The organism is Vibrio sp. T3Y01 (assembly GCF_013114525.1).
Taxonomy (GTDB): Bacteria; Pseudomonadota; Gammaproteobacteria; order Enterobacterales; family Vibrionaceae; genus Vibrio; species Vibrio chagasii_B.
Genome location: NZ_VTXJ01000003.1, coordinates 173,015 through 288,357, shown reverse-complemented (window position 1 = coordinate 288,357; position 115,343 = coordinate 173,015). Strand labels below are relative to the sequence as shown.

At 43.3% G+C, this 115,343-nt stretch carries 85 protein-coding genes and 1 riboswitch (2 of these 86 running past the window's edge); of the genes, 36 read left to right on the top strand and 49 right to left on the bottom strand.

The genetic code is table 11. The features are described 5' to 3' along the window. Together F0232_RS05450 and F0232_RS05445 are read left to right on the top strand one after the other, a co-directional pair. Positions 1-879, top strand: the 3' portion of a protein-coding gene (locus tag F0232_RS05450; protein ID WP_105057218.1) for an ABC transporter permease. It extends 291 nt beyond the left edge of the window; only the last 879 of its 1,170 coding nucleotides appear in the window; its start codon lies beyond the left edge, outside the window; its stop codon occupies positions 877-879. A 485-nt stretch (positions 880-1,364) separates the two neighbouring features. Continuing rightward, positions 1,365-2,906: a sodium:alanine symporter family protein gene (locus F0232_RS05445; RefSeq protein WP_061034339.1), complete on the top strand. Its 1,542-nt coding sequence runs from the start codon at positions 1,365-1,367 to the stop codon at positions 2,904-2,906. A 596-nt stretch (positions 2,907-3,502) separates the two neighbouring features. On the opposite strand, the gene F0232_RS05440 is transcribed toward F0232_RS05445, so the two are convergent. Then, a complete protein-coding gene (locus F0232_RS05440) occupies positions 3,503-4,237 on the bottom strand; it encodes a hypothetical protein (protein ID WP_061034340.1) in 735 nt (244 codons plus the stop codon). Between the two features lie 608 nt (positions 4,238-4,845). Next, positions 4,846-4,965, top strand: a riboswitch (glycine riboswitch). A 130-nt stretch (positions 4,966-5,095) separates the two neighbouring features. Here F0232_RS05440 and F0232_RS05435 point away from each other — a divergent pair. The 4 genes from F0232_RS05435 to F0232_RS05420 all read left to right on the top strand — a co-directional run bounded on the left by F0232_RS05435 (position 5,096) and on the right by F0232_RS05420 (position 10,205). Next, positions 5,096-6,466 carry a sodium:alanine symporter family protein gene (locus F0232_RS05435; protein WP_061034341.1) on the top strand — a complete coding sequence of 457 codons (1,371 nt, stop codon included), beginning with the start codon at positions 5,096-5,098 and terminating at the stop codon, positions 6,464-6,466. Positions 6,467-6,792: 326 nt separating this feature from the next. Beyond that, on the top strand, positions 6,793-7,593 hold the full coding sequence (locus F0232_RS05430) for a winged helix-turn-helix domain-containing protein (RefSeq protein ID WP_061032644.1): 801 nt from the start codon (positions 6,793-6,795) through the stop codon (positions 7,591-7,593). Then, entirely contained in the window at positions 7,590-8,051 is a 462-nt protein-coding gene (locus F0232_RS05425) for a hypothetical protein (protein WP_061032645.1), read from the top strand. Before F0232_RS05430 ends, F0232_RS05425 begins: the two co-directional genes overlap by 4 nt. Before the next feature lie 672 nt (positions 8,052-8,723). Next, positions 8,724-10,205: an aerolysin family beta-barrel pore-forming toxin gene (locus F0232_RS05420; RefSeq protein WP_061032646.1), complete on the top strand. Its 1,482-nt coding sequence runs from the start codon at positions 8,724-8,726 to the stop codon at positions 10,203-10,205. Positions 10,206-10,321: 116 nt separating this feature from the next. Here F0232_RS05420 and F0232_RS05415 read toward each other — a convergent pair whose 3' ends face one another. After that, the gene (locus F0232_RS05415) at positions 10,322-10,957 is read right to left on the bottom strand and encodes a LysE family translocator (protein ID WP_061032647.1); all 636 of its coding nucleotides are present in this window, start codon (positions 10,955-10,957) and stop codon (positions 10,322-10,324) included. Between the two features lie 298 nt (positions 10,958-11,255). Here F0232_RS05415 and F0232_RS05410 point away from each other — a divergent pair, with 298 nt between their 5' ends. Continuing rightward, a complete protein-coding gene (locus tag F0232_RS05410) occupies positions 11,256-12,734 on the top strand; it encodes a carboxypeptidase M32 (RefSeq protein ID WP_105057219.1) in 1,479 nt (492 codons plus the stop codon). Between the two features lie 65 nt (positions 12,735-12,799). Here the strand turns inward: F0232_RS05410 and F0232_RS05405 are convergent, their stop codons facing one another. From F0232_RS05405 to F0232_RS05395, 3 genes are all read right to left on the bottom strand, one after another. Beyond that, complete coding sequence (locus tag F0232_RS05405; RefSeq protein ID WP_081090335.1) at positions 12,800-15,889, bottom strand: HD domain-containing phosphohydrolase; 3,090 nt, start codon at positions 15,887-15,889, stop codon at positions 12,800-12,802. 369 nt (positions 15,890-16,258) lie between these two features. After that, complete coding sequence (locus tag F0232_RS05400) at positions 16,259-17,263, bottom strand: metal-dependent hydrolase (protein WP_105057220.1); 1,005 nt, start codon at positions 17,261-17,263, stop codon at positions 16,259-16,261. Positions 17,264-17,488: 225 nt separating this feature from the next. Next, complete coding sequence (locus F0232_RS05395) at positions 17,489-18,298, bottom strand: sulfite exporter TauE/SafE family protein (RefSeq protein ID WP_105057848.1); 810 nt, start codon at positions 18,296-18,298, stop codon at positions 17,489-17,491. A 319-nt stretch (positions 18,299-18,617) separates the two neighbouring features. Here F0232_RS05395 and F0232_RS05390 point away from each other — a divergent pair, with 319 nt between their 5' ends. Further along, positions 18,618-19,595, top strand: coding sequence for a DUF1852 domain-containing protein (locus tag F0232_RS05390; RefSeq protein WP_061032659.1), 978 nt, complete (start codon positions 18,618-18,620; stop codon positions 19,593-19,595). A 69-nt stretch (positions 19,596-19,664) separates the two neighbouring features. Continuing rightward, positions 19,665-20,693: a methionine synthase gene (locus tag F0232_RS05385; RefSeq protein ID WP_105057221.1), complete on the top strand. Its 1,029-nt coding sequence runs from the start codon at positions 19,665-19,667 to the stop codon at positions 20,691-20,693. Positions 20,694-20,810: 117 nt separating this feature from the next. On the opposite strand, the gene F0232_RS05380 is transcribed toward F0232_RS05385, so the two are convergent. Beyond that, the gene (locus tag F0232_RS05380) at positions 20,811-21,248 is read right to left on the bottom strand and encodes a MarR family winged helix-turn-helix transcriptional regulator (protein ID WP_061032661.1); all 438 of its coding nucleotides are present in this window, start codon (positions 21,246-21,248) and stop codon (positions 20,811-20,813) included. A gap of 84 nt (positions 21,249-21,332) precedes the next feature. On the opposite strand from F0232_RS05380, the gene F0232_RS05375 reads away from it, so the two are divergent. Further along, positions 21,333-21,779 carry a hypothetical protein gene (locus F0232_RS05375; protein WP_105057222.1) on the top strand — a complete coding sequence of 149 codons (447 nt, stop codon included), beginning with the start codon at positions 21,333-21,335 and terminating at the stop codon, positions 21,777-21,779. Between the two features lie 44 nt (positions 21,780-21,823). On the opposite strand, the gene F0232_RS05370 is transcribed toward F0232_RS05375, so the two are convergent. The 12 genes from F0232_RS05370 to F0232_RS05315 form a co-directional block, all read right to left on the bottom strand. Then, on the bottom strand, positions 21,824-22,306 hold the full coding sequence (locus tag F0232_RS05370) for a tetratricopeptide repeat protein (RefSeq protein ID WP_061032663.1): 483 nt from the start codon (positions 22,304-22,306) through the stop codon (positions 21,824-21,826). A gap of 27 nt (positions 22,307-22,333) precedes the next feature. Continuing rightward, positions 22,334-22,885: a class IV adenylate cyclase gene (cyaB, locus tag F0232_RS05365; protein WP_105057223.1), complete on the bottom strand. Its 552-nt coding sequence runs from the start codon at positions 22,883-22,885 to the stop codon at positions 22,334-22,336. Positions 22,886-22,974: 89 nt separating this feature from the next. After that, a complete protein-coding gene (locus tag F0232_RS05360; protein ID WP_105057224.1) occupies positions 22,975-23,367 on the bottom strand; it encodes a hypothetical protein in 393 nt (130 codons plus the stop codon). A gap of 65 nt (positions 23,368-23,432) precedes the next feature. Continuing rightward, the gene (locus F0232_RS05355; protein ID WP_105057225.1) at positions 23,433-23,804 is read right to left on the bottom strand and encodes a RidA family protein; all 372 of its coding nucleotides are present in this window, start codon (positions 23,802-23,804) and stop codon (positions 23,433-23,435) included. A gap of 10 nt (positions 23,805-23,814) precedes the next feature. After that, positions 23,815-24,246 carry an N-acetyltransferase gene (locus F0232_RS05350; protein ID WP_105057226.1) on the bottom strand — a complete coding sequence of 144 codons (432 nt, stop codon included), beginning with the start codon at positions 24,244-24,246 and terminating at the stop codon, positions 23,815-23,817. A 61-nt stretch (positions 24,247-24,307) separates the two neighbouring features. Then, the gene (locus F0232_RS05345; RefSeq protein WP_253821937.1) at positions 24,308-24,982 is read right to left on the bottom strand and encodes a hypothetical protein; all 675 of its coding nucleotides are present in this window, start codon (positions 24,980-24,982) and stop codon (positions 24,308-24,310) included. 113 nt (positions 24,983-25,095) lie between these two features. Further along, positions 25,096-25,551 carry a hypothetical protein gene (locus tag F0232_RS05340; protein ID WP_105057227.1) on the bottom strand — a complete coding sequence of 152 codons (456 nt, stop codon included), beginning with the start codon at positions 25,549-25,551 and terminating at the stop codon, positions 25,096-25,098. A 195-nt stretch (positions 25,552-25,746) separates the two neighbouring features. Then, positions 25,747-26,247 carry an opioid growth factor receptor-related protein gene (locus F0232_RS05335; protein WP_105057228.1) on the bottom strand — a complete coding sequence of 167 codons (501 nt, stop codon included), beginning with the start codon at positions 26,245-26,247 and terminating at the stop codon, positions 25,747-25,749. A 104-nt stretch (positions 26,248-26,351) separates the two neighbouring features. After that, a complete protein-coding gene (locus F0232_RS05330) occupies positions 26,352-27,188 on the bottom strand; it encodes a DUF3626 domain-containing protein (RefSeq protein ID WP_105057229.1) in 837 nt (278 codons plus the stop codon). Between the two features lie 132 nt (positions 27,189-27,320). Further along, positions 27,321-28,196 carry an MBL fold metallo-hydrolase gene (locus F0232_RS05325; protein ID WP_105057230.1) on the bottom strand — a complete coding sequence of 292 codons (876 nt, stop codon included), beginning with the start codon at positions 28,194-28,196 and terminating at the stop codon, positions 27,321-27,323. Positions 28,197-28,246: 50 nt separating this feature from the next. Beyond that, complete coding sequence (locus F0232_RS05320) at positions 28,247-29,143, bottom strand: hypothetical protein (protein WP_105057231.1); 897 nt, start codon at positions 29,141-29,143, stop codon at positions 28,247-28,249. A 271-nt stretch (positions 29,144-29,414) separates the two neighbouring features. Then, positions 29,415-29,891: a DUF2059 domain-containing protein gene (locus F0232_RS05315; RefSeq protein ID WP_171750721.1), complete on the bottom strand. Its 477-nt coding sequence runs from the start codon at positions 29,889-29,891 to the stop codon at positions 29,415-29,417. 575 nt (positions 29,892-30,466) lie between these two features. Here F0232_RS05315 and F0232_RS05310 point away from each other — a divergent pair. Beyond that, complete coding sequence (locus tag F0232_RS05310; protein ID WP_105057232.1) at positions 30,467-32,290, top strand: M4 family metallopeptidase; 1,824 nt, start codon at positions 30,467-30,469, stop codon at positions 32,288-32,290. A 210-nt stretch (positions 32,291-32,500) separates the two neighbouring features. Here F0232_RS05310 and F0232_RS05305 read toward each other — a convergent pair whose 3' ends face one another. The 7 genes from F0232_RS05305 to F0232_RS05275 form a co-directional block, all read right to left on the bottom strand. Then, complete coding sequence (locus tag F0232_RS05305) at positions 32,501-33,694, bottom strand: hypothetical protein (RefSeq protein ID WP_105057233.1); 1,194 nt, start codon at positions 33,692-33,694, stop codon at positions 32,501-32,503. 465 nt (positions 33,695-34,159) lie between these two features. Then, positions 34,160-34,876 carry a dihydromonapterin reductase gene (gene folM / locus F0232_RS05300; RefSeq protein WP_105057234.1) on the bottom strand — a complete coding sequence of 239 codons (717 nt, stop codon included), beginning with the start codon at positions 34,874-34,876 and terminating at the stop codon, positions 34,160-34,162. Then, a complete protein-coding gene (gene folE, locus F0232_RS05295; RefSeq protein WP_008223742.1) occupies positions 34,873-35,511 on the bottom strand; it encodes a GTP cyclohydrolase I FolE in 639 nt (212 codons plus the stop codon). Before folE ends, folM begins: the two co-directional genes overlap by 4 nt. A gap of 18 nt (positions 35,512-35,529) precedes the next feature. After that, positions 35,530-35,901, bottom strand: coding sequence for a dihydroneopterin triphosphate 2'-epimerase (folX, locus tag F0232_RS05290; RefSeq protein WP_008223740.1), 372 nt, complete (start codon positions 35,899-35,901; stop codon positions 35,530-35,532). 82 nt (positions 35,902-35,983) lie between these two features. Next, positions 35,984-36,508 (bottom strand): 2-amino-4-hydroxy-6-hydroxymethyldihydropteridine diphosphokinase, encoded by a 525-nt coding sequence (gene folK, locus F0232_RS05285; RefSeq protein ID WP_105057235.1) that lies wholly within the window; start codon positions 36,506-36,508, stop codon positions 35,984-35,986. Positions 36,509-36,721: 213 nt separating this feature from the next. Further along, positions 36,722-36,967, bottom strand: a complete 246-nt coding sequence (locus tag F0232_RS05280) for a hypothetical protein (protein WP_105057236.1) — start codon at positions 36,965-36,967, stop codon at positions 36,722-36,724. A gap of 158 nt (positions 36,968-37,125) precedes the next feature. Beyond that, the gene (locus F0232_RS05275; protein WP_105057237.1) at positions 37,126-38,031 is read right to left on the bottom strand and encodes a LysR family transcriptional regulator; all 906 of its coding nucleotides are present in this window, start codon (positions 38,029-38,031) and stop codon (positions 37,126-37,128) included. 312 nt (positions 38,032-38,343) lie between these two features. Here F0232_RS05275 and F0232_RS05270 point away from each other — a divergent pair, with 312 nt between their 5' ends. Continuing rightward, positions 38,344-38,886, top strand: coding sequence for a DUF3332 family protein (locus F0232_RS05270; protein WP_061032680.1), 543 nt, complete (start codon positions 38,344-38,346; stop codon positions 38,884-38,886). A gap of 110 nt (positions 38,887-38,996) precedes the next feature. Here F0232_RS05270 and F0232_RS05265 read toward each other — a convergent pair whose 3' ends face one another. Beyond that, positions 38,997-40,466, bottom strand: coding sequence for a transporter substrate-binding domain-containing protein (locus F0232_RS05265; RefSeq protein WP_105057238.1), 1,470 nt, complete (start codon positions 40,464-40,466; stop codon positions 38,997-38,999). A gap of 611 nt (positions 40,467-41,077) precedes the next feature. Between F0232_RS05265 and F0232_RS05260 the strand changes: the two genes are divergently transcribed. Then, positions 41,078-42,304, top strand: a complete 1,227-nt coding sequence (locus F0232_RS05260) for a DUF3103 domain-containing protein (protein ID WP_105057239.1) — start codon at positions 41,078-41,080, stop codon at positions 42,302-42,304. Between the two features lie 92 nt (positions 42,305-42,396). Here F0232_RS05260 and F0232_RS05255 read toward each other — a convergent pair whose 3' ends face one another. Next, positions 42,397-42,693 carry a Dabb family protein gene (locus F0232_RS05255; RefSeq protein WP_102423243.1) on the bottom strand — a complete coding sequence of 99 codons (297 nt, stop codon included), beginning with the start codon at positions 42,691-42,693 and terminating at the stop codon, positions 42,397-42,399. 202 nt (positions 42,694-42,895) lie between these two features. Further along, positions 42,896-43,135, bottom strand: coding sequence for a hypothetical protein (locus F0232_RS05250; protein WP_061032684.1), 240 nt, complete (start codon positions 43,133-43,135; stop codon positions 42,896-42,898). Between the two features lie 230 nt (positions 43,136-43,365). Between F0232_RS05250 and F0232_RS05245 the strand changes: the two genes are divergently transcribed. After that, positions 43,366-44,244, top strand: a complete 879-nt coding sequence (locus F0232_RS05245; protein ID WP_061032685.1) for a LysR family transcriptional regulator — start codon at positions 43,366-43,368, stop codon at positions 44,242-44,244. Between the two features lie 135 nt (positions 44,245-44,379). On the opposite strand, the gene tnaA is transcribed toward F0232_RS05245, so the two are convergent. The 3 genes from tnaA to F0232_RS05230 all read right to left on the bottom strand — a co-directional run bounded on the left by tnaA (position 44,380) and on the right by F0232_RS05230 (position 49,299). Beyond that, positions 44,380-45,852 (bottom strand): tryptophanase, encoded by a 1,473-nt coding sequence (gene tnaA / locus F0232_RS05240; protein ID WP_061032686.1) that lies wholly within the window; start codon positions 45,850-45,852, stop codon positions 44,380-44,382. A gap of 710 nt (positions 45,853-46,562) precedes the next feature. Further along, on the bottom strand, positions 46,563-48,215 hold the full coding sequence (locus F0232_RS05235; RefSeq protein ID WP_105057240.1) for a GTPase family protein: 1,653 nt from the start codon (positions 48,213-48,215) through the stop codon (positions 46,563-46,565). Then, on the bottom strand, positions 48,202-49,299 hold the full coding sequence (locus F0232_RS05230; protein ID WP_105057241.1) for a YcjF family protein: 1,098 nt from the start codon (positions 49,297-49,299) through the stop codon (positions 48,202-48,204). Before F0232_RS05230 ends, F0232_RS05235 begins: the two co-directional genes overlap by 14 nt. Before the next feature lie 253 nt (positions 49,300-49,552). On the opposite strand from F0232_RS05230, the gene F0232_RS05225 reads away from it, so the two are divergent. Next, complete coding sequence (locus F0232_RS05225) at positions 49,553-50,047, top strand: peptide-methionine (S)-S-oxide reductase (protein ID WP_105057242.1); 495 nt, start codon at positions 49,553-49,555, stop codon at positions 50,045-50,047. A 128-nt stretch (positions 50,048-50,175) separates the two neighbouring features. Here F0232_RS05225 and F0232_RS05220 read toward each other — a convergent pair whose 3' ends face one another. Both F0232_RS05220 and F0232_RS05215 read right to left on the bottom strand, forming a co-directional pair. After that, on the bottom strand, positions 50,176-51,792 hold the full coding sequence (locus F0232_RS05220; RefSeq protein ID WP_105057243.1) for a polysaccharide lyase 6 family protein: 1,617 nt from the start codon (positions 51,790-51,792) through the stop codon (positions 50,176-50,178). 145 nt (positions 51,793-51,937) lie between these two features. Then, complete coding sequence (locus F0232_RS05215) at positions 51,938-53,710, bottom strand: transporter (protein ID WP_061032691.1); 1,773 nt, start codon at positions 53,708-53,710, stop codon at positions 51,938-51,940. A gap of 520 nt (positions 53,711-54,230) precedes the next feature. Here F0232_RS05215 and F0232_RS05210 point away from each other — a divergent pair. The 3 genes from F0232_RS05210 to F0232_RS05200 all read left to right on the top strand — a co-directional run bounded on the left by F0232_RS05210 (position 54,231) and on the right by F0232_RS05200 (position 58,415). Next, positions 54,231-54,842, top strand: a complete 612-nt coding sequence (locus F0232_RS05210; protein ID WP_105057244.1) for a toxin-antitoxin system YwqK family antitoxin — start codon at positions 54,231-54,233, stop codon at positions 54,840-54,842. A gap of 417 nt (positions 54,843-55,259) precedes the next feature. Next, on the top strand, positions 55,260-56,813 hold the full coding sequence (locus F0232_RS05205) for a methyl-accepting chemotaxis protein (RefSeq protein WP_105057245.1): 1,554 nt from the start codon (positions 55,260-55,262) through the stop codon (positions 56,811-56,813). Between the two features lie 852 nt (positions 56,814-57,665). Continuing rightward, positions 57,666-58,415: an oligogalacturonate-specific porin KdgM family protein gene (locus F0232_RS05200; RefSeq protein WP_048616477.1), complete on the top strand. Its 750-nt coding sequence runs from the start codon at positions 57,666-57,668 to the stop codon at positions 58,413-58,415. A gap of 138 nt (positions 58,416-58,553) precedes the next feature. Here the strand turns inward: F0232_RS05200 and F0232_RS05195 are convergent, their stop codons facing one another. From F0232_RS05195 to F0232_RS05185, 3 genes are all read right to left on the bottom strand, one after another. Further along, on the bottom strand, positions 58,554-59,270 hold the full coding sequence (locus F0232_RS05195; protein WP_008223443.1) for a 3'-5' exonuclease: 717 nt from the start codon (positions 59,268-59,270) through the stop codon (positions 58,554-58,556). Further along, positions 59,270-61,132, bottom strand: coding sequence for a DUF294 nucleotidyltransferase-like domain-containing protein (locus tag F0232_RS05190; protein WP_017632462.1), 1,863 nt, complete (start codon positions 61,130-61,132; stop codon positions 59,270-59,272). The genes F0232_RS05195 and F0232_RS05190 overlap by 1 nt, the downstream gene beginning before the upstream one ends. Before the next feature lie 246 nt (positions 61,133-61,378). Continuing rightward, positions 61,379-62,098: a FadR/GntR family transcriptional regulator gene (locus F0232_RS05185; RefSeq protein WP_017632463.1), complete on the bottom strand. Its 720-nt coding sequence runs from the start codon at positions 62,096-62,098 to the stop codon at positions 61,379-61,381. 342 nt (positions 62,099-62,440) lie between these two features. Here F0232_RS05185 and F0232_RS05180 point away from each other — a divergent pair, with 342 nt between their 5' ends. The 3 genes from F0232_RS05180 to F0232_RS05170 all read left to right on the top strand — a co-directional run bounded on the left by F0232_RS05180 (position 62,441) and on the right by F0232_RS05170 (position 65,653). Beyond that, on the top strand, positions 62,441-63,217 hold the full coding sequence (locus F0232_RS05180) for an SDR family NAD(P)-dependent oxidoreductase (protein WP_105057246.1): 777 nt from the start codon (positions 62,441-62,443) through the stop codon (positions 63,215-63,217). 197 nt (positions 63,218-63,414) lie between these two features. Further along, positions 63,415-64,137: a FadR/GntR family transcriptional regulator gene (locus F0232_RS05175; protein ID WP_017632465.1), complete on the top strand. Its 723-nt coding sequence runs from the start codon at positions 63,415-63,417 to the stop codon at positions 64,135-64,137. A 148-nt stretch (positions 64,138-64,285) separates the two neighbouring features. After that, a complete protein-coding gene (locus F0232_RS05170) occupies positions 64,286-65,653 on the top strand; it encodes an MATE family efflux transporter (protein ID WP_105057247.1) in 1,368 nt (455 codons plus the stop codon). 276 nt (positions 65,654-65,929) lie between these two features. Here the strand turns inward: F0232_RS05170 and F0232_RS05165 are convergent, their stop codons facing one another. Together F0232_RS05165 and F0232_RS05160 are read right to left on the bottom strand one after the other, a co-directional pair. After that, complete coding sequence (locus F0232_RS05165) at positions 65,930-66,967, bottom strand: polysaccharide lyase family 7 protein (RefSeq protein ID WP_061032701.1); 1,038 nt, start codon at positions 66,965-66,967, stop codon at positions 65,930-65,932. Between the two features lie 65 nt (positions 66,968-67,032). Further along, positions 67,033-67,884 carry a polysaccharide lyase family 7 protein gene (locus F0232_RS05160; protein ID WP_081090337.1) on the bottom strand — a complete coding sequence of 284 codons (852 nt, stop codon included), beginning with the start codon at positions 67,882-67,884 and terminating at the stop codon, positions 67,033-67,035. Between the two features lie 508 nt (positions 67,885-68,392). Here F0232_RS05160 and F0232_RS05155 point away from each other — a divergent pair. Together F0232_RS05155 and F0232_RS05150 are read left to right on the top strand one after the other, a co-directional pair. After that, positions 68,393-69,253 (top strand): oligogalacturonate-specific porin KdgM family protein, encoded by an 861-nt coding sequence (locus F0232_RS05155; RefSeq protein ID WP_061032703.1) that lies wholly within the window; start codon positions 68,393-68,395, stop codon positions 69,251-69,253. Between the two features lie 184 nt (positions 69,254-69,437). Next, entirely contained in the window at positions 69,438-71,369 is a 1,932-nt protein-coding gene (locus F0232_RS05150) for a LamG domain-containing protein (RefSeq protein WP_061032704.1), read from the top strand. A 588-nt stretch (positions 71,370-71,957) separates the two neighbouring features. Here the strand turns inward: F0232_RS05150 and F0232_RS05145 are convergent. The 6 genes from F0232_RS05145 to F0232_RS05120 all read right to left on the bottom strand — a co-directional run bounded on the left by F0232_RS05145 (position 71,958) and on the right by F0232_RS05120 (position 84,481). Further along, positions 71,958-73,526 carry a polysaccharide lyase family 7 protein gene (locus F0232_RS05145; RefSeq protein WP_105057248.1) on the bottom strand — a complete coding sequence of 523 codons (1,569 nt, stop codon included), beginning with the start codon at positions 73,524-73,526 and terminating at the stop codon, positions 71,958-71,960. Between the two features lie 424 nt (positions 73,527-73,950). After that, positions 73,951-75,702, bottom strand: coding sequence for a polysaccharide lyase family 7 protein (locus F0232_RS05140; protein WP_105057249.1), 1,752 nt, complete (start codon positions 75,700-75,702; stop codon positions 73,951-73,953). 238 nt (positions 75,703-75,940) lie between these two features. After that, entirely contained in the window at positions 75,941-77,812 is a 1,872-nt protein-coding gene (locus F0232_RS05135) for a methyl-accepting chemotaxis protein (RefSeq protein ID WP_105057250.1), read from the bottom strand. Between the two features lie 1,135 nt (positions 77,813-78,947). Beyond that, on the bottom strand, positions 78,948-79,829 hold the full coding sequence (locus F0232_RS05130; protein ID WP_105057251.1) for an NAD(P)-dependent oxidoreductase: 882 nt from the start codon (positions 79,827-79,829) through the stop codon (positions 78,948-78,950). Between the two features lie 539 nt (positions 79,830-80,368). Further along, positions 80,369-82,447, bottom strand: a complete 2,079-nt coding sequence (locus F0232_RS05125) for a DUF4962 domain-containing protein (protein WP_105057252.1) — start codon at positions 82,445-82,447, stop codon at positions 80,369-80,371. A gap of 255 nt (positions 82,448-82,702) precedes the next feature. Beyond that, entirely contained in the window at positions 82,703-84,481 is a 1,779-nt protein-coding gene (locus tag F0232_RS05120; RefSeq protein ID WP_105057253.1) for a transporter, read from the bottom strand. Between the two features lie 1,072 nt (positions 84,482-85,553). On the opposite strand from F0232_RS05120, the gene F0232_RS05115 reads away from it, so the two are divergent. The 4 genes from F0232_RS05115 (at position 85,554) to F0232_RS05100 (ending at position 89,028) form a co-directional block, all read left to right on the top strand. Next, a complete protein-coding gene (locus tag F0232_RS05115) occupies positions 85,554-86,024 on the top strand; it encodes a hypothetical protein (protein WP_061032711.1) in 471 nt (156 codons plus the stop codon). Between the two features lie 25 nt (positions 86,025-86,049). Next, positions 86,050-86,976: a tripartite tricarboxylate transporter substrate binding protein gene (locus F0232_RS05110; RefSeq protein ID WP_061032712.1), complete on the top strand. Its 927-nt coding sequence runs from the start codon at positions 86,050-86,052 to the stop codon at positions 86,974-86,976. A gap of 88 nt (positions 86,977-87,064) precedes the next feature. Further along, positions 87,065-87,520 carry a tripartite tricarboxylate transporter TctB family protein gene (locus F0232_RS05105; protein WP_061032713.1) on the top strand — a complete coding sequence of 152 codons (456 nt, stop codon included), beginning with the start codon at positions 87,065-87,067 and terminating at the stop codon, positions 87,518-87,520. Positions 87,521-87,528: 8 nt separating this feature from the next. Beyond that, positions 87,529-89,028, top strand: a complete 1,500-nt coding sequence (locus F0232_RS05100) for a tripartite tricarboxylate transporter permease (RefSeq protein ID WP_061032714.1) — start codon at positions 87,529-87,531, stop codon at positions 89,026-89,028. Positions 89,029-89,177: 149 nt separating this feature from the next. On the opposite strand, the gene F0232_RS05095 is transcribed toward F0232_RS05100, so the two are convergent. Beyond that, positions 89,178-89,897, bottom strand: a complete 720-nt coding sequence (locus F0232_RS05095; RefSeq protein WP_061032715.1) for a FadR/GntR family transcriptional regulator — start codon at positions 89,895-89,897, stop codon at positions 89,178-89,180. A gap of 266 nt (positions 89,898-90,163) precedes the next feature. On the opposite strand from F0232_RS05095, the gene phnD reads away from it, so the two are divergent. The 4 genes from phnD to phnE (F0232_RS05075) all read left to right on the top strand — a co-directional run bounded on the left by phnD (position 90,164) and on the right by phnE (F0232_RS05075) (position 93,778). Continuing rightward, positions 90,164-91,120, top strand: coding sequence for a phosphate/phosphite/phosphonate ABC transporter substrate-binding protein (phnD, locus tag F0232_RS05090; RefSeq protein ID WP_105057254.1), 957 nt, complete (start codon positions 90,164-90,166; stop codon positions 91,118-91,120). A gap of 159 nt (positions 91,121-91,279) precedes the next feature. Continuing rightward, the gene (gene phnC / locus F0232_RS05085; RefSeq protein WP_061032717.1) at positions 91,280-92,098 is read left to right on the top strand and encodes a phosphonate ABC transporter ATP-binding protein; all 819 of its coding nucleotides are present in this window, start codon (positions 91,280-91,282) and stop codon (positions 92,096-92,098) included. Then, the gene (gene phnE, locus F0232_RS05080; RefSeq protein ID WP_061032718.1) at positions 92,095-92,937 is read left to right on the top strand and encodes a phosphonate ABC transporter, permease protein PhnE; all 843 of its coding nucleotides are present in this window, start codon (positions 92,095-92,097) and stop codon (positions 92,935-92,937) included. Before phnC ends, phnE (F0232_RS05080) begins: the two co-directional genes overlap by 4 nt. A 10-nt stretch (positions 92,938-92,947) precedes the next feature. Continuing rightward, complete coding sequence (phnE, locus tag F0232_RS05075) at positions 92,948-93,778, top strand: phosphonate ABC transporter, permease protein PhnE (protein WP_061032719.1); 831 nt, start codon at positions 92,948-92,950, stop codon at positions 93,776-93,778. A gap of 95 nt (positions 93,779-93,873) precedes the next feature. Here the strand turns inward: phnE (F0232_RS05075) and F0232_RS05070 are convergent, their stop codons facing one another. The 3 genes from F0232_RS05070 to F0232_RS05060 all read right to left on the bottom strand — a co-directional run bounded on the left by F0232_RS05070 (position 93,874) and on the right by F0232_RS05060 (position 99,409). Next, the gene (locus F0232_RS05070; RefSeq protein ID WP_244268255.1) at positions 93,874-94,674 is read right to left on the bottom strand and encodes a fumarylacetoacetate hydrolase family protein; all 801 of its coding nucleotides are present in this window, start codon (positions 94,672-94,674) and stop codon (positions 93,874-93,876) included. 356 nt (positions 94,675-95,030) lie between these two features. Then, positions 95,031-97,199, bottom strand: a complete 2,169-nt coding sequence (locus F0232_RS05065) for a heparinase II/III family protein (protein ID WP_061032721.1) — start codon at positions 97,197-97,199, stop codon at positions 95,031-95,033. A gap of 2 nt (positions 97,200-97,201) precedes the next feature. Continuing rightward, positions 97,202-99,409 (bottom strand): heparinase II/III family protein, encoded by a 2,208-nt coding sequence (locus F0232_RS05060; RefSeq protein WP_061032722.1) that lies wholly within the window; start codon positions 99,407-99,409, stop codon positions 97,202-97,204. Positions 99,410-99,741: 332 nt separating this feature from the next. On the opposite strand from F0232_RS05060, the gene F0232_RS05055 reads away from it, so the two are divergent. The 5 genes from F0232_RS05055 to F0232_RS05035 all read left to right on the top strand — a co-directional run bounded on the left by F0232_RS05055 (position 99,742) and on the right by F0232_RS05035 (position 105,305). Then, the gene (locus F0232_RS05055; RefSeq protein WP_009846518.1) at positions 99,742-100,077 is read left to right on the top strand and encodes a cupin domain-containing protein; all 336 of its coding nucleotides are present in this window, start codon (positions 99,742-99,744) and stop codon (positions 100,075-100,077) included. Between the two features lie 34 nt (positions 100,078-100,111). Then, a complete protein-coding gene (locus tag F0232_RS05050) occupies positions 100,112-101,044 on the top strand; it encodes a sugar kinase (RefSeq protein ID WP_105057255.1) in 933 nt (310 codons plus the stop codon). 71 nt (positions 101,045-101,115) lie between these two features. Further along, positions 101,116-101,742, top strand: a complete 627-nt coding sequence (locus tag F0232_RS05045; protein ID WP_019826845.1) for a bifunctional 4-hydroxy-2-oxoglutarate aldolase/2-dehydro-3-deoxy-phosphogluconate aldolase — start codon at positions 101,116-101,118, stop codon at positions 101,740-101,742. A gap of 780 nt (positions 101,743-102,522) precedes the next feature. Beyond that, the gene (locus tag F0232_RS05040; protein ID WP_105057256.1) at positions 102,523-104,289 is read left to right on the top strand and encodes a transporter; all 1,767 of its coding nucleotides are present in this window, start codon (positions 102,523-102,525) and stop codon (positions 104,287-104,289) included. Between the two features lie 251 nt (positions 104,290-104,540). Next, positions 104,541-105,305, top strand: coding sequence for a transporter substrate-binding domain-containing protein (locus tag F0232_RS05035; protein WP_105057257.1), 765 nt, complete (start codon positions 104,541-104,543; stop codon positions 105,303-105,305). A gap of 96 nt (positions 105,306-105,401) precedes the next feature. On the opposite strand, the gene F0232_RS05030 is transcribed toward F0232_RS05035, so the two are convergent. Continuing rightward, positions 105,402-115,343, bottom strand: the 3' portion of a protein-coding gene (locus F0232_RS05030; RefSeq protein ID WP_171750720.1) for a retention module-containing protein. It continues 7,998 nt past the right edge of the window; 9,942 of the gene's 17,940 nt are visible here — the last part of the coding sequence; its start codon lies off the right edge, out of view; its stop codon occupies positions 105,402-105,404.

Below are 115,343 nucleotides of genomic sequence, written 5' to 3'. Positions count from 1 at the left end.
ATCGTCATTCCTGAAAACTTCTATAAAGATCTACTTCTTGGGAAAAGCCCAACACTCTCTTATGCGGGTGATGCATCTTACTTCCTAGTGTATGGCACCATAGTTGAGGGACTTGCAAAGGCAGGCGGCACGTTAGCCGCACAAGTTAAGGTGAGTCACTTGTTAGTTGAAGGTGTACCTTTAGAATCCGCAGCCAAAGGCTACAGCGCATTTAGCTTAAATTTAAAACCTACTTTCAATAGTCGAATGGGATATATCGATTACGTCGTTCCCGCTGTCTTTGTATTGATCCTTCAGCAAACCCTAGCCATGGCATCAGGGTTGGTTGGTGCAACGCAAAATGCTCAATCCACATTCGGCTATTGGAGCAGAGTTCATCCAACCAAACTAATCCTTGCTCGCTGTTGCACCTTAGTAGGCATCTACTACTTATTATCGATGTACTACTTCGGCGCCAGCTTTTCGATGTACGGGATTAACCTACTCGCCTCAATCTCACAGATTTTAACCTTGTTACTGCCCTTCTTATTGGCCAGCTGTTTGGTTGGCATTTTTATCGGTGAGTTAGTGCCACGAAGAGAGTTAGTCACGGTTGTGGTGTTAATCAGTTCAATGCCACTGATCTTCTCTTCAGGTTTTATCTGGCCGATTGAAATGATGCCTGAATGGTTGGTACTGTTATCACAACTGTTTCCAAGCACACCTGCTATCCAAGGTTTCTTAGCGCTGAATCAGATGGGCGCTTCGTGGCAAGAGGTCGCATCTCAATGGACACTGTTATGGGGACAAGTTGTACTTTGGGGTTCGTTGCTTGCACTGAAGCTCTACCACAAGTCGAGCAAAAGCATCGTTAACCGCACTACCGATAATAGCCTTTGAGTGGTTTAGCTCATCGCAACCATAAAAAGCTCTGATAAAGGGCTTTTTTAATCCCCCCGACTTGCTCCTTCCCTTGTAAGAGACTTTTCAAAGCCTCCCAAAAACAAGCGTTACATCAAAGCTCTTCTATTTTAGCTATCAATTTAACCGCCAATCTATATGCCTTTTCAAACTCAAAAATCATCGACTTATACCCAAAAGACGACAAAACACGAATTATTGTAAATTTATTGTAAAAATTTCTTTGACGGCATTAGTTTTATGTATAGGGTTATCAATAAGACGTGGTAAGCCGAATATCATAGTCTTATTGGTTCACGTGCCAAAAGGATCTCCATATAAAACGTGATTAGTAGTGATATTTATCTCGCATTTCGACTTGGCTACAGAGCATTTTGTCGCTATCGAAGAAATAAATAAGCTATTGAAATATAAGACAAAAACAACATAAGCAAACATAAATTAATAAAAAGACAGGGAAAACCATGAAAAACATAAGAGAATTATTTTTTGGGTTTATATTATTGTTTAGTTCCAGTGCATTTGCAGAAGATGGATCATTTAATCAAGCTATCAGTAACTTAAGCAAAAGTGTTGATGGATTTTTCAACGACTACACAGGATGGTTCGTTGGACTCATATTTAAAAGTGTACCGGTTGGCGAAGCCAACTTCCCTATTATTGTTGGCTGGTTATTACTCGCTGCGTTGATCTTTACTGTTTACTTTGGCTTCGTCCAATTTAAGCGAGTCGGTATGGCTGTAGATATCATTAGAGGCAAGTACACAGACCCTAACTCAAAAGAAGACGGCGAAGTTTCCCATTTTCAAGCTTTAACTACTGCCCTTTCTGGAACCGTCGGTCTTGGTAACATCGCAGGTGTAGGTGCTGCACTCGCCATTGGTGGCCCTGGTGCAACATTCTGGATGATTTTGTGTGGCCTTCTTGGTATGGCTTCAAAATTCTGTGAGTGTACGTTGGGTGTGAAATACCGAACTATCTTACCGTCAGGTGTGGTTTCGGGTGGTCCAATGTACTACCTGAGCCAAGGCCTAGGTGAGCGCGGATTGGGTGGACTGGGTAAAGCACTTGCGATCGGCTTTGCACTGATGTGTATCTTGGGTTCACTTGGTGGCGGTAACATGTTCCAAGCTAACCAAGCTCATGCAATGCTAACGTATGCCTTTGATATCCCAAGTGAGTACGGTGTTATCACTGGCCTTGTACTAGCTGCTTTAGTTTTCTCTGTGATTGTTGGTGGTATGCCTTCTATTGCATCGGTAACAGAAAAAGTGGTTCCTTGGATGGCTGCGCTATATATCGGTATGGCTGTAGTTGTTATCGGTTCTAACCTTGATCAAGTTGGCCCTGCTTTCAGCGCAATCTTTACAGGTGCATTTACTGGCGAAGGTGTTGTTGGTGGATTCATTGGTGCGTTAATTCAAGGCTTGAAGCGTGCAACCTTCTCGAACGAGGCAGGTGTTGGTTCTGCGGCAATTGCTCACTCAGCAGTAAAAACAAAAGAGCCAATTACTGAAGGCCTAGTGTCACTACTAGAACCGTTCGTTGATACCGTAATCATTTGTACGATGACAGCATTGGTTATCACTATCGCTGGCCTAAACACAGGTCCATTCGATGGTTCAGGTTTAACAGGTGTAACTCTAACTGCGGCGTCGTTTACTGAAACTGCAGGTTTCTTCAAATACACCTTAGCACTAGCCGTTATCATGTTTGCATTTTCTACTATGATTTCTTGGTCGTACTACGGTCTTAAAGCATGGACTTACCTATTCGGTGAAGGAAAGGCTACGGAACTGGTTTTCAAAGTGATGTTCTGTGTGTTCGTTGTGATTGGTGCAACAATCCAATTTGGTGCGGTAATCGACTTCTCTGATGCAGCTATCTTTGCGATGTCTATCTTTAACATCCTAGGTCTATACTTCTTGATGCCTGTTGTTAAGAAAGAGCTGCAATCATTCGTTGCTCGTGTGAAATCAGGTGAAATCAAAACCTACGAAAAGTAATCACTCGCTAATTAACACTGTTCTAAAAGTCTTGGCGATACCCTTTGCTTGAGAAAGCGAGAACAGAACAATGGCTTAGTCAAAATCCCTACCAGTTTTGCTTGTGGGGATTTTTTGTACCTAAATTTTCTTGTTCACGCTGCTTAGGATTTCGGCATACTTTTATACGGTCCACCACCTCTTCTACTTCAATCACATATGGTTTCGTTAATGGCGAATTACAGTCGTCAAAACAATAAGCTACGGTGCAATTCTCACACTGATATTCATTCATGGTTTATACCTGTCCATTGAGATGGTCTAATCAAAGAATGACAACAGACCGCATATTCATCCTAGAGCACCGCTATTATGCTGTTTATCAACCCTATAAATACGCGTGCAAAGTCACCAAATATTCAATTAATCACATATTAAAAACATTTTGCGGCTCTAATCACGAATAGCTTGGTAATAGTGTGAAAACGGTTATGAACCATTCTGCAAAACTGAAACAGAAGAAATAAGCCATCTGGAACGAAAAACGCCCACACCATTTTCATGATGTGGGCGTTTGAATTGCTACTGCTAAAGACGAATGAATTAAAGGTTTGAGCTTATAAACCCATCTCTTCGGTTAGCGTTTTGATTTGCTTGAGATCCATGGTGTGGACTTCGATCATTTGTCTGATGTCACTTAGGCGAGAGTTCGCGTTATCTTGCTTCTCACATGCGTCAGATTTTGCATCCCATGAAGTGCCGTCTAAGAACACATCACACGCTTTCTTAAGTGAACCAAGATTCTGTTCGATTTCGTCTCTTTCTTTCTCTAGCTTTTCTAGCTCTTGAGATATTTGTAATTCTTTACGGAACAGTTCGCGAGAGCGTTCAAACAAAGTCGACTGCATATCCGCCTGACGGTTTAGCTTTTGATTATCTTGCTCTGTTTTATCTAATGTCTGTTTCTGCTCGTTTAACTGCTGCTCTAACGAATAGTTCGCTTTCTCTAACACGGCAGACTGCTTGGCTAACTCTTGGAGCTCTTTTTGATGCGCTTCTGCTTGCTCGGCCAAAGCCGCTTCAACCTTAGCATCAATTTCTGTATCAACTTTCGCCACTTTAGCTTCAACAGAAGACACCAACTGTGTTTTGCTTTCACTCAATTCTTGATAACGAGCTTCGAGTACCTGATAAGTGGACTCCCACTTAGAAGCCGTCACTGTCGAACCGATTAAGCCACCCAGTGCTAAACCTATAACCGCAGCAATGCCGATATAGAGCTGACTGCGCTTATCGCGTTCTTCAATAACAACCACTTCATCTTGTTCGCTTTGTCCAGATTGCTGGTTCACTAGCGGGTACTCCCAAAAATATGTTTAACGTTACGCGGTCACTGGCACTAATACCAATACTGATTTTGTAGGTTCAGTTAAACCTATCGCTCAAATCACAAGTGCTTGAGCTTTAGTAACACGTTCATCCCATCTGCTCACAGACGGTTTAACGAGTTAACTCCGAAATCATCAAGCTGGCAGTATACAAAAGGAAGCTGCTAACGATAACTATCACTACCCATTTTTGTACTTTTTCATTCGTCCGATAACGAAACAGTACAAATGCCAACGCCAACAAAAAAACAATCGCTATTAGTCGAGTCATAAATCCTCCTTGTTTCCCTATTTTATACCATTTAAATAAGCAAGTTACGTCAGAGTCGCGTTGTTTGATCATTTAGTTGAACAACATTTGTGCAAACAGATATTTTGTAGCTGACATCACATTTTATATGATTTAGGATACGCCTACAGATTACCTAAGCATTTAGGTAATTGTTCCGATGAAGACTGCAGGAGAGTGGTTTTTAACTAAACTTTAACATTTAGTTAGATTGACCCGCCGAAGAAGTAAATCTTTCAGGTGCTTTATGCTGGAGAAATCCAGAAAAGTGAGGACTGTCGTTGGAGGAACCTCTGGAGAGAACCGTTAGATCGGTCGCCGAAGGAGCAAGCTTAGTGCCCGTTACTTATCTGTAAGTGATTCGCTAAGTGAAACTCTCAGGCAAAAGGACAGAGGAGTGGAAAGCAACAAGCCTTAATTAACAAAAGAATTCTATCTAGAAATCCGTATGTATTAAGTAGTGCTACCGATCCCTGTGATCTGCACTGCCTTCCCTCTTCTCCTTAAATTTTTTAATTTATTAAGGGGAATCTATGAACCACCTACAAGCTACACTACAAACCATCAACCAATTCGTTTGGGGACCACCACTGCTTATTCTGCTAGTGGGTACAGGTATCTACTTTACTTTTCGCTTAGGCTTACTCCAGTTTAGACAGCTCCCAACCGCGCTAAAAATGGTATTCAGCAAAGACAAATCCGGTACGGGTGACGTATCAAGTTTTGCCGCTTTATGTACCGCGCTTTCAGCGACCATTGGTACTGGTAACATCGTTGGTGTAGCGACCGCAATCAAGATTGGTGGCCCTGGTGCCCTATTCTGGATGTGGCTTGCCGCTGTATTTGGCATGGCGACAAAATACGCAGAATGTCTACTTGCCGTTAAGTACCGCAGAACCGATAGCAATGGCGAAATGGTTGGCGGCCCTATGTACTACCTTCAATACGGTGTTGGCTCAAGAATTTTGGCGGTAATGTTCGCTGTCTTCGCACTCGGCGTTGCTTGCTTCGGTATCGGTACCTTCCCACAAGTTAACGCGATCTTGGACGCAACTGAAATCTCATTTGGCGCTCCACGTGAAATGTCGGCAATCGTTTTAACAATCTTGGTGGCAGTGGTAACGCTTGGTGGTATTCAATCTATCGCTAAGGTGGCAGGAAAAGTGGTTCCGACCATGGCGGTTATGTACATCGTTGCATGTTTGAGCGTTCTGGTTTCAAATGCAGACCAACTACTGAATGCCATTACCCTTGTTGTTACCTCTGCGTTTACCAACACAGCAGCAACAGGCGGTTTCTTTGGTGCGAGCATCATGCTTGCTATTCAATCGGGTATTGCTCGTGGTGTATTCTCTAATGAATCTGGTCTAGGTAGCGCACCCATGGCTGCGGCGGCTGCAAAAACAGATTCATGTGTGAAGCAAGGTCTTGTCTCTATGACAGGTACCTTCTTCGACACCATCATTATTTGTACGATGACAGGTTTGGCGCTTATCTTAACCGGTGCTTGGCAGACTGACCTTTCTGGTGCTGCAATGACCACTCATGCATTTGCTATTGGTCTGAATGCAGACACGCTCGGCCCTATGCTGGTTTCTGTTGGTCTAATCTTTTTTGCGTTTACTACGATTTTAGGTTGGAACTACTACGGCGAGCGCTGTGTTGTTTTCTTGCTAGGAACTAAAGCAGTCCTACCTTACAAGATTATCTTCATTGCGTTGGTGGCTTCTGGTGCATTCTTGAAGCTCGACATGATCTGGATAATGGCAGATATCGTGAACGGCCTGATGGCAATTCCAAACCTAATCGGCCTTATCTTGCTACGCCACGTCGTTATCGAAGAAACGAAGCTGTTTTTCAAACCATTATCTTCTTCTAGTGATTATAAAACTGTAAAAGCCTAATCGACATAAATTGCAAAATAAAAGCCAAAGCCCACAATCAAATGTGGGCTTTTTATTACCTAAGTAAATAAAAAATTTAATTAACTAAAAGATTACTTAAAACAATTACCCCAAATATTATAAGACCTTTTAAATAGCAACTCGCACTAATAAAACGAAAGCTTAATTAGTCATTACTTATATTTAATGATTGTTAAATATTATGTATTTTCAAGAAACCAAAAAAATTCAAGAAAAAGCAACATGTGGCTTTTATTCATATATAAGTCAGTTTATAGTCGCTAACATTGTTGAGATAATTATAATAAAAATAAAACGTTGGCTATATGATCAAATTTGACCCTATAACAAATCGTATTTATAACGACGATCGTTCCATTAAAATTGGATATCGAGAAACACGAGTCTTAGAGCTTCTTCTTAAACACGCGCCCGATATTGTGAGTAAGCAAGATATTATTAACTACGCTTGGGGTAACGAATTCATAGGGGATACTTCTCTCGCGAAAAGTATCAGCTTGCTGCGGCAAAAGTTCGTTAAGCTTGGGACTAAAGATTCACCAATAGTGACAGTTCCAAAGGTCGGTTACCGCCTCATAGACCATTGTGTTTGTATCGAATCTACTGTGGACGATACAAGCATTACTGCGCCTGAAGATACAACTCCGCCGTTGCCTTTACCTGACAGCGAAGTTAAGGCGACCTCAGGCGAAAAGCACAACGGAACCCAAGCACTGTCCGTCTATCGTAAAATTGCCTATTCAAAGAATCTTGTGTGCTATTTTACTGCTAGCGTGCTGCTAGCAGCATCAATCGCATTGGCATTCAGTAAATTTCACGACAAGAGTCTCCATGAAGTCAAACCTTCTGATCGTCTGACCGAGTATTGGATAGGTCAACTACAGATATATCAAGACCCTCAAATGACCCTAACCCCAGAGTTGAAAAGGATTCTTAACAAGTATCAATGTGACTGTATTGCTTACATCAGCGAAGAACCTGGCTATTCTGAACTTGCGATACTCAATAAAGTGACTCGTAAATCAGTGAATATTTTTTACAACCCATCACAACTGGACAAAGCCAGTAAAGAGATTGAGCTATTCCTAGAAAAGGGGTCATTATGATGCCATTTATTGCCGTCTTCTCCGCACTAATCTTGTTTGCAAGCGTATGGAGTATTCCTGATTCTCACAAACTTGAAGATCACAGTTACCAACATAGTATGATCGATTTACTCGCTGAAGATAACGTATTGCGAAGCGATGGGTTCACTAAAATTAGGGACAACAAAGTACTGCATATCGTCTCCATTCAAGACGACAAAATACCAAACCCTATCGTTCTTCGCTTCCAGGGAAATGTGGGATACTCTAAGTCATTCAGTTTTGCGATTGCTGGCACGATAGACTTACTGTCTGTACAAAAGATAAATGAGGCAATGAATGACAACTTGTTATCGCCATACCTTTTGTTGAACAATGATCCACTAACGTTGAATATTGATATTTTAAGCACCAATGAAGCATTTGCCATTATTCGGAGTTGCAATACAGGACGTACCCAGCTTTTAGCCAAACGCTGACTTCTACGGTTAACCCATAGTAAATTCTCTTCAAACCATATTTTATTAAAATGGATTTCGACTCAGTTCGAAATCCTCCCCTCTTCTATCCCTTATTTATCTAACTTTCCATCCTTAAAACTAACACGTCTCATAATTGAAAAAGTCTCTATATTAAGCTTTATCGATTAGACATACATCGTCACTTCATAATACGATCTCACAAAATAATTGAAGTAAGATCTCATTATTAGTCCCAATTGAATACCCATAGAAACGACTTAATATTATTTCCAAATGATATGTTTGAGAATAATTATCGGTCAATAACGCCCATCGTTCATTTTCATCACCCATGCCGATCCATCATTCACAACGACGCTTATTATTTGGTAATCCATGGTAAATCACGGAAACATCTTTAACGTCAAAACCACATTAACGTACATCGAATCCTAAAAAAGTTTCATTTTTCTAAATTCATTATGAAGTGCGCCGAGGAAATCTCTCTTCGTTGCATCAAAATTTCATCAAATATTAATAGAATTATTACAAGGCATTGATTTATAAGAATAAATTCATTCAATCATTTTCAGTATCGTTATTTTTATCATTATGGAAAAGTGAAATGGTCCTGTGTAAGCAAGGCAAAACAGAATTACCAATATAAAAAAGAAAATGAGGGGATTATTAGTGATCAGTAAAAATAAAAGTATCTTGGCAGCGGCAGTGTTGTCTGTACTATCGACCGGAGTAAACGCGAAAATATACCCAGATCAAATCGTGCGTGACAATTTAGGCGATGATGTTTGTCGCTCAGGTTATCGCCCGTTAGACCGCTTTGAAGCAGAAGAGCATAAAAACTCACTACTACCGCGCATGGGCACTTGGGATATTGTTGGCCTTAAAGACAACTGGGTAATTATGGGGCCGGGTTATTACGGGCTAATCAAACAAGATACGCCAAACGATAAAACCTTCTGCTACCCGAATGACTACCAATCAGAAATTCCAAACTACCCAGCTAAATCGGTGCCAGAAGGCGATGAAATTGATGTTGAGTATGGCCTAGTCACTGATCGCCAAGACTTTATACGTCCTCTAAGTTACTTGGCTCATTTCCTCGGGTACGCTTGGGTTGGCGGCAATAACAGCCCTTATGTCGGCGAAGATATGGTCATAGATCGTTCCGGCGATCGTTGGGTAATTCAAGGAAACAACAACGGCTCTTGTAGTGGGTATCACTGTGGTAATAAAACACAAATCATCGTTGATAATTTTACCTACACTGTTAACGATGACAACTTCTCGCACGGTGAGGTGACAGAGTCAGATCGCGAACTCATAAAAACAGTTCACGCAACCGCTAGAAACTATAGTGATATTGCACAGCAAGTTGTCGTTGACTTAAAAGTAGATGAGTCTACAAACTGGTCAAAAACAAACAGCTACGGTTTTTCTGAAAGCGTTTCTACTGAGAATACGTTCAAATGGCCTTTAGTTGGTGATACCAAGCTCACCATCAAATTTGAAGCGAATCAAAGCTTCGCAAAAACGAATGGCGGCTCTTCAAGTGAGACGGTAACGCTTCAAGCTCGTCCGATGGTTCCTGCTCACTCTGAGATCCCAATTAAAGTCGAGCTGTACCGTTCAACTATCTCGTACCCATACCAATTTAACGCCGATATTGCTTACGACGTTGAATTCTATGGTTTCCTTCGCTGGAGTGGCAACGCATGGCATACGCACCCGGACAACCGCCCTACTATCGGACATACGTTCACTATGGGTCGTACGAGCGATCACTCCGCTGACATTCGTTACCAGTGGGACCACCGCTACATTCCTGGCGAATCAAAATGGTGGGACTGGGGCTGGGCAATTAAAGAAGCAGGCTTATCTAACATGCAATACGCAACAGGCGGAAGCTTACGTCCCTTCCACTCTTACGTATCGGGTGATTTTTACGCAGAATCTCAATACGCTGGTACAATCGAAATTGGCCAAGCTAAACCGCTGAATGCAGGTGGTCTACGTTCTGAAAGCAGTATTGACGGCGAAAACCAAATAACTGAACAGCTTGGTAACATTGATGTAACGACCAACTTTGATGCTCAAGAACTGAGCGACCTAGGCTTTGAAGGGGCTGAGTTCAACGTTCGTCTAGCTGACTAATATAGTGTAGATACACGATAACAGAACGCTTACCCCGTAATACGATAAAGCCCACGCTAATTTGGTCACAATAACCTAGCGTGGGCTTTAATACGTTCATCACGAACCAGAAATACCTAAACCGGCTTTTCCATGAGAAGCTTAATGCCCAGCCCCACCAGCACTATGCCAGTCACACCTTCCATCCACTTCATAAAGCTCGCATTCTTTAGCAAATTTTTAGCCGAGTTAAGTGCACCAGCCAAGCCACATTGCCACAGCATAGCAATCATGAAGTGTACCGAAGCCATCAACATAGATTGTAATAACGGCGAACCTTCAGGGTTTACGAACTGAGGCAAAAAAGCCAAATAGAAAACCGCTGTTTTCGGGTTAAGCACATTAGATAAGAAACCTTCACGCATAGAACGTTTTGCGCTGTAGGCTTGATGAGTTTGCTCGCCAACCTTCAGCCCGCCACCATTTTTCATTAAGGCGCGTAAACTGCTTAAACCAAGCCAAATCAGGTAAACCGCACCCACCATTTTAACGGCTTGAAAGAGTTCAGCGGATTGAGCAAGAATCGCAGAGATACCCACTGCAGAGAAAAAGGCGTGCACATAAAGACCGCTACAGATACCAAAGCTGGTCATCACACCGTCAGATAAGCCAGAGCGACTGGTATTGCGAATCACCAATGCTGTATCCAAGCCAGGCGTTAACGTTAAAATAGTGATGGCAATCAGAAATGCCTCAAAGTTCAAAATATCCATATCATTATCATCTTTGTTTAGCGATCTATCATCAATACCGCTTATCTGCACATTTCGCAAGCAACAATTACCACCAGCTATACAAGTCACTGATTTTGTGCACAATGGTACAGTTTAATTTGTTAAGAAATAGTAAATTCAAGGCATCGTACCGCCTCACGCTTTTCTCGCTATATCTTCGACTACGAAGGTCAGCGCCATTAAAAAGCAGAGCCATAATCAAAGTACATGAGAGATGAAACTTAACGCTGACGCGGCCCTAAGGATCATTTAAAGAAACCAAATTAAGAGTAGTCAAATGAGCGCATTCAAAAAACTAGTCGAACACTCTCAAAAATGTTCACGCTTTCAACACCTAGCCTCTATCTGTGGCTGGGACCAAGCTTCAATGATGCCTGCTGGTGGTAACCAAGCGCGTAGCGAAGCGATGGCCGAGCTTTCGGTTCATGTTCACGGCCTAATGACTCAACCACAACTTGGCGATTGGATCGCAGACGCTGAAAACGAAGCGCTGAACAACGATCAACAATCATCACTTCGTGAAATAAAACGCCAATGGCAACAAGCTAACCTACTTCCAGAAAAACTGGTTCAAGCGAAGTCTCTAGCGGGCTCAAAGTGTGAACATGCGTGGCGTAGTCAACGTGGAAACAACGACTGGGTTGGCTTCGAAAAAAACTGGCGTGAAGTGGTTGAGCTATCTCGAGAAGAGGCTCAAATTCGTGCTGATGCAGCCAACCTAACACCTTACGATGCAATGCTGGATATCTACGAACCAGGTACTAACTCTGCTTCACTGGACATCTTATTTGCAGATGTTAAAACATGGCTACCAAGCCTGATTGACGAAGTGATCGAAAAGCAATCGAGCGAGCAATTTAACGCTCCAAACGGTTTTTATGCTGCAGAAAAACAAAAAGCGCTTGGTTTAGAAGTCATGAAGTTACTTCAGTTTGACTTTGAACACGGCCGATTAGATGAAAGTGTTCACCCTTTCTGTGGTGGTGTTCCTACCGACGTGCGCATCACAACCAGATATGACGAAGCTGAATTCGTTCAAAGCTTAATGGGCATCGTCCACGAAACAGGTCACGCACGTTATGAACAAGGCTTACCTAAACACCTAGCAGGCCAACCTGCTGGTCAAGCTCGCTCCATGGGTATTCATGAATCTCAATCGTTATTCTTTGAGATGCAAGTTGGCCGCAGCGACCCGTTCATTGGGCACTTAGCGAACCTAGCTGGTCAGCAATTCTCAGGCTCAGAGTTTGAGAAAGAAAACTTCCAGAAGATCTACACTCGCGTGAAGAAAGACTTCATCCGTGTTGATGCCGATGAACTGACCTACCCTGCACACGTTATCTTACGTTACGAGATCGAACGTGACCTGATAAACGGCAAAATCAAACATACTGATGTTCCTGAACTTTGGAACACTAAAATGCAGTCTTACCTTGGTTTAAGCACTCAAGGCAACTTCACTAACGGTTGTATGCAAGACATCCACTGGACAGACGGCGCATTTGGTTACTTCCCATCTTACACATTAGGTGCGATGTACGCGGCTCAGTTCATGGCTTCAATGAAGAAAACGGTTGATGTGAACTCTGTGATTGAAAGCGGTGACCTATCCCCTATCTTCACTTGGTTAGAGTCGAACATCTGGAGCAAAGGCAGCCTACTAAGCACTGATGATTTGGTGAAAGGCGCAACAGGCGAAACTTTGAATGCGCAATACTTCAAAGATCACTTGAGAAGTCGTTATTTGAAAGGTTAAGCATAGCGACCAGTAGACGTTAGAACGATGTTCTACTGGCTCGTTTCTGGACAAATCTTTTGGGATTATGAAAGCTTGTCTACATACCCCTCGATATCAACATCATCAATTAGTACGTCTGGTAAGTAGCGCTTAGCATAACTTAGATAAGCTCCGCTAGTGAGCAATAATTTAAACACGTCTTTATCAATGTGCCCGCCTAACGCCATTTTCGACATGATGTGGATAGCCTCACTTAGCGATTTGGCTTTCTTATAAGGTCGGTCGGCAGCGGTTAGCGCCTCAAAAATATCAGCTACTGCAAGAATACGTTCAGGAATCGACAACTCTTCCCCAGTCAAGCCTCTCGGATAACCAAAGCCTTCCATCGCCTCATGGTGAGTCGTCGCATAACGAGGAACGCGCTCAAGCTCTGGCGGGAATGGGATGCTCTCCAACATTTTGATTCCACTTATCATGTGTTCATTAATCTTAAAGCGTTCTTCTGTCGATAATGTTCCACGCTGTACAGCTAAGTTATATAACTCACCGTGGTTATAGAGAATATCGGGCACCTTCATATTGATGCCAAACTCAGGGTCGATATAAAACGGCTGTTCACGTTCAATCACATGTTCAGGGCGATCGGTCAGTAATTTCTCTACTGCCGGTGTCGCTTTAGACTGATAACGCGCTTCCTCTAATGGAGATAAACCCAATCCGCGATCGAAGTATCGCACCCACTCTTTCTCAGCCAGTTCATGCAGACGCGCAATATCTTGATCAGACATGAATTCTGCCCCTACGTTAGCGGTGGCAATAAACTTAAACTCTTCGGTGAGTACCGCAAACTCTTGTTGTAATACTTGTTCTGGCTGCCCATCAATGCCCAATTCTTGCAATTTTTTGAGCAAGTATTGGATTTGTACATCTCGCCAAAGCACCTCAAAGCGCATACGAACTTCGTGGATTCGGTTATAGTTGGTTTCTAGTTTACTGCCTTTATCGACCACAAACTCTGGCGTCGCAATTTTGCCACAATCATGCAGCCAAGCCGCGATACGAAACTCACGTCGTTCTTCGTCATTTTCAAAAGCAAATCCTCTAAACGAACCTTGCTCGGATTTCTCGGCGGCTTCCGACAACATCAGAGCGATCTCTGGCACACGGTTACAATGGCCCGCTGTATAGTGAGATTTTTCATCGATCGCGCGCGCGATAAGTTGAATCACAGACTCAAAAAACTCATTTTGACGCTGCTCAAATTGCTGTAGCGAATGACTACCTCTCATCAGAGATAGACCAAGCTGATGAATTTCTTCAATACGGGAATGAATACGCTGCACTTTTTCGTACTCACGATCTTTAACAAACCTGACCTGTTTTCTTAATGCATTAATTGGCTCCGAGATAGGCTTTGCCATTACCCACGCAATTGGAATTAAAAGAGTAAGCACAAGGAATGATGCACCGACTGAGTAAACTACCGTTTCATTTACGCCTGCCATTAAGTAGGCTTTAGGGATCACAACAGCAAAATAACGTCCCTCTTTATGTGTCAATTTAGCAACATAGACATATTTCTCTACACCATGGACTGGTACCAAGCGCACTGAGTTAACAAATGCTGGCTCTCTTGCGAATTCAAGAAGTTCCTCGTATGGCACAAAAGTATAGGTCGATTGAGCTGTACTACCCTTAAACCATTTTTCACGCAGATATTTTCTCTGCTCTGGCGTAATAGCGCTGACCGCAAGATTAATAATCTCAACTAAAGCTCTTTGATCTTCATTAACTAAATAATAAAAGGCGTTCGGAATGTTGGGCCCTTTAATCAAATTAATTACCAAATTTTGGCGGAACGTTTCGCGTATCTTGTTTCTCAAAATTTGTCGAATATCGAGCACAGCAACAATATCGTCATTCAATACACCATCAATCGCATCGTGCAACGAAGCGTAATTAATGATGCTCATTTGCGGGTAAGCTTCTTTCAAATCATCTTGAATGCTCCACCCTTTAAGCAAACCAATTCGACTTTGCTTTACTTGCTCTAGGGTATTGATGTGTTGATTTGCCTTTTTAGTCAGAAAAGCAAACTTAGCGTGATATAGAGGTTTACCAACCACACCAATACTAGAAAGATCGTCTTGAGCGGCAATGGAGTGAAGAATGTCAATATTGCCGCGACCAAAGTCTTTCACTAACTCATCCCAGCTACGGCCATTCACAAACTTAAATTTTAAGCCTGTCATTTCCGATACCATCTTGAATAAATCTATTGCGAATCCATTTGGACGCCCACCCACGGCAAAGTCGACCGGGCCCCAGTTATTTTGGTTTGACACTGTTAGTTCCGGAGCTTGCTCAACTAACATTCGCTGCTCATCGGTCAAATTAACTGGTGAGACTAGCGGTAATCGCCCTTCAATATCCACCATCTTATTCGTTGCAATCAATTGCCCATTTTCTTGATAGATAAAGGCTTCAGCCTCTGAGGTCTTCTTATTCTTAACAAATCGATTAGTCAATTGCGCTTCTAAAGAGGAAAGAAGGATATCCACACCCACCACAGTTTTTGAACCCGGCACTTTGATCGAAAAAGTTTCACCTGAGACTTTTAGCGTATTAAACAAGTAAGGCGATGTGTTGTAAGTTTCATCATATTCAGCATTTTCAAACCAACTGCGCTGGGTGGGGATAAAATTACTGAACTCATTTGAAATATGTCGTGAAATAAAATTCTCATCGTAATAAATACTCACCTTACTACGTTCTCGATTTACTCCGCGGTGAACTATGAGCAACCACTTATCGCCGGGTTTTGCCTGCACACGTGAACGAATTTCCTTAGAAGAAAGATTAATCAGTTGGAAGAAATCGTTATTTTCTTTAGCCACAAAAATACTGTGGATGCTAGGTTCTCTCACTAGCAATTGAGACAAAGGGACAATGACACTCTCTTCCGGTGTATCCACGCCGATCAGAGATACCAATTGCGCGCCTCTCCGCGTTACGTTGTCAGCTAAATTTTGAAGACTAGATAAGTGGCTGGATACGCCAGTTGCAATAGTTTGATATTGAGTAAGGGTGTGTTGTAGCTCTGTTTTTTTCGCAAAATGGTATTGCAAGAGGATAGCAACACTGGCCGTCACGAGAGTGCAAAAGACAAACATCCCCCCTAACACTGTCCTTAACGATATACGCGTGTATTTTTTCTTCATTTTTATTGGAACAACTCAGTGCCTTAATATTTCAACTTACTACAGTATCGTTTAAGAATAACTTTGAAGCCAATGATAAGTATCCCCATTACATCAATAAAAGCTCCTTCGTAATGGGGCACCTATATCCTAACAACCTAGAAAATTGCCAACAATGGAAACAAGTCTTTCTGCTTCTATTAATTTGAGTATCGTGAATATTGATACTCAAGAACTAATTTTAGGTCGTATTAACTCTAAAATTATCAGTAGCTAAGTCATAAACGAATAAAAAGGCTGAGCAGATTATCTGACTCAGCCTTTTTACTTTTCAAAACTAGATCATTTATCGCCATTGAGCATACCGAAGAAGATCTGTCTCGACTCTGGCGTGTTGTCTCTGTGCGTTTCGTATTTTACATACGTATTTGCATCAACAGCTTTTGATAGTTTGATGCTCCATAGTGCTTTCATTTGATTAGGTACAATTGAATATCGGACATCGATAATGCGTAGAGCGTCTGTTGGATCCTGAGCAATATAACCATTCGAGAACCAACGGAAGCGTTCAATGTCTTTTGCTTGCTGTGAATTAGGATCGAGCCACGGGAAATCCTGACTCACATTCAGTTTCGCAATAGAGTCTCCAGGATAAGTTTTAACGGAGGTGCCGACTCGAACAGCATCTACGTAGTATCGAGATTCTGTTTCGTACACCACTTTCCACACTAAGATATTCGCAAAGCTCGGCTTGGCTTCTAACCGAATAGGAGTATGTTGGCGTTCTTGCGCTAATTGCCATCCTATCGCTTCTGCTCTATCCCTTTGTATCATGCCTAACGTCGGATAAATCAAAGCCCACAGAAACGCAATACGCGCTAACCAAGGGGCTCGCTTCCATGTCGCCAACACCAACAATATTAAGATAGGAATGGTATAGACAGGGTCGATAATCGAAATGGTATTCCAAGCATAACGTTCGTTGGTGAACGGCCAGAACAGTTGAGTGCCATAAGTGGTACAAGCATCTAACAGTGCATGAGTACCGTATCCCAATGCACAAAACAGCCAATTTTGTTTAAAAGAAAGCCCACATCTTTTTGCAATCAGATGATGTAGAACCAAGGCACAGATCAAACTGCCAATGGGAATAAAGAACAGTGAGTGGGTAAATTGTCGATGAAATTCCAAAGCCAATAAAGGGTCACTTTGAGACTTAATCAATGCATCTAAATCTGGTGCCAACCCGGAGAGCAAACCTAATACCCCAGCAACAACCAAATGTTGTTTTTTACTCGCCGATTGTGACAAAGAAGCGCCTAGCACGCCCTGCGTTAACGGATCCATAAATCACCCACTTTTAGCATTCCCTTGAACTGAACAAGTACATTTAGCTATAGCAGTGGATTGTCATAACCAAATGATTTTATCAATATACTCATGTACATAGCTGTATAAGCATAGACCGATAAACAAAAAAAGAGCAGTTATGAAAATGCCCTTTTCTCATTATTGGTGGTTGATCAATTTATTCGGTTTTGCTCTATATATTGATACTTGAACGATCTTCAATTAACGAGCCACCATACTTGCCGCGATAACAACCAACAGTACTGAGAAGATCTTCTTGATGGTTGGAAGGGGTAAATGGTTTGTTGCTTTTGCACCTAAAGGTGCGGTGAACCAAGACGTGCACACAATACCCAGCAGCGCAGGCAGATAAACAAAGCCAGCAAAACCGTCGGTTAGCGCAAAGTGGCTGCTGCCCGATGCGATGTAGCCGATTGAGCCAAATAGCGCGATCACAATGCCACACGCAGACGCACAACCGATCGCCTTTTTCATATCGACCGAAAAGAACGTTAATAGCGGGACCAGCAATGCACCGCCACCAATCCCTATCATTGCAGACAAGCCGCCAGTAATGGTCGTCAGAACCGTTAATACACCTTTATTCGGTAGCTTTCGTTCCTTAGGTGCGTCATTTTTGCTGCTTAAGAACATCTTGATCGCAATAAGAACCACGCTCACGGCAAACACAATACGAACAACTTTCTCGGGCAACAGAGCCGCCATAAAACCACTAATCAGTGCGCCCAGAGCAACACCAAGCATGATCCAAGGCGCAATATTCCAAGGCACATTTCCATTCTTATGGTGAGCTAGCGCAGAAGAAGTTGAAGTAAATAGAATCGAGGCCAGCGAAGTGGCAATTGCAGCAACAACAACTTGGTCGGACGGTAGAACGTCTAAATACAGTAAAATGCTGCTTAGCACCGGCACAATGATCAGCCCTCCGCCAATGCCTAACAAACCGGCTAGAAACCCAACACCACTGCCTAATAACGCACAGTAGAAAATCAACAACAGCAATTCACTCATTTCATCCATCTCTTAATTAAATTAATTGTCTTAAATAACACACAATTAATGTGGTTATATTTCCATCAAGATAATTAATATAACTGACACCAGCTTTGATTTTCAAACAGATAGATCATGAATATTCCTCATGTTGATTGTGAAGTATTACCATTGTTAATCCTCCCACCTTCCAAGTATAAAAATATTAAGCGATTAACTTAATGCGACATATTTAAAGAATATAGCCAGCACTCTTAATATGGTCACAAGCGAAAATAACGCACTGATATAAAAGACCGAGAGAAAGTCAGACAACGAATTGGGAAGTCAGAACAGTATGAATAACGAATTTAATTTTACGATTAAGAGCATCAGCCTCGACGAAAACTACACACCCGCAGACAGTACACGTATCACAACAAACTTTGCTAACTTGGCTCGCGGTGAAAGCCGCCAAGCGAACTTACGTAACGCTTTACAGATGATTGATAATAGCTTCAATGCCTTAGCTCATTGGGATAACCCTAAGGGCGACCGCTACTCTGTTGAGCTTGAAATCATTTCTGTTGATATGGACATTGAAAGCAACGGCGAAGCATTCCCTTCAATTGAAGTGCTAAAAACCAATATTCTGGACCACAAAACGAATGAGCGCATTGAAGGTATTATCGGGAATAACTTCTCTTCTTATGTTCGAGATTATGATTTCAGCGTATTACTTTTAGATCACAATAAAGGCCAAGATAAATTCAGTATTCCAGCCGATTTTGGTGATTTGCACGGCAAGCTGTTTAAATATTTCGTTAACTCTCAAGCGTACAAAGAGAACTTTAAGAAACCACCTGTTATTTGTTTGAGTGTTTCAGATAATAAAACCTATTACCGAACTGAAAATCAACACCCTGTATTAGGCTTTGAATACCAACCTAACGAGTCTTCTTTAACTGAACAATATTTCAAGAAGATGGGATTACAGGTTCGTTATTTCATGCCGCCAAATAGTGTTGCTCCTCTGGCTTTCTATTTCTTTGGTGATCTGCTGAACGATTACTCTAACCTAGAGCTTATAAGCACCATCAGTACCATGGGTACGTTCCAGAAAATCTACCGCCCTGAAATCTACAACGCGAATGCTGTTGCAGGTAACTGTTACCAACCAAACTTGAAAAACTTGGATCACTCACTGACTCAAATCGTGTATGACCGTGAAGAACGAAGCAAGCTAGCTGTTGAACAAGGTAAGTTCGCAGAAGAAAACTTCATTAAGCCATACCAGTCGGTACTAGAAAACTGGTCTGCCAACTACGCGCTGTAATCGTTCGATTTTACTCGCAATAGGAAACATACGCTCCACTTTTGGAATCTAAGGACAGGCAGAATTATTATGAAAACACTATTACCGACTTCAACAGCAGGCAGCTTGCCTAAGCCGTCTTGGCTAGCACAGCCAGAAACACTTTGGTCTCCATGGAAACTGGAAGGCGATGAACTCACAGACGGCAAACAAGATGCGCTGCGTGTGTCTCTGCATGAACAACAGCAAGCAGGCATCGATATCGTGAGTGATGGCGAACAAACCCGCCAACACTTTGTAACGACCTTCATTGAACACTTGAATGGTGTTGATTTTGAAAAGCGTGAAACCGTTAAGATCCGAGATCGTTATGATGCAAGTGTACCGACAGTGGTTGGCCCAGTTTCTCGTCAGAAATCCGTGTTTGTTGAAGATGCGAAATTCTTACGTCAGCAAACCGACCAACCGATCAAATGGGCTCTGCCGGGTCCTATGACCATGATAGATACACTTTACGATGCACATTACCAAAGCCGTGAAAAACTGGCGTGGGAATTTGCAAAGATCCTCAACGAAGAAGCCAAAGAATTAGAAGCTGCAGGCGTTGATATTATTCAGTTCGATGAGCCTGCATTTAACGTGTTCTTTGATGAAGTGAATGATTGGGGTATCGCTTGTTTAGAAAGGGCCATTGAAGGGCTTAAATGCGAAACCGCAGTACACATTTGCTATGGCTACGGAATCAAAGCAAACACAGATTGGAAGAAGACATTAGGCACTGAGTGGCGCCAATACGAAGAGGTATTTCCTAAGCTGCAGCAATCAAATATCGATATTATCTCTTTAGAGTGTCACAACTCTCATGTACCTCTTGAGCTGCTTGAACTAGTGCGAGGCAAGAAAGTCATGGTCGGTGCGATCGATGTTGCAACCGATTCGATTGAAACACCGGAAGAAGTAGCGAGCACTCTAAGAGAAACACTTAAGTATGTTGATGCAGACAAGCTCTACCCTTGCACCAACTGTGGCATGGCTCCCCTAACTCGCGAAATTGCCTCAGCGAAGCTCAATGCGCTAAGTGCTGGCGCAGAGATAGTTCGTAAAGAGCTTTCAGCGTAACGACTAATCTAAATAGAAAAGCTAAATCTTGAAGCCTAAGTATCGAATGGTGCTTAGGCTTCTGTATTCTTCTCAACTGTCACTCTCCATTTATCTAATCTCTTATCTATCAAACTCTTATCTATCTAAGAAGGTAGCCATCTTCTTCAGAGTAATTAGTGCCTTATCCAGCTCGTCTCTTTCAATGCCTTCTGCGCCACTTTCTGCCCATACTTCCTGTTTTTTATCTAATAGCGAATACGCTTCCTTGCCCTTTTCAGTCATGTTAACCAACTTTGCTTTTTTGTGATTCGGGTTATCAAGCCAAGTTAGCAGGCCATCTTTCACCATGATGTCGGTAACACGCTGTGTCGCTTGTCTGCTTTGCCCCATAATACGAGCAATTTGAGAAACCGTGACCAGCTCATCGGACTTTTCGATCGCCCCCATCACTTTCCATCTGGCACTGCTTAACCCGAATTCTTCGGTTAATTTGTCACCCTCAGCATTCAATAGACCACTGACCTTAAAGATCTCTAGTGCGATCTTTGTGAAAACTTCTCCATTCGTATCCATAACACTCACTTTGACAATATGCTGTCATTAAATTAGACTCAAACCAAATTGACAACATATTACCAAAATAAAGGCGCAAATGATATGAAACCAATAATTCACAGAATAGCGGCATTAACAGCAACACTGTGTGTCGCTACATTCTTTACCAGCACACTACTTGTAGAGCTGTTTGGTACTTTGGAATCAGTGAAACTAGTCAAATCGATGATCGTTTTTCCGGGCTTGTTTGTTCTTGTCCCTGCCATTGCTATCACTGGTGCGACCGGTGCATCTATGGCAAAACAACGTAAAGGGAAAATAGTTGAACGTAAAAGTAAACGCATGCCAATTATCGCGTTCAACGGGATCGTTATTTTGATTCCAGCCGCGTACTTTTTGAATCAATGGGCAAGTTTAGGAGAGTTCGACTCAGTGTTTTATGGTGTTCAGGTTTTAGAACTGATAGCTGGTGCGACCAATCTAACACTGATGTCTTTGAATATTATGGACGGCAGAAAGTTTCGTCCAAAGAAAGTAAAGCAAGGCTAAGCTCATCGATTTTAAGCAAACAGATGAGCTTTATTGTCAGCAGCTTACCAAGTTTTATCTAAATCTTGAGCGTATAAGGAGATCGCTCGTTGATACTCTTTGATCGCCTCACTATTGGTCGTAGAAACCAGCAACTCAAGCAACAGAGACGTCGCCTCTTTATGTCGACCTAAGTTGTACAAACACATTGCGTAGAACGGCTGAACTTCAAGGGAATCAGGATACTCAGACATAGTCTGTTCGAAATAGCTTAAAGCCTCAGTATACTGACCTAGGCTTCGGTAAGTACTTGCTAAGCCAAACAACGCATCAAAGCGCTCTACCGAAGAAAGCCTCCCTTGCAAAGACAAAACATAATGCTCAATCGCCTGCTGTTCTTGACCTTGGTTGTCGTAAGACCAAGCTATCTGCAAGTGCGCCTTTGCTGCATAGTTTTCATCAGTGAGTAGCGTTGCCAGTAAGTCACGCGACGCTTGGTACTTTTCTTCTTTTCGCAACTCGATGGCTTGTTTGATAATGGTGTCCATAACTCTCCTTGACGCTTAAGCGCTGTGCTATGCGTTCATTTCTTCGAACATCTGTTTGTAAGACTGAGTTTGCAGTGCCGATTCAGTCAACCCAAATTTATTGGCTAACAACTCAAGATCACTTTTATACACAGACAACTTAGATTCATCGTCCGTCATAATTGCAAATTCGGCAAAATCACCGATACCCGCAAGACAATCGACCGTGATATGGAATTCTCCAACAAAGTAGATACTGCGAGTTTTCTGCGCTTTAAGAATCACTTCGTATCCCAAGTTCTCTAGCATACTCTTAACATTCGACGCGTCGGTGATATTTGTCGCTTCACATCGGTCAGACTCTGGGCCTTTTACGATCCATAGCTTAATTCCTGAGGGCTCCATAGTGCGAATACACAAGCTTTTGTTCTGAGCCTGTAAGCTTCTATCAGGGCTATCGAAATACCAATCACATTCCTGATTGTCCTGCAGCATTACTTGATGAGGTATTCGGCTCAAAGTTTTCAAGAACTCAGACTTAGAACTAAGTCGATACTTCAGCTCAACCTCATATTTGCCTTTGAAATGGTCGTTGGTCATAAATTAGCTCGATGCAAAAAAGGCGATACTAGCACACGAACTAAATCTGAAATACAAACTGACGCACAACACAAACTAAAGCAATAGAACTATCTTCGACACGCTAACACACGGGTCCACTCTTCTTTGCTCATTGTGCCTTTCGGAAGGTAGATGTTACGTTTTTGCATCGCACCTTTCGTGTAGGAAAGCTTAATAACAGATCCAATGCCAAAAGGGAGAATACTTCCCTGTAACTTGATATCGCAAGCGTAGCCGTCGAAACGAACATAACCGTTGGAGATTTCGAATGAAATGTTGTGGAACTTCCACCAAAGCCCTACCGTTTTTATTGCTACAGCAACAGGGAATATCAACCCAATAGTCCGCAAGGTTTGATTATCCCCGCCGGATAACCAATACACCAGCACCATTAGAGCAGCTACGAATAACAACTCGAAAAATGCATACTTAATATAATTTAGCTTGATACGACTGTTCATAGATTTATCGCGACAATGAAGGTGATTAGAGGTGTGACCGTTACCGTTTATATTGATATGTCTACTTAGAGTGCTGCCGTTATTTCAATTTCAACCTTTAAATCAGAGTGAATCAATTTAGATACCTCGACTAGAGAACAAGCTGGAAGATACTCTCCATAAAAGTCGAACAATAATCCTCGAAGACTGCCAAGTTCAGACATATCACAGATAAAGATCGTCAGCTTAATAAGATCACTGACTGCTCGCTGTTCATGCTCTAGTATTTGCTTGATCTGACTAAGTATCTCGTTCGTCTGCTCACCAATTCCTTGATCCTGTGAACTTGTGCCGTAAGCAGTCAAACCAGAGACATAGAGTGTACCGTTGTGCTTTGTCGCGTGAACATAAGGCCCAGCAATTGATGGCAAGCCTTGATAATTTATACGTTCAACCATTTCGTTTCCTTTATAGTCCAGTTAATTGCAGCTCCATTTCAACAAGCCTCTTCACTTCAGAAATTTTTGTGAAACCTTTTGATTGGTAAAGCTTAATCGCAGGGTTCTCACTGAATACACGCAGCACTAACTGAATCGATGCCTGACTGTTCGCATGTGCAATCACTAAATCCAAACACTTAGATCCAAAACCTTTACCTTGGTATTCGGCTAATATCTGTAAATCTCGAAGGAACGTGGTGTCACTGGTATAACTAAAGCGGACAACACCAATGCGGATATCACCTACATGGACTTCATAGTTATCTAACTCGTCCCAACTGCGTAAAAACTGCTCATGACCCCAAACGATTCCACGCGCATCGTAGTAACTCGCCATATTCGTTTTAGTGATCGATTCAGCGAACTTAGGATCGGAACCTTTGACCAGCCTTAATTCCATATTGTGTCCTTTTTTCAAATCACATCTGAATACGGCATAGGAAAGTGCCACATAGTTTGAATCACTTTGAAGAACTAACCATTGATTTTAACGATCGCACCGCGTTTTGGTAACTCACTCGTGGGTTGTTTCCCCAATACGCCAAGGCGTAAACACCTAGTACCTGCGAAGTCCAAAGCAATGCCGATATCAGACAAGTACTATAAATATCGGGGAGCATAGCGATTGCCTTGTGATATTTTTCGTCTGGAATTGTCCCTTGCGCTCCCATGATGCTCAAGGTGACGTTAATTGGCGTATAACCTATCCAGAATAAAACCCATGAGCCAGCAGCAACAGGAGACAAAAACAGAAACGGCTTTAACCATCGGTGAGGAAATAAGAAATATAAAAGCATGGACACATACAATACACTAAGAAACAGACTCCAAGAGCGCACGTTAATATTGGCAATCCAATAACTTTCTTCAGCATACATAGACAAAACAACGGTTCCCAAAATACTTGCAAACATAAGTTTGCCGATATTAGTAGTCCTCTTTATCCGAAATAGGACATAACTTAGTATGGTCACAAAGACGGCAAACCACGCCATGATATCCCAGTCCATTAAGAAAAAGCGCGGAGCATAAGTGTTGTTAAGTATGATAACGCCCAGTAAAACTCCGGTAGATAAGTACGCAATGACTAACCGTACCATGAACCAACCTAGCTTTTTCATTACTTCATTATTCATCAGCACAGACCAACTTTAATTGAGAACGGAAAAAGGCAGAGTTCCCTAACGTAATTACCTTCTGCACATGCGTATCGAAAGTGCCAAATGTTGGATGTCATGAAAATTGTCCTTTATTCGTCAACGCCAAGATTGTCACCCAGCTTTTCTATAAACCAAGTCCCTTTGCACGGGCCATTGGTTAAGTGCCAACGACCATCAAATCTCTCGCCGCTGCCAGTTGCTGAGAATCGATAATCCCATTGGCGATGTTCAGCATATAAACGTAAGTCGCCACTTTCCGTCACCCAACCTTCTAATGCTGTTCCGTTGTAGGTAAGCCTCAAAGTGGCTTTACCTTCACGAATGTTTCCTGTGATGGTTGTTCGCTCACACATATTATTGCCAGTGGTGTTAACACGTCGACCTAGCCACTCACCGTCAAAGTCAGTAGATGGTACAAATTGAGGGCTATTCGGCAGTTTAGGAAATGACTCAGAATTACTGGACCCGAACCATTGAAGTTCGCGGCCAACGAGGAAGAAGACAACAAAGCCAATTGATACAGCGATGACAAATCCCTTTTTCATAATCTAGTCGCCTTCTTACTAAAACTAGAAGCACCCTAACATAATGAAAAATAATAAGTTAACCGAGATGATATCAACTTTGATGTATACCACAAATTGCATTCAAATGTTGAATATAGAGAAAGCGGCATCGCACGAAAATGCCACGCATTGGAAATCAATTATGTGCAGTACCGAAAGCTCTGGACAGAAAAACTAACCTTCCAAGGCATTCCGCCAATATTGCACCGTTTTATCAGAGACAGAACCCGTTTCATTGGCCGCTGCGATCAAGAAGTCACATAAGTTGGTTGCAACCTCTTCATTGCCTAACAAGTATAAACTGCGAATGGCTCGCGTTAGTCGAAGCTGGTTATGGTCGTGATTCTTCAACCATACATGGTTGGCAGCGCTAAGTGGCAACAATGACGATATCTCACTTCCATCTCGCTGCATTCCCCAAAACTCAAGCATCAGGTCAAGCACTTGTAGATGAGCAGTGCGAAGCTCTTCTGAGTTAGCAAAGATAGTCCTATCTTCTTGAGTAACCAACGGTGCATGTTGATTGAACTTGGTCCCTTCATCGATTGGGAAAAACACTTGAATATACTTATGGTCGTGCTCCAACCAGAAGTGATTGTAAGCTAACAACTGTTCAATATTACGACCAAATTTGTCTGGCACTTCTCCAGAGATAAAGCGAGCAATCTCACTCATTTAAAATCCTACCGACTATAGTTTTTGCTTGCGGGTTTCCGCTAAATACTGGAAGGTACGATTAACAACCTCCCAATTCAATCTACTCTTGCTATTCGAGAAGCTTATTCTGACTTATAACCAAACCGAGCCAAGTAATGCCAAACCTTCTTTACGTCTTGTTGGTCATAACCTTGCTCTGTCACGGCTAGCCCCAGTATTTTCGCATTGATCTTGCCGTTCACCGCTAACTTTTTTGCGAGTTCGATAAACGACTGGCCGCGATAATCTGGGTAGCGGCTCATCTCTTCTAGGCTTAACTCGTATCCATTGTGCCACTTTATCTGAACGCCCAATTTCACCGCGTGTTCTTCAATAATCGTCGAGCGGTAAATAGGGTCTAATACAAGGCATTCAATATCGCCTTTCAGAGAGATAACCCCATGAACATGCGCCTCGATATAATCATCAAGCAAATCGACATCCGATGACGATGCCTTATCAATCAGCGCTTTTACGCGATTAGAAACTGCGAAGTCTTCTGGCTCAAAGAAACTGTCTGGATAGCAGAACGTAGTTCGTTCCAAGGTCTCCGCTTTCAGTTGGAAATAACAAGATCCAAAACGAGGTGACGCACCTGTTTCGTAATTTCGGTAGTTCAGTGCACCATACTTCGGCCTAAGCGTGTTCGGAGCATCATCATACGCGCCGTCGAACACGCGCTTTTCCCAATGCCAACGATCACCACCGGGATAAGCCGTCATACCACCATTACTGGTGCCAGTTTCAAATTGAGACTTCAAACAACCATCTTCAGCAATCGCCTCAAGTAGAGGTTTATTATCTGATGTAAAGCGATCTGGGTGAAAATTGATCGCCACCGAGCAACTCGTTAAACAATCCGTACCTTGTGATTTCAATCGGATGTTTTCGATTGCTTGCTCTACTGCGTTGTCAGCCATGAAATCTCCTATTTTCGAGAAAGAATACTGCGCCGACTAAACAAATGGTACGACACAGACAATAAACTTAACCTATTAAGATATGAACACAAAGTTCAACTTAGACAAGATATTCAGACAGCGGCAAATGACCTACTGCGCCTCTGGGGATGAAGCTTCCGCGCTAACCCGAAATTCCGCTTGGCTAAGCTTCTCTTTCGCTAAAGCCTCTTGCTGCTCTATGAAGCTAAAGAAGTTGCTCTCGCTAATGAACGGGTTATTCGAATCATCGACATTTCGTTTCTCACGATTAGCGAATAAATGATTCTTATGTGGATGGTTAGACAAATTCACACTCACTACAGGCGGCTGCCAAGCGATCTCTCGGACTCTGTCCATGCTCTCGAAGAACTGCTTCGCTAGCTTTGGATCTCGTGCATTTATACTGTGTCCGCCAACAACAAATGCGCGATACGATATACCCTTGTCCTTCACCATAAGATCTATTGAATAGTCCCCTTCCGTGTGGCCGGGTGTAAGGTAAAACTTAAACTCGTCTTCACCAACGCTAAGGCTGCTACTGTCTTGCACAAATAACTCTACTTGGGGAGGCAAAAAGGTATTCTTACCGCTGCTTTTATTGGCTTGAGCAATGGCTAATTCGTAGCCCTTCTGCGTCATCACAACTTTTGAGCCATATTCAGACTGAAGATATTGCGCTCCACCAGCATGATCAGAATGGCCGTGAGTGACCAAAATATGCGTGATTGCCTTATCTTGTAATCCAAGCTTTTCTAGATTAATTGGTATCCATAGCGAATAAGGGAAATCGAGTGTATCAATCAGAACTAATCCCTTTGAAGTCTCTACCGCATAAGACGACACCCACCTATCACCAACGTAATAAACATTATCTAACATTTGGAAAGGTTCAACATAGCCATTTTTAATCGACATTTCCGGAACGTTTTCAGATGGTATTACACTCGTCGAAACCAGTAAAACTAAGCCAATAAATAGCTTTTTCATGTCCCCTCCTAGATTGCTGACGTTGCATAATTTTAGCTGCAACACCTTAATTAAATTAACCTTTCTAATAAACGACACTGATACTCTGCGACACATTTTAGCTCTGCTGCTTGTTCAGGGAATCTTACGCGAAGAAAACACAATGCATCCGCTAGGGTTATCTGGTGCAGATTCGACGTATACTTAAAAACTAATCGGTGGACATTGTTATAGAACTCATCTGAATTATCTGAGCTTTGACACTGCGCTAAGATAGCTTGATCAATCTCATCGTCTGGATCTTCTAATGGGCTATTGGCCTGTCGATAGAGATTAAAAAGCATTGCGTCATATTGCTCCTTCGACAGCTCTTCCTTGCAACGCAATATCCACGTAAGCGTAATGAGGTTGTGCCCAAAGAAACCAAACTGTTTTAAGCATGCTAGTACTACGCTCTTCAGCTCTACGACTTCACTTGTATCAATGCTTTGGTCGCCATCAGAACGGGTCGATGTGACAAATTCAGTGAAGCGGTTAAGGAACGCTGGAATCTGAGACGGCTCTAACTCACGGTAAACACGATTAAGCGCCAATAAGATAGTCACATTGTGGGAAAGATATTCACTTATTTGAGAAGCCTGCGAAACGTAATGCGAGAAGATATCTTGAAAGCCCTTATTCTCATGCCACTGCATTAAAGCAACATACGCCGCTGGGTATACCCCACTTTCCAATATCCTATGAATACGAAAATCCGTAAACTTTGGCGCTAGCACCGTTGCAGAATACTCGCCTAAAACCTCAATCTCGGTTTGGTTTATTAGCTCACTCGTTTTAAGCCAGACATTGTCTGATTTCGCGAAATACCCATTTAGATAATTCGCAGACAAATAAGCTTTTAGAGAATGAGGTTGATGGATGCTAGCACTGCTATAAAGTGCCTTTTCCAATAGTTGGTCGCTTGTCATGTTTCCTCCATGAAACTGACGTCCGGTGGGAGAATCAATACTGCTCCACACCGAACGTCCACATACACATCATATGCTTATCGTAATGTACGGAAAAATGCCATGTATTACGATTCAAGCAAAAGAAATTTGTATCAGCGACTCACTTCATCAGCCTATTCGAGAGCAACTTGGTTTTTACTTGATACGAGCAAATAGCCGATAAGAGGTCATATTCTAGGCTTCAGTTATAGCTGCTCCATATCAGGTCTAACAGTGATCTAGAAATTAATCACTTGCTGCTATGCTCGTCCATAAAAGGAGTCAGTTTTTCAACTAGCAAATGTTGCTTATTTTGAGCTTCAGCCATACCAATCTGCGCTCCAAGCTTTGTAAGTTCCGGCGACTTTTGAATAAGTTTCTTTCCAATAGGTGTACCATAAAAATCTATTATCTGTTTCATTTCTGACATCGTGAATTGTCTTGAATAAAGGTTCGCTATTTCAGTTCGCATTTTTACTCGATCAATATCGTTGTCAAACCAGTCCCTGTAAATCCCTTTAAGCTCTTCTGTCTCTTGAGCGTTCAGCTTGAGTTTATTAGCTAACTGATTAACGATTGGCAACATAGCCTCAAAGCCACCTAACATTTGCTTATCAACTTCCATTACAGTCAACAACTCTTGAGCCGTTTCAAACTCTACTGTTTCATTGGCTTGAGCAACTGAAAAAATTGAAATCGATAAAAATAAACTAACTACCTTAAACATTGGATTCCCTTTAATTTTGTAGAACTTAATTCTGTATATTTATTATTAGTTATTGGAGTAAATGATCCATTATACCCGGTAAAAATGTTACTTTAATTAGCATTTATAACAAGGGGTTATGCAAAAACAGCTTAAATTTGCAATTCAAATCAAAGGTAACCCTACCAACGCAAGGCTTAATTACAAACAAGTCATTTAATTTTGCGATGCATATTTTAATTACTATATTAACAATAATAATAGCTACAAGTATTATTGTTAATAATGCAATTAAGAAAACCGGATCAACAGGTTAAAAAATCAACACGATTGAAACAAGTTAAGGTTTAATAACATCTTTCACTTCATATAATTACCATTAAAATAAAAACACCAACATTAAAAACAATTAAATCAATAATTATTTTTGTAAATTATGAATTACATACTCTAAAATTTAATCTCTAATAAAAACTTGTCATAAGCCGAAATGCTCTTCCAATCTTGATTCGTAACACATGGCATTACTGTGTTGCATATAGACTTCCTATTTAGCCGTTGGGAAGAAGGAGTTTATATAAAATCAGGAACAAGAAATGAACCAACAACGTCAACTAAGCTGGAAAATAGCAGCTATTCTAGGTACATCTTTTGGCTTTAATGCACACGCTGCTGAAATGGTCACCATCGAGAACGATAGCCTACTCCAACAAAGCCTCATTGCTCAATCAAAGAGCATTGCACCGCTAGAGCTAGGTTTTTCTGAAGTTAAACGGGTGGTACTGCCCAATGGAAAAACCAAAGTACGCTACCAACAAACCCACTTTGGTCTACCCGTCTTTAATACCTCCGTTGTCGCCACCCTATCCAAAAACCAACCCTCCCAAGTATTTGGTTCAATGGCGCAAGGGATCAGCGATGATCTATCACACATCGCGCCTAAATTGAATCAGGAGCAAGCCATCGAAGCTGCATTGTCCTCCCACCGCTCGTTTACCGTCGGCAAAAAGTCGATTGAAAACAAAAATGCGAAGTTAGTTGTCAGGCTCGATGAGAACCAAACCGCGCAGGTAGTGTATTTGGTCGATTTTTTTGTCGCGTCCAATTACCCAGAACGTCCTTTCTTCTTTATTGATGCCATGACGGGGGAAGTACTTCAAAAATGGAACGGATTAAATCACGCCAAAGCCTTGGGAACTGGACCTGGTGGTAATACCAAAACCAATCGATATGAATATGGTACTGACTTTCCAGGATTCTCGATTGATAAAACCGGGACCACATGTACGTTAGAGAACGACGCAGTGAAAACGGTCGACTTGAATAACAGAACTTCCGGTAGTTCAGCCTACAGTTACAACTGTAGCGATGACAGCAACTACACAGATCATAAATACGTGAATGGCGCCTACTCTCCCCTTAACGATGCGCATTATTTCGGCAACGTCGTCTTTGATATGTACAAAGAGTGGATGAACACATCGCCTTTATCGTTCCAACTCACTATGCGTGTTCACTACAGTACCGATTATGAGAATGCCTTCTGGAATGGTTCATCCATGACTTTTGGTGACGGTAAAAATACCTTCTACCCATTAGTCGACATCAACGTCAGTGCGCATGAGGTGAGCCATGGTTTCACCGAACAAAACTCCGGGTTGGTCTACAGAAACATGTCAGGCGGCATAAACGAGGCCTTCTCCGACATCGCAGGCGAAGCTGCTGAATACTATCTGCGTGGAAATGTGGACTGGATTGTCGGTAGCGATATCTTCAAATCGGAAGGTGGCTTGCGTTACTTTGATCAACCATCAAAAGATGGTCGTTCAATCGATCACGCCTCTGATTACTACAATGGTTTGAATGTTCACTTGTCGAGCGGTGTTTATAACCGAGCATTTTACCTTTTAGCTAACAAATCAGGCTGGGACGTACGCAAAGGCTTTGAAATCTTTACCGTCGCCAACCAACTGTATTGGACAGCCAACAGTACCTTTGATGCCGGTGCATGTGGCGTAGCCAAAGCGGCTGCAGATCTGGGTTATACGGTTGCCGACGTGGAAGATGCGTTTAATAGTGTTGGCGTCAATGCAAGCTGCGGCCCTACGGTTCCAGGTGACGATGTACTCACCAAAGGGATACCTATCTCGAACCTGAGTGGTAACAAATACTCTGAAAGCTTCTACACATTCTCCGTAGATTCTGCATCCAACGTTACGGTCGCAATATCTGGTGGAGCTGGCGATGCAGACCTATATGTTAGAACAGGCAGTAAACCAAGCACCTCCAGTTATGATTGCCGCCCTTATCGTACCGGTAATAATGAGCAATGCAGTGTCAGCGCTCAGCCGGGCGTCACCTATCACGTGTTACTTCGTGGGTACACAAATTACTCTGTAGTGACCTTGCGCCTAGATTAAGCCTACACACCTCGATCGCTAATAAATAGCTAATTGCTAATAGGCTACTAATACAAAAAACCTCTGATTACGCTTAGCATGAGCAGAGGTTTTTATTTAGGGTCTTTTGTTTATTAAGAAGCTGTTGCGAAGACATTGAGCATTGGAGATTCAATTACCCGCCTTCAATGCCACCCTCTACCCAACTTAGCTTGTCATACTTACATGAGATCAACTATTTGCCGAGTAAAGTTTAGTCGGACCAAGGAACATAGATTGCTCGCTCGGAGCCAGAACTTGCGGTAAGCCATTGGACTTTTCTGTGCTTCTTACGTAGGTACAATGTACTTCTAATACAGGTACATTGGCTGCGCCTGAGTAGGCTGGTTTTTTGACTATACGGTCTACAGATAGTTGAGCTGAAGGTGGTAATAAAAACTCGGCTTGAACAGCAATGGCTGAATCATTGCTCTTAAACCCCATAAGCTTTGCCATGTTCTCAAACCCTTGCTTCATTTTATTTCTACGACGATGTTCAAAATATAGGGTCTTACTCTTTTCGATTACATCGTTAACGTATTTCTTTTCATAGCTCGCAACACTATTGATAAAGGGGCCATTTAAATTCAGAAGCCTAACGGCAGTTTCATCTAAGCGATTAGCGAGGTTGGTACTATTGTAACCACTGAAGGCACTAATATTGACACCTTGAGCCCGACGAATAACAAAATTCAGAATTCCCTCTGTATTTTTGTAAACGGGAAAACAAGCGCCTTCGATAAAACCTTTATGAAAACTACAGGACAAATAACGGCTACTTTTAATGGTTCCGACTGGCCCTTTGGGATTAGCACCGTTGACGATGTCATCCGCATACTTCCACCAAGCTGAATTCTGCGGGTTTGGTATCGTAATTTGACGGTACACAGGAACATCGACATGTGACGTTGAGTGTTGTCTCCACTTTTTGTAAGAATTCCAGACGTCAACCGCACGGGTATCAAGTGCTTTCCCCTTGGTTGTGTACCCAGTCATTCCGGTATTAAGCGCGCTAGAATTAAACGTATAGTAAGAAAGTGCCGTAACCATTTCCATTTGTTCTACCAATGCTTGAGCTTCGGGAGCAGTGACTTTCGATCTAATGCTGTCAGGTAGAGCCCAGTTGTGCCGCATACTTTGCGCCACTTTGAATTGGTTAACAAAGCCTCTCATCATATTTATCCAATCCATTGGATTTCCATTCTGACGGCAATGTGCTCCATATGAGGTCTGAGTGATTTGTAACGCCATTTGGTGCAACGCATCTAGACACTCTTTTTCCACTGCTTCATTGATTTTTAAGTACTTTAGTCGCTTTTCTAAATTACCGGCTCCGACAGACCTTAATTGTTCGTAACGATATTCATCGTAACCACCAATTTCCATTCTAATTCCTTTATTTAATGGGTGCGTGAAAGTGTGAGTACCTTCTCACTTAGTTCTCCTCAATCGAGTTTTAAATGAAACTAAGATTGATGGTTAAATCTCTCCACGACAAAACGTAGATTAAGTTCTATCGCTTGACAACACCGTTATCCTTAATTGAAAAAGGCGTTCTTTTGAATTCAACTGAGATCTAAAGGTTAGGGCTTTTTACTGGTTGATTTATCAGTTTAAACAAAGATTTGATTAGATAGTTGCGAGAGGATGCGGGAGTCTTCGGCGCGCCGCAAAAAAGCTCGCACAGTCTTCCCAAGAGCATTCATCGTTGCTGGTTAAGACACTTTTCGATATCTAAATACCACGAGTCTACGTTCAGAAAATAGACCTATGAGTCATTTTGTATTGCGTCTCCATAGGATAAGCGCAATTACTTTACTTATGCCGCGTTAAGCATAAAGCTCACTAGCTTTACTTCAAATGTCTGCCGCCATCTAAGTGCAAGGTTCTCCCAGTCATATAGTGGCTAGCCAGCACGTACTTGATGCCATCTATTATTTCCTCAAAGCCGGCCTCTGCTGGAATCAATGCTTTCTGCAATGCTTTGGCTTTGTACGCTTCGTCGTCATGTTCATTGAACTTAATCATGGCCGGTGAGATGGTATTCACTTTCACCTTAGGGGCCAGCATCGCTGAAAATGAAAGCGTTAAGTTATTGAGTGCGGCTTTACTAGCGGCATAAGCGATGTGTTTTTTACTACCTTTTTCTGCGACATAGTCACTGATGTGGATGATATCTGAAGTTTGATCTCCAGACATCAATTGGCCTTTGAGTGTTAAATTCACCAGATAAGGCACGGTGGTGTGAATAGTCATCATATCATTCATGATTTGTAATGCGTTTTCGCTGGGGTCTTTCTTACTCTCTGGCTTCCAGTCGGAAGCGTTATGAACGATGGCTCGAAGTGCCTTATATTCTTGACCAACGTAATGAAGGAAGCTCTCTAAACTACTTTGTTGATAGAAGTCGACCTGCTGTAGGTCTGCCCCATTGTCACGTAGCAATTGCAGCTGAGGGTAGTTACTTCGGTATGTGCCAACCACTTTATACCCGTCCGATAAAAGTTGTTGCGCTAAAGCGAAGCCGAGGCGCTTCCCCACCCCGGTTATCAGTATCGTTTCACTCATCGTAAGAACTCAGCTCTAGTTTGAGGGTTAGTTTTGAAGCTGCCACCGAGCGCAGTTGTTGTCGTTTCCGAGTTTGCATCCATAACGCCTCGAGACTTCACGCAGTAGTGAGTGGCTTTTATCGTCACAGCCACATTTTCTGTCTCAACGAGAGTTTGGATCGCGACTAGGATTTGCTGAGTTAGGCGTTCTTGCACTTGAGGACGCTGAGCAAAAAATCGCACGATACGGTTTATTTTAGAAAGCCCAAGAATCTTGGATTTGGGGATATAGGCTACCTGCGCTAAACCATCGATGGTAATGAAGTGATGTTCGCACGTCGAAGTTAAATCTATATCCGAGACCTTAACCATCTCATCAACCGACATTTTATTATCTATCACGCTGATCTTAGGGAAATTATTGTAGTCGAGCCCTGAAAATATCTCGTGAACATACATCTTTGCAATACGATGAGGTGTTTCAGCGAGGCTGTCATCGGTCAAATCCAATCCAAGTGTACTGACCACTTCTGTTAAGAGTCCTTTAATGCGGTTGTACTTTTGGTCATTGTTCATTTCGCTCGATGTCATTGGGGTTTCTAGTCCCTTCCCGAGCAAAGCTTCCCTTACTTTTTCTGCTTCTGTAGTTAACATTGGCCTGCTCCTTTTTCATTAATTTTCGAGTTCAGCTTCATAGGTCAGGGTGAGCGAGACGGAATCAGCGAAACGTAGCGCATGAGGTTTGTCGATTCTCACTTGCGCGTACCGAACCCATGAGTGGTCGATACAAATACCGAGGACGTCGCTGGTTAACTTCTCTAAAAGCAGAAAGCGCCCTGACTCGACGTGATGAATGATTTGTTTGCAGATGTTTTTGTAATTGAGTGCGTTGTCGACGTCGTCAGAGAGACAAAGGTTGTTAGCGGGATAATGAATCTCAGCATTAATAACGATATCTTGCTGTTTAGTCTTCTCTTCTTCATTAAAGCCGATGAAGGTTCTTAGTCTGAGATTTGTAATGGTGATAATGGCGTTGTGATTCATAACAGTGTCCAATCCTTAGGAAGTGAAGTCAGTTACGTGCTTATTTTAAGAAAAGATCAGTAGAGCTCAGGTGATAACGAGTTCATTCCTCATTTAGCCGCTGCGATGGCTGCATGAAACTGAGCTCAAAAGGGATGGGGGCGGTTTTCTGACTCGCTTGGTCGAAGTTGTTCCAGAGCCGCTGAAACGATATGTCTAGAGTGGGATGTCGCTCTTGCGCCGCAACATCGACTAATGGGCGAAGTACAAAAGCGTACTCGGTGATTTCACCTCTAGGCAGCTCTATACCGTCAATGATGCCGGTTTGATTGCCATAAAGAAGAATATCGATGTCCATTGTACGTGAAGCATATTCTTTGGTTTCACGCTTGCGGTCGTTGTCCAGTTCGATTTGATGAAGAACCTGAGAGAGTTCTGTGACAGCGAGGTCACATTCAAACCCCACCACTAGGTTAAGGAAATTGTCGCCTTCAAAACCAACAGGCTCGCAATCGTAAAAATTGGATAGGTGCAGTGGTGCAAAGTGGTCATTTAACGCTTTGAGAGATTCAGTGACGTGATGTTCTCGGTTGATGTTGCTTCCGATGCTTACATAGACGGTGGCCATATTGTTTCCTTACTTTTTAAGCAGCCTATACGTCCTAATTACTATGAAGATCAGCGATGTATTATTTTAATGTGTGGAAGACAAAATATAACTTGGGTTTAGCGGCAGGTTTTGTCATTTTTAAAGCTTGAATAGGTAACAGAGGCTTAAGTAGGAGCTAACTAACCGAGAAAATATAGGGGGCACTCTAGCCTTACCTAGCCCCCTATTCACTTAGTTCTTGGATTGGTGGCCTGTCTTCTTCACTAACTTTTGCATTGCCTCAGCGAACGTTGTTGTACCACCTTTAGCTTTAACTTGTACGACCTTGTGGCCTATGCTCTCTAGCGCATCGCGCTCTGCCAATACCTCTTTGTCATCTTGCTGGCTACCTTGAGCTGGCTGATGAATGTAACAGCCTTCAAGTTGGCCATCTTCAACCAGTTGGTGGTGTTTCAGTGCATTGATATCAAAATTCATAAGTCAGTCTTTGTTGTAATGGGCGTCTCTTTGGCAATAGCCACTAATATTTCTAAAGCCGCGAGTATTTCGAATGTTGTCATTTGTACCATAAGGCACTGTATACATGAAGAGCGGGTCAGATGGCCAAAACGCCTACTCGAATAAGTTGGCGTTTTCTATAGTTCGGAACTTAAGCTCAATACTTCGCTAGCAAACAGGTCTCTTAACCATTGGTTGACGATATCGTCGTTACGATTACTGTGCCAAAACACGCTTAACGAAGGCCTTGTGTATTCAAATGGCATTTTTAACAACTTGATTTTGTTCTTGTCAAAATGGGTGTTGGCTACGCCTTTCGGTAAGGTCGCAATCCAGTCGCTGTTGCAAATAGTCTCAGAGAAGTCTGCAATCGAATTGAGCTTCCTTGCGACTATACGATCTTCAAAGATCGGACTATGAAACTTGGTAAGTTGATTCACTCGATAGTTATCATGAGTGAGCATTACATGCTTTTCTGCAAGGTATTGCTCTAAACTAACTTGCTCTTTGATGCGTGTGTGGTTCTGGCTACAAACAACACAAAGTTCATCACTCCAGATTTTTTGACTCAACAATGTTGAATGAGCATTGGTCAGGTCAACCACAAGATCAATCTTCTTCTCTCGGATGTCAGTCGCCATATCTTCTTTTAGATTTACAATCTCAATGACACAGTTGGGTGCTTCTTGTTGAATCTTATCAAGAACCTTTGGCAGAATGACGCTGCTTGAAACACTCATTGCAGCAATTCTAAACGTGTAGTGACACGCTTTCGGTTCAAAGTCATGAGTTTCAGGCAAGGAGTAAGAGACAAGCTTGTGTGCTTGCTTAAAGATAGGATACAAGTCATTAGCGACTGGTGTCGGCTCAAGCGTGTACGATTTTCTTACGAACAACAGATCACGATATTCATCTCGAAGCTGCTTTAAATGAGCACTGAGGCTAGGCTGAGATATATTGAGCCTTTCTGCTGCGTACGTTAAGTTTCCTTCTTCATATATCGCAATAAAGTAATAGATGAGGTTTAGGTTAAATCGTTTCATTCGGGCTCTTCAGGCAGTCATTTAAATGAATAAACGTAGAAAGTAATTTCGTTTAACTGACTCGTTATTATCCCAACCTAATTCCATACTTCAGTTAGGGTTATGACAGAGCTTTGTTAAAACCTTCTAATAAATATGACTTAACCCACCACCAATATGAACGGTAAATTACAAGAATAACGGCGCTAGTTCTTTGGTTTATATAGAGATATAGGTTTTTCTGATATCTAGTATAGGCGACGCTTTATACTAGAAGATTGATGACTTTGACATAATTATCGGCTCCTTAATATACGTCTATAGAAATAAAGAATGATGAACCGATTTGTAAAACCGATAATTATATCAGCGAGCCTTGTCACCTTATTTGGTTGTGTAGGTAGTAATGCCGTAACGGGTAAATTGATGGAATTCAACGTAAAAGCCGTTGATAACCGCTATGCTCGTGGTGGCTTAAACATGCTTCTTGCCCCTGCCTACGGTATCACGGTTGCTGCCGATTACATTGTGTTTAACTCACTAGAATTCTGGACAGGCAAAAACCCAATCAATAAAAAGCCGCACATTTTTGATACTAAAGTTGATACTTACATCGACATTAACGACCAATTGGACGAAAGCTTGACCGACGCGCCTATCGACCCATTAGCTAGACACGTCATTGATCACAGTGAGATGAAAGTTATCAATCAAGATGAAGTTGCTATCGAACTCACGTACAACGACGGCACACGTGCAACACTAACAGGTCATCGTTTTGGCGATGAAGTCCACTACTCTCTTGATAACCAAGTTATCGCAAAAACCAGTTTAGAAGAGATGCAGATGTACATGGCTTCTGCGAAGCAATCATAAGCTCATCGTGAGTGAGTAAAAATAACTAGCAATCGTCAGTGCTTATAACACGAAAAGGGGTAGCAGAACGCTACCCCTTTTTTTGACTCATCATATTAATCAGACACTTATTAATAAGCAAAATAGTCAGACAGTCGCTTGATATTCAATTGCCTTGTCATATTACCTAACTGCTCTTCTCGCGTGTCTTGAAATTCATCTAGGCGCTGATAAATCGTAAAATAGCGACTTATATTCGCGACATATTTTACTGGTTCTTGGCTTATGTTCTCTCTTGCGACACTCTCAACATGATTAAACCATTTATTTGGGTTATACCCTTGCTGCGCCGCTAATTTTCGCATTCTTCTTATTTTTGCTGGTCCAGCGTTATAGGCAGCTAAGCTAAAGTAAATCTTATCGATGTCAGATATTTCAGGCTTATCAAAGTATCTGTCATGGATAAAGCGTAAATACTTGCTTCCAGCATGAATGTTACTTTCCAAATCGTACACATTATCAATGTCTACATACCAATCCCGAGCCGTATTAGGCATCACCTGCATAATCCCCACAGCACCACGGTGCGATACTTTCGAGTGATCGAGCCCTGATTCTTGAAAAGCCATTGCCAGGAGAATGAACCAGTCGATATCGTACTTCTCACCATAAGAAACAAACAAAGCTTCTAGTTTATCTCTTTGTCGGTTTTGCTGTGGATTAGACGCACGAGTCATCCATGAAACGCTGTCTAAATATCGATTATCAATCACGTTCCCGAGTAACGTGCCCTGCTTCGATTCTTGCAAATAGTGGTCTATTTGGGCTTTCAGTTGAGGGCTATTCTTACGAATGGCCCACGCGATATCTGCGTCTTCTCTAAAGGTGATTCCCTTATGGATCTTAATGTCCTTCTCTAAACTCTCCCACAACTCCAACTTATGGCTATCAACAATGGTTGCTGTGATCTTCTCACTCTTAATCAGTTCGAGGAGTTCAAGGTCTTGCAGGTTCGCGTTGAGCAAATGAATATAAATAGGCTCCATTCCTTCTCTCTCAAACTGCTGATTCAATTTTTGAACGCTACTGATGTAGCTAGAATTCTGCTTAAGCCACACTTCTTTACCCTGTAGTTGTGTGACATTGCTGATTGAAGGCTTAGATAGGCTTGTTACTAACACCTCATCGATATCGCGGCGAATAGGCATGCTGAAATCCACCAACCTTTGACGCTCTTCGGTTACCGTAAGGTTAGCTACCGCAATATCCCCTCGCCCTTGGTTTAACGCTTCAAGCAATTCACTTCGCTCTACCGGAATCACCTTGACGCGCAACAGTGGATCACTAAGTTTAAGTGCCTGATCAAAGTAATAGATTTGCTCCGCTAAAATCCCTTTTGGCTTACCATTTTCAATATGATAGAAACCAATATCACCTGAGACTAAAACACGCACTACACCTTTCTCTTTCAAAGCCGAGAAATCACCAACATAGGATTCAAGTGCGTTATCTGGCACTTCTAGACCGAAAGCGGACTTAGAAAGAATAAAGATAAAAATCAATGCCTTTGATAAGCGTGAAGCGCGGTTAAAGTTTGTCATATGCAGTATTCCTATAGCGCCATTTCTAATGCGATAAAGCCAAAAACCTCAGTAATACTTGTGCAATGTAGGAAGTGTTTAACGCGAAGCAATTTAACGAGAGGAAACCGCCATAACGTTGTTCTATGAGGAGTGGATTGGTCTCAAAAATAACGTAGTGCGCAGATCATTTCGTTGCGCTATTAATTAAGGGAGTCGAATTATACCGAAAACTATCTCTTCCGAAATACGGCCGAAACTATAGTAGATATAGTGAAATCCTATAACTCTTATTGACGTGTAACCTCTTAATATTATTCCTACCTACCCACATCTGTTCCTAATTCGGTCGTTTAGGAGCCAATTCAAAATCAGTACTGAAAACATACCTTCATTACACAAAACATATAAATAGATAATAATATTGTCATTTAACTATTGATTGGTTTATAAAAATTCAAATATCAAGTTTGCATTATATAAATTTCACAACAATCAATAGAACTGAGATCTTGTGCTAAATACCGATACAGAAATCACTAACTAAGTTTTAAACACATTCACCTTATTGATAGGTTAATCCTGTAGGGCAATTGCTCTATTAATGATAAAAATTAAAATAAGGATTATTTATGAGACCATCTTTTACAATCAGTATGGTACTTGCGACGACAGTAGTTGGCTTTCAGTCTTATGCAAACAATATCGATACACCACACTCTCTTACTGACTCTATTGCTGTTGCAAAGAATGTCGCTGCACAAAAGCAATCACTAGCGTTACAAATAAGTGCTCGCTACATTGACATTGAGTCTTCTCTAAAAAAGCAAATCAGCGAAAAAAGTTTATCGACGCCATTAGACACACTGAACTCGGCCCAACCCTACTCTGCCTTTTCAAGCAAGATGCACAAAGCCGATCTTAGCTATCGTAAGATGAAAGGGATCGACGACTTCAGTGATTCTGTCTTAGAAATTAGGATGGCTGATGAAGCCATGGTTGAAGCCTGGAAAAATGGAGAAAGCCCACTGTTTGCTTACGAACCATCGGGCGATGATTCAAATTGGCAATACATCGAAGCTTACGATGTGTATGGGCAAGTTCATGAATTAGACGTGTACCAAATGCCCGATGTCCCGGTATTTGTGATCGACAGCAATGGTGCCGAAGAGCTCAAGGCTGGGTTGATGACCATGCAAGCTGAAATGCAAAAACAAGGTACAGACACACAACTTAACTCAGGCAGCAACAGTGCTAGCAGCAAGCACGAAGAACCTCAAAAGCAGACGCTATTTAACAGTGATGCGCGCTCTTTAGCTGAATCGGAGCCTGAAGAGTTGAATACCACTCAGTTAACCAAGATTCGCTTAGCCATCGATAGAGAACCGTGGATCTCAGGCAAAGCGGAAATCTACGCTATCGTCACTGGAGTAGATTCAAGTCGTATAGCTCCGCAAATCGACTTAATTGAGATGCCTTACTTAGACTACGACAAACAGACTTACTATCCGAGCCAAAGCATCATCTTCTGGCCTCGTTACCGCTGGGGGGCTGCAGACATGATCTTGATGGAACATGATGACGGCACCAACTATAAAGACCTAGCGAAGCTGCTGGTGCAAGCCGCTGAAGAGATTTTGAAAATGATTCCAGATCCAGAAGTACAGGGTTATGCCATCATCCCTCAGATCACCAGTAAAATCATTGAGCTGATCCCAAACAATGTGTTGGTTAATGACGATGATTTTGTGGACGTCTACTACACCTTAATGCAAAACACCCCTTATGTTGACCGTCCTGGTGCAGGTGGTAATGCCGTAGCCTCTTTCACTCCTGTCACCATATTGCCGACAGAGTAACATGTAATTTTTCGCTCTGACCAAAGCGTATGGGCCTATGCCTATGCCTATGCCTATACGCTTTACATCTTGTAACTGAGAAATTAGTAGGGCTAAAGAGAATAATCAAACACGATAATGTCATCCAACAACGGACGAAATACCTCTTTCAGGGCATCGTGTTCTGGATGTGGTAGATAGTTTTGTCGCCCAGCTTCATCTTCAAACGTCATTAAGACCGAATGACTATAACCTTGGTTCTTGTTTTCTGGACTATCATTTAGCCCCCACTCTACGGAAGTTACGCCTTCAATCTTGCTTGGCATTGCCTCAAACAGCACCTTTAGCTTTTCAATCTCTGAAAGCTCCGCATGTTCTTTGAATTTTATCAGTAAAATATGACGTATCATCAGCTCTTCCTTTCCAAGCTTATCTAATGCAGCAAAACCTTTAATTGTGACCAAAATGCCACACGTTACACACCATGCCAAGGCTTGATGAGCATCACAGTCACAAGAGAGTGAGTCCCATAACGAAAAATGCTGCACCCTAAGGCACAGCATTTCTCATGACAATGGCAGAACGTTTAAAGTGGTAAGCACACTTTAAGCGTTAATCACGACGACCTGTAAGTTGGATCGGTTGGTTTTGCTCAACATGCTTTTGAAATTTGATTCCACCCAAAGCTGCCTCATTTCTTCCTTCGAGTGTTAAGTCTGATTCTACACGCTCAGCCTTAACTTGGCTGACTTCACTTCTTGTCATATCGATAGTACCGGTATGTGCGTCGCTAGCAGCAAAAGCGGTGTTCATTGAAAGTGCCATCAAGCCAAGCGCAAGTAACTTATTCATACATCACCTCGTTGTATTTCTAATTATCTGTTCGTCTAATATCTGTGTTGCTTTGTTGAGGTAACTTTAACGACAGAGAGATAACGACACGAGGAAAAGCGAGATTTACCAAATGGAAAATCAAGGGATTAGCGATCTTCTGACGTTGTCCTGTCTTAAAAATCGGACATTACCACTATGATATTAAGGTCACATAATTTCTGCCTATTAAGGACCAATTTGGAGAGCCTGTGGACCTCAATCTAGATATTCAAAATATCCTTGTTATAAAGCGAATGTATGAACTGCGTAATGTTAGCTTAGTGGCGGAGTCATTAGGTAAAACGCCGGGGGCGATCAGTAAAAACCTAGCCAAGCTCAAAGCCCAACTCGGTGATCCTTTGTTCATTCAATCTAAGCAAGGGTTTGAACCCACAACATTTGTTGAAAGTAATATCGGTAATTTTGAACAAATACTCAGTAGCATCGAGTCCATAAAACACCAAGAGTTTTCCCCAGAGTCCTATCAAGGCGACATAAAGATCTACGCGAATACGCTATTTTGGGAGCGCTTTGGCTCGAAACTCTACTTTGCTTTGAGTAAACAAGCGCCGCACGCAAACTATTCATTTGTTCGATGGGGAAGCAATGTTAAGAACCGATTGATTGACGGCGAAGAATCGATAGCGGTTCACTACTTTGATGAAACTATGCCACAGTCGATTTCTCAAATGGAGTTCGGAAAAGAAAAAGTGGTGTTCTTTGTAAGGGATGCTCACCCAGCGAAAGAGTTCGCGTCACTGGCAAATTTTCCAACGGTTCTATTTAAAACCCCGGGGTGGAATGACAACAAATACCCTATCCTTGAGCGCCTTCGAAACATAGGGTTCGACGTCACTCCAAAAGTAGAAGTCGACCACCCTGCGATGATTCACGATGTGGTCCTCAAGTCTGACTATTATGGCATCACACTTAGTGGTAGCGTGCCAGAGGGCTGCCGCAGTATAGATCTACCTGAAATACTGGCCATTGACGTGAGCTATGTGATGAGCTGCCGCCGTTCGCAAAAAGATGCACCGTTAAATCAGTGGTTATTACGCATACTGAAAGCAACCCTGAAAAACAACTAAGCCCAGCCTAGATTAAACAAGCCTATTCGACACCAGCCGATGATACCTTGCGCCCTTGGTCTTACTCGAAAAACAAAAGGCTCCCGAGGGAGCCTTTGATTATATTTCTAGTGACTATTCGCTTATGTTTTTATTTTAAAATGCTTCTTCGAGCGTTGGTTCACTCTTTTTTTCAGGTTGGCTCTCATAGGTTTCCACCTCTTTCAAACGCGCAGTGAAATGCCTTAGTACAGGTGGTTCGTAAACAAAATCGAGCCCTTTCACTTTGCTTGCATTCTCTGCCACTTTTTCGAACGCTTCAATAATGAAGTCCATGTGGGTTTGTGTGTAAGTCGCGCGCGGAATGGTTAAGCGCAATAACTCTGCAGGACATGGATGCTGCTCTCCCGTTACCGGGTCACGACCTTGTAGTAACGAGCCAATCTCAACCGCTCGGATTCCCGCAACTTTATACAGCTCACAGGCTAAAGCATGAGCCGGGAACTGACCCGCTGGAATATGTGGAAGTAACTTACCCGCATCAACAAACGCAGCGTGACCGCCCGCTTGTTGGCACACGATGCCAATCGCTTCTAAGCCATCAACCAGGTATTGCACCTGACCAATGCGATACTCCAGCCAATCTTGACGCATGCCGTCGTATAGCCCAACCGCAAGGCGCTCCATTGCACCGCCCTCTAAGCCACCATAGGTTGGGAAACCCTCTTGCACGACGCACAGGGTTCGACATTCTGTGTACACATCCATGAAAGAGTCGTCTTTAAAGCACAACAAGCCGCCCATTTGTACCATCGCGTCTTTCTTGGCCGACATCGCCAAACCATCTGCATATTTATAGGACTCGCGAGTGATTTGCTCGATCGTCCAATCTTGATAACCGGCTTCACGCTGCTGAATAAAATAAGCATTTTCAGCGTAGCGTGCAGAGTCCATGATCACTGGGATATCGTACTTCTGAGCGATTTCATACACGGCTTTGAGGTTGGCGATAGAGACAGGTTGTCCGCCAGCCGAGTTACAGGTAATGGTACTCACGATGTAAGGAACATTGGCAGCACCCGCTTCTAAAATCGCCTCTTCCAATTTCACGACATCGAAGTTGCCTTTAAAATCTGCATTCACTGAGGTATCAAACGCTTCTTTGGTATAGACGTTTTTCGCCACGCAGCAGTTCACTTGAGTGTGGCCTTGTGTGGTATCGAAGAAGTAGTTCGACAAAGCGACCATTTTGCTGCGATCGAGCCCCTTTTCAATTTCACGCTTCTTAATCAGAACAGGAATGTAAATCTGCTCAGCGCCGCGACCTTGGTGAGTAGGAATAGTCAGCTCATAACCGAAGATATCTTTCACTGCGTTCGACAGTGCGTAGTAACTGCGACTGCCACTGTAGGCTTCATCACCCATCAACATCGCTGCTTGCATACGTTGTGTGATTGAGCCGGTACCGCTGTCTGTCAGCAAATCGATGAACACATCATCACTGTCGAGTAGAAATGGGTTCATTCCCGCTTCGACAATGGCTTGCTCACGGTAAGCATAGGTGGTTCTTTTTACTGGCTCTACAACACGAATACGAAACGGTTCTGGTAGATGTTTGAAATTTTCCATAATAATACCTTTCAACAAATTCAGCTTAGGGAGAAGAAGCCAAATTAATTATTTTTAGATGTCACGAGTCATCACTATTAATTTTATTTTTACGAACTATCGCACTCGTGATAATTACGATAAAATTTAATAGCTAGAAATAAATTATTAAATCAATAATGTATTGATTAGGATCCAATTAATAATGACCAAGAGATAAATAACGACTGCATGAAACTAACAGCTAATGTATTAGTGACCGCATTGCTTAGCGCATTAGTCAAAGACAAAACTAATCGGATTGGCAAAGCTCAAAGGCTCCGCTGGCGAGTGACGCCCAGAGAGTACTACTCTGAAGAAAGGTGGAAAGAGAGCTGATGATCTAAAGTATACCAAGCTAACAGGGTTAGCCATGTTGTTGATTGCCATTTCAGATACATGTTCACAATATATCCCTACGTTGAAATCAAAGTGATCCGAAATTTAAATATAGTGCAATTATTTTATAAATAAAGACGATTAAATCATAAATGTGATCAATACTTACAATCACAGCGCTGTTCTTTATTGTCTTATATCACACTATCATAAGAATGACTTAATGCACTATTACACTAGTTCGTTAATTTAAAGATAATAATAAGTTCAAGGATTAAAAGTTCAGAAATATAAAAGACACTATTTATCAAAGCGATATTACGGCTTAACGAATATCGCTTTGGTATTGTTGGCTATTTTTTCTTGGTGACTTGTTTTATCGCCAACTCAGCCAGCTTAGGCGTCGCGGCTTTCAATGCACTCGGAGCCACCTTCTTACCCGCTTTCATGGCTTTATTAAGCTGGCCTTTTACCGAAGTTCCTCTGTTGATAGCTTCGAGGCGCTGACGATTTCTCTGCACGTTATTGGCATCTGCAATATGCTCTATTAGCGTCTGTTTCAAAGCCTCTAAACCAAACTGTACCTTTTCAGGTGCAATCGCTAGTGGTAAAGCAATATCAGGCTTCAGGAGTGTTTGATTGTATTCAAGGGCCTGAGCAATGATCTTAGCTTTTGCCGAGGTTGGATTATCCAAATCGTAAGGTGGCTGCCACTCTTCCGCAGGCTTTAACCGATCGACTTGGTTAACCACCGTGATCACAATTGGCTGCTTGCGCGAAATGTTCTTAGGATCATCATAAAACGCATCAAACTTATCTTTAAGCTGCTTGTCCAGTTCACGAGCAGACTGGTTCGCTTTAAGTACCCATAACACCACATCAGCTTGAGTCATCTCTTTAAGCATCACAGCTTCAGTTTTGGCATTTCCATCAAGCCCTTGAAGGTCAACCACTCTCACATCATTGTCATCAACAAATGCGTTGTAAACCGTAGAGCTGTCCGTTGATGGGAGAACATCCACCTCTGCAACCATTTCCTCTTTGAGAGCATTGATAATCGATGATTTACCCGAACTTGTTTGCCCCACCAGCACAATTCTCACAGGCTCTAATTCATGAGCAAAACGTTTCTCGTCGACTTCTGAAACACCAGACGCTTTTAACGCTTCGTCTTCAATGCTGAAACGCCCACTGTATAAATCGATGGCAACCGCTGCCACTTCATCAAGCAAGGCTTGTTTCGCTGCATATTGCATGTCATCCACAACGCCTTTTGTCATTGAGGCTGTCGCTTGCTCACGACCCAAGTCAGAAATAACCTTCAATGGATTCAAATACAGATTTTTAAGGTGATTCCCCCAAATCGCCGCTTTGAAGATCTTCTGCCCCAACTCACCATATTTATCATAGGCTTCGTAGCCCGCTTTGATGTAAGAAACCTTAAGGTACTCAATGCCCGGTATGTGCTCATTTACCACCACTTTGTAACGACGACTTACCTCTTCAAACAGCTTGAGCCCTTCTGGAATTGAAAAATCGAGCGACTTCTTACCAAACTTTTTGGCGACGAACTCCAGTACCTGCAAACCAGTTTGGTCAAGATTACCCCACTCAATATCATCGACTAATTGTTGACGAACGTAATGTTTCGAGTCGTTCCAGATCGACAGTTCAGCTTGAGACCATTCATTTGACGCCTTGACCAACGCATCGTCGATGTTGTGGCTTAATGACTCAGTTTGGGTTTCATCTGTTATATTTGATTCCGCATCACTGTTAGTTGAATTCCGTGAAGAGCGGCTAGAGATGTATAACGGAATCGTGAACAGCAAGGTACTCACAGCAATGGCTATCGACAGTTCCAGTAGATAGCCATACTTGATTGCCAAGAACAGACCAAAGCCCATCATGATGATGCTCGGAAAGATCGCCGAAATCAGAGCGATGCCCCACCGCCCGCTCGACAACACAGCGAGCAATCGAAATAAGTTCTTAATTTTCTTCATAACCCGACGCTGCCTTACCTTTTTTCAGGGATTCTTTATAGATTTTTTGCATCTCTTGTTCAGAAACTTCTTCGCCTCTGTTCTTGTGATAGAAGTAATAGCATGCCGCTCGCCCAAGACCATAAGTGGTACCAAAACTCATTGCCGCAGCGGCCACGGCACCAACCGTTTGCCCATAAACAGGTATTAACTTAACCAATTGTCGAGTGCCAAGCTTCACTCCATATTGCACCGCAAAGCTGCTGCCTAGAGTACCAATAAGTTCACTAAAGACTCTCTTATTCCACTCCACCCCACATTGGTTAGCCAAACTATGAAGCATTTTCGCTTGAATCGCAGGCACAGACACCAAGCCCACGCCTGGAACCAGGTCGCTAGCCGCTGCACTTCCTGAATACCAAAGCACTTCATTTTCGACTTGGTCAAAGTTGGCTTCTTCTTGCGTAGCGTGTTCTTTGTCTTGCACCATCATGCCTATAACAGGAAGTATGCTGGTCAAGCGATCTAACAAGAATTCGAGGTTATAGACATCACCATTATCGGTTTCAAAATCGACCGCTACCGATTCAAACCCTTTACCCCACACCTTTTCTACTTGGTTGGTGTTGAACTGAATTTGCCTTGCTCGATCTATTTCACTGGAAGACAACACAGCCGTATGAACAAGCAACAAGTGTTTAATCTTCTTCTGTTTCTTAATCTGTTTTAGAGCAGTAAGCACGGCGGATTGTTCAGGTTCGTCGGCTTTCATCACCACAACGAGCGCATTACCTGCCTGACCAATCTCTTCCAGATCTTCTTTCGCATCATAATCCGCTTCACCCAAACCACGAGTATCAAGAAAGCGCATCACAGGTTTGTCTTGAGGAAACGCATACGACATGGCTGTCATGGTACACGGTGCAAATCCATTGCCGACTTCCACCGAGGAATCACCTGTGACAGCTTGAATAAACGATGATTTACCTGCACCCGTTTTGCCGAGCAGCCACAAGGTTGGCAAATGTTTTCGTTGATATTCGTGTGCCTGAGTCAGGTCAGGATTCTTACTCGGGTTAATGAAGTCTTTGACTTGTTCAAACATGATTAGGTTAACTCTCACTTAATGTTGAGTTTCGGGTTGGTGACAAGTTGCGATGGCCTATATAATCTCGATATCGCATTCAACTTACATTTGTTCATCTGCGACAATTTACAATGCTTAGGCGTTTGTTTTTATGAGCTTATTTTAGTACATGCGCTTCTAACGCGTATTGATATAGGCTCCAATCTACAGCTAGGGTTTAAGCTGCAGGTCAAAACCATCAAACAAAAACTCAGAGAGCTTAAAAAGAAGTATGGAACAAATTTATTTAGCGGGTGGTTGCTTGTGGGGCGTACAAGAGTTCATTAAGTATGTGCCTGGCGTGATAAGCACAGAAGCAGGTCGTGCTAATGGACGTTCTCAAATAAAGGATAACCAAAGCAAACCAAGCGAATATGATGGCTACGCAGAGTGTGTACAAATTGAATTTGACCCACACCTCACCTCAGTAACGGCGCTAATGGGCCACCTCTTTGAGATCATTGACCCTTACAGCATCAATAAACAGGGGGTTGATGTAGGAGAAAAGTATCGCACTGGCGTTTACAGCACCGAAGCCAAACACTTAGCTGAAGCGCAGCGCTATATCGCATCACGTGAAGACGCCGAGCGCATCGCTGTTGAAGTGTTGCCATTGACTAACTATATCGCCAGCGACGACATCCACCAGCATCATTTAAGCCACTCCCCAGAAGACCATCATTTATGCCACATCCCTTGGGATCTTCTGCATAAATACAAATCATAGTGATGGCTCAAGATCGATAAAGCCTCAACAAGTATTAGTCGTTGAGACTTTTTTCGTTTTGATTGGACGAGCTACCGTGGGCCGATTCGATAGCTCATACCATTAAGTATTTAGCGTTAATATATAAGTTACTTAGTTGTGTTCTCAAGTACATAATCTGGACCTGCTGTTTCAGCGGTCACAACTGAGAGTTTAGACACATCTGCGCCCTCACCTTGGTAAGCATTCAGGCCATTCTCGACCGTTACTTTTGGTAGCTCAACCGAGTAGCTTTCAATCAGTTCAGAGTCTGTGACTTGACCAACGTAAGTTTCATCTGTGTAAGTTGCGCCGACTAATGGGAAGTCATGAGTCGCTCGAACACTCACAAATTCAGGTGTTTGTGAGTTATCAACCACGTTGTGTTTGAACGCAATATCAACACCGGCATAAATGCCTTCTACTTCTGCGTTATTAAACAGGCTTACGCGATGGCTTTGATTACCATAAACAATGCCCCACTCCGTATCGACTAGAGAGTTGTTTTCGATGGTGATGTTTTTCGGAGTCCATTGCTTATTAAGCTCTTTACCTTTCACTGATTGGTCAAGCTGTTCACCGTTCGCCACATCAATGATGCCCGTGTTGATCACGATACCACCACGTAAGTCAGCGTTACCTTCAATCACACCATCACGGCCACGAGTATTAGCAATGTAGTTGTTGCGGATCACATGGTCTTCATCATAGATACGAATACCACCCGTTAGGCGTTTCTCGTTACCCAAGATCATGTTGTTCTCAACCGTGTTGCCTTTGCCGTGACGCAGTGAAATCAGTGCCGCACTTTGGAAGATCGTGTTGCCTGAAATCGTATTGTCGCCCGACTTAATAGAGATAAGCTCACGCTCACCGTCCATATCGATCATCAGGTTGTTCACGAACTTGGAGCTTGAATCCCACTGCGAAGACTTAGAGTCACCGATACGGATCGCTTCCCAGCTGTTGCCGTTGTAGCGAATCGCTTCTTTGATATCGAATTCATTAAACTGGTTTGGCTTTTGATCCATAAAGATGTTGTTAGCAATCAGGTGGTTGTCTGACGTGTCATCCTTTTGAACACCGATCAAGGTGCCGCGCTTTTGCTTACCTTCGAAACGATTGTTAATCACCTTGCCATCTTTACCCCACAGAGAAACCCAAAGGTACTTTGGATACTCAGAGCGACGCTCATCTGGCTCGTACGTGTAATCATGGTTGAAGTAGTAGAATGTTGAGTTTTGCAACGTGTTGCCATTACCCATCATACGTACTGCGCCAAAACGTTCGTTTGGACCACCCTCTGTAAATACGAGACCATCAAGCGTGATGTCATCACCTTTCAGTTCAAACTGAATTAGACCTGTCAGCCATGCGGAGCCTGCTTGTTCAGCTCGGATTGTGACGTCATTTGCAGTGATCGTCACCTGGCCTAAATTTGCGTATTTACCATTAGGGATAACCACTTCGTCGCCATCTTTTAGGTTCTCAAATTGCGCCTTAAGTGCAGCCACTTGTTCTTCTAAAGCAACGTCTAGTGTATTGCCATCAACCTCAGTTAAGCGGTCACTGATTAATAAGTAACTACGGTCGATTTCGCTGATCGAAGGCACTGCTTGCTCAGCCACGCTGATCACGGGTGCTGTTTTTTCTTGGATGGTACAGCCTGTCGCAAAAGCCAACGTAAACGCGCTAATAATGCTTACCGAAATTAATTTTTTCTTCATCTTACATCTCACGTTAAATACTGGATTACCAAAATAACGGCCACCCAAACTGGTGACCGTTTTATTAAAGTTTTCTTTGTTTGAACTTATAATTTCTTAAGACTTATCGTCTTGTTGAAAGCCGTATTTCTTGAAGAATAAGGACTTAGCTTTCAGCTGGTGTTACTTCGTCTTGCTTCTCTACCTTGTCATCTACCGCTTTAACAAGCAGCAAACCAACAGAGAATACAATCAAGCCACAAAGAACGAACACCATGCGTCCCCACATTGGGTTAGGCAGTACGAACATTGTCATTACGCCCACACCCGCAACTGCGATAAGTGAACCCAACATACGACGTTGCTTGTTATCCAGTTTCTTCTGCTCGTTACTTTCAGCAACCAATGGTGTCGCTAGATTGTTGAAGAACTTGTTTACGTCTTTCTCACGATGCTCGGCAAGAGGCTTGTAGAACAGTGTTGATAGAACGAAGAAGCCAGCAGTAAATACGATGTGACCGATAAGGCCGATAGCTACTTTCAGGTCAGCCCACTCACGGCCAGTTAGCTCGTTTAGACCGAACCAGTTTTGGATCATGTCAGCAGTGATAACGAAACCAACGAAGTAAGAAACCACACCACCTACAACTAGCGTGCCCCAACCTGCCCAATCCGGTGTTTTACGGATGAAGAAGCCACAGAATGCTGGAATCGTCATTGGGAAGCCGATCAATGCGCCCACATACATCATGGTGTCGAAAAGGCTCAGACCTTTAAGAGAGTTGATGAACAGAGCAACCAAGATGATCGCGATGCCGAAGAAAGTAGACGTTAGTTTAGAAACAACCATTAGCTCTTTTTCGTTCGCTTTAGGGCGAAGAATCGGCTCGTAGAAGTTCTTAACGAAGATACCTGAGTTACGGTTTAGACCAGAGTCCATTGAAGACATAGTTGCTGCGAACATAGCGGCAATCAGAAGGCCAACCATACCTGCCGGCATGTATTCTTGAACGAAGTAAAGGTAAGCGAAGTCAGCGGCTTTGCTGCCAGCTTCAGGGTAAGCGGCTGCTAAATCAACCCCTTGGCCAGCCATGAACCACGAAGGCATGAACCAGATGATTGGACCAAGCGTCATTAGTACACAAGCAAGCAGAGCGGCTTTACGTGCGTTGTTTGAATCTTTCGCAGCAAGGTAGCGGTAAGAGTTAAGCATGTTGTTGGTAATGCTGAACTGCTTTAAGAAGATGAACACCGCCCAGATGCTGAAGATGCTCATGTAGTTAAGGTTGTCACCCGTGATGAACGAATCCGTTGGGAAGTCGCTAACGATCTGTGTAACACCGCCACCGTGGTAAATAGCCACGACTGCACATGTCACCGTCACCGCCATGATGATAACCATCTGCATAAAGTCAGATGCGATTACCGCCCAAGAGCCGCCCGTCACTGACATGATCAGTACAACCAGGCCCGTTAGGATAATCGTTGTTGTCATATCAAAGCCGAAGATACCCGATGCGATGATCGCTAGACCATTCAACCAGATACCTGCAGAGATAACGCTGTTTGGCATACCAGACCAAGTGAAGACTTGCTCATTCACTTTACCAAAACGCATACGAATCGCTTCAATTACCGTCACAACGCGCAGTTGGCGGAACTTCGGAGCGAAGTAAAGGTAGTTCATTAGGTAACCGAACGCGTTAGCAATAAAAATAATCGCTACCGCAAAACCATCGGTAAAAGCTTTACCTGCGGCGCCGGTAAATGTCCACGCACTGAACTGGGTCATAAATGCCGTTGCACCTACCATCCACCACAGCATGTTACCTCCCCCACGGAAGTAATCACTTGTCGTACTTGTAAACGTTCTAAACATCCACCCTATCGCAATTAAGAATAGGAAATAGATGCCAACTATCAGGGTATTGAGTTCCATCTTTAAGACCTTTTTGTTTATGTTTTTTGTTAGGGTCACTATAGATAGATGGCAAGTACATTTGTACTACAATAATTTAAATGCGTGACAGTGATCTTACAGTCCGCCTCTCAATTAATCATACAAGTGATCGAGTTCAAATTTGCACCGTCTGGGAGCGCCTTTCATCAACTTAGTGCAGCCCACAGCGCCAAAACCCATCTAACCCCCGAAAAACAAGAACAAAGTCACTAAGAAATTAATAACAATCGTTAAAGACGGTTAATCGTTACGGCAAATTTTCATATTCGAACAACGGAAACAGCACTAGATATAGCTTATAAAAATGAATAATCACGACTCATTTGTATTACAAATATTGCGAGTTTATAGTCAAATTTCGCTTTGAAAAGTTCCCTTCATTAGACCGCTAATAATGAAAACTTGAAAACCACTAATAGATACTGACAGTAATTCATAGAAGTGAAATGCTGTTAACACACCGGTTACACTTTCCCTCGTCCAATAAAAAGGTGTCATTATGAAGAAATACATCCCAATATTGATTGCTCTTAGTACGGTGTCTTCTATGAGTTATGCCGCGGCTCCACGAGAAGATGCTGTCGACTATTTACAGATGCGCAAAGGCGTGGCATATCAAGTAAACCACTCAAAACCCTTCACTGGTCAATTTGAAGAAAAATTCGATAACGGCCAAATTGCAACCCAAGCTCAATTTGCTGATGGCCTGGAACTTGGCTTAGAAACGAACTGGTACCCAAATGGGCAAGTCGCTTCCAAGGTCAATTACGTTAAAGGTGAATTACAAGGTAAAGCCGAGACTTGGTACCCGAACGGGCAGAAAAAAGCAGAGCTCAACTACAAAGATAATGAGTTATCAGGGGTTGCTACTCGATGGTATCCAAATGGCGAAAAGAGCCTAACTGCAAAGTACAGAGACGGATTAAAAGATGGCTTGGTGACTGATTACTACACTAATGGCAATAAAGCGACAGAAACCAAATTTAGTGGAGGTAAAATAGCCAACGGCAAATTGACACGCTGGAATGTTAATGGTGACAAAGTTGAAGAAATGACTTTTAAAGATCACAAAATTACCTCTAAGCAGGTTTGGATGCCAACTCAAAGTTAAATTTAACGACGAGTGTTCTTCGTTCAATGCGGGAACACTCTTCTTCAGCTTAACTGTCGTCACTCTTCCTTAAATAACCACACGGTATGCAGCGCTCGTCCCCACCAGATTACATAGGGATAGGTTACCTACTCTTAACAGCCTAACTTTTCAGCTATTCGGCAAACGTATAGTTTTCCACTTTTCAAGTAATAGTGGGTTCGCAAACACCAGATAATGACAAAACAATCATCAATAAGTATTGAAAATAATAAATATTTAACTTGCACATAACAATTTCATAAAATACCGTGAGCAAACGTTTCCGTGCGAGTCAGATCTCATTCATCGTTTTCGTAAGCTATCTAACACGCAAATAAGAGAAACACGATTCTAAATACGTTGTTGAGTCATATTGTTTTGCTTTGGTGCCCGCCTATGAAAATTAAAACTTCCCTAATTAGCCTTGTTTTTTTATCCATCCTGTCTTTACTGATCGTAGTTTCATTCACAGAAATAGCGAACCTTAAGCTAATCAAGCTTGAGAAGACATTAATCAAGGTAAAGTCACTCGAAGTCTCGATGCTTCAACTCAATCGAACAGAATTAGAGTTTCTAATAAGCCATGATAAAACGCTCAAGCCAGTATTTGCTCAAGAATACTCTCACTTTCAACAATTAATGGGCAGGTTTTCTGTCTTGCTTAAAGAGTCTGATATCGCAGTCCCTGAGTTAGAAAAGCTGACACTCGAAGTAAAGCAATACGACAAAGACTTCTCGTTAATGGTAGATGCCATCGACCACAACCCAGCCAAGGTCGCCGAACTCAAATCTGAAATGAAAATGCTGTTTGAAGATATCATCTCTATCTTCACCGCCGTAGAAAGTCGGCTAGAAAAAGGCGTCGATTCGACCCAAGAAACAATCACCACTTTTATCATCAGCTCAGTGACGATTGTCACTACAGTTTTGATCGCACTCTCACTCGGGATTTCTTCACGCATCTCTCAAAAGATTCAATCACTGAACTCAACCATGCGTGTGGTCGCCGAACAACGCGACTTCACGGTGAAAGCAGAAGACAACAGCTCTGACGAAATTGCAGATATTGCTCGGTCATTTAATGCAGTACTGATTGATGTGCGCCAGCTGGTAAGCCAAGTACAAGGTTCGATACATGAGCTCGGCCACGTCTCTAGTCAACTGCAGCAAGACGGTATGGACGTTGAAAGCGCGCTAAACAAACAGCAACAACAAACCGAAAACATTGCGACTGCGATAAACCAAATGGGCAGCAACATCCAAAGTGTTGCGACCAATAGCGAAAATGCTTCCAGCAATGCGCAAACCAGCTTTAGCACTGCGAATGATGGCTTGAATGATGTCGCATTTACGCGGAACACCATCAATACCCTTTCGACTGACCTCGTCAGTGCTAGTGAAGAAGTGAATCGCCTTTCTGTCCACTCAGAGAAGATCAATACCGTGTTAGAGGTGATCAAAGACATCGCTGAACAAACCAACCTACTCGCCCTAAATGCAGCAATCGAAGCTGCTCGTGCAGGAGAACAAGGCCGTGGTTTTGCAGTGGTGGCAGATGAAGTCAGGACGTTGGCTGGTCGAACACAACTTTCGACCGAAGAGATCTCAAGGATTATCAAAGGCGTTCAAGATCAGACTCAAACAGTCGTAAACACGATTAAAAGTTGTTGTGAGAAAGGCAACAGTAGCGTCGACTCTTGTGAAAATGCGCATTCAAGAATTACTTCCGTTATCGCAGATATGGAAACCATTCTAAATAACAGTTTAGAGGTATCCAATGCCATGAAGGAGCAAAGTGAGGTCACATCAGAGATCATCGAAAACGTAGATTCCATCAAACAGCTGACAATGACCAATGTGAAAAGTGCTTCAAAAAACGCAGCTTCTGCAACTTCAGTGGTAGAGGAAACAGACTCACTTGAACGTGCTGTCATCAACTTAAAAGCCTAACTCTTAAGCCGCGGTTTACACGCTTATTGAGCCTCAAACGACTCTCTACTCAAATTTCAGATAAAAAAACGCTCATGTTGCCTGTATCAACATGAGCGCAAGGGCAGATCTTCGACTACCATCTCCTACCTTTCTAAACGAAAGCAGAAGTTATAATTAGAATAGTTGGGAGCAATAATCAAAATGCTTTCGCAAGCACTTCAACGATTTCTTCTTTGTCGCTGATGAGAACAAAGGGTAACTATTCGAACCCTGTTCATTCCTATAAAGTTCATACTCATATAGCAGGCTATGTCACTGCCTTGCCTACTACATTTCAAACCTTCTCTGATTGAGCTTTAAATCACCTCAAGTAAATGCCTCATGCTTTTAAAGCGGTTGGATTTAATCCATTTCGCTTCAAGACCACTCTTACTTATTCGGCTTCACACCGTCTGTTCATACAATCAACACAGCAAAGTTATGTGTTGCTACAGAAAGTTAGTAAATAATAATGTATTACAAATAAAAATAGTATCTAAAGGTTCAATTCTTTGCTGTAGCGCACATTTATTGACGAACAAAACTCTTCAAAATCATTATCAACAGCTAAATAAATCAATAAAAATCATCAACTTACTGGATTAGATCAACTTTGTAACCCTTTGTAAATAGTGATTTTGTCACTACAACACGATCTAATTCACAGATCATCACGCCTCAGACCGCTACCATATTTGTATTATTTAAATGCAAATCTAGAATTGAGAAAAACTTAATAACCTCAACCACTGGATGCAATGAAAGCTAGAACTACTCTATTTGGCTTGAGACTTAAGCCATTACTAAACCTATAAATATGGAACTAATACCATGAATAAAACTAAAATCGTGATTGCTGTGGCATCTGTACTCGCTGCTGGCTCTGTATCTGCTGCGTCTTTCGATATGAGACACGAATACAAGAGTCATACAGATCAACACGCTACTCGTGTAAAACTTGGCGATAGCATTGGCAACTTCCTTGTAGATATCGAAGCGAAATTCAAGGGAGAAGACGGTAAATTCATGGAAGATTTGAAGAACAATGGTTGGGAACTTGGTCTAAATTACCGCCATGTTCTCAACGATAACTGGACAATGACTTACGGTATGCCAATTGAAGGCCGTGAATCAGGCGTTACGTATAAGCCTCAAGTTCGTGCAACATACAAAGTGGATAGCGTTGATGGCCTGAGCCTAAGTGCTCGTTACCGTTACGATATGAGACAGAACACTAGCAGCTCAGAGTATCAATTCGATGACAATGGTGATGTTATTGTTGATAGTGACGGTGTTCCAATCACGGTTGATAAAAACGTTTCTAATCAACGTCGTCACCGTCTAACGGCAAACGTTAACTACTCAATGGAAAACTGGCGCTTTGGTCTAGAAGGTAACTACTACAAAGCGGATGGATATGACATCTACGACAACGACGATACCAACTACGAGTTAAACGCCAGTATTCGTCACATAATGGGTCAGTGGGCACCATACGTAGAGTTTGGTGATGTGAGCACTTCATCGACTAAAGCGACTCGCGAACTACGTAGCCGTGTTGGTCTAACTTACAGCTTCTAATCGATAGCTACATGAAAAATCTAAGATAATTACTGTCCTAATTTTCTAAGACCTAAACAAAAGCCAGCTTAATCGCTGGCTTTTTTTTGCTTTGAAATCCCTTCACCCAATAAGCGTCAAGTAATTGAAGTTACTGCCCTAGTGGCTGATTCGATATAGAAATGAAAGTGTCACTTCATCGTTAGGCACTACTCGCTTTTGCTGTGCCAATAGTAACTCAGCCGTAGAGACTGCATCTGCTAACGCGTTGTGGCTGTTGTACTCAGGCAGACCATACCTTTCACGCGTACCCGCCAGAGTTAAGTCCACCTCTTCATGGTTGCTGATCGCTTTCTCCATGCTCTTCTCAATACACAGTGTATCCAACCAAAGCAAAGGCAATTGCCTTAAGCCATAACATCTCAGCAGATATTGGCTAATGAACTTCTCTTCGACCACACACGCGTGCGCGACGATGATCTTACCTTTTGCTGCTTCGAAGAAAGTGAGCATAGCATCATGAATAGATGCTCCCTCTTCCAACATCTGTGGTGTGATGTGGTTAATCACCGCGGTTTCAGCGTTGATCTGAGAATCATTGTTCAAGTAGATATGCTTGGCCGAAGCCAAATCGATTCGCCCCTTTACCACATCGACCCATCCCATAGACAAGATAAGATCTTGTTCGCTGTCTAAGCCTGTGGTTTCAAGATCCAATACAATATAGTCGCTGTCTTTGGCTAGATCTGTCATTTCAGGACAAGGCTGTTCTACCAAATCATGTAACGCTTCTGGCAGCTTAACTGTACCCAGATATTGCTTACGCTTGCGTTTAATTCGCTCAAGCGGGTGAAAGTAGTTCAACAAGGCTTTCATTAACGCGCTCCGAAACGAATTTTCGCCGCTTCTTGAAGGTCGGCAATGATTCTAAAGGCGTCTTTCAAGTGCTTACGTTCAAAGCTACCAAAGCTGTCTGGGTTGATATTGTTGTCTGGCACCTCCCCGTTCTTCAAGGCCTCTAATTGGTGTCCGAAACGGAAAGACAGAATGAACTGATACGCGCCAAGGATGTTCTTGAATGCGTCGTCACTCAACATGCCTTTTTCATTAGCAGCAGCGAAACGTTCGTCCGTTGCCGACAAGTCACACTCAACCGCCAAACCGTAAATACGCGCTAAATCGATGATCAAGTTAATAGCGTACTTCTTCACGTTGAGTGTTTTCTTGTTCTCACCCGACTTCTCAAGTACCAAACTATTGAAGATGCCCAAAGGTGGGTTGGTGTTCACCGCATCTTTCACTAACGTGCTTAAGAACTCACGGTTGCTGCGAATATTGTTATGCAGTTCATCACGGAGAATGCCTTCAAACTCACTGTTGCCGTAAATGGTACGAATCTCTAGGAATACACTGATGTTGAGTAAGCGTTCGTACTCAGGGTTTGCCACCCACTTTTTATAGTAGTGCTTCCATACGCTGAGCGGTTGACACCATTTTGGCGTCGCAGCCATGAATTTACCCGGACAGAGTGGGTAGTCACAGCTCGCTAAGCCGTTGGTCACCATCATGGCTAAGTGTTTAAAGTAAATGCGGTCGCTGTCGGTTGCATCGTCAGCCAGTACGATCGCACTGTCTTGATCAGACAGCATGTGAACTTCGTTACGAGCATGCGAACCCGCCACTATCCAAGAGAAATCACACGGCGGCGGGCCTAACTTATCAATTGCTATCTGAATCAATCGGCGTGTGTAGGCATCCATAATCATGGTCATTACCTTGCCGACCGTTTCCGGTGCAACCTTACCTTCCACCAGCGCTTCAAAAATAGCTTGTCGCTCTGAAGTGAAGGAAGACATGGTTTTCACGCTGCCCGCATATTTGATTTTCTCGATTAAGAAGATCGCTTGAACACGGTGGTTTTGAACTAAGTGAGACGTCGTCAGAAGGCCAACGACTTTGTTCTCTTTCACTACAGGAAGGTTACGAATGTTGAATTGCATCATGATAGACGCAGCATGCAACACAAGATCGTCCGGTTTTACTGTGAGTGGAGAATGTGTCATTACCTCAGAGATTAAATTTTCAGTGCTAACACCGTGCGCAATCACGCGTTTGGTCATATCACGGTCGGTGATCAAGCCAACAATGGTTTCACCTTCATAGATCACCGCACAAGGAGAGCGTTGATGCAGCATTTCTACCGCGACCGATTGGATGGTTTGCTCAGATTTGACGATGGCCACCTGCCCGCTTGCCACCTCTTCAACCTTACGAATGAACAAGCCCTTCTCTTTATTTGACCACACCACATCAAGTGCCGACTTCAAGCGAACTTGAGCCTGTGATGCAAAGTGTTCAGCACAGCTTGGAAATGCTTTGAACAACGTTTGAAGTGCCGAGTGTGGTATCACATAAAGTAAGGTGTTTTCGATGGCGACGGCGCGATAGCCTTTCTCGTCGTTAACTTCAGAATCTAAGAACGTAAAGCCGAACAAATCTTCACTGCCTAAACGCGCACGAAGTACGCCGTCTGATTTTCTTTGCTCCATGGAGCCCGTTCGAATGATATAAAGCGACTTCTCTTTACCCGACTCACACAGATCAACCACATCCCCTTTGCCGAGGTAAGTGATCTGAACATTAGAGGCAAGCTCACGAAGTGCTTCTTTAGGGATCTTATCGAAAGGGTCTATCTGACCGATGAATTGAAGAATATTTGGCAGCAGAGACTGGGGCATAATCACACTCACAATAATTTAATTAGTATTATTATATAACTTAAAATACTGGTTACTAGTGATTTTAATAAAACGGTAAATAATAGATTAAATATTGGACACTGGTCAGGTTTTCATCAAATTTGAATACAAAAAAAGCACGTATCGAACGTGCTTTTTAGGTGTCAGTTTGTTTTAACTAAGATTTTTAAATCAGTATCTTTTTATAAACCAAAGTCATTTTAAAACTAAAGCTTTTTAAAACAATCAGCTAGCCACTGGTAATCTGTGATTAGTTTCTAACAGGTGGCTTGCAGACGCTTGGCGCGCTTTGTCACTGTTACCCGCCATGATTGCTTCATAAATTTGGCGGTGTTCGTTAATACACGTACTTCCCTCTTCAGAAGAATGAGAAATAAAGTTAACAAACATCGTCGTCAAGATATTACCAAACGGCAGGTAGAAGTCGTTGCCCGTTGCGTTGAAAATCAAGCTGTGGAACTTCATGTCGATATCTAACCAACTCTCTTGGTCGAATTCTTCTGCACTCGAGATTTCTACCATCTGTTGGAAAATACCCGAAAGTTCAATACGTTGCTCAGCGCTCGCAAATTGAGCAGCCAACGCACACGCTTCTGGTTCAATCGCACGGCGTAAGCCTAAAAACTGATGACAAAATTGGTCTGTGTCTGCTAGGCCATCCATCCACTCGATCAATTGTGGATCGAGGAAGTTCCAGAATGCGCGGTCAACCACACGAGTACCAATCTTAGGACGAGATTCTAGTAGACCTTTTGAAGTCAGAAGTTTCACCGCTTCTCTTAATGCTGTTCTACTGATACCAAATTGCTCACACAGAGCCATTTCACCAGGGATAATAGAACCTTGAGGCAAATTGCCCGACAAAATACCACGAGCGATTTCACGTGCAACTTGCACATGAAGGCTTCGCTTAGAGCCTGAAATCGAATTGAAAGAGCCAGCCATGTGTCTACTTACTTATTAGATATGTATTATTTAACCCGGACTATATCACCGATTTATACCTGCACCAACTCAGTATAAGAATAACGTGAGGTCACTCCTGATATAGTCTAGAGCAATATTTCACTCATCTTACCCCTATTCAACACATTAGACCTCTTCAATCTATTTATTCATACAAATAGTTCTTATTTACACTTTTTGAGTATGCGCGAACTCACAAAACCACTCTTACTCTCACTATTTATGTCGTTAATGATCGGTTTTGAGATGAACACCCTTGAATATGGCAAGTGTTATTGTATGATTTATTAACGCAAATAATCTACAATATAGGCGACTCTGATGTTTAACGATTTAAAAGGCAAACGCATTCTAATTACTGGCTCTACTGCTGGTATGGGCTTAGCTACCGCACGTATTTTTGCAAAGTATGGTGCAAAGATTGGCATCAATAGTCGTGCTTTCAGCCCAAAAGTGGATGACGTACTAACAGAACTCACTGCACTGGGTGGCGATGTTGCGTTTTTCCCAGCAAATCTGATGGACACATCAGAGTGCGAAAGATTAGTAAAAGAGTTCACCGAGCATTTTGGTGGCATGGATGTCTTGATCAATAACGCAGGTGGCTTAGGCGGTCGTGCAAATCTAGAAAGTATCGATGACGAGTTTTATGAACGAGTTATGGATCTCAACGTTCGCTCTGCATTAATGACAACCAAGTTCTCTATCCCCCACTTACGTGCTTCTGCTGCTGAGTCGGGGCAAACATCGTGTGTTATCAGCACGGGGTCGATTGCGGCTCGTGAAGGTGGCGGTGTGGGTGCTGGCATCTATGCAGCTTCAAAAGCGTGGTTACACGACATTCACCGTAACTGGGTGAAAGAGTTTGCGAAAGACAATATCCGTTTCAACATTGTTTCTCCGGGTACTATCGATACTGCATTTCACGATGGTAAAAGTGACGAGCTAAAATCGAACATTGCCAGCAACATCCCAATGGGACGCTTTGGCAATATCGAAGAAGTTGCACCGACTTTTGCTTTCTTTGCATCCCATGCTTGCAGCGGTTACATCACAGGACAAATCTTGGATGTAAACGGCGGACAGATAGCACCCTAGCTTAGGCAAATAATGCCTTGGCTTAAAGACTGAAGCTCAGCTTTAAGGCAGCGCTTTAAGTTACACATTACATTAGGTCACAAGACCTTAATAGATGAGGCAAAACCTCACGCTATATTAGACGTATACACTGACATCAAAACGCCAGATTCGTCTGGCTTTTTTTGTTTTTAAAGTTTCAATTTCAGGTGGTTTAAATGTCAATATTTACATTGGTGGAAGATTCAAGCCGCCGAATTCATGTTCAAGTGGCGCGACAAATTGCTCGCAAGATCTTATCTGGCGAGTTACAAGAAAATCAAAAGTTACCTAGCGAAATGGAGCTGTGCGATATCTTTGGAGTAAGCAGAACTGCCCTTCGAGAATCAACCAAGCTACTTTCTGCAAAGGGGTTGATTGAGTCAAAACCGAAAGTAGGCACTCGTATCAAACCAAGAACGCAATGGCACTTCTTAGATCCGCAATTGCTGTATTGGATTCAAGACTTAGAAGACACCAAACCCTTCTTGTCTCAGTTCTTAGGCTTAAGAAAAGCGATTGACCCAGAAGCGTGTGCGCTAGCAGCAACCAACGCAACGGTAGAACAACGCAAAGAGCTTTCGATTCTGTTCCAAAAGATGACCATTGCGGCCAATAGCTTTGATTATGAAGAGTGGACAACCAACGATCACCTGTTTCACCAAACGATTTTCTTATCGACAGGTAATCAGTTCTACATCCCATTCGCGAACATTCTGTCGACAATCTTCAAGCAGTTCATCGACCATTCAGCCGAAGGCGGTCGCTTCTGTTTAGAAGAACACAAAGCGATATACGACGCGATTATGTCGGGTAACGCTCAGCAGGCTCGAATAGCCTCACAAGTGTTACTAGACGATGAAAACCAAAAGCTGTCTCGGGTTGAACTCGCCATCGCATAACCAAGATTTACCAAACTGACTCGTGTATTTCAATACACGAGTCAGTCACATTTTAGCGTCCAATTTTTTACCATCCATACCGTAGTGTTTCATCTTTAAACCTTGAAGTCGGGTCGTCTCAGAGAAAGCTTACGGTTATACACATAAGGTGTTGTTTGTGTCTTCGCAATCGTACGTAAGGAAAAACTTCTCTCTCGCCTGGCCCCTCGCCTTAAACGCATTACTGATGCAGTCGATGTTGATGATCGACACGTTATTGGTTTCTCCGCTTGGTGAAATACCTCTTGCTGCAATGGGCATTGCCACGACCATCATCGCATTTGTGTTAGGCATTCAAATGGCGTTGGCTAATGGTACGCAGCTGGTTCTCAGCCGCGCAGTCGGTTCTGGTGTCAGCTCTTCACTATCGAAAGCATTTTGGGCGGGTCTGTTCATCAATGTTGGCGTCGCATCGATGTTTTGGCTTCTGCTTACTTTTTTTGAACAACCTCTAATCCAAGCATTAACCGACGATAAGACACTTCACCTTGAGATCAGTCATTATCTGGACATCTCAAAATATCTGGTGATCTTCACAGCCTTAACACAAGTAATCATTGCCTTGTTTAATGGACTGGGCAGAACTAAGGTCCCGTTTAAAGGTTACTTGATCGAACTGCCTGTCAATGCCGTGCTCTCTTATGTGCTTATTCACGGCTTCTCAAATTTTGAAGGGATTGGCGTACAAGGTGCAGCACTAGGTAGTGTTATCGCCATTACGATTCGTCTTGTGTATTTGATTCTGTGTGTGCATTACGATTCGTCCGTATCTCTGAAACTGGATACTGAAAAGTCAGAGTTCATCACTAACATCCGTCGTCACTTCATTGAGATATTCCCGGTCGCAGCGAACGTAACTATGCTTTCGATTGGCGCGACGATCTATCAGTTGTTGTACTCACAACTCAACATTAACGCCTATGTAGCGATCACCTTGGTGATGCCGTGGATACGTGCCGGTACTCAATTCATTACGGCTTGGGCTCATTCTTCCGCAATTACGATCAGCCAGGCGATCGGTTCGAAGAAAATGGATGACCTAACCAAAAACGTTGATACCAGTATTGATGTTGCGGTGGGTATCTCTGTGGTTTGTGCGGTGATGTTTGCAGGTTTAAGTTTGGTGATTGGCGATATTTACCCAGATCTTGACGCCTCGACTTATCAAGCGCTGGCCGTTATTGCCCCACTCTACATTTTCTTGCCAATCGTTCGTGGTTACAACACCGTTCACGGACACGTATTAAGAGCACTAGGAAAAACGACCGCAGTCTTCAAAATCAACTTTACGGGTCAATGGGTAATTTCAATTCCATTGTGTGCATTGATCATCTTTGGTTTAGATGGCTCTATCTTTTGGGCCTTCGCTATCCAACCATTCGAAGAAGTCGTTAAAGCTTTCCCATTCCGTCACTTAGCTCGAAAGTCTCTAAAGGAATTTGATGCCGACAAAGCTAAAGAGTTGATGTATGACTAGTTGTGGTATGTCGTTCATCTCCAACTGACTCGAAGGGTCAGAGTTATCTCTAAAAGATATCTAAGATCTGTCTAAGCTTTCTGAATACAACCTTGTCCTTTGGCAAGGTTGTATTGTTTTTGCTATACCTTTCATTGATAAACTTCAATACACCTCGCTGATTTAAACTCCTATAAAACCAAAAGACCACTCAACATTCGTTTAAGTGGTCTTAAGAAAACATCTATCAAGGCTAGCTTCTGGTTAACCCTGGTAGCCTATTGGTGATGGCATGTACTACTTGCCGTTCAGCTTAAGGGCTGAGAAAGTCACACTATTGTAATCGCCGTTCTTTTTATCGACAGCGAAATCGCCAGTACCTGCACAACCCGGGCCCCACACTGGGTGAGAGTCGCTTACACTGCATTGACCGTACGCACCCGCTTTATAGTAAAAGTCATCTTCCGCATAGCCTGTTGGCGAATCAAGTTCATCGATGCCCTTGCTCAAGTCGACTTCATACTTAACGGTATCGTGGCGAGCCGTTTCAAATGTTAGGTACATCATTGTACCCTTCACTTCCACTTTGTAGCTGAACTCTTCACCTAGAGCAATTCCCGCTTCACCAGGCTCTGCTGGGTTTTCCCAAGTATTGCCCCAAACTGGGTAAGCAATATCAGCACGGTTAGGATCTTTCTTCTCTAAGTTGCGTTCATAGTTCCAAAAGACTGAACCCATCTCTTGATCAGGAAATTTCTTATAGAAGATTTTTAGTGGTTCGTTACCGTGGCCGTAACCTGTTTTTGCTTTGATCAAAGCATCGTGTTTCTTCGCGTGTATCTGGCCAACAACTACCGAGTGAGCTGGGTATCTTTCCGGGTACTTAGCGTTAATCGAAACGTGATTCACCTTTAGCGTCGCTTCTAGCGTTCCACCAACCGCACTGTATTCACTCGCTGCTGGGTGGCTCGATAGTGCCCACTGGTTTCCTTTGTCCGCCGTATCGATTGAGAAATCAGCACCTCGTGGCATCTGGCGTAACTCAGAGCGTGCGTTTTTCGAGTTCTTCGTGGTAATCGCTTGGTTTTGTACTTCAAAGACGAGATTACCGTCTTTATCAAGGTGGAAGAAATCGCTGTGTGAGTAGCTCATCATTGCCACCCCTTCGATTTCGTCAACACGTCCATCTTCATTAATATCTGAAGGGATCGTTATTTTCCAATTTCGCATATCAAACTTATCAGCGGGAACTGGATAAGACACACCGTTATTTGCAAACGACACAATAGGAACTGCTGATAGCAAAGCTATAGCAAGCATATTTTTTTTGAACATCCAAATTATCCTTAATAACAAACGAGTATTTGTAAACCCATTAATATTAACTAGGTGTAAGAAACCTAGTTGGTAATAACAGGTGAATCTTTAATTGAATAAACTAAATTGTAGGAGTGAGCTTCGCTTTCACCATTCTTGAATTGGTTATAAACGCCCGCTTTATAATAGCTAACCATATCTTTCCAATAACTAATATCATGATTAACAACTGTGCTGTCGTTATGGTTGATAATTAACCTTTGGTTACCGACATAAATATCGAACTTATCTGTACCTTTTTCAGCTATTGGACCCAGTGGCAATTTTACATAAGCCTTTTTGCATTCCGTTGATCCTTTATTCCCACTCTTTGAGCTGCAATTAACGGCATTATTTTTAATGATTGCCCAATACCAATCTGTCTTACCACTTCTGTCGGCGTCATACACCACACGAACTAAAGGATGAGGAATATACCCTTCGCCATGAGAACCTGGCTTGCCGTCGTAGTACGTCCCTTTGTTATGCACTTGCAGGTACGTCATTTCATCACGTTTTTTTTCGCTGTTTTTTACCGAATCACGAGGGTTAATGGGCATAAACTCAGCACTCAGATGATGGTACTTATTAGGGTCATCGACCTTAAAGTTGTCATTGACGCGAATCTCACTGCGATTCTTGTAACCCGCCATTTTAAAGACAAGAGCTTGAGTGGGTTCATCAACATAGAAGTGTTCAAACACAACACCATCAAATTTGCCTTTGCTCGCATAATCTTTCTTGTTGCCAGGTTTACCATCAGGATCTGACATCTGAAGTTTTGACATATTCAAAATATCTTGAAACTGACTGTAGTTGGCTGGAGCTTTCATGTCAGAAGCATAGGCTCCCAAAGAAATTGAAGCAGTGACTGCCAAACATATTACGTTTTTCATTTTTTACGCGACCATCCGTTGGACAAACATTCTAAGCATGACACTCCCAAAACCACGGCCTATTAAAAGATAAAAGTCATTTATCTGATAGCCGAGCGCTTCCTATTGTCACACCACACATAAAAGATTTGTATTATTTTATCACATGACCTTTGCTTTTTTCGTCAACATTGGAAAACTGAGAGGGGCGTCATTATTGAGATTAAACACAGCATTAAAAATGGGATATTCATAACGCTTTGCTATAGATAGCGACTTAAATGTTAAATTAACGACCAAAAAACCGCTAATTTTAACAAAAAAGACCATTTATTGTATGTCGCATTCCAAAAATGAGTGACTCACCCCTCAATTAACAAACTAGTCAATATTTGATTTATTCGCATTGCAGCCTAGCTCACACTTTTTCATAAACTTAACATATAAGATTATTGTATGAGTTAATGAGCAACTCAAAAGATACACCCTACCTTTACTTTGTTGAAAATCTAAAAATATGAGAGTAATGATGAAAAAGATGAATATGGTTGCTATTGCAGTGGCAACAACTTTATTTGCAGGCATGGCATCAGCAACAACACTTGATTACCGTTATGAGTATCGTGCAGCGACTGACTATACAAAAACTAACGGAGATGAAGCTCATGTTGACGCTCGCCACCAGCACCGCGTGAAACTAGGCCACAGCTTTAAGCTATCTGATAAGTGGAAGCACTCAACAGGTCTTGAAGTTAAATTCCATACCGACGACTCATACTACGATGCTGATTCAGGTGAAGTTAAGTCAGCAAACAGTAGAAGCTTCTATGACGGCAATTGGTATATTTACGGTATGGAAGTAGAAAATACAGCAACTTACAAAGTCGATAACAACTGGTATCTACAAGTTGGTATGCCGATCGCTTGGGACTGGGATGAGCCGAACTACAACGGCGGTGACTGGAAGATGAAAAAAGTCACTTACAAACCTCAATTCCGTGTTGGTTATAAGGCGGATATGGGATTAACGACTGCCATTCGTTACCGTCACGAGTATGCTGATTTCCGCAACCACACTCAATTTGGTGACAAAGATTCAGAGACTGGTGAGCGTTTAGAGTCAGCACAGAAATCAAAAGTCACACTAACGGGTTCTTACAAAATTCAATCTCTACCTAAACTTGGCCTTTCTTACGAAGCTAACTATGTAAAATCGCTAGATAACGTACTTCTATATAATAGTGATGATTGGGAGTGGGACGCAGGTTTAAAAGTAAACTACAAGTTTGGTTCATGGAAACCTTTTGCAGAAATCTGGTCATCTGATATCAGCTCGTCTTCTAAAGATCGTGAAGCTAAATACCGTGTTGGTGTTGCTTACTCATTCTAAATAGTCAAATTAATTAAATTAGCCCTCTCCTCTCGTAAAAATTTGGGCTATTTAAATTACTTTATTTTAAAGAATAGGATGTTCTAATAAATATTAGCTTTATCCTAAAAATATTTAACGACTACTTATTATCTATTTCTTATGTGATTTACATATGGATTTAATATCATAAAGAGAATATTTTATGCAGATTTCTAAAGTCGCTACTGCTGTCGCCCTTTCGACAGGTTTATTATTTGGTTGTAACAGTGATGGTTTACCTATTCCGACGGATGGTTCTACCGATCCTGCAACACCTACCTCAGCATTATTAAATGGTTATTGGGAATTTTCTGATACTTCAGCATTCTCAGCAGCCTATTCATCATCGAGTAGTACTGATTTACCCAACGTATATCGCTTCTCAGCAGATGGTGAGACACTTTATTACTACACTGACAATTCAGCTGACACCACACTCGGTGAATACGAACGATTTGAAACCACTTATGAAGAGACAATTGAAGATGATACTTCAGGTCAAGTTGCGTTCACGCTATTCAATAATGATGGTTCAGTAAGCACAATATCCGTAGATGGTGATTACTCCGCAGCTGACGGTGGGCTTAGTATTGGCGGCAACATTCCTATTTCAGGTACCGACCACAGCGAAAATACTGAAGTTACGAGTTCTGCAGACACAGCAGATGAAGCTTCAGGCGTTAATAATGCCGCTCAAATTTTAGATACATTAACCGATGATACTGGTGAGTTGAGACTGAAGATCTTAAACACGAGCTCTACGGTCGGCAAAACGATTTCTTCAGGTAAGTTAACTGTTGATCTAACCTACCAACTTAATCCTGATAGCACTCAAGTTGATGAAGGTCAGAACAACTCTTATATTTCGCTTTATTCAACCAATGATGAGAACGATAAAGTAAGCAACGCTTATCATCACGGTGACATAGCGATTGGTGACGGTATTATTCAATTCCGCGACGCTTCTGGTTCACTAACTGCGACTGGCGGTACCTTTGATGCAAACAGCACGTTTGATGCAACTGTCGAGGTGGTTTGGACGCCAACGTCACATACCTTTACCATCAATGGTGAAACCTATACTGGAGCGGTCTCATCAAATAGTTCAGGTGAAGTTCAAGTTATTGCCCTTCGTCTAGGAACAAACAGTGGCGTAACGCCATATGAACTGATTGCCGACAACCTAAAAGTATACTCTCTTAATGAGTCTACTGGAGAGTATGTTGAAGAGTTCAAAGACACTTTCAATGACTACTCCGTTGGATATGACTTAAACAACAACCCGTATAACAGTAGCACTTCTGAAGCTACGGTTATTAGTTTGACTGGAGAGGCTCCTGTCGATCCAGAAAACCCAGAGCCGCCAGTTGGAGACTTTCCGGTTGCGTTAAATGAGTACACTTTTGATAGCTCCGATTATGCAGTAGATAGCGGCAGTGCTAAAAATGATCTAACGAGTAAGTCAGGATCTCCTTTAATCACAACGACAGCAGGCGCAGCTGGTACAGGTGCAATGCATATTGACCAAGATTCAGCTACAGGTGGTGGCTATGGTTACGTGTACTACAATGCAACTTCTGAAACTACTACTGGTGCTCAAGCAATTGAAGGGTCATTTTCTGTAGAGACAGTAATCAAAGCAGATCGTTTTGGGTACTCTTCAGACGTTTCACTTGTTGATTTCGCGGAAACAAGTGATTACTTAGGGTTTAAGCTCTACCTAGAGTCATCAGACAACTCAATCAAGTTTAAGGTGTACGGAGGCCTTGATGCAGAGGATAATGGCTTAAGTACCGAAGCGAAATCTAGTGAAGGAGACGTATACCTTGTTGAAGATAATTGGTACCACATCTTGGCGACATACAGTCACTCAGACTCGACTGCTAACTTGTATATCGATGGTACTCTTGTTCACTCAAAAAGTGTCGATTTCGATGTTGTTGAAAATACAACAGATGACAAGTTTATTCTTTTAGGTGGTTCTTCTAGTAGTGATAAGAACTTTGATGGTTCAGTTGACAATATCGCAGTTTGGAATGAAGTACTTACTGATGAACAAATCCAAGAGCGTGTAGCTCAGTTTACAGCTGAGTAGTGCCTATTTAGTTCTGCCAAAAGCCTCTAGTTTTGCTAGAGGCTTTTTTGTACCGGTCCAATGTACACGCCTAGAAGCTAAACACCGATTATCTAAAATCACCTTCACTTCTAATAAGTCACCTCGCGAATTTCTATTGAGGCTTCTAGAATGTTATCGAACGTCAAAATCAGTTTCTGTTGGTAACTAAAACCACATCTGTTAATTCAATAACTTCCGCTGTTAACAAGCCGTATTCTCAACTAGTAAACTGCCCTTAGAATCCAGACATTAGATATCAGTATTAATGCGGCGGTTGGTTTAATCATACCCAAGACAACCTAAGCCTATCGTTCTCAGCAACAATAGCTTGAGCCACGGCTTACCAATATAGGCACGTGAGGCGAATGGGAAGCTGTGTTGACGATTGAATAAGAGGTGAGAGGCAAAATTTAGAACTTAAAAGTATGGCTAACCACCAGCCCCTCTACTTGATCTATTTAACGGCCAACTATTTCCCCAGCTCAAACAACAGACACAAAAAAGCCTCCAAACCCTAAGGCTGGAGGCTATTGCGATAACTTAAATATTAAGTGCTATTCGGTTCGATTACTTTTGGTATTGATCGTGCGATACGTCTAGCTGGTAGAAAGTCGCTTGAGAGTAATCGTCTAGGTCGCCGCTGATATTTTGGTTGTAAACACCCGCTTTAAAATACATGTACTTGCCGCCAACGTCATAGCCGCTGTTGCTCATATCAACCACTTGTACAACATCGTCTTTGCCTTCACGCATTAGCGTTACCGTCATCGTGTTGCCTTTAACGTCAATACGGTAGCTGAACACTTCACCAAGTGCGATACCGTCTTCACCTACTTCAGCCGTCATGTCTCCCACTAGAGGATAGAAGTCCTCTTTGGTCGCGTCTTGGCTTTCGTGTGCAAAGTAAACTGCGCCCGTTGGTTGGTTTGGCAATTTACGGTAGTACAAACGAATCGGCTCATCGTTTTGATCGTGAATCTGACCAATGATAAAGCGACCTACTTCATTCGCATTACCCGTTGTTGTCGCATGATCGATTTTCAATGTTGCTTCTAGAACGCCATCGATACCAGCCGCAGCTTCTAAATCAGCTTCAGGTGCGCTTGAGAATACCCAGTTGTTCTTATTAACACCTTTCGTACTGATAGACTGGTCACCACGACGCATCATCTCACGAAGCTCGGTACGCGCGTACTTAGTGTTTTTAGATGTACGTACACCTTTCACGTAAGACTTGAACACTAGACCACCGTCGTCTGCGGTATAGAAGATTTCTGGGTGTTGATACCCGTTTGCAAGGTTCCACTCGGATACATCATCTGGCTTACCGTTTTTGTCATGGTCGAATGGTTGAGACAGGTACCAGTGAGTCATGTCGAAGTTTTCGCTCGGTGCATTACCGGCAACGGGTGTCGCTGGTAGGCCTGTCGGAACAGGTAGCGCGCTGCGAGTGTCACATTTAACTGAAGTCTCACAAGGGTAAACTGCTGCTACGCCGAAGTTACCTGAGCGTAGATCTTTGCGTGCTGCTTTACGCGCTTTTTCCGCTGCTTTCATTTCAGCAATAAGCACCGCTTCTGCAGCCACCACGTCTGAAGTGATGATGTGACTCGCTGGACAAGCGTTGATGCTACAGTTAACCGCTGCTAACCCAGTCACACTGTTCCAACCGTTTTTGGTGTTGCCGTGACCAACATATCTTACGTAACGTGCTTTCACCGCAGGCTCAAATTGGAAACGCTCAAGGCCGATAGCTTTACCAGAACTCAGTTGGTTCTCAAGTACCGTCGTCCAATTTTCACCATCGACACTCACTTGAATATCAAACTTAGATTGGCGCTCATTACCTTTACTGAAGGATGCTTGAACAGCGTCAAACTCTTGTACTGAACCATAATCTAGCATTGCCCACTCACCGTCACCCGCTGACGACCAACGTGTTGTTAGGTCTTGGTCAATGAGACGATCTGGGCCATTTCCATCGTGACTGCTAGCGGTAGCAGCAACCGGAGTAAGAAGCGCTTCACCCGTTTCTTTGTTGTTAGGGAAGTCTGCGTTGGTTGTGCTTGTAGTCGCGCAACCAACGGCAAGCATAATAGAAGAAGCGAGTAAGGTTTTTAGAGTGATTTGTTTCATATTTAATCCATTATTATAATACAAAGACAGCGTTCGTAAGTGAAAGCATCAATCAGCAAACACGAGCTATAAGGCGATTCCCCTCTCAGTATTTGCGATAACATGAAAATATTACGTAGTCTTATAATACAAATAAAACGTTTCGTTGAATAAATGAGACTGAGGACACTTTCCGATCTTTCATACTTTAACTGGATCACACTTCCTATTGATAAAAGACAATATATAGAAATTTAGAATACAAAATAGGCTCGTCATCTACGGCTCTCCTCCACAGAATGTGCGCGCTATAAACTCAATAAGACGAGTTCCCAGCAATCAGAAAACGCCGATTTATCTCTCCCTAAAAACCAAAAAGACCACATTACCAATAGCTAATGTGGTCTTTTAATTTAATGTAGGAACGGCTTAAATCTCGGCTCAATCAATAGTGTGCCGCTCTAAGAGAACTAAAGCTGACATCGAACACCTCACCAGCATAGCCGCTATCAGGTTTAAATTGAGGGTAAATGCCCGCTTTGAAATAGAAAGCAATATCTGTCGATGTCCAATCGGAGGTTAACAACACAGTGTCGCCATCTTTGTCGGTATAATCTTGTCCCCAAAGAATTGAATGGGAAACAGTGTTGGTTCCATCTAAGTCATGAGTTGCTAAGTACACTCCGTCTTGGTTGGCACGTATCGTATATCGCCACTCTTCACTTGCCGAATAAGTACCTAGCTCTACACTGAACGGTTCGCAATAATCGCAATCTTGGTTGTTACGTTCAAAGTCGGAGTTCAAAATCACTCGTACTGGTTTACCCTCACCCTCCCAAAGTAACTTCACTAGGGCTTGATTGATCTTCCAGCCGTGTATTTGCCCAAGCACTACTTTCGGGGCCTGGTTATTAATGTTCGGATAGTCCTCGATTCGCAGGGTTGCGGTTAACTCGTGACTGGTTGTGTTGGCTCTGGTGTCGTCTAAGTACCAACTTGTATCTTTATCGCTGGTGCTGCAATCTGGTTGATCACTGCTTTGGTATAGCTCTCTGAGCTCAGAGCGAATATAGCTAGAGTTTTGGGTAGAGGTGCCGTATCCCATACCCGCTCTAAAGTGCATTCTTCCTTCATCAGTATTGAAGTAAGAAAGAGCAATATCACTGTCGTACACATCGCTGTCATTTGAAAGAAGATCTTTACTCGATTCGCAACGTTCTGGTTCTAACTCAGCAGCACTGTCACCACCGCTTCCATACCAATCATTCTTACTCGGTGGAATAGTCAGCTTCCAATCATTAATGTCCCAATCGTTTGATCCATCGATTTGAGTCGTGGTGTATCTCAACGCCTGATAGTAAGCAGTCGCTTCACCATTCTCAAATTGGTTATAGATACCCGCTTTGAAGTAGCTCAATAAATGCTGCCAGTAAGCGATGTCTTGATTCACTTTTACTTCATCATTCACTTTGAGCGACAGTGTGTTCTCATAAACAGAAAGATCAAACTTGGTAAAACTATCCAATTCCGCCTCACCTAAATCGTAACGATTGTATGACGTAGCATAACAATCCGAAGAGTCAGCCGCACTGCTACAATCAATCGCATTGTTCTTCATGACCGCCCAATAATGACCGGTAAGGCCGTCCCTCTCCTGCTCCCATACCACACGCAATAATGGATGAGGAATGTAACCGGTACCACTCTCATCAGTCCCCTTATTGTGTATCTGCAGCAACGTCACTTCATCATGGTCGGCAGGTGAACTCGCCATTGCATGCTCGATATCAGGTAAGCTTATTTCCGCATACAAGCTTCGTCTTACACCCGTTTCATTGATATCGAAGTTTTCTCCCTCACGAACCTCAGAACGCATCTTATAGTTCGTCATTCTAAAAATAAGGTTTTCTGTCCCTTCATCTGCGTAAAAGTAATCACTGATATAGCCATCGAAATTACCATCTTTCACTTCAGACGTTTTGTTACCCTCCGCACCGTTAGGATCCGATACTTGAAGGTCAGAACCTGACAGAATGTTTTGATACTTAGCGATGCCATAAGGTGCTACAACACCATAAGAAGTCCCTGGGCTGCTGTTATCAGAGGAGTCATTGCTATCAGTCGAGCTATTTGAACTACTTCCACCACAACCATAGGTGAGCGAAGCAAGCGCGACGATGAGGATTGGCTTATTCACATTTATCTCACTTATCCATAAGAGTAGAGTGACAAGATATATTTGTACTATTTTATGTCAATTGTCTGTTTATCATAATGTGAGATGCGACAAATGAGGTGATATGAGGTGGCGTTATCGAGGATTTAGAGACAAAAACAACGCAGAAAGGCCACTCTAAACTCGACAGGTTTGGAGTGGCTCTCAGGCTAAAATCCATAATTAAGATATTGATTTTTATGGTTTATTAATAGAAGCGTTAGACTTTAAAGCTACTCATTAGCTCGCTAACGCTGCCATTCAGTGTTTTGATTTCAGCCGACTCTGTCAGTTGATCTTGGCTTAGCTTATTGAGTTCCTCAACGAAGCTTTCAATCTTATACATGTTCTTAGCGATACTATGAATCAAGGCATTTTGCTCGACAGAAGAAGCAGAGATATCGTTGTTGAAACGACTCACGGTTTTCATCTGTTCCGTCAGCTTCGCTAGCATGTTTACCGCTTGCACAACTTGAGCACGAGTCATCTCACAATTGCTCTTCGTTAACTCGATCGATTTAACCAAGCCATCCGATTTAGATTGCAACCCGGATAACGCCTCTTCGATTTCAGAGGTGCTGATTTGAGTTCGGTTTGCTAGCGCACGGACTTCGTCAGCCACGACAGCAAAACCTCGACCGTGCTCGCCTGCTCTCGCCGCCTCAATGGATGCATTCAGCGCAAGCAAGTTGGTTTGCTCAGCAATACCACCAATCACAGACACTATCGACTGAATGCTCTGTGTTTCATTGGCCATAGAACGAATATCGTCCGACGTCGTACAAACTTGCTTCTCAAGATCACTGATGTACGTTTCGGTCACAGTGTTAATTTGCTTAGTCTCGTCACTGGACACGGCCGCATCTTGCGCTGCTTCTGCCGCAAACTGTGAGTTCTTCTCGACTTCACTTGAAGCCTCGGACAATCCATTAATCGCAGAGACCACCTGAACCGTTTCATCGGTATGAACTTTCAGTACATCGCTGGTTTCCTTGCAGCCTTCTCGAATACTTAATACCTTGGTATCAAGATCTGAGTTCTTGAATTTCACGTCTTTAACCATCTCTTGCAAGCCAATGATGAACAAGTTGATGTCTTTGGCGATGTGTCCTAGGTCGTCATTACCTTTCTCTGCGAGCCTTTGGGTCAGGTCGCCATTACCTTGAGAAAGGTCGTGAACAATCTTACGCAATGACACGATTGGGCGGTAGAAACGATTCAGGAGTAAAATCATCAATATGACCGACCCCAACACACAGGCAATAATCAGCATTCGAGCATCCGACATCACACCATTCAGCTGATCGAGCGCAAGTTCAGGATCAATACTTGAAATCATGTACCACTCTTTCTGGCTGCCAATATCGACCTTCTTAGCCATCAAGATTCGCTGATTACCATCAATCACACCTTCAATGAATTGATCCGGTCGTTCGATAGCTTCATTGAGTTTCGTTAAGGCGTCAGCAGAAGATATATTGCTCTGTGGAAGCACGTTTTCTATTGTGGATGCAATTACCATCCCTCGCTCATCCACAATGATACCTTTGGCATCGTAGATGCTATCTAGCTGTTTGAGCTGAGTTTCCAAATCATCAAATCGAATGTCTGCCATGATGACGCGATCTTGATAGGTGTAAGTCACACCAATCATAGGCACTTGAGTACTCTTAGTGAAAAACAGCTCACTAAAAGATAAACCTGATTTCAATTTCGCTTGTTGATACCAAGGACGAGTCGTTGGGTTGTATTTTTCTTTGATTCCAACACCGTTGGGGAAAGACTCTGAAGGACGAGAAGTGTAAGACCGACCATCATCAAAACCCACTACAATCTTGTCAATACCACCGAGTTTAGCGGCAAAATGCATCAGCGCTTCGTTTGGTACTTGGTATGGGGATTTCATGAACTCTTGTGCAACGGAATTGACCGTATCGATGGTGCGCTGGACGGTGCTTTCAATCTGATTAATTTCTATCGTTAACGAGTGATCAATCTCGTTATAAATCGTTTGGTTTACTTGATCAGTGGCCAGGCTAAGCGTGAACCAGTTCGTAAATGCCAAGGCACTGGAACTGACGATAGCGACCATCAAAATCAATTTTCCTTTAAACCCAAAAGACAGCTTAGAATCCTTAAAACTTATCATCCCTATCAACCTATACCTGTTATTCCCACCCAAACGAGACGGTCATTCCTTCTATTGTCGATGGTACGGTCAGCGAAACTCACCCATACCGCCCATAGTCACAACCATCAAATTAATTAATATTGTATGCTTAATTGACTACCATTTTCTGTGAGCGATCTTGATATATTAAAAGTAGTTAAAAACACCTTGTGACATAGTTATCATTTATGAATCTGGAATACACTCCGAGTATAGCCAAGCAAAGTAACACGAAAAAATGATCTAATTACAGATAGTTACCTTCCAATCTCGCCAATATAGCGCTTCACTGAAATAACCTTGTCGACATGAACTCGTCGAATCAAAAACGAGCATCACCTCACATTTTCACTCTTTAACTATTCACTAAAGGCATTCAACCCCAATGTTTATTTGTAATACAATAAGCCTTGATGTATGGTATGTTTGAATCATAACTTAAGTTCTTTCTGGATGCTTTTGTACAATTCGAAGTGGTAATTGAAGCGACTCGCTTTAAGGTCATTGAACACGTTTAATGCAGAAACTGTCGGGGGATCTCGTTAATCGTTATTCACTGGTATTGTTCATTTGTTTTTCCAGACGGCTAGTCCGAACACGCCCACATAGTCACCAGCTATGTGGGCTTTTTTTTATTTGTTGCTGATTGCTCGGGTTTTAGTTATCGATCTAGGGTGCGAAGTGTCACCCATTATTGTCAGTTTTAGGTACTTGTTTGTGGGAAAATAGAGTGTCAGCTGCTGTCTAACAAAGCGCATCTACAACGATAGGTTTATGGTGGCGTAGAGCGTTGATATACAAAATTAAAAGTCGAAACCGGTAAAGTTTGGATTGGATAGAACAACAAGAAATAAAAAAGTAGAACGAGAAAATTAATACTGATGACAGCTGGCTTTACGAGGGAGAGTGAAACCGTGGGAGCAAACTGGTATTAAGGATAAAACAGGGAGCGAGGATAAAACAGGATTATAGATAAGACTTGTTCAGATAAAAACGAACCTCGCTGAGGTATCGCCGCCTAAATGACAGGCAATACCCGAGCGAGGTCGTACGTCGATTACTTCTCTAGTTTAGCGAAGTAGTCGAAGATTACTGGTACGTCGTTGTTACCCATTCCTGCGTCAACAGCAGCTTGTAGGCTAGTTGCAGTACCTTGAGCAATTAGAGACTCAGTACCTAGCTCTTCACAAAGAGCAAGGAAGTAACCAAGATCTTTGTTAGCGTTAGCAACAGAGAAACCTAGCTTCTCTTCGCCGTCTACTGCGTAGAACTTACAGAATTGCATGAATGGTGAGTTAGATGGACCTGCAGACATGATGTCAAACAGTTGTTGGCCATCAACACCAGCGCGTTGAGCAACAGCGAAAGCTTGAGACATAGTCGCAACAGTCGTCATACCCATGAAGTTGTTTACAAGCTTAGTAACGTGACCAGAACCTAGAGCACCTAGGTGGAATACGTTTTCGCCTTGCTCTTCAAGAACAGGTTTAACTTTGTTGAAAGTTTCCATGTCGCCAGCAGCCATGATGTTCAGAAGACCATCTTTAGCGTGTGCAGGAGTACGGCCTAGAGGTGCGTCGATCATGCCCGCTCCTTTTTCAGCTAGAGCTGCGCCGATTTTCTTAGTAGAAGCAGGGATAGAAGTACCGAAGTCTACTAATACTGCGCCTTCTTTGATGCCAGCTAGAACGCCGTCGTCACCGTAAACGATTTTTTCAACAACAGCTGAAGTTGTAAGACAAAACTGAACGATGTCACTTGCAGCAGCTAGTTCTTTAGCAGAAGTGAATGCAGTCGCATTGCCGCGATCTGTAACGCGAGCAACAGCTTCAGCGCTTAGATCCATTACGTTTACGTGGTAGCCGCGCTTTTGTAGGTTTTCAACCATGTTGCCGCCCATAAGACCTAGGCCAATGAAACCGATTACAGGTTTAGTCATGTTCAAACTCCAAATATAGTATTGTATGATTATATGTTCATTATAATAACGACGTCTTTTCCGTTACGCAATAGTTTTAGGGTAATCCTTCAATGCTTAGACGCAAGTTGTGACGGGGATTCACTTTACGAGAAAATATGGTCACGCTTTGTACTTACAAGAGCGATATAGCAATCAAAAAATAGCCTATTGATGAAATAACGTACTCTAAATGTCATACGATTAATGAGAATAAGCCACTCCAATAACGATTATTAACCTGCCGTCCCTTTTTTCAGACAAGGTTAAGGCTGCCCACTGTCAGTAATTGACAAATGATTGGAAGACAGTCACTGCCCTAGCCTTAGTAAGGTTTACTGAACACGAGGTTTAAACCAAAGTTTTGTCGCCACTTACTAAGCCTGGCACTCTTGCTACTTAGCCTCTAACTAACCAACGCAACCTCTTCCAGCCTTGTACGCTACTGTCTGTTCTGTGCAAACAAAAAAACTCCGAGCTTTCGCCCGGAGTTTTTGGTATCTAGCTGCTAATTCAACGAATTACAGTTCAATTGAAACCGTTTCACCATCAACATTAAGCAGTAGCGTGTTGCCTTCAAGCTTGTGAGACACTTCAACTTGCTCACCTTCGTTCTTATTTGGAACAAGAAGCGTCAAGATGTTGTGCTCTTTCGATGGTTTGAATTCCACTTCAACGTGACGGTGGATCTCAAGATCTTTGAACTCATATGGGTCTACTTCACCGAAACCTTCAACGTTCTTAACTGAAGTGATGTTATCAGCAGACTCATTGATGAAGTTCACGTCTAGGTGCGCAACTTCGCCACGGATAGTGAAAGACTTATCAGCCACTTCGTTTGCGAAAGTTGTGTGCATTAGCCAAGTCATGTCTTTCTCTTCAGAAAGCGTCGCCTTGTCTTGCATTACGAATACTTTACCTTGAACAAACCAGATCTTACGCTTGTAAGATTCGATTTCAGGAACGAAGTACTTGTAAGATGCCGTTGCGTCACCTTCAACCATCTTCACATCAGATTCTGTGTCGAAGTCAGAGATTGTACCGCCCGCTTCAATACAGAAACGATCTTGGTGGTTTTCGTAACCTGTGTTCTTGTTCTCGCCGTACTGACCTTTACCGCCAAATAGTGGCAGGTTTTTAGAGAACGTTTGACGACGCCATTTGGTGTGCATATCAACACCGAAACCACCGTAGTAGCCAGTGATTGACGCCAGCGTTTCACCGAATGCATGCAACGTGAATGCGTTTTGGTCACCGTGAGAGTGGCTGATTGAGCCAAACGGAGAACATTTGAATACCATGTGAATATGGTTATCACGTTCAGTCATCTTGTTGTGGAATGCAGCCCAACCAGTGATTGGGAATACTTTCAACAGAGGGTCGTTTGATGGTGCTTTCTCTTCTGGAGCATCCCATAGGAAGTTGAAGCGAAGATCATCGTAACCAAAGTCCCACCAGCCGAAGTTGTAGAACTTCGTATGAGCTTCAGTATCACGGCCTTTAAGCTGGTTGTAGTACCAAACGTACTCAGGTTTCTGGTTAACACCTGCGTAGTGCTTGATGTTGTAAGCCAGTTTTAGACCTGGGAAGTCACCAATTGAAGACTGGTCACAGAAGCTCGCACGTTTAGAGTGAACAGGCATGCAGTAAAGCGGGAAGTCACCTGTGTTTTCGTAGAATGTTTTATTGAACATGTCTACGCCACAGTATGCTTTCAATAGGTCGAATGCTTCACCTAGGAATGCAGTTTGCGTGTTCCAGTAGTCAGGACCTTCAGCCCAACCGCCGTCTTCACCGCCCCATGGTGGGTAGTGCACTGCGTAGTATTCTAATGCGTAGGCAATGTACTCGCCTGCTTTCGGGTGATCGTGATAAAGCGCGATACACGTTGGGATGATAGCAGAAGAGATAGAACGAACACCGTGGCTGTTTAGCGGGTTGTTCAGTAGATCAACCGTCACTTTCAGGTGGTGCATGATTTCGTCGAGACGCTCAATCAAAGCATCTTGAACTTGCTGACGCTCTTCATCTGTGAAGTAAGCGTGTAGCCAGTCGTAACCCCAAGCCATTGCTGCGATAACACGGAACGCCGCTTCATCGTTGTAGCCACGAGAAGTCACACCTTCTGGATCGTACGTCGACAGTTTTAGAGTCCAAGCTTTTGCTTTTGCGATTAGCGTCTCGTCTTCTTTTACCACACCAGCAATCGCTAGGTTACGTGTCGCGTTCAGTGCCATTTGGCAATCAACGTACATTTGACGCCAGTAAGGACGCCACAAAGAAGCTTTTCCTACTGTTTCCGCAGGGTACGCTTGAGGCTCTTCAAAAGGTGCTGTCTCAAGGAACTTAACCGTAGAATTGTTGTAGAAATCATCAAACATGCAGTGAGCTTCATCAGCTTTCACTTTTGCTTTGAATTCTTCTAGTTGATCAGCTTGAACAAGAAGACGTGGACGTGCTTCGCTCAAGTTGTCTAGGAATGATAGGTCGAAGTCACGTTTTTGTACTTCGATAGGGAGTAGGTCTACAAGATTACCTGCTGAAGTGTCATTCTCCAGCTTCATCTTCCTGATTGCATCAAGAGATTTTTGGTCGCTCATTCTAACTCACTTATATTCAAGTTGACTGAAAGGAATTAGCAATAATATACGTCTTATTGTAGGACAATTAAATCTGTTTCGATTCGATTGAACACTTTTTTGCAGTTTTCGTGATTTAGGTCTGATGTTGTACTCCAGAGCAAGCGCTCGCTGTTATCCTGCTCGCCCCCAATCCATGCAGATGCTCCATCTTTGCAAAGCAAAAAAATGCGATGCCCTCTCGAGCATCGCATTCTATTAAACATTTTCTACGTATTAGCTTTCAGTGACCGCTTTCGCTTGCTTACCACCATCATCGACAGCTTTAACTAGCAGCATACCAACACCGCCAACTATCACACCACATAGGATGAAGACCAGACGTCCCCACATTGGGTTTGGAAGCATTGCCATCAGCATAATACCAACACCCGCTACTGCGATAAGTTTACCAAGCATCTCACGCTGTTTGTTGTCTAGTTTCTTCTGTTCCGCTGACTCAGCAACAAGTGGCGTTGCTAGGTTGCCGAAGAACTTATCAACGTCAGCCTGACGCTTCTCAGTTAATGGCTTGTAGAACAGAGTTGATAGGATGAAGAAACCACCTGTCAGAGTAATGTGTGCAACCAGACCGATAGCAACCTTAACATCAGACCATTCACGGCTTGTTAGTTCTTCCAGACCGAAGACTGACGACACCATTTCAGCATTAACAACGAAACCTACGTAATAAGAAACGAAACCACCGACAACTAGCGTACCCCAACCAGCCCAGTCCGGAGTCTTCTTAATAAAGAAGCCAAGGAATGCAGGAATTGTCATTGGGAAGCCGATAAGTGCGCCCACATACATCATTGTATCGAACAAGCTCAAACCTTTAAGCGAGTTAATGAACTGTGCGATAAGGATAATAGCGATACCAAACACGGCAGAAGTAATCTTAGAAACAGTTACAAGCTCTTTCTCGGTAGCGTTGCCTTTACGAACGATTGGTTCGTAGAAGTTCTTAACGAAAATACCTGAGTTACGGTTTAGACCAGAATCCATTGAAGACATTGTCGCGGCAAACATAGCAGCAACGAGAAGACCAACCATACCTGCTGGCATGTACTCTTGTACGAAGTATAGGTACGCAAAGTCACCCGCTTTCTTACCTGCTTCTGGGTAAGCTGCTGCTAGGTCGACACCTTGACCTGCAATGTACCAAGAAGGCATGAACCAGATGAATACACCACAAAGCATTAGCACACACGCCAGTAGCGCTGCTTTCTTCGCGTTCTTTGAGTCTTTAGCCGCAAGGTAACGGTAAGAGTTAAGCATGTTGTTAGTAATAGAGAACTGCTTAACGAAGATGAAGAATGCCCAAATACTGAAGATGCTTAGGTAGTTAATGTTGTTACCAGAAAGGAAAAAACCGCCTTCCGCTACTGGGAAGTTATTCACGATTTCACCAACACCGCCACCTTGAACAACAGCAACAACAGCACATGTCACGGTTACTGCCATGATGATAACCATCTGCATGAAGTCTGATGCGATTACCGCCCATGAACCACCTGTTACTGACATCGCTAATACAACCAAACCAGTAATCCAGATTGTGGCTGTCATGTCGAAGCCGAAGATACCAGAAGCGATGATTGCCAGTGCGTTTAGCCATACACCCGCAGAAACAACACTGTTCGGCATTGAAGACCAAGTGAATACTTGCTCGTTCGTCGTACCAAAACGCATACGAATAGCTTCGATTACAGTTACTACGCGTAGTTGACGGAATTTTGGAGCGAAGTATGCGAAGTTCATGAAATAACCAAATGCGTTGGCTACGAAGATAACCGCTACGGCAAAGCCATCGTTATACGCTTTACCTGCCGCACCGGTGAATGTCCATGCACTAAACTGGGTCATAAAGGCGGTTGCACCAACCATCCACCACAACATGTTACCGCCCCCGCGGAAGTAGTCACTGGTGGTGCTGGTAAATGTTCTAAACATCCAACCTATCGCGATCAAGAATAGGAAATAAATGCCGACAATAATCGTGTTGAGTTCCATCGTGTATCCTTTGTCCGTTGTAATTTGTTACACGGACTATAGGAAAACCTTATAATTATTTGTAGTACAATAACCCAAATGAGTGACAGCGATCTATATATCGCCAGAATCAATCATCATACAAGTGATCGCTATCAAATATATATACATCAAGATATCTTGCACACCGCCCATAATTGGGATAACTAGAACGCCAATTACAAAGAAATCGTGCTGATAAACCTCGCTCACCTCACTCAAATATGACCCAAAATAACGTGTTGTTTCATAAAAAGGTGACGCTTCTATCAAAACCTTGTCTATATCACCGCAGCGTAAGCAAAAGAAATCATTATATCTATAACAATTTGATTGCATATAAATTTAATAAGGATGAGTAATCCTTCCAATATTTCCCCCCATTATTAATATCACGACAAAATTAACCACTAGTGCAATGAAACGATTCATAGTTTGACGTGTATTTTTTACATATCTTAGACATCCAGCAAAAGTCAAACCAGACAGCACTATGATTTAAAAACACTAAAACCCAAAGACAACCAAGATCAAAGCCGTTATTTATCAAATAACTCAAAGATATAAGCCAAACTAACATCAAATTCAGTCGCTACAATATCTCTAAAGTTACATTCCGGATTCCAATCTCCCATCATTAATAATGTCAGATCGAGAACCACCAATTATTAATATATTCGAGTCATATTTTATAGACGTGGTTAAAACTAATTACCATGACCTGATTTCCTCTTTATTTCATCAACCCTATTTGGAGAAATTCACCCTGTTCCCACAACGTGGGTACAATATAAATCACTCCTAAACCTTCATAAGTGGCTTGATTCATAAATAGAAAGTCAATTACCGACAAATAAGAATTAGGCCCATTGATGTACAGCCAAAAAAAAGACCAAAATCACACTATTTTCTTAACATCATGGTTAAAACAAGAGCGAAGTCTATTTAGGAGACTTCCACTTGTGATCGCAAGCGACTTCCAGAACTTCGTCAATTGAAGAATTATTGTCATACAATATTCTATATAAAACATTCAAATATAAGGACATACGGAATGCGCTCAATCCTAGAGATTACTCAAGACGCTATCGACATTGTAAAGCCCTCTATCGACAAGCTTTTTGAACGAACAAACAGAAAAGAACTGCACATTGTCGTTATGAATCCTCATGTGAAACCTTGGGAAGGGTCTTTTGAAGAGGCCATTCTGTATGAAGAATCCCTCGGTACTCCCGAAACTTGGAACATCGAATTTGACCGCCTTGCTCGTCAAAAGGCAAAACAAGCTTGGCGTGAATCAACAAGCAATATTTCTTTGCAATCACAACACCCTACTTCATTGCGTGATGAAGACGTTTTGTTTTACGGATCTTTTGTTTACGGCAATGTTGTTGTGGCCTGCAGCGGAGTACAACAATGGTATGACATGCTTATTAGCGGTTGGATAGCAGTAGCTATCGAACAACTCACCATGCACGAGTACCAAATGCAAAAAATCGACAACCCTACACAAACCTATCGTTAATAATCAGAATCAAAAGGCATTTATTATGAGTAAGCTATTGAAATCAATAATGTTGGCAGCAGGTATCCTCGTTTCAGCCACCTCAGTCGCAGCCGATTACCCAAGTAAAAACATTCGCCTAGTTGTTCCCTTTGGTGCAGGTGGTGGTACTGATGCCGTTGGTCGTACGTTAGCTAATAGCGCTAAAGACGTATTGGGCCAAAACATTTCTATCATGAACCGCACAGGCGGAGCTGGAGCTGTGGGCATGAGCTTCGGTGCTCAACAGCGTGCTGATGGATACACATTAACGGTAGTAACACGTGAAATCGCTTCGCTTCCTCAAATGGGGTTGATGCGCCATACAGCAGACGACTTTAGGCTCATTCGCTTAGTGAACCTCGACCCAGCGGTCGTATTAGTTGCAAAAGACAGCCCATACAACACAATTAATGATTTAATTAAAGAAGCACGTGACAACCCTGGAAGCGTGAAATTTGCTTCAACAGCTGCGCCGAACTTTTACTTAATGTCGTTAGAGAAAGACCAAGACATTAAACTTAATGCCATTCCTTACAATGGTGCATCTGAAGCAATTCCTGCGGTACTTGGTAACCACACCGACGTCACAATGGTTACCCCTGGCGAAGCAATTGCACAGCTTCGTTCGGGCCAATTAAAAGCACTTGGTGTGATGTCTGAAGAGCGTATTCAATACATCCCAGACGTACCGACATTAAAAGAGCAAGGTATCGATGTTGTGACAGGAACATGGCGCGGCATAGGTGCTCCAAAAAATACACCTGACGAAGTCGTTGAAAAACTGGGTAAAGCATTCGACGAAGCAATGGCGAGTGAAGAGTTCAAGTCTTTCATGGCAAAAGGTGCAATGACCATTCACAACTTAGATGATAAAGCTTTCACTGAGTTCGTTGCAGAAGATACGAAATCACTAACTGCATTAATTAAATAAGATTCATCCAATGGCACAACTTCTTTAAGTTGTGCCTTTTTTATCGATTTGTGCCTTTCCCTTGTTTTACTTTTTAGGGGTAAATTCTATGTCTAATTCAAACTTAAATCGGAACATCATCTTCCCTTCCATAATGATTGTTCTTAGCGGTATAGCGCTCGCTCTCATTACTCAGTTTGACCGACCTATGTATCAGGACGCTAGCGTCGATGCGAAATTCTTTCCGATGATGATTGTGATTGCTCAAATCGCAATATGTATCGTCTTGATAGTCCAACACAAGCTTAAAGGTGCCACAGAAAAGCAAGAAGCAATGGTCACTAAAATGTCGATATTTGGTATCGGATTTCTGATCGGCTATGCCCTACTTATCAGTGTTGCTGGATACCTTTATGCGAGTTTGATCGCGTTCATCTTCTACCTTGTTTACTTCAAAGTAAAAAAGCCGATTTATTATCTTATCGCAGTCACATTCGTTATTGCTGTTTATTATCTGTTTGGTGAAGTGTTCTACATTGCCCTTCCCGAAGCTAGTTGGTCATAGGAGAGCGTATGTTTCAATATCTAGGCGATGGTCTTGCGACTGCTGTGAGCTTTGCCGTTTTACCCGTACTCGTTTTTGGCGTTCTCGGTGGCGTCATCCTTGGCGCACTACCCGGTTTAACCGCCACAATGGGGGTTGCAATACTTTTACCTTTTACTTTTGGTATGGAACCGACATCAGCACTGGTCATGCTCATTGGGGTCTATATCGGTGGTATATATGGCGGCTCAATTGCAGCTATATTATTGAAAACCCCTGGGACACCGGCTTCAGCAGCAAGTGTCCTTGATGGACACACGATGGCGGCTAAAGGGCAAGCAGCCAGAGCACTTAGCATATCTGCAGTAGCTTCATTCATTGGCGGCTTGTTAAGTACGATTGTGCTTATCGCCATTGCTCCTAAACTCGCGACTTTTGCGCTTCGTTTTAACGCTCCCGAATATTTTGCTCTCGCACTTTTCGGGTTAACGATTATCGCGAGCGTGTCATCAAACAACATTTTTAAAGGGCTTTTAGCGGGAACGATCGGTCTTTTGGTTTCAACAGTAGGGCTTGACCCAATCAGCAGTGTTCCTAGGTTCACTTTTGACATCATGGATCTATACAGTGGTATCAATGTCATTCCTGTATTGATTGGCCTATTCGCCTTATCTGAAGCGTTAAATCAATTGGAAAAGCTCTTTTCTGAAAAGAAAGTCGCACCACCAAAATTCGATCACAAACTACTCAGTAAAGGCGATTTAAAAGAGATGTTACCCACAGCCGTTAAAAGTGGCTTGATGGGCACAACTATTGGCTCGGTACCAGGAGCGGGCGCGGATATATCAGCGTTTGTTTGTTATAACGAAGCTAAGCGGTCATCTAAGAACCCTGAAGAATTCGGTAAAGGCTCAGTCAGAGGGTTAGCTTCAGCTGAAGCCGGAAACAACGGTGTAACGGGCGGTTCACTCGTTCCATTACTTACCTTAGGCGTACCCGGAGATGCGGTAGCGGCGGTATTACTTGGTGCATTGATCGTTCAAGGTTTAACACCTGGACCACTGCTCTTCGCTCAAAACCCAGAAGTCGTTTACGGTGTATTCAGCTCAATGTTAGTCGCTAACCTTGTAATGCTAGTTATTGGTTTGCTCGGGATTCGCTTCTTTTGCCGAATCATCGAAGTACCCAAAATAATCATGATCCCAATTATTGTATTCTTATCAATTGTAGGTGCCTACGCCATCAACAATTCAATGTTCGATGTTGGTATTGCGATTGGTTTTGGGTTGTTAGGGTTTGTTCTAACCAAACTCGATATTCCGTCTTCACCAATACTGCTTGCGATCATTCTTGGCCCCATGGCGGAAACAAACCTAAGAAAATCTCTACTGATGTACGACGGCAGTTGGTCTTTCCTCTATGAACGCCCTATCGCCCTTGCGTTCATTGTTTTGGCTATATTCTCAGTTTATTCAACATTAAAAATGAAGAAAAAACAGAAACAAAAGCAGGCCGCTGAATGTTCTTAGGGTGCTTTGCACACATCAAGAACAAATAACAAAAAAGGTATGCTCTTGGCATACCTTTTTTAACTTTCTCTAGACTTATAAAGCGTTGTCTAGCTTATCAAGGGTTAATTTGAATCTACTCGTGTTTCAAATCGAACCAAACACCGTCTTTAGCTTGCAGTCGCCAAGCGGTGGTTAGCATCTTGAAGGTGCGCCGCTGACATTGAACGCGCTTTTTCACTGTCGCCAGCCATGATCGCTTCATAAATTCTGCGGTGTTCATTGATACATGTGCTGCCCTCTTCAGAAGAGTGCACGATGAAGTTCATGAACATGGTCGTCAGAATGTTGCCAAATGGCAGGTAGAAATCGTTACCAGTTGCATTGAAGATCAAGCTGTGGAAACGAATGTCGATGTTTGTCCAGCTTTCTTGGTCAAATACTTCAGCAGCATCCACTTCTACCATCTTTTGAAAGATCTCTGAAAGCTCGATGCGTTGCTCAGCAGTTGCAAACCTTGCTGCCAATGCACATGCCTCTGGTTCAATCGCACGACGAAGGCCTAAGAACTGAGAACAGAATTGGTCTATGTCGGTTAGGCCGTCCATCCATTCAATCAGTTGAGGATCAAGAAAGTTCCAGTACGCACGGTCGACTACGCGAGTACCAATTTTTGGGCGAGACTCTAACAAGCCTTTAGAAGTCAAAAGCTTAACAGCTTCACGAAGCGCTGTTCGGCTGATACCAAATTGTTCACACAACGCCATTTCACCAGGAATAATAGAACCTTGAGGCAGATCGCCAGACAAGATCCCACGAGCTATCTCACGCGCTACTTGAACGTGCAGGCTGCGCTTCGAGCCCGAAATTGAATTAAAACTGCTAACCATAAGTTCACTTATTTTATATGTTATGTTTATGTATTATTTAAGGATCACTATAACAGTATTTCAACCTATCGCCAATTAAGTAAAATCTCAAACCATAATAGCCTACTATTTTACTCAACCAATCAAACACTTAGAAAGTGTCCAAATTCAGTCACTCAGAAATAATATGTTACACCATTCATAAATCCGTCATCAAAACGCATCGGTTCTGTCATCCTCGATTTCTATACTCCCTCCCCAACAAATCACTCAATTGGACTGAAATAATGAAACCGACAAAAACGAATCTTACGCTTAAAAGCGCTATTACTGCTGCGCTGATTTTTTCTGGTTCTGCATTAGCAATGGATACACGATACGAAGATCGTACTGGCAACTTGGTCGCGGATATTCCTCAAGACGAATCGCAATGGGTTGATCCAAACACGCTAATTTTTGCTTATACACCAGTTGAAGATCCAGCAGTATACGCTGATGTGTGGAGCGAGTTTTTGAGCCACCTTGAAAAAACAACGGAAAAGACGATTCGTTTCTTTCCTGTTCAAAATAACGCAGCTCAAATCGAAGCTATGCGTTCAGGTCGTCTGCATATCGCAGGTTTCAACACAGGTTCTACACCACTAACGGTTAACTGCGCAGGCTTTGCTCCATTCACCATGATGGCCGCGGAAGATGGCTCTTTCGGTTACGAAATGGAAATCATCACCCATCCGGGTTCTGGTATTGAAAACGTGGAAGATCTAAAAGGTAAAAATTTAGCGTTCACATCACAAACATCGAACTCTGGCTTTAAAGCACCTTCTGCCATTTTGGACGCGGAATACCAACTTCAACCTGACCGTGATTTCAAACCTGCATTCTCTGGTGCGCACGACAACTCTATATTAGGTGTGGCGCACAAAGACTACGATGCAGCAGCGGTAGCGAACTCAGTATTGAACCGCATGCTTTCACGCGAAGTGGTGAAAGAAGATCAAATCAAGAGCATCTACAAGTCTCAAACCTTCCCAACAACGGCTTACGGCACAGCGCATAACCTAACGCCAGAGCTGCAAGAGAAGATTCAAAAAGCCTTCTTCACTTTCGACTGGGAAGGCACAAAGCTTCAAGAAGAATTTGAGCGTAACGGCGAAGCGAAGTTTGTTCCAATCACTTACCAAGAGCATTGGGAAGTCATTCGCACTATCGATACAGCAAACAAAGTGTCTTACACCTGTAGCTAAACGACTCAAACGCTAAACCACTACCACACAGATAAACCCGTAACACACACTAAAACTAGCTGCAGGTACATGTGCCTGCAGTTACTCACCACTTTCAGCGGTTTACTTCCCATTTCAGCCTCAGGCGAACGCTTAGTACACCGGTCTTATAGGAATACTATGTCTACTCTTACCCTAAAAGGGCTTACCAAGCACTACTCCAGTTCTGATAAAGCCTTGACCAACGTTAGCTTGTCGGTGAATGCCGGCGAAGTGGTTGGATTGATTGGCCCATCTGGTGCCGGAAAATCAACGCTTATTCGTTGTATTAACCGGCTCACCGAACCCACCAGCGGCGAAGTAATCTTTTCCAATACCAATCTAGAAACGCTTTCCAAGCGCCAACTAAGACAATCACGCCGCGAGATTGGGATGATCTTCCAAGAGTACGCGCTGATTGAACGTTTAACGGTAATGGAAAACGTGCTTTCAGGCCGTTTAGGGTATGTGAATTTCTGGCAAAGCTTCACTCGCCGCTTTGCAGAGTCGGATATCCAAGCAGCCTATGCCCTACTCGATCGTGTGGGGTTATTGGAACACGCAAATAAGAGAGCTGACGCTCTGTCGGGTGGTCAGCGTCAACGTGTTGGTATTGCCCGAGCACTCGCTCAGAAACCCAAGTTACTCTTGATTGACGAACCAACAGCGGCACTTGATCCACGTACGGCACGCCAAATCATGCGCTTGATTAGCGAAATTTGTTCTGAGCAACAACTTCCAGCCATCATCAATATTCACGATGTGCAGTTAGCCAAACAGTTTGTGGATCGCGTTGTTGGTTTGAACGCAGGTTGCGTTGTCTTTGACGACAAACCAAACCTGCTGACTGAAGACGTATTAACACAGATCTACGGTGAAGAAGATTGGAGCCAACAAACAGAACAAGACGACGATGATCTAATCATCACCGGGCCTAGCTTGGCTGAGGCAACAGCATGATTCAGCCATATTCTAAGCATGGTTCAGCGCAATCAGAACAAGCACTTCAATACCCAAAACAGTGGACAAAGCCACCTTTGATTTCAAGCCCATGGTTACGTTGGAGCTTGATCATCGTAGTCGCGGTTTACTTGTACCTAGCGACACAATCAGTTGATGTCAATTGGGCTCGTATCTACGAAGGTAGCGAGCGTGGTTTACAGTTCATTATGGCCTTCATGAACCCAGATTTCAGCGGACGCTGGGACAACATATATCAAGGCTTAATTGAAAGTCTGACCATGACACTTACCTCAACGGTCGCTGGTGTGATTCTTTCTATTCCATTTGGGCTTGGTGCAGCAAAGAACTTAGCACCAACGCCAATCTACCTATTTTGTCGTGGATTCATTTCTATAGCCCGAAGCTTACAAGAGATCATCGTCGCTATTTTATGTGTTGCGCTATTTGGCTTTGGCACCTTTGCTGGTTTTGTCACGCTAACCTTCGCGACCATTGGGTTTCTTGCAAAACTGTTTGCTGATGAAATCGAAGCCATTGACCCAGCCCCTCTCACTGCAATGCGTGCAACTGGCGCAAGCTGGCTACAACAAGTGAACTATGCCATTCAAGCGCAGGTGATGCCCCGCTTTATAGGCCTTTCGATGTACCGACTCGACATCAACTTCCGTGAGTCTGCCGTGATTGGCATTGTTGGCGCAGGTGGTATTGGCGCAACGTTGAATACAGCAATGGACCGCTACGAGTACAGCGCCGCAGCCGCTATTCTATTGATTATTATCGTGATCGTGATGTTGTGTGAATATCTATCGACCATCATCCGTAAGCATGTGCAGTAAGGAACGACCAATGAGCACGCTAAATGACACACCTTCAATCGCCATGAATCGTACCCAATGGCAGCGTTACGACAGTAAACAGAGTCTGATGCTTTGGATTGGCTGGCTTTGCTTTGTTGCTTTGACCGTTATTGCATGGCAAGTCATGAACAAGGATACGATTTGGTACTTTGTGACTGACTCACCAAATCAACTTGCTGATATATCTTCACGTATGTGGTCGCCGAGATGGAGCTACTTAGATTCACTTTGGAGCCCGTTGTGGGACACCATTAACATCGCGACACTTGGCACATTGTTGGGGATCGTACTGGCGTTTCCGGTTGCGTTCTTAGCGGCACGTAACACGACACCAAGCATGACGTTTATCAGACCTATTGCGCTCTTTATCATCGCGGCAAGCCGTTCAATTAACTCTTTAATTTGGGCTCTTCTGTTAGTTGCGATCATCGGCCCAGGCTTGTTGGCGGGTATTATCGCGATTGCCCTACGCTCGATTGGTTTCGTGGCTAAGTTGATGTACGAAGCAATTGAAGAAGTGAACGCAACACAAATGTCAGCGATTCAATCGACGGGCGCATCTCCGCTGCAAGTGTTGAACTACGGCATTCTTCCTCAAGTGATGCCAAGCTTTATCGGCACGAGCTTGTTTCGTTGGGATATCAACATTCGGGAATCTACAGTATTAGGATTAGTAGGCGCAGGCGGTATCGGTTTGAAACTGCAAGAATCAATGGCGATGCTGGCATGGCCTCAAGTGACTGTGATTTTCTGTGCGATTCTCGTGACGGTTGTCTTCTCAGAATGGTTGGCTGCCAAAGCTCGAAAAACCCTCATCTAAATAATAAAACAACGTCAAATTGACGGTTAGCTAAGATTAAAGCCTACTCACAGAGTAGGCTTTTGTTTGTTGAGGTGTTGCGGACAAACTCACGCTTAGAAGCGCACTTCATTAACGACCGTCCCTACCCCTTCAATGGTAACACTCACTTTGTCTCTATCGGATAGCGCAAACGTTCTGCCCGGTGTGCCCATAAAAATAAGATCGCCCGGCTTAAGGGTAAAATAGTGACTCAAGTAGCTAACCACTTTTCGAGGCTTGTGGATCATGAACGAGGTACTTTCTTGTTGCACAACCTCTCCGTTAACACGAGTGGTCAGTTGCACCTTGTTATAATCGATGCCACGAACAATCGTATTACCAATCGGCCCAAAGCCATCTGATGCTTTCGCTCGTAACCATTGTAAATCCGTGCCTTGCCAGCTTCTTTCTGTAATATCGTTACCCACAGTGACACCAAAGATCGCTTGTTCGGCTTCTTCTTCATTGGCTCGGCTAAGCTCCTTACCAATCACGACCACCAGCTCTCCTTCAAAGTGGACGTTCTTCGCTTTAGGTGGCATTTGAATCACTTCGCCTGTCAGGATTAAAGAAGAAGGAAGTTTAAGAAACATAGGGGGCGGCGCATTGGCAGGTGATGCTAGGTGACTGGCGAAGTTCATCCCTACCGCAAACACCTTTTCAGGCTTGATAGGCAATAATACTTCGACAGACTCAAGAGGAATCGAGGTTTTTGCGACGGCATACTCACCGAAGATGTCACCGCTGATAGGTAACACATCGCCTTTATCTAACTTCCCATAACTGATTTTGTCTTGATATTGATAGCGTACGAATTCCTTGATGCTGTTCTTAACTACGGTTTCCGCATTGACATAAGCAGCGCTTGAAATCATCAATACCGCCATTAATCCTTTCATACTTGATTCCCTTGTCGATTAATCTCCAATCTAAACTCTAGTCCACTCTGGTTATCTTCGGCCTACTCTGGTTATCTTCGAGCCACTCTAATTCCCCACGGTCAATTCCAGTACGCGTGAAAGAGTGACTCTCAAATCACATACATAAAAAAACCGAGCAACTCGCAACGAGTTACTCGGTTTGACTTATTTCCGATATTCTTTGTCATCGACATTAGTTTCGTTCAGTTATTTAGATGCGAGCACCCTACCAACCGAACATGACGTGGCACTTCGTTCCCGCAAAGCACCACATCAGCACATACCGTCATTAAACGATATATGTTGATCATTTACAGTTGAGCAAATGATCCTTCCCACGAGTATGTCTCACCAGCAAACTCAACAGTGTGAGTTGCTTGCTGCGCGTCTTCAGCTTGGTTTGAAATACCGTAGTGGTAAGTGTTGCCAGATGTCGTTTGAATGCGCACAACAGTCCCGACACTGTTATGACCAACAACAGACACCGATTTAACCAGACCACGAGCGCCTACAGAGGCTTCGATAGACTCGTTAAAGTAACCGTGTGTTTCCAATACAGAAGCAAACACATGGTTTTGACCAGACTGACGTAAGATGAACGCAGGCTCACTCTTAAGGTTGAAGTCTGGATCGTTAGCACCAGTGCGAGCAAAGATAACTTCGCTGCCCACATTAGCGCTGGTTACTAGGCTGTAGTAGCTGTTGTCATGTAGCCAGCTTACTAGAGAACCTTCTTCGTTCACTTTGCCTGAAGCAACGTTCCACAGATGTTGGTAACCGTTGTCTTCACCTAGTGGCTTAAGCGTTTTTTCCATGTTGTAATCGAAGTCAGTACGGATGATTTGACCAGAGTGGTGAACTGGTAAGTCGTACTGGTGCTCTGCGTCAGCTTCGATGCGGTAAACATCAATCACTAGCGGCTTCTCGAACTCAGGAAGCTCAGCAAGAATCACGCTGCGTTGCATGTCTACGCCAGTGTAGTATTCAGAAATCGTGCCGCTCATACCTTGTAGAGACTGGTCGCCTGCTACGAAGAAATGCTTCTGACCAAACTTAGACTCAGCCAATGCTGTGTTAAAGTTGTTCTGTGTTTTCTGATCGACCGTTACTGTGTTGTGAGCAACCGTCTGCTTACAGTAAGACTTGTTCTCTGGAATGTAACGACCACCAAACTTAGGCTCAACGTTTACCCAACGACCAAAGCCGTAATCGTGCAGCACTTCGTGGCCACGGTTGAATACGCTCAGGTGCAAGCCGTCGTAGTGACCATGGTCTAGCGCAGAGTGGTACTGGTGGTCGCTGCCGTGTTGACCAAACCAAATCAACGCCATGGTATCTGCGGTCTTAGGGTCGCCGTCTTTTTCGTCACGGTGACGAAGAATGCTTACGCCGCCTTTTTCACCTTCAGGGCCATCCGTTACAAACAGGCTACCCCAGTTGAATGCTTTGATGTCGTCTGCTGCATCAACCGCATCAGACAGTGTTTTACCAGAAGCATGAACCCAAACGTCTTGTTGGTGATCAGCCATACCAAGCAGAGTTTCAGTCTGCTCGTAACGGTGGTAACACACAGACGTTGCCATGATCACGCCTTCATCGTTGATAGAGATCGTCTTCGATGAATCGTTCAGAGCTGGCAATGTGCCGTCTGGGAAGGCTGTTTTGAATACAGAGTAAGAGGTTGTCTTGATCACTGAATCGTTAAATTGGTAAATACCGACCTCTGGTTGACGACGCTCAATCGCTTCTGCGAATAGGTAGATTGGACGCAGAGAGAAACGGTGGTAGTAAGGACCTTCCATGTAGTAGCCGTCTGGCGAGAACAGTTGATCAAGTTGCGCTAAGAAACCGCCGCTTACTTTGTCCAGTTTTAAGCCGTACAGTGCTTTGTCTACTGACTCTTGGTCGTTGATCGCGTAACCACAGATACCAACCGCAGCCACAGCCCATAGACCGTGGTTGTGTACGATGTCGAAGTCATGACCGTAAGTCACGACGAATAGGTCGATCATTTGCTTAAACAAGTCATTTTCGATCAGTGTTTTTTGATCTTCAGAAATCGTGTGGTAAACACAGCTATACGCACAAGAAGCGTACAGCATCCACATGTTTTCATTCAATGTTTGGTGGAAGATCTTACCCGGTGGGTTAGTGTCACGGCTTGTGTTGTTCTCTAACGTTGGGTAAACCTTCGCGTACGCAGTTAGCATATCTACGATGTAATCACGGTACTTTGATTCCTCAGTGATAAGGAACAAACGACCCGCTAGATCCATGTGGATGTAGTTTTGCTTATGACGGTTGTGCTCGTAACCGCCGCCTTCACCGTGACCTGGTACTTCAATGCCAACTTCAGCCATGTAAGCGTCAGTTTGTTTAATGTCACGAGTCAGTGCGTTACCTAAAAGGCTATCCTTGCCAAGTTCTTTACGAAGCTCTGCTGCTTCATCAAAGTTAAGTAAAAGTGGTTGATAGCTCATTATTATTTCCCCTGCTTTGCAGTACTAAGTTCTTCTGAATTTGTTTCTTGTAGAGTTGTCTCTACTGAGTAGAAGCCTGTCCAGCTGTATACTTTGCCGTTCAGTTCTACCTTGTGTTCTGTGCTGTCAGTCGCGCCAATTTGGTTGCTGATCATCACTGTCACGTTTGATTTCTCTGTGCTGATTTCGATGACTGAACCCACATTTGTATGCGCGACAACCTTGATGTTTTTCACAACGCCGCGAGCATTGACTGATTGCTCGAACTCTTCGTTGAAGTAACCGTGAGTTTCTAGAACAGAAGCGAACAGTGTTGTTTCACCCTTGCTACGTAGAATGAAAGCAGGCTCTGAGCGTAGGTTGAAGCTTGGGTCATTCGCGCCAGTGCGAGTAAAGATAACTTCAGCATTGTCGTTAGACGTTGCACCTAACCATGTGTAGTAGGTGTTGTTTTGTAGCCAGCTCACAAGTGCCGTGCCATCCACATCACCGCTTGCTACGTTCCATAGGTGTTGGTAACCGAAGTCACTACCCAGCGTGTTCAACTCTTTGTTCGCTTGGTATTCAAAGTTAGTACGAACAATCTGACCGGCATATTGGTGCGAGTAATCGTATTGGTGTTCGCCTTCGCCACCTTTCTCAGAATCTAAACGGTAAAGATCCAATAGTAGCGGAGATTCCAACTCTTCAAGATTTAGCATGAACACGCTGCGTTGCATGTCAAAACCTTGGTAGTGATCGTTAGCAAACGCACTCATCCCGTTAATTTGCTCGTCTTCTACTTTGAAGAAGTGTGGTAAGCCGTGTACCGCGTCTGCACGTTCAACATCAAAGTTGTTCTGGCATTTTTCATCAATCGTTACTGCGTTGTGAGCAATCGTTTGACGAGCGTAAGATTTGTTTTCATCTAGGTAGCGGCCGCCAAATTTTGGCTCCACGTTAACCCAACGACAGAAACCGTATTCACGTAGCACTTCTTGACCGCGGTTGAAGAAAGAAATACCCAGCGTATCGAAGTTGCCGTGACCCATGCCGTGTTGACCGTAGTTCATCACTAACTGAGAAACGTCACCTTTCTTATCCTGCATACGGATAAAGCCTTGCGCGCCGTTGTGACCTTCAGGGCCTTCGTTCAATTCAACACTTGGCCAGAAAGGCATACCGATTTCTTGCTCAGCAGACGCCGCTTCATAAGCTTTAGATAGCTCAAGACCACATGGGTGCATCCAAACTGCGTCTTGAATCTTCGCCATACCAAGAATGTTTTGGTCAACGCCGTTTTCAGATGAGTAATGTTTGCTGTAAACGCTCACTGCAACCTGAACGCCCATGTCTGTAATGCCCATTGTGCGAGATGCATCGTTCAGAGCTGGGAATTCACCGTTCGGGTACGCTGTCGCCAGCATCGCTTGTACCGTGTTACCAATCACACCACCTTTGTAGTTGTAGATATCCACTTCAGGCATATGACGGTGAATCACTTCCGCGAATACACAAGTTGGGCGAATCGCGTAACGGTGGTAGTAAGGACCTTCCATGTAGTAGCCAGAAGGTGCAAACAGTTGAGAGATTTGCGCTAAGAAACCGCCAGTGTCGTTACGGTCAATGCCGTAGACTGACATTTCAAGGTACTCACGCTTACCAAGAGCAAGACCGCAGATACCTACAGCGGCTACAGCCCAAATACCGTGGTTGTGGATTCGGTCAAAGTCATGTGCGTATTTCACTGTGAACATTTCTAGCATTGGTTCGAAGATACGAGACTCAATGTTGTCACGTTGCTCTTGTGTCAATGTTGAAGCAATACAAGAGTAAGCCAAGCTTGAGAACATTAACCAGCAGTGTTCGTTCAAGATTTGGTGGAATAAACGACCGGTAGGGTTAGTGTTTTTCTGTACGTGGAAATCAAACGTTAGGTATTTGTCTGCGTACTCTTCTAGTAATTCTGTAACAAAGTCAGCGTACTTTTGCTCTTTAGTGATCAAGAACATGCGACCAGCTAAATTCATGTACGTGTAGTTTTGCTTATGGCGGTTGTGTTCATAACCACCCGCTTCTCCATGACCAGGAACATCAATAGGTAAGCGCATGAACGCTTCTAGGTCTTTCGCGTTCGCTGCAATGGTTTTACCCATTAAGCTAGAGCGGCCTACTTCAAGGTGAAGTTGCTCTATTTCAGCTTCAGTCAACAATACTGGTTTAGTCGTCATATTCTTTGTCACCCTCAATAAAGAGTTTATCTGCTTAAACTTTGATTAAATTTTCAAACTCCATATAAAGTAATACAATATGAGCTTTAATTATAGCTATTCAGTGCGAAATGATGAGTAGAATCACATAAATCACTGTAAGTCATTGATGTAGATAGTGAATGGTGAATAACAGGCGTTAGTTAAGTTGTTGATTTATTTAGGCTATATAAAGTATCACTTGATCGGCATCACATAATTCTAGATATATTGTATTACAATTAAAGTCATTCCCTTATGATGAACACAGTTAAGTAACACTTAAAAGATTTAAACAGATTAGGAGATACACAATGAACTCTTTCTTTATTCTAGATGAAAACCCATGGGAAGAACTTGGCGGCGGCATTAAGCGTAAAATCGTTGCTTACACTGACGATCTTATGGCTGTTCATCTATGTTTTGATAAAGGCGCGATTGGCCACCCTCATACTCATGAGATTCACGACCAAATCGGTTACGTAGTTCGTGGTAGTTTCGAAGCTGAAATCGAAGGCGAAAAGAAAGTGCTTAAAGAAGGCGATGCTTACTTTGCTCGTAAACACATGATGCACGGTGCGGTTGCTCTAGAGCAAGACAGCATCCTTCTTGATATCTTCAACCCTGCGCGTGAAGATTTCCTAAAATAATGAATAGCGCAACCTCAGTTGCTAAGGTAAGCATATGAAATCATTAAACATCGCGGTCATTGGCGAGTGCATGGTTGAGCTACAAAAGAAACAAGACGGGCTTAAGCAAAGTTTTGGTGGCGATACACTAAATACAGCACTTTACCTGTCACGCTTAACTAAAGAGCAAGATATCAACACCAGCTATGTTACGGCATTAGGTACTGACCCATTCAGTACTGACATGTTAGAAAAGTGGCAATCAGAAGGTATTGATACTAGTTTGATTGCTCGACTTGATCACAAACAGCCAGGGCTTTATTACATCGAAACCGATGAAACTGGTGAACGTAGCTTCCATTACTGGCGTAGTGATGCTGCTGCAAAATTCATGTTTGACCAAGAAGACACTCCAGCTCTGCTTGATAAGCTATTCTCTTTTGATGCGGTTTACCTAAGTGGTATTACGCTAGCTATCCTGACAGAGCATGGACGTACACAGCTATTCACCTTCTTAGACAAATTTAAAGCGCAAGGCGGCCAAGTATTCTTCGACAATAACTACCGTCCAAAGCTTTGGGAAAGCCAACAAGAAGCGATTTCTTGGTACTTAAAAATGCTTAAGTACACAGATACAGCACTGCTTACGTTCGATGATGAGCAAGAGTTGTACGGCGACGAAAGCATTGAACAGTGCATTGCACGTACGTCTGAGTCTGGTGTGAAAGAGATCATCATTAAGCGCGGTGCAAAAGACTGCTTAGTTGTTGAAAGCCAGGGCGCTCAATACGTTGCACCAAACCCAGTAGACAACATCGTTGACACGACAGCGGCTGGAGACTCGTTCAGCGCAGGTTTCCTTGCTAAACGCTTGAGCGGTGGCAATGCTCGTGATGCAGCGTTTGCTGGTCATATTGTGGCAGGAACCGTAATTCAGCATCCAGGTGCGATTATTCCGCTAGAAGCGACGCCTGATCTGTCTCTATAATTAGATACTTTATATATTAATCAAGGGCTTGCTTTTTTAAGCAAGCCCACAATTAACGTGAGAAAGAATTCATGACTACATTAAATGAACAACTAGCAAACCTGAAAGTAATCCCTGTAATCGCGATCAACCGTGCTGAAGATGCTATCCCCCTAGGCAAAGCACTCGTTGAAAACGGCATGCCATGTGCAGAAATCACACTACGTACAGAATGTGCAATCGAAGCGATTCGCATCATGCGTAAAGAATTCCCAGACATGCTAATCGGTTCAGGTACTGTACTGACTAACGAGCAAGTTGACGCATCTATCGAAGCTGGTGTTGATTTCATCGTTAGCCCAGGTTTCAACCCTCGTACAGTTCAATACTGCATCGACAAAGGTGTTGCGATCGTACCAGGTGTTAACAACCCAAGCCTAGTTGAGCAAGCAATGGAAATGGGTCTTCGTACGTTGAAGTTCTTCCCGGCTGAGCCTTCAGGCGGTACTGGCATGCTTAAAGCACTAACTGCGGTTTACCCTGTTAAATTCATGCCTACTGGTGGCGTGAGCTTGAAGAATGTAGACGAATACCTATCTATCCCTTCTGTACTTGCGTGTGGCGGTACTTGGATGGTTCCAACTAACCTTATCGACGAAGGTAAATGGGACGAGCTAGGCAAACTAGTACGTGATGCAGTTGAACACGTTAACGCTTAATCTGTTTTAGATTTGCTGATAAAGCCTCACTTCGGTGGGGCTTTTTGTTGTCTACGCTTTAGCTTACCGCTCCCACTAGGCGTTGGTATGGTCATTTTCACTCAAGCGCTAATATATGCTAAAGCCCCTAGCTTTTGTCGTACAAAACTATCTACATTTAATTCACCACGCTACATCTAATTCACCACGAACCACTTTAACTTTCTCCTAAGCGCTCCACCACTTCCCCCTACTTATTGACCACTTTAATTCACTATTGCTAGGCCCCAACTCTCAAATGAGTAGCCAGCTTGCATTTTAAGAGCACTATTCGAACAAAATACTAGTTACCTTCACTGATATTGAAATCAAAAGAAACTATGGGCGTGCTCCAGCTCATAAGAATCAAATAAGCACTTAAAAACAACAAGCTACCTCTGCGTTAACCACGTGATGGTTGATAATTATGTCGTAATTTTAATTATGAGAGCTGTCGCAAAACTGGGCTCATTTGTAGCACATTTGTTACGGTTATAACTAAAATCTTATGGGTGACCTTTGTTATTGTTTTTTGGTTTATATTGTAATACATATGTACATTTACTGGGTCGTTAAACATCAAACAAAACCAAAATTAGATACTAATTAAAACCATTAAAAACAATAATTTAATTCAACCACTAATATTAAAGAAAAAATCAATGCGACCTAGATCATACTAAAGACATATTGTAGTACAAATAAACCTTTGTACGCGTTAATCTAAGCCCAGTTAATTATGATATTTAAAAGGCTGAAAAGATGACTATTGATACTTTTGTTGTTCTCGCCTACTTCTTCTTTTTAATCGCGATTGGTTGGATGTTCCGTAAGTTCACCACCTCAACAAGTGATTACTTTAGAGGGGGCGGCAAAATGTTGTGGTGGATGGTTGGTGCAACTGCCTTCATGACACAGTTTTCAGCATGGACGTTTACAGGTGCCGCAGGACGCGCGTTCAATGACGGTTTCGTTATTGTAATCCTATTCTTAGCCAATGCTTTTGGCTACTTCATGAACTATATGTACTTCGCTCCAAAGTTCCGCCAACTTCGTGTGGTAACGGCGATCGAAGCTATTCGTCAGCGCTTTGGTAAAACGTCTGAACAGTTCTTCACATGGGCAGGTATGCCGGACAGCCTTATCTCTGCAGGTATCTGGCTAAACGGTCTAGCTATCTTTGTAGCAGCGGTATTCAATATCCCAATGGAAGCTACCATTGTGGTAACGGGTATGGTTCTAGTATTGATGGCAGTAACGGGCGGCTCTTGGGCGGTTGTTGCTTCTGACTTCATGCAAATGCTTGTAATCATGGCCGTGACAATCACTTGTGCGGTAGCAGCTTACTTCCACGGTGGCGGCTTAACTAACATCGTTGCTAACTTCGACGGCGACTTCATGTTAGGTAACAACCTAAACTACATGAGCATCTTCATCCTTTGGGTTGTATTCATCTTCGTGAAGCAGTTCGGTGTAATGAACAACAGCATCAATGCTTACCGTTACCTATGTGCAAAAGACAGTGAAAACGCACGTAAAGCGGCAGGCCTAGCATGTATCCTTATGGTTGTTGGCCCACTAATTTGGTTCCTACCACCTTGGTACGTAAGTGCATTCATGCCTGAGTTTGCGGATCAATACGCATCAATGGGCGATAAAGCGGGTGATGCTGCTTACCTAGCATTCGTACAAAACGTAATGCCTGCAGGTATGGTTGGTCTTCTAATGTCTGCAATGTTCGCTGCAACGATGTCTTCTATGGATTCAGGTTTGAACCGTAACGCTGGTATCTTCGTGATGAACTTCTACAGCCCTATTGTTCGTAAAAACGCGACACAAAAAGAGCTGGTTATTGTAAGTAAGCTAACAACCATCATGATGGGTATCATCATTATCTCGATTGGTTTGTTCATCAACTCTCTACGTCACTTGAGCCTATTCGACATCGTAATGAATGTTGGTGCATTGATTGGCTTCCCAATGCTTATCCCTGTACTACTTGGTATGTGGATTCGTAAGACGCCAGACTGGGCGGGTTGGTCAACACTAGTTGTAGGTGGTTTCGTTTCTTACATCTTCGGTATTTCGCTTCAAGCAGAAGACATCGAAAACCTATTTGGTCTAGAAACAGCCCTTACAGGCCGTGAATGGAGCGACTTGAAGGTAGGTCTAAGCTTAGCAGCTCACGTAGTGTTCACGGGTGGTTACTTCATCCTAACGTCTCGCTTCTACAAAGGCCTAACGCCAGAGCGTGAGAAAGAAGTTGACCAACTATTCACTAACTGGAACACGCCGTTAGTAGCGGAAGGTGAAGAGCAGCAGAACCTAGATACTAAACAGCGTTCAATGCTTGGTAAGCTTATCAGCACGGCAGGTTTCGGTATCCTCGCAATGGCTCTGATTCCAAACGAACCAACAGGACGCTTATTGTTCCTACTATGTGGTTCGATGGTACTAACCGTTGGTATCCTTCTGGTTAACGCATCTAAAGCTCCAGCTAAGATGAGCAACGAGTCAGTTGCTAAATAGCTAAACAGCTAAACAGCTAACAAGATAAACCACAATGAAGCCCATGTTATTCGATAACATGGGCTTTTTATTTGCCTTCGCTTTATCAAATTAGAATATGAAACGCATCTCGATTAATGCTCACAAACCATAGAAATGCCTATCTCCTACCCTCGTTTTATCTTATTTTCCAACCTTTCCAATGGTTTGATCTCTTTCTCGGATTGTTTCTGTTACTTTGAATGACAACACAAACACAACAGATAATTACAATGAAAAAAACATCACTATTACTTGCTTCCATTGCTCTGACACTTTCTGGTGTCGCACAAGCTGACCAGTTAGAAGACATTCAAAAATCCGGTACCCTTCGTGTGGGCACCACTGGCGACTATAAGCCATTTTCTTATTTTGATGGTAAAAGCTACTCTGGCTACGATATCGATGTTGCACAGCACATCGCGGAGCAATTAGGCGTTGAATTGAAGATTGTTCGTACCACATGGAAAGATCTGCTGACCGACCTAGACGACGATAAGTACGACATCGCGATGGGAGGCATTACACGTAAAATGCAGCGTCAGCTAAACGCAGAACAAACTCAAGGCTACATGACGTTTGGTAAGTGTTTCTTAGTCGCTAAAGGTAAAGCAGAACAGTACAACAGCATCGAGAAAGTGAATCTATCTTCGGTCCGTGTTGGCGTAAATATCGGTGGCACTAACGAGATGTTTGCAGATGCTCATTTACAGAATGCAAGCTTCACTCGCTACGAAAACAACTTAGATGTACCGCAAGCCGTTGCGGAAGGCAAAGTTGATGTAATGGTGACTGAAACTCCGGAAGGCCTATTCTACCAAGTGACGGACGAACGCCTTGAAGCAGCTCGCTGTGAAACACCATTTACCAACAGCCAATTCGGCTACCTCATTCCTAAAGGTGAGCAACGTTTGCTGAACACTGTGAACTTCATTATGGATGAGATGAAACTGAAAGGTGTTGAAGAAGAGTTCCTGATTCACAACTCTCTTAAATAGTCTTCTAGTCTTCTAGATAAAAAAATAGGCCAGCATTGCTGGCCTATTTCATTTATTTTAATCCGCTCTGGCTATCGAGCTTATCAGAGCGGAAAACTACCCATGAGTAATAACATTCTGCTGTACGAGTGCGTCCAGAATATCTGAAGGCATGGTGCCGCTTAACGTCAACTGAGGCGCGAGGTCCTCAACCACAATCACTTGCTCTGTTGTACCTAAGCCATCAGGGTTGATGGTTAACTCAACATCATTCCCTTCTAGCTTGGCATCAACATGCTGAAGCAATGTCGCCATATTCACATTCGCGTCTTTCAGTTCAGGTAATACCTCACGTAGGTCAATCTGGTCACCTTCGGCTAAATTGAAGTCAGTAATCGTATCTTCGACACCATCCTCAATGTTCAGCCAGACAAATGAATCCATACCGTCACCACCGGTCAGGATGTCTGAGCCTCCACCACCGATCAGGGTGTCGTTTCCATCGCCACCAACAAGCGTATCATCTCCTGAACCGCCCTCAAGACGATCATTGCCAGATCCACCAGTAAGGTTGGTATCAAAGCTACTCGCTAAAAGTTGCACATCCTCTGTTTCAGAAGACAGATCGAGGTCTCTTGGGTTCGCGACAATATTGAGGTTGAGATCAATGTTTTGAGATATCGCAATATCGTTATTGTCCGTTTCCTCAGATACCGCCTCAACCTTCAATGTGTAGTTACCAGGAGTTAACGGCTTACCAACGGATGGTTGCTCGACGAGTCTGAGACTATCAATCGCATCAGCCGTCGCTATCCAAGTGTCACCTACTAGCGAAACTGCACCCGCATCACTGGTTACGTCAACACCGTCCGGAACATCACTGATCTTCAGCGTCAACTCTTCAGTAATATCCGTCAATGCAGCGACTATTCCGACTAAAGCGACTCCACTATTAGCGACCACTGATGAGCTCGTTGTAATGTTTCTCACGTAGTTGAATGCCGGGTCAATCAACAAGGTTGGCGCATTCGCCACTGGTGTCACCGCGATGTTATAAACAACCGGTGCCGTTTCAATAGCGATACCAGAAGGATTACCGCTGTCTTTGGCGGTGACCTCTAAGCCGATGTTGTTGGTTGGAGCCAAGCTTGCATCAAGGTAAACCCCATTCGGGCTGGTCGGTGTGTCAATCAAGGCATTCAGATCGCTCAGCGTCCCTACTAACGTCACCGAACCACTATTGTCACCATTAACGGTCACACTAGTACCAGCAGGTAATGATACGGAAAGTGTTCCGTAATCAACGGTCAGCGTTACTGTCATCAAGTCATTAGCAAAACTATCGACATAATCAGGGTCACTGACATTAATACCACTAAGCAGTTGTCCTGCGTCTTCATCAATCAACGCAGTGACACTGTCACTATTAACGACAGGAGTATCGTTCAAACCTTGTACCACGGCAGTGATTTCAGCGGTATCGGTTAGGAAGTCATTAACGCCATTCGTTGTCCCGTCATCCTCTACGGTATAAGTAAACTTAACATCACCGTTGTATTCATCTGCTGCGGTAAATACCCAGTATGGACCAGTAATCGTAGCATCATCTGCCCCACCGACGTTTTCAAAGCGTTGCAGTGTGCCTTGGCCTTGATCGAGCACCAGATCAGTCACGATAATCGTGTCATTTTCCGGATCGGTCGTCGCTGCAATCAAATCCTCTTCCTTGATGATCAATTGACCTTCTTCGAGGATGGTGCCCAAGTCGATATCCGTAGCATCTGGTTGATCATTCACTTCCGTCACGACAGCACTGATCTCAGCACTGCCGGTTAAGAAGTCATTGGCGCCATTGGTGGTACCATCATCCTCTACGGTATAAGTGAATTTCACGTCGCCGTTATATTCATCCGCAGCGGTAAATACCCAGTATGGACCTGTAATCGTCGCATCATCCACACCACCTACATTTTCAAAGCGTTGCAGTGTGCCTTGACCTTGATCGAGCACCAGATTAGTCACGGTAATCGTGTCATTTTCCGGGTCTGTCGTCGCTGCAATCAAATCCTCTTCCTTGATGATCAACTGACCTTCTTCAAGGATGGTGCCTAGGTCGATATCCGCTGCGACAGGCGCATCATTCACTTCCGTTACGACGAGGCTAATTTCAGCACTGTCGGTTTGGAAATCATCCACGCCATTGGTTGTACCATCATCGATGATGGAATAGTTAAATTTCACGTCACCGTTGAAATCATTGTCGGCGACAAATAGCCAGAATGGACCGGTAATCGCTGCGTTGTCAGCGCCACCAGCATTTTCAAAGCGCGTTAACTGACCTTGTCCCTGAGTCAGGGTGACACCTGTTACCGTGAGGTTGTGGTTTTCAGGGTCAGAACTTGCTGCAATCAAATCACCTTCAACAATGACTATCTGACCATCTTCAGCAATCGAGCCTAAATCAACGTCCGTCGCGATAGGCGCGTCGTTTACTTCCGTCACCTTAATCGTGAAAGTCGTCTGGTTAGTCTGTGCAGTGTTCGGATCCGCTGGGTCAATAAGACCATTGTTACCGCCGTCATCGAGTGTTGCATTGATTGTCACCAACCCACTCTGGTTGAGGTAGTTCTGGTCTGGATCCGGCTTAAAGGTAACCGCACCATTGGTCAATGCCGTATTGATGTCAGCTTCTTTACCGGTGATGACCAGTGAACCGTCAGGTTGCAGTACAAACGTCACATCTGGAGAGCTTGTAAACTCAAAGACACCCTGTGCTCCTGGCAGTGCTTGGTCAATCTCCAACGTCAGCGTATACGGTGCATCTGGGTTATCAAAACTTGCGTCTACGTCGTAGATACTAAAGTTATTAATCGCCACACCAGTTGAGTCTTCTTGCGTTTCAATATTGGTAACGTTGACGAACGTTGGTTGATCGTTGATAGGGTCAATCACTAAATCAACATCGAAGCTGGTTGGTGTACCCAGGTATTCGGTGTTGTCTGCATCTGTGTCCACAGAGCGAACCGTGATTTGTAATGGACCAGTAATACCCAACGCATTACCTGTATCGCTGTTGTGTTGACCAGAATTGAATACGATCTTATCGAGTGACTGAGCCGAAACATCCAGTGTCCAAATCTGTGTGACAGGATCGTAGCTAGCCAACGTCGTACCGTCTGGGTAGTAGATAGAGGCATCTTGAGGCACACCAGCCACCTCAACACGAAGTGTCTCTGGCGCATTTTCGGTATAGGTGCCGCTGCCTGTTGCAGATAGCTCTTTATCCAAAATAGTCGCATTGATTTCGATATCAATGTTTTGGCCTTCATTGCCAGTAACAGAATCGGTTGGGTTGGTATCAACATCATCACCCACTGGCACCACATGCAGCTTAAAGCTTGGCAAATTCGATGCTGCAGTTGGCACGCCTAACAAGGATTCTTGAGTAAAGACAGCAACGCCAAATTCCGCCGTACCACTGAAGTTTTTAGGCGGTAGGATCGAAATCTCACTCAAATCAAATGACAACCCTGATGCTTGAGGAAGCTGAACACTCCACTCACCACCACCATTGTTCTTCACTGTATAAGCGGAGCTCGGATCTGCACTCATTAAGAAACCATCAGGCACACCAGTGAATTTAATCGAAACGAACTGCTCTGAGCCGTCTAGGTCAGTGAGCGCAATAGAAACAGGCCCCGTTCCCGATAGAGAAATAGCTTGATCTTCATTGCCCGTGATCTCAATGACATCAGGATCACTACCCGGCCCTGTTACAAGCACATCATCAACCACAGGGACAACTTCAAAGCTAACACTGGTGTTGAACGTATCAGTATCGGTTGCCGTTCCAACGGGAGACGAGGCGTCATTGTAAGTAGCGGTATCGGTTATTGTTCCGCTGATATTCACCTGTACTTGGTTAATATCATTCCCCGTTGGGTAGTTGAGAGCAGGACGGAACAATACATTGTCCAGAGCACCGGCATTGATTTCCGCTTCATTGAAGGTCACAGACGTACCAAGCGATACACCCGCGCTTGTGTAAAACGCACCGACGCTTGTGTCATCCAAAGTCAGCGTAATAGATGTGAATTTTTCGTCACCACCCTCAACCCCACTGACTTGGTCAGTAATGGTCGTGCTGAAATCAAGCTGAATGTAAGTATCTTCGTAACCCACCGGATCTTGTCCCGGTTGACCATCAGTATCAACAGGATTAAACGAGTCATCGAGCGAACCAACAACCGTTACATCAATGTCCGGGTTACCTTCAACGTCAGGAGCGACTTTAATCACGACATCGGTCACCAAGGTTTTCTCATCACCAGACAGTGTATCTTTGGTGACTATTGTGATTGGTAACCTAAAGTCGCCAGAATAGTCAGCAGGCAGATTAAGTAGCAGGCCAGAGAAATCCGTTGGAACACCCTGATCGACCGTTGTTTCAAATACATACTTCCCGTTTACGAAGTCAACATCACTGCCTCCTCCTAAACTGATTGGGAAAGTTATTCCTGGGGGAATGGTCACAGAGTCATCAATAATGATAGTTACTTGGTCTGTTGAAGCGTCTTCACCGGAAAATGTGATCAGACTATTTAGTGCCGTTCCCAAGTCTAACTGTGTATCCTCTACAGCATCGACAACGCTATCTGGTGTCATCGTAATATCTGCAGCCACCTCGTTCCCGCCAACAAGCATTTCTGGGAATGACAAGTTCACTTCGCCTTCCCTCTGAACCGCAGCTGATGACTCAGTTTCAGCGCCATCACCTCGATCAATCACGGTACTATAGATGGTCATCTTGATGTCATTGAAAACGCCTGGAACACCAGAAACTGGCGGAAACGCAAGGCCGTTTGGTGCACTAATACTAAACAGGTCTTCATTGGTTACCACCCAACGACCATTGCCTTCATAAGCAGCACCCATCACAACTAACTGATTGAGGACAGCATCTGATAACGCCGAGTCGTCCACATTAGTCAGTTGAATCACTAGCTGGTCAACCTCTTCGATAGCAGACGAAGCATCAGTTTCTTGGTATCGAATAACGAACTCATCCGTAACCGATGTGTTATCACTGTTGGTTGTGAATTTAAGAACACCAGTTAGAGCATTCGCGACCACTGTACTCAAGTCCGTAAGACCCGCGACCTCATCGACCACCAGTTTGTTACTCGCATCTTCAGGCTCAACCACAGGTCGCACACGAACATCAATTGAGCCCGTGATTGTCGCTGTTGCAATACCCTGACCTGGGTCAGTTGCGTCAACATATTCATGATCGCGTTCTTCAATCATGACAACCGTATTAAGCGTAAAATCGGTGCTCGAGTCTTGTTCCGGTGTTATCTGAATAAAATTATTGTTCAGTGCTATCTGAGTGAACACTTCTGGAGTCTGCCCAGCCTTAGGTGTGATGGTTAGCGTTCCGGCCACGGCATCGTAGTTCCAAATCACATCACCGTTTACAACCACACTGGCAACATCAGTTGGAATACCACTGATGACAATAGAAGTGAAATGCTCATCATCATCAATATAATCCGTGCCCTCTGGGTGCCAATCAATGTTGATCGCGGTATCTTCATCACCATTAGTAACAGTGTTGTACGTCGCAGAGGTATCGATTCTAGGTTCGACTAGCACTCGAATTTCTTGATCAAACGTAAGCGTGTGGCCATCGTTCTCAGTCACAATCACTTTACCTTGAATATGAATATTCTCAGTTGAAGAGTCCACAGGTCTGATACGGATCCCTGACGTTTTACCCGCCTCAGTAATATTAGCTTCGTAGATAGGTTTAGAGAGATCAGGGCTACCACCCGGCCCGGTTTCATAACCAACAAAGTTCAAGTCAATCACGGCACCATCGCCATCTTCCAAAATTACGCCGTCAGGAATACCCGAAAGGATAACGGTTATGGATTCTGAACCATCGTCCGGTAATGGCGTGGTGCCAGTCTCCGGCTTTCTCTCACCCGACAATACGGTGAAATCAAGCTCGGCAAAGCTATCGCCATTTTGGCTCTCTTGAATCGTCGTTTGCACACCATTTACAGAGCCGTCTGTAATGGCACTCCAAGCCGTGCCATTCGTTCCACCATAAGGAGTATCAGCAACGCCTTTCACCTCAACATTAACCGTTTTAGTCCCCAGGATTTCTTCGTCGACTTGAGCACCCGTTGATAGGTTTGCAGTGTCTTTGACCACGCCCGTTACATCGAAGGTGAAATCTACATTACTGTGTTTGGTTGGAACAACCTCAACGTTTGCCAAATCGGAATACGCTATTTCTTGGTAATCGATACCATTAATAGTGACTGTTGGAACGACATTCGTGGTCCCTAGGTAATAGAGCACCGCACCTTCAGTAATATTGCTGATACGAACAAACAACTCTTCAGAGCCGTCAGTGTCCACCGAGCCGTTCATGGTGATCACTTCGTCCAGCGTGAAGGCATCTTTGTTAGCCAAAGGACCGATATAATCTGGATCATCAATGTTGTCTTCGTTAATACGAATCCTGTTAACACTGAAGGTTCCCGGATCGGCATCGGCAGTCACATCAATGATAATATTCTGTTCGACAGAGCGAGCCGTTGTCTTATCATTTGCCCCGCCGTTAGCCGAATCATCGTATGGGTTGAGCGTCTCCTCAGTAATTGCCGTTGCTTTGAACTCAATTTGTCCAGAGAAGTTGTCGATTGGATTAACCACGGTGCTATTGATATCTGCGGCAGCAATCGTGTAGACACCATTGACTGGCGTTAACACATTGCCATTTTGATCCAACAGCTCAAACTTCCCATCACCTTGAACTGCTTCTAGCTCATAGGTAATCGTCTCAGTATTACTGTTATCTTGCGACTCTGCATTCAGTTGAAGTGTCACATTGTCTTCATCTTCATTCACTTGATATTGATACGTACTATTCGCATCATCCCAAGTAGCAATATCCGCTACCGCTTCAATCTCAATTCTGAAGTTTGAATTTACTGTATGGTCAAGCGTGCCATTATTATCAATTTCGAGCTCATAACGAACTCTCCCACCAGTTTCATCCGAACTAGCGTGTTGGTCCGGAACAAAGAACAAGTTGTCTATCGTCGCGATAGTTTGCCTAGGTTCATTAGGGTTTGGAGCAAAGCTTTGTTCAAGTTGAGGAGGACCAAATACAATGCTCCCATTTGGCTCAGGTACTAATTCAATGTACTTCGAACTAGCACTATCAAAATAATAAAAAGTACCTTGGTGATTATCACCGCCGTTCGGGCTTTTAATCGTCAACTGCCCAATCGATTCGACATTGTCCTGATCGTAGAGATTAACTTGCAGCGCTACTTGCGCTGGTGCATTAGGCAAATTACTTTGGTTGTCTTGAGCATTTTCAAAATTCGGCTCATCGCCCGTTGCATAAGGTATAGTTGAATCCCTACCCGCATCCTCGAAGGTGGTCACTTTTAACGCGACAGAAGACGAATTTCGGTCTGTAATTGTTATATCTAAAGGTGTTTCAGAGGTATCTAAGTCTCCGTCCGTCGCGATCACGTTAATCGAGAAGTCGATAGTGTCAAGACCGTCATGATCAAGATAACCATTAGCTCTGAACTCAACCTCACCATTTGAATTAATACGTAATCTACCAAGCTCACGAGTATCTATACCGCCACTACCATCATCGGTTTGTTCATACACTCGTACTTGCTGGACACCACTGTTTAAATCAAAGCTGCTACTGTATGGCCCATTGTTTCCTGTTCGGAACAAGATGTCTGCGCCATTGCTGGTAATACCCTCTATGCGAGTCAGCGCTGCATCATCTGCGCCCACATCTGTCGCATTCGCAAACATGTTAACTTTGGAATTACCATAACCTTGGCCTTCAATTCGAGTGATCGATTGAGTGGTCACCAATGGCACATCATCGGTTACCGCAATAGTCAGATCGATCGCGTTCGATTTGTCTTGGTCAAAATCTTCGGCCACGACGGAAAAATCAAGCTCGATGGTGTTTTCATTCGCGCCATCAGGGTGCTTAAGTGGTTTAAACAGCTCAAATTGATAGCTGTTGTTTGAGGTATCAAAAATGATTTCAAACACAGGCTGATTGCTGGTTACCGTCTGTGCAACATAAGTGAAGGTTGTACCGCTTTGTGAAACAGGCAGCCACTCTAGGCTTTCTCCATCAGAAGTTAAGCCTGCAATCACTAAATTTTCATCGACCAATTCGTACTTAACAACACCATCAGCACCTTCATCGACCGTGAATAGTCCGTTAATAATGGTATCTTCAGATTGATCCGAACCAATCCCAGCAAGATCATCTTCATCGACAGCCGTCTCACCCGTTGGCGCACTCATTACGGGCACGTCATCGAGTACTTCGATTGGCAATACATACTGATTAGAATCGTCACCATCGCCATCAACAGCCACCACATCAAATGGAATCGTCAAGGTATTGGAATTCGGGCTTGTTGGGTGGTTTAGTGGACCTAGCAACGTAAACGTATAAGAGCCGTCATTCGCGAGCGCGAGCGTGAAGATAGGAGTCCCGCTTGTCGTAGTACCTTGATAGGTCGTTGTGTTCGCAGCCCCAGTGACTTCTGTAATAGAAATCGCTTCAGTTCCAGAGGTCAATGTCGCTTCAAGAGCAGAGATATTACGCAGTTCGTAAACCTCAACTTGGTCAGCACCTTCTGTGGTAACAAATGCACCTATTGCTTGAGAAACCACAGATCCAAGATCATCTTCATCAACCACAAATGTACTGGTCACTGTCGTATCGGTAATGACAGGCACATCATCGGTGATAGTAACGGTCAAAGGTTTCATCACAGAATCGGTATTGTCTTTGTCGACAGCGATAACTGGCAAGGTGAATACTTGATCGTTGTTGCCTTGTACAGGCAGATGATCGAGCTCTTCCAACAAAGTGAAGGTGTATTCGCCTAGCACCACACTACTAAAAGTGATGGTAAAGATATCAGTTTGAACACCACCACTTTCAACGAAACCAATATAGGTTCCGCTGTTGGCTGGATCTTCTTTAAGCTGAACTACCAAGCCATCCGATTTCAAATCACCAGACGTGTTGAACTGAGTGGTATCAATACGGAAATGACTCACATCATCACTGCCCGCTGTGAAAGTGATGGTTTCAGTTTGGCTCACAGGTAAGCTCGGAGATGAGCCATCCACTAGATTCGCTTCTTCCAATGCAACCGTTGGTACCGTATCAATTACCGGTGGAGCACCATCTGAAATCGTCAGTGTCACTGTCGAAGTAACAATATCGCCGTCTTTATCTTCTGATGTCACGGTAATCGTCTTAACGATGTCACCACCAGAATGATTCAGATTTCGATTAGGCTCAAAGCGCACATCGCCTTCAAGCGTGATAAACAACGAACCTTCTGTAAATACGAACTCTTGCTCACCAGTATTGGTTTGCACTAGAGATTCTTCAGGCTGACTACCATAAGTAAATTTGGTTATGGTGGCGCCATCAGCACTTTGCGCAGGCATCACATCAAATGTCGTTGTAGTTGGCGTACCCGTACTTGGCTCTGTGATGCTCAGAGCACCAGATTGCATCAATTGAACATCATCACTGATGGTCACAGAAAGCGGTTTAGACGCTGAAATATCACCATCAGTGTCTTGTGCGTAAACGGAAAGATCAAAACTAAGATCGTTGTTTCCTAATCCGTCGACATGATCCAAACGCTCTAACAAAGTAAACGTGTACTCACTCGGGTTAGTGTTATCAAATTCTAGAGTGAAGATAATTTTCTCAACACCCAAGCCATCCGTTGTGAATGCTATGTAGTCACCTGAACCAGCAGGCTCTTCACGCAAGCTCAATTCAAGGCCATCAGACTTCAATACACCGCTGGTATTAAACAACCCTACTTCGACGACAATCTTCTCGATGTCATCACTGCTTGCGAGTGAAGTAATGGTTTGAGTCACGCTGACTGGGTTGCCACTCGGTGTTGAACCATCAGCCAGTAAGCTTTCAGACAAGCTAACACTCGGTACGACATT

Excerpts from the sequence above, each read along its gene's own strand:
- F0232_RS05445 (WP_061034339.1), top strand. The coding sequence starts at position 1,365 with ATGAAAAACATAAGAGAATTATTTTTTGGGTTTATATTATTGTTTAGT.
- F0232_RS05435 (WP_061034341.1), top strand. The coding sequence starts at position 5,096 with ATGAACCACCTACAAGCTACACTACAAACCATCAACCAATTCGTTTGG.
- F0232_RS05430 (WP_061032644.1), top strand. The coding sequence starts at position 6,793 with ATGATCAAATTTGACCCTATAACAAATCGTATTTATAACGACGATCGT.
- F0232_RS05425 (WP_061032645.1), top strand. The coding sequence starts at position 7,590 with ATGATGCCATTTATTGCCGTCTTCTCCGCACTAATCTTGTTTGCAAGC.
- F0232_RS05415 (WP_061032647.1), bottom strand. The coding sequence starts at position 10,957 with ATGGATATTTTGAACTTTGAGGCATTTCTGATTGCCATCACTATTTTA.
- F0232_RS05410 (WP_105057219.1), top strand. The coding sequence starts at position 11,256 with ATGAGCGCATTCAAAAAACTAGTCGAACACTCTCAAAAATGTTCACGC.
- F0232_RS05405 (WP_081090335.1), bottom strand. The coding sequence starts at position 15,889 with ATGTTTGTCTTTTGCACTCTCGTGACGGCCAGTGTTGCTATCCTCTTG.
- F0232_RS05400 (WP_105057220.1), bottom strand. The coding sequence starts at position 17,263 with ATGGATCCGTTAACGCAGGGCGTGCTAGGCGCTTCTTTGTCACAATCG.
- F0232_RS05395 (WP_105057848.1), bottom strand. The coding sequence starts at position 18,298 with ATGAGTGAATTGCTGTTGTTGATTTTCTACTGTGCGTTATTAGGCAGT.
- F0232_RS05390 (WP_061032659.1), top strand. The coding sequence starts at position 18,618 with ATGAATAACGAATTTAATTTTACGATTAAGAGCATCAGCCTCGACGAA.
- F0232_RS05385 (WP_105057221.1), top strand. The coding sequence starts at position 19,665 with ATGAAAACACTATTACCGACTTCAACAGCAGGCAGCTTGCCTAAGCCG.
- F0232_RS05380 (WP_061032661.1), bottom strand. The coding sequence starts at position 21,248 with ATGGATACGAATGGAGAAGTTTTCACAAAGATCGCACTAGAGATCTTT.
- F0232_RS05375 (WP_105057222.1), top strand. The coding sequence starts at position 21,333 with ATGAAACCAATAATTCACAGAATAGCGGCATTAACAGCAACACTGTGT.
- F0232_RS05370 (WP_061032663.1), bottom strand. The coding sequence starts at position 22,306 with ATGGACACCATTATCAAACAAGCCATCGAGTTGCGAAAAGAAGAAAAG.
- cyaB (WP_105057223.1), bottom strand. The coding sequence starts at position 22,885 with ATGACCAACGACCATTTCAAAGGCAAATATGAGGTTGAGCTGAAGTAT.
- F0232_RS05360 (WP_105057224.1), bottom strand. The coding sequence starts at position 23,367 with ATGAACAGTCGTATCAAGCTAAATTATATTAAGTATGCATTTTTCGAG.
- F0232_RS05355 (WP_105057225.1), bottom strand. The coding sequence starts at position 23,804 with ATGGTTGAACGTATAAATTATCAAGGCTTGCCATCAATTGCTGGGCCT.
- F0232_RS05350 (WP_105057226.1), bottom strand. The coding sequence starts at position 24,246 with ATGGAATTAAGGCTGGTCAAAGGTTCCGATCCTAAGTTCGCTGAATCG.
- F0232_RS05345 (WP_253821937.1), bottom strand. The coding sequence starts at position 24,982 with ATGAATAATGAAGTAATGAAAAAGCTAGGTTGGTTCATGGTACGGTTA.
- F0232_RS05340 (WP_105057227.1), bottom strand. The coding sequence starts at position 25,551 with ATGAAAAAGGGATTTGTCATCGCTGTATCAATTGGCTTTGTTGTCTTC.
- F0232_RS05335 (WP_105057228.1), bottom strand. The coding sequence starts at position 26,247 with ATGAGTGAGATTGCTCGCTTTATCTCTGGAGAAGTGCCAGACAAATTT.
- F0232_RS05330 (WP_105057229.1), bottom strand. The coding sequence starts at position 27,188 with ATGGCTGACAACGCAGTAGAGCAAGCAATCGAAAACATCCGATTGAAA.
- F0232_RS05325 (WP_105057230.1), bottom strand. The coding sequence starts at position 28,196 with ATGAAAAAGCTATTTATTGGCTTAGTTTTACTGGTTTCGACGAGTGTA.
- F0232_RS05320 (WP_105057231.1), bottom strand. The coding sequence starts at position 29,143 with ATGACAAGCGACCAACTATTGGAAAAGGCACTTTATAGCAGTGCTAGC.
- F0232_RS05315 (WP_171750721.1), bottom strand. The coding sequence starts at position 29,891 with ATGTTTAAGGTAGTTAGTTTATTTTTATCGATTTCAATTTTTTCAGTT.
- F0232_RS05310 (WP_105057232.1), top strand. The coding sequence starts at position 30,467 with ATGAACCAACAACGTCAACTAAGCTGGAAAATAGCAGCTATTCTAGGT.
- F0232_RS05305 (WP_105057233.1), bottom strand. The coding sequence starts at position 33,694 with ATGGAAATTGGTGGTTACGATGAATATCGTTACGAACAATTAAGGTCT.
- folM (WP_105057234.1), bottom strand. The coding sequence starts at position 34,876 with ATGAGTGAAACGATACTGATAACCGGGGTGGGGAAGCGCCTCGGCTTC.
- folE (WP_008223742.1), bottom strand. The coding sequence starts at position 35,511 with ATGTTAACTACAGAAGCAGAAAAAGTAAGGGAAGCTTTGCTCGGGAAG.
- folX (WP_008223740.1), bottom strand. The coding sequence starts at position 35,901 with ATGAATCACAACGCCATTATCACCATTACAAATCTCAGACTAAGAACC.
- folK (WP_105057235.1), bottom strand. The coding sequence starts at position 36,508 with ATGGCCACCGTCTATGTAAGCATCGGAAGCAACATCAACCGAGAACAT.
- F0232_RS05280 (WP_105057236.1), bottom strand. The coding sequence starts at position 36,967 with ATGAATTTTGATATCAATGCACTGAAACACCACCAACTGGTTGAAGAT.
- F0232_RS05275 (WP_105057237.1), bottom strand. The coding sequence starts at position 38,031 with ATGAAACGATTTAACCTAAACCTCATCTATTACTTTATTGCGATATAT.
- F0232_RS05270 (WP_061032680.1), top strand. The coding sequence starts at position 38,344 with ATGATGAACCGATTTGTAAAACCGATAATTATATCAGCGAGCCTTGTC.
- F0232_RS05265 (WP_105057238.1), bottom strand. The coding sequence starts at position 40,466 with ATGACAAACTTTAACCGCGCTTCACGCTTATCAAAGGCATTGATTTTT.
- F0232_RS05260 (WP_105057239.1), top strand. The coding sequence starts at position 41,078 with ATGAGACCATCTTTTACAATCAGTATGGTACTTGCGACGACAGTAGTT.
- F0232_RS05255 (WP_102423243.1), bottom strand. The coding sequence starts at position 42,693 with ATGATACGTCATATTTTACTGATAAAATTCAAAGAACATGCGGAGCTT.
- F0232_RS05250 (WP_061032684.1), bottom strand. The coding sequence starts at position 43,135 with ATGAATAAGTTACTTGCGCTTGGCTTGATGGCACTTTCAATGAACACC.
- tnaA (WP_061032686.1), bottom strand. The coding sequence starts at position 45,852 with ATGGAAAATTTCAAACATCTACCAGAACCGTTTCGTATTCGTGTTGTA.
- F0232_RS05235 (WP_105057240.1), bottom strand. The coding sequence starts at position 48,215 with ATGAAGAAAATTAAGAACTTATTTCGATTGCTCGCTGTGTTGTCGAGC.
- F0232_RS05230 (WP_105057241.1), bottom strand. The coding sequence starts at position 49,299 with ATGTTTGAACAAGTCAAAGACTTCATTAACCCGAGTAAGAATCCTGAC.
- F0232_RS05225 (WP_105057242.1), top strand. The coding sequence starts at position 49,553 with ATGGAACAAATTTATTTAGCGGGTGGTTGCTTGTGGGGCGTACAAGAG.
- F0232_RS05220 (WP_105057243.1), bottom strand. The coding sequence starts at position 51,792 with ATGAAGAAAAAATTAATTTCGGTAAGCATTATTAGCGCGTTTACGTTG.
- F0232_RS05215 (WP_061032691.1), bottom strand. The coding sequence starts at position 53,710 with ATGGAACTCAATACCCTGATAGTTGGCATCTATTTCCTATTCTTAATT.
- F0232_RS05210 (WP_105057244.1), top strand. The coding sequence starts at position 54,231 with ATGAAGAAATACATCCCAATATTGATTGCTCTTAGTACGGTGTCTTCT.
- F0232_RS05205 (WP_105057245.1), top strand. The coding sequence starts at position 55,260 with ATGAAAATTAAAACTTCCCTAATTAGCCTTGTTTTTTTATCCATCCTG.
- F0232_RS05200 (WP_048616477.1), top strand. The coding sequence starts at position 57,666 with ATGAATAAAACTAAAATCGTGATTGCTGTGGCATCTGTACTCGCTGCT.
- F0232_RS05195 (WP_008223443.1), bottom strand. The coding sequence starts at position 59,270 with ATGAAAGCCTTGTTGAACTACTTTCACCCGCTTGAGCGAATTAAACGC.
- F0232_RS05190 (WP_017632462.1), bottom strand. The coding sequence starts at position 61,132 with ATGCCCCAGTCTCTGCTGCCAAATATTCTTCAATTCATCGGTCAGATA.
- F0232_RS05185 (WP_017632463.1), bottom strand. The coding sequence starts at position 62,098 with ATGGCTGGCTCTTTCAATTCGATTTCAGGCTCTAAGCGAAGCCTTCAT.
- F0232_RS05180 (WP_105057246.1), top strand. The coding sequence starts at position 62,441 with ATGTTTAACGATTTAAAAGGCAAACGCATTCTAATTACTGGCTCTACT.
- F0232_RS05175 (WP_017632465.1), top strand. The coding sequence starts at position 63,415 with ATGTCAATATTTACATTGGTGGAAGATTCAAGCCGCCGAATTCATGTT.
- F0232_RS05165 (WP_061032701.1), bottom strand. The coding sequence starts at position 66,967 with ATGTTCAAAAAAAATATGCTTGCTATAGCTTTGCTATCAGCAGTTCCT.
- F0232_RS05160 (WP_081090337.1), bottom strand. The coding sequence starts at position 67,884 with ATGAAAAACGTAATATGTTTGGCAGTCACTGCTTCAATTTCTTTGGGA.
- F0232_RS05155 (WP_061032703.1), top strand. The coding sequence starts at position 68,393 with ATGAAAAAGATGAATATGGTTGCTATTGCAGTGGCAACAACTTTATTT.
- F0232_RS05150 (WP_061032704.1), top strand. The coding sequence starts at position 69,438 with ATGCAGATTTCTAAAGTCGCTACTGCTGTCGCCCTTTCGACAGGTTTA.
- F0232_RS05145 (WP_105057248.1), bottom strand. The coding sequence starts at position 73,526 with ATGAAACAAATCACTCTAAAAACCTTACTCGCTTCTTCTATTATGCTT.
- F0232_RS05135 (WP_105057250.1), bottom strand. The coding sequence starts at position 77,812 with ATGGTCGCTATCGTCAGTTCCAGTGCCTTGGCATTTACGAACTGGTTC.
- F0232_RS05130 (WP_105057251.1), bottom strand. The coding sequence starts at position 79,829 with ATGACTAAACCTGTAATCGGTTTCATTGGCCTAGGTCTTATGGGCGGC.
- F0232_RS05125 (WP_105057252.1), bottom strand. The coding sequence starts at position 82,447 with ATGAGCGACCAAAAATCTCTTGATGCAATCAGGAAGATGAAGCTGGAG.
- F0232_RS05120 (WP_105057253.1), bottom strand. The coding sequence starts at position 84,481 with ATGGAACTCAACACGATTATTGTCGGCATTTATTTCCTATTCTTGATC.
- F0232_RS05115 (WP_061032711.1), top strand. The coding sequence starts at position 85,554 with ATGCGCTCAATCCTAGAGATTACTCAAGACGCTATCGACATTGTAAAG.
- F0232_RS05110 (WP_061032712.1), top strand. The coding sequence starts at position 86,050 with ATGAGTAAGCTATTGAAATCAATAATGTTGGCAGCAGGTATCCTCGTT.
- F0232_RS05105 (WP_061032713.1), top strand. The coding sequence starts at position 87,065 with ATGTCTAATTCAAACTTAAATCGGAACATCATCTTCCCTTCCATAATG.
- F0232_RS05100 (WP_061032714.1), top strand. The coding sequence starts at position 87,529 with ATGTTTCAATATCTAGGCGATGGTCTTGCGACTGCTGTGAGCTTTGCC.
- F0232_RS05095 (WP_061032715.1), bottom strand. The coding sequence starts at position 89,897 with ATGGTTAGCAGTTTTAATTCAATTTCGGGCTCGAAGCGCAGCCTGCAC.
- phnD (WP_105057254.1), top strand. The coding sequence starts at position 90,164 with ATGAAACCGACAAAAACGAATCTTACGCTTAAAAGCGCTATTACTGCT.
- phnC (WP_061032717.1), top strand. The coding sequence starts at position 91,280 with ATGTCTACTCTTACCCTAAAAGGGCTTACCAAGCACTACTCCAGTTCT.
- phnE (WP_061032718.1), top strand. The coding sequence starts at position 92,095 with ATGATTCAGCCATATTCTAAGCATGGTTCAGCGCAATCAGAACAAGCA.
- phnE (WP_061032719.1), top strand. The coding sequence starts at position 92,948 with ATGAGCACGCTAAATGACACACCTTCAATCGCCATGAATCGTACCCAA.
- F0232_RS05070 (WP_244268255.1), bottom strand. The coding sequence starts at position 94,674 with ATGATTTCAAGCGCTGCTTATGTCAATGCGGAAACCGTAGTTAAGAAC.
- F0232_RS05065 (WP_061032721.1), bottom strand. The coding sequence starts at position 97,199 with ATGAGCTATCAACCACTTTTACTTAACTTTGATGAAGCAGCAGAGCTT.
- F0232_RS05060 (WP_061032722.1), bottom strand. The coding sequence starts at position 99,409 with ATGACGACTAAACCAGTATTGTTGACTGAAGCTGAAATAGAGCAACTT.
- F0232_RS05055 (WP_009846518.1), top strand. The coding sequence starts at position 99,742 with ATGAACTCTTTCTTTATTCTAGATGAAAACCCATGGGAAGAACTTGGC.
- F0232_RS05050 (WP_105057255.1), top strand. The coding sequence starts at position 100,112 with ATGAAATCATTAAACATCGCGGTCATTGGCGAGTGCATGGTTGAGCTA.
- F0232_RS05045 (WP_019826845.1), top strand. The coding sequence starts at position 101,116 with ATGACTACATTAAATGAACAACTAGCAAACCTGAAAGTAATCCCTGTA.
- F0232_RS05040 (WP_105057256.1), top strand. The coding sequence starts at position 102,523 with ATGACTATTGATACTTTTGTTGTTCTCGCCTACTTCTTCTTTTTAATC.
- F0232_RS05035 (WP_105057257.1), top strand. The coding sequence starts at position 104,541 with ATGAAAAAAACATCACTATTACTTGCTTCCATTGCTCTGACACTTTCT.